The following is a 113,904-nucleotide window of genomic DNA, read 5'->3' on the forward strand; positions in this document are numbered from 1 at the left end:
AGATCGACGACGACGAGGCCGCCGCGGTCGTGCGCACGTCCCGGGGGATGAGTGCCGAGGTGGCCAACCGGATCTGGCACGAGCACCGGAGGGCTCCCCGGACGGTCGCCCTGCGGGACTACCTGGCGATGACGCTGAAGTTCGTCGAAGGCGGTCGCTGACACCCCCGCGGAGAGGAGGACATCGTGGGCGGGCCCGGATACCGTCGCCGTCATGAGGGGGATGCCGAGGGCCGAGGTCCGGGTCCACGAGATCGGGAAGATCATCGCCGGCCGGTACGAGGGCATGTTCGTGGTGGTCACTCCGGAGGAGGCCGTCGGCGGCTTCCGCATCCGGATCTCGGTCGCGGACGAGCACCCGTGCGACGCCTGGGACGCCTGGGTGGACGACGTCGAGTCCCTGGAGCGACGGTTCCGGGACGAGATCTTCGTCGAATGGACCGGGCGGCAGGCCGACGCGGCGGGCCGGCCGTCCTGAGCCGGACGCCTCCGGCCCGTCACATCGACGACACGGGATACGTCTTCGGAATCGGTATGGTTCCGGGGGTTTCCCGTGCCCAGCATCCGCAGGAGGATCGAGCGTGGCCGAGAACCGTCCCCAGACCATCTCCTACCCGGACCCGAGCGGGCGGCCCCACATGCGTGAACAGGAAAAGCTGGCCCCGCACGTCATCGTGCTCTTCGGCGCCACCGGAGACCTCGCCAAGCGCAAGCTGATCCCGGGCATGGCGTACCTGATGCAGTCCTCGCTCGCCCCGGACATCCGCGTGGTCGGCACCGCGATGGACGACATCGGCACCGAGGAGTTCCGGACGCTGGCCCGGGCCGCGATCGCGAGCTTCGGCACCCATGCGATGGACGACGAGACGTGGGCGGAGTTCTCGGACCGGCTCACCTACGTGCCCCAGGGCGCCGGGCCGGAGGCCCTGACGGGTGCGGTCAAGGAGGCCGAGTCCCTCCTGGGGGAGGACGCGTTGCGGCTGCACTACCTCTCCGTCCCGCCGAAGGCGGCCCAGGCCGTGGTCACGATGCTCCGCGACGCGGACCTGGTGACCCGTTCCCGGGTGGTGATGGAGAAGCCGTTCGGGAACGACCTCGCCAGCGCGATCAGGCTCAACGCCTTCGTGCACGAGGCGTTCGACGAGTCGCAGATCTTCCGGATTGACCACTTCCTGGGCAAGGAGGCGGCGCAGAACATCCTGGCGTTCCGCTTCGCCAACGGGCTGTTCGAGCCGATCTGGAACCGCAACTTCATCGACCACGTGCAGATCGACATCCCGGAGACCCTCGGCCTCGACCGGCGGGCGAACTTCTACGAGGCCACCGGCGCCTACAAGGACATGGTCGTCACGCACCTGCTGCAGGTGATGGCGTTCGTCGCGATGGAGCCGCCCACCGCCCTGGAGCCGCGGGCGATCAGCGAGGAGAAGAACAAGGTCTTCCGCTCGATGCTGCCGATCCACCCGGGGGACGTGGTGCGCGGGCAGTACGGCGGCTATCGCGAGGAGGAGGGCGTCAGCCGGGACTCCGAGACCGAGACGTTCATCGCGCTCAAGGTCGGCATCGACAACTGGCGGTGGGCCGGGACCCCGTTCTACCTGCGCACGGGCAAGAAGATGGCCGAGGGGATGCGGATCATCTCGATCGCCTTCAAGGAGGCGCCGCGGACGATGTTCCCCATGGGGTCCGGGGTGGGCTCGCAGGGACCGGACCACCTGACGTTCGACCTCGCGGAGTCCTCCCGGGTCTCGCTCTCCTTCTACGGCAAGCGCCCCGGGCCGGGGATGCGGCTGGAGAAGCTGTCCATGCAGTTCTCCACGCAGGAGACCGAGCGGGCCGGGGACGTCCTCGAGGCCTACGAGCGGCTGATCCTGGACGCGATGCGCGGGGACCACACCCTCTTCACGACGGCCGACGGCATCGAGTCCCTCTGGGAGCGCTCGGCGCTGCTGCTCGAGGACCCGCCGCCGGTGAAGATGTACCCCCCGGGCACCTGGGGCCCGAACGCGATCCACCAGCTCATCGCGCCGAACGCATGGCGGCTGCCGTTCGAGCGGGGCTGGCGGGAGAAGAAGGTCTGAGTCGGCCCCGTACCGGCGGCGAGAAACGTCTCCAAGGCGCGTCAACTGCGTCTTTCGACTTCATCGCCCTGAAACAAGAACCGATTACGGTCGTGTTCCCCGGTATTCTTCCGAAGGGAGGGCAACGTGGCTGACTATGATCCGGCTGCCCCGAACGACCTGCCCTACCACTGGGACCAGCAGGACTTCGACGAGACGCACTTCGTCCTCAAGGGGAAGATCCACCTGGTCGTCGAGGACGCGGCCGGCCGCTCGATCGTGCTCGAGGCGGTCGAGGGCGAGCACATCTACCTGCCCGCCGGCTACGCGTACACGCTCGAGGCGACCGGCGTCGCCTATACGTTCTTCTGGACCTCGGTCCGTCGCCCAAGGTCGGTGTCGCCGACGCGGCGGACTACAGCCGCGAGCTCCGGGCACTGCGGATCTCGGAAACCGGGAGGCTCTGATGGCCGTCGCACCCGTCACCGCCAGCACCTGGCAGCCCCTGCGCGGGGACAAGCGCTGGGCCTACCTGGGCAGGGCGAAGACCATCCGGGTCGCCACCCTCGACGAGGACGGCTCGATCTACCTCTCCCCGTTGTGGATGGTGGTGCACGAGAAGAAGCTCTACGTCCCGATCGACGCGGCGAGCAGGCACGGCGCCAACTTCGCCGCCGGGCGCGCGCTGGCCGCGTTGGTCGACGGCGGGGACGAGTACGCGACCGTCAGCGGGGTCCGCATCACGGGGACGATGCACGAGGTCACGGACCCGGAGCTCGAGGAGACGCTGGCGCAGCTGTTGTACGACAAGTACTTCCACGTCGGTCACCCCTACGCCGAGCAGTACCTGATCAGGCACACGATCCACTTGGAGGGCTTCGACCAGCGGTCGGAGGGGTTCGAGGCGGAGTTCGACGCGCCGGACCATCCGGTGCTCGGCGGCACGCCCGCCCGATGGCCGTCGCTGCACCGGGCCCCGCCGGAGTTCGTGCAGTGGCCGCACCATGCGCGCCTCCGGACGTCGATACTGTCCTGGGCGGCCCGGGTCGGGAGCGATTCGCGGACGGTCACGCCGGTGTCCGCCGGCACCCACGGGTGAGGAGGCCCTTGAGTTGACGCTCCGTCGTCGGCCCACCATGAAGGACGTCGCGGAACACGCGCGCGTGTCCGTCAGCACCGTGAGCTATGTGCTCAACGACAGCGGTCCGGTCGCCCCGGAGCGCCGCAACCGCGTCCTGGACGCGGTCCGCGTGCTCGAGTACTCGCCGAACGAGTCCGCGCGCAACCTCAAGCGCCGCTCGGCGTCGACGATCGGGATGGTCGTGCCCGAGCTGACCAACCAGTTCTTCGCGATGGTGGCGGAGGGCGTGCAGCGGGCGGCGTCGGCGCGGGACGTCCTCGTGGTCCTCGTGATGCCGGAGGCTGCCGAGCAGCCGGAGGAGAAGCAGGCGAAGCTGCTCCGCAGCCAGCGGGTGGACGGCGTGATCTACCTGTCCGGCACCGGCTCGATGCCGGCGTCGATCTACAAGCTGGCGCGGTCGGGGCCGGTGGTCCTGGTCGACGAGCAGATTCCCGGCCTCGAGCTCCCGGCCGTGGTCTGCGACTCCCGCAAGGGGGCCCGCGAGGTCGCCGCGCACGTCCTCGCGCAGGGGCACCGGCGGATCGCCGTGATCGGCGGGCCGCCGGCGCTCTGGACCGCGCAGCAGCGGCTCGCGGGCTACCGGGAGGCCTGCGCCGGGGCCGGGATCGACCCGGACTCCGTGCCCGTCTACGCGGGGGACTACCGGCAGGCCTCGGGTGCGGCGCTCGCGGCCGAGGCCCTGGCCGGACCGGCGGACGAGCGGCCCACGGCGTTGCTCTGCGCGAACGACATGATGGCGATCGGTGTGATCGAGCACTGCAAGGCGACCGGGCTGCGGGTGCCGGAGGACGTCAGTGTCGTCGGGTTCGACGATCTGCCGCTCTCGGCACTGCTCACCCCGCGGCTGACGAGCGTGCGGCAGCCCGCGCACGACATGGGCTTCCGCGCCGCGACGGCCCTGTTCGACCTGCTGGAGAACTCCGACACCGGGTCGATCGGGCTGCTCCCGGCGACGGTGCAGCTGCGGGACTCGGTGGCCCCGCCGGCCGGAGTATCGACATAGTCGATTCCACAGTCCATTCCCACTTTGGCTCAGGGTGCTCGTGCAACCGTGTTTGCGCTGTTCAGCAGAGTTGCGTCCATAGTAGAAACGTTACGATCATGTTAGTGTCCCCTGCGATGTCTGGTCCGCGCCGACGCGGTGCGCCATGGTGGTTCCGGTGCACACCGGCACGGGTCAGGGTCGATGTACGAACAGGCCCCGACGAGCGTGTCTCCGGGAACAGAAACGACTCTCTCCAGAACAAGGGCGGGTTCTCTCCGATGGGGTATCTCGACAACCTGATCATCGACACGGACAACTACAAGCACTGTCACTACCCGCTGTACCCGAAGGGCACCGAGTACGTCTCGAGCTACATCGAGTCGCGCGGGGGCAGGTTCCCGGTCACGATGTTCGTCGGGCTGCAGGCCTACCTGCGCGAGAAGCTGATGAAGCCGATCACCCTCGAGGACATCGACGAGGCCGAGTTCGTCGTCCGCGAGCAGGGGATGCACTTCAACCGGGAGAACTGGCTGGGCATCCTCAACGACCACGGCGGCTTCCTGCCGGTGGAGATCGAGGCCGTCCCCGAGGGGATCGTCGTACCCTCGCGCAACGTGCTGGTCCAGGTGGTCAACACGGACCCGAAGTACTTCTGGGCCACGAGCTTCTTCGAGACCGCCCTGCTGCGCGCCGTCTGGTACCCGACGACGATCGGCACGGTGAGCTGGCTGTCCAAGCAGGTCATCCGGGAGGCGCTGGCCCGCACGTCGGACCACCCGGAGCTGCTGCGCTTCATGCTCCACGACTACGGCGCCCGCGGCGTCAGCTCCCAGCAGTCCGCGGCGCTCGGCGGGCTCGCCCACCTCGTCAACTTCGACCAGTCGGACACGGTCCCCGGCATCCTCGCCGCGAAGCGCTACTACAACGCCGGCAAGGTCTCGAACTCCGGCCCGAACTCCGAGCACGCGGGCTTCTGCGCCTGGGGTGCGGACGACGAGGTCGGCGCGATCCGGAACATGCTGGAGACGTTCGCGCCCGAGGGCTGCGCGCTGGTCCTCACGGACACCTACGACCACGAGAACTGCGTGAAGAACATCCTGGGCGGGGCTGCAAGGACATGGTCCGGAACTTCCCGGGCCTGGTCGGCGTCCGCCCGGACTCGGGGGACCCGGTGCAGGTCACCGCGGACACCACCCAGTGGCTGATGGACGCGTTCGGCTTCGAGGTCAACTCCAAGGGCTACAAGGTGCTGCCGCCGTTCGTCCGGACGGTGCAGGGCGACGGCGTCACGTTCGACAGCCTGCGCGAGATCTACATGGAGCTCGAGCGGCGCGGCATGTCCGCGGAGAACGCGGTGTTCGGCATGGGCGGCGGGCTCCTGCAGCACTGGAACCGGGACACGAACAACTTCGGCCAGAAGGCCAGCGCGGTCTGCGTGAACGGGGAGTGGCGGGACATCGCCAAGAACCCGACGGGCGCGGCGTTCAAGGCGTCCAAGAAGGGCCGGCTCGCGCTCAAGCACTCCGACGGCGTCTACACGACGGTCCCGAAGGGCTCGATCCCGGAATCCGAGAACGTGCTGCAGCCGGTGTTCCGCAACGGCAAGCTGCTCAAGAAGTGGGACTTCACCGAGGTGATCGCGAACAGCGAGGCCGAGGTTCCGGAGTCGTACTACATCGACGTCGTCGGTCCGATGCGGACCGTGTCGTCGGAGATGGCCGTCTCCGCGTGAGCCGGCCCTGATTCACCGGCGCCCGCCGCGGCACCCCCGGCCGCGGCGGGCGTCGGCCCGGTGCACGACGAGGCGAGGAGAGCCGTGACGCAGCTGCACGTGTTCGACATGGACGGGACCCTGCTCCGCGGAGCCGCGACGGTCGAGCTGTCCCGTTATCTGGGTTCCTTCGACGCCGCGAACGCCGTCGAGCAGGCGTGGCTGCGCAAGGAGATCAGCGACGTCGACTTCTGGGACAGCGTGCGGCCGCTGTGGGCCGACGCCACCGAGACCGAGCTGGACGAGGCCTTCGCGGCCGCGGCGTGGATCGACGGCGTCCGCGAGGTCTTCGCGGACATCGCCGCCCGTGGCGAGCACAGCGCGGTGATCTCCCAGTCCCCGCACTTCTTCGTGCGGCGGCTCGAGGGCTGGGGAGCGCACCACACCTTCGGCGCCGGCGTCGTGCCCGGCGGGCGGTCGGGCGAAGACCTGCTGCTGACGGTGCAGCACAAGGTCGACATCACCCTCCGACTGCTCGACGAGCTGGGCGTCGCCGAGTCCGACTGCGTCGCCTACGGGGACTCGACGTCCGACGTGCTGCTCTTCGACCGCTTGCGGCACACCGTCGGCGTCAACCCGGCGCCCGTCCTGCGGGACCGGTGCGCCGTCGTCTACGAGGGGCCGGATCTGCGGGAGGCCTACGCCCTGGGCCGCGGCCTGCTCGAGCAGTCGGCAGCGAACCGGTCCTGAGTCGCCGGCCGCGCCGGGCCCCTTCGCGCGGACGGCGCGGCCGCGGGCGCGGGGTTCTCAGTTCTCCCGGGTCCAGGACCCCAGCACCATCAGCGTCTTCGTCCCCGTGACGGTCCCGGCGCGGCGCAGGGTGTCGATCACCGTCTGCAGGTGCGGGATGTCCCGGACCCGGACGTGCACGAGCGCGTCCGGGTCCCCGGCGATCGTGTAGATCGCCTGCACCTCGGGCACCGTCGACGCCGTCGCGACGATCTCGCCGACGCCGGTCCGCCCGGCGTAGCGCAGCTCGGTGAACGCCTCGACGCCCCAGCCGAGCTTGGCGTGGTCCACCTGCACGGTGAACCCCGTGATCACGCCGATCTCGCGGAGCCGGTCCACCCGCCGCTTCACGGCCGCGACCGACAGCCCGACGACGCCGGCCATCTCCGAGTAGGTCCGGCGTCCGTCCTCGTGCAGCAGCGCCAGCAACCGATGGTCCGTCTCGTCGACCTCGCCCACGCAAACTCCTCTCCTCGAGACCAGACTACGGAGCAGGACTTTGCGTGCGAAGGCCGAGGACCGGCGACTTGCTTGTGCCGGGCCTGCCGGTTCCGTTCTGATTCCCCACGTGACCGCCACCACGACTTCCGTGTCCCTCGACGACAAGTACGCCGCCGAGTCCGGCCGGGTCCTGATCTCGGGGATCCAGGCCCTCGTGCGGCTGACGCTCGAGCAGCGCCGCCTCGACGCGTCCCGCGGCCTGGACACGGGCGTCTTCGTCTCCGGGTACCAGGGCTCGCCGCTGGGTGGCGTGGACATGGAGATGGCGCGCGCCGCGGCGTTCCTGGACCCGGCCGGCGTCGTCTTCCAGCCCGGCGTCAACGAGGAGCTCGCCGCCACCGCCGTCGCCGGGACCCAGCTGCTCGGCCGCGTCCCCGGCCGGCGGCACGACGGCGTCACCGGCTTCTGGTACGGCAAGAACCCCGGCCTGGACCGGGCCGCGGACGCCATCCGGCACGGCAATCTCGCGGGGACGGCGACGCTCGGCGGCGCGGTCGCCTGGATCGGCGACGACCCGGCGAGCAAGTCCTCCACCGTCCCCAGCTCGTGCGAGCCGATGGCGCAGAGCCTCGCCATGCCGTTGCTCGCCCCCGGCACGGTCCCGGAGATCCTCTCGCTCGGCCTGCACGCGGTCGCGCTGTCCCGGGCGACCGGGCTCTGGACCGGCCTCAAGATCATCGCGGACATCGCCGACGCGTCCGCCACGATCGACGTCACCGCGCTGGGCCGGGGTGTTCCGCAGCCGCCGTCGACACCCCGCCCGACGGTGTCCGCGCTGCTCGGACCGGCCGCGCTCGACGCGGAGCACGACATGCTGACGCGCCGCCTCGACCTCGCCCGGCGGTACGCGCGGGAGACCGGGCTCAACCGGATCGCCTTCTCCGCGCGCCGCGCCCGCATCGGCGTCCTCGCGTCGGGCACCGGTTACGCGGTCGTCCAGCGGGCCTGTGAGGACCTCGGCCTGGACGAGGGCGCGATGGAGGCCCTCGGCCTGCGGCTGATCAAGCTGGACATGCCCTTCCCGCTCGACGGCGGGCAGCTCGCGGAGATGACCGGTGACCTCGACGAGTGCCTCGTCGTCGAGGACAAGGTGCCGTTCCTGGAGGGTCACCTCAAGGAGGCGCTCTACCGGCGCCCGGGCGCCCCGAACGTCGTCGGCCGCCGGGACGAGACGGGACGTCCGCTGCTCACGGCCCGCGGCCAGCTCGGCGCGGAGGACGTGGCCCGTGCCCTCGCCGCGCGGATCGGACCGGACAGGCTCCCGCGCACCGCCGCGGTCCACCTGTCCGCGATCGAGCCCGCCAAGCCCTCCCGAATCGCGCTTCCGGTGGCCACGAGCGGCGCGCGGACCCCCTACTTCTGCTCCGGCTGCCCGCACAACACCTCCACCCGGGCCTCGGACGACACGCTCGTCGGCGTCGGGATCGGCTGTCACGCCATGGTCGCGCTCGACGGCGAGGGCCGCGGCAGCCAGGTCGGCCTGACGCAGATGGGCGGCGAGGGCGCCCAGTGGATCGGCCTGGCCCCCTTCACCGATGACCGTCACCTGGTCCAGAACCTCGGCGACGGCACGTTCCACCACTCCGGCTCCCTCGCGATCCGCGCGGCCGTCGCCGCCGGGGTCACGATGACCTACAAGCTGCTCTACAACGACGCCGTGGCGATGACGGGCGGGCAGCAGGCCGTCGGCAGGCTGTCGGTCCCGGAGATCACCCGGCTGCTCGCCACCGAGGGCGTGCGGCGGATCGCGATCACCACGGACGACCCGGCGAAGTACCGCGGCGTCACGCTGGACCCGATCGCGTCGGTCCGGCACCGCGACGAGTTCGCGGAGGCCGAGGCCGAGCTGACGGCCGTTGACGGCGTCACCGTCCTGATCCACGACGACCGGTGCGCCGCGGAGCAGCGCCGGCTGCGTAAGCGCGGCCAGCTGCCCACCCCGGCGGAGAAGGTCGTGATCAACGAGCGGGTGTGCGAGGGGTGCGGGGACTGCGGCGACAAGTCGACGTGCCTGTCCGTGCAGCCTCATCAGACGGAGTTCGGCCGCAAGACCAGGATCCACCAGGCGTCCTGCAACTCGGACCTCTCCTGCCTCAAGGGCGACTGTCCGTCGTTCCTGCTGGTCGAACCGGGAACGCGGGCCCGCCGTGAGGTCCCGGCGCTCCCGGTGGAGCTCGTCGAGCCCGCGCCACGGCTGGTGGGGGACACGACACTGCTGCGGATGCCCGGCATCGGCGGCACCGGCGTCGTCACGATCTCGCAGGTCCTGCAGATGGCCGCGCACCTCGACGGCCTGTTCGCCGCCGGGCTGGAGCAGACCGGTCTCGCGCAGAAGGGCGGCCCCGTCGTCTCCGACATCCGGATCGCGAAGGTGCCGGTCACCGGCTCGCTGCGCGCCTCCCGGGCCACCGCCGACGTGCTCGTCGGCTTCGACCTGCTCGGCGCTGCGGACCCGTCGAACCTCGCCGTCGCCCGGCCCGGACACACCGTCGCCGTCGTCAACACCGCGATCGTGCCCACCGCCGCCATGGTGACCAACCGGGTCGTCCTGCCGGGTTCACCGGTCGACTCGCTGGAGCGGATCGAGACCGTGACCCGCCGCGAGGACAACCTCTACCTCGACGCGCAGCGCCTGGCCGAGGCCCTCTTCGGCGACCACATGCCCACGAACATGCTGCTGGTCGGGGCCGCCTACCAGCACGGCGTCGTCCCGATCGCCGCCGAGGCCATCGAGGAGGCGATCCGGCTCAACGGCGCCGCGGTCGAGAAGACCCTCGCCGCGTTCCGCTGGGGCCGCGCCGCAGCGATCGACGCCGAGGCCGTCCTCGCTGCTGTCACGCCCCCGGCCCGCGCGACCGTCGAGGTCGGCGCCGCCGCCGCGCAGATCGCGCGCGCCACGGGCGCCGCCGGGGAGCTGGAGGCGGTCCTGGCCACCCGCGTCGCGGACCTCGCGGGCTTCCAGGACGAGGCGCTCGCCCGCCGCTACGCCGCGGAGGTCGGGCGGGTCACCGCGATCGCCACCGACCGCACGGACGCCGCGACGGGGGAGCGGATCGGCCTCGCGTACGCCGCCGGCCTGCACAAACTGCTCGCCTACAAGGACGAGTACGAGGTCGCCCGGCTGCACCTGGACCCGGTCGAGAAGGCCCGCCGGGACGCCGAGTTCGGCCCGGACGCGGCGGTCTCGGTGATGCTGCACCCGCCAGTGCTGCGCGCGATGGGCATGAACCGCAAGATCCGGCTGAAGGGGCGGACCGCGGAGATCACCTTCCGCGCGCTGCGCGCGGCCCGCGGCCTGCGCGGCACCCCGCTCGATGTCTTCGGCTACGCGAATGTGCGCCGGGTCGAGCGCGAGCTCGTCGCCGAGTACCAGGGGCTGGTGCGCGCCGCGCTGGAGCACCTCGACGCCGGGAGCGCGGAGCAGGTCGTCGAGCTCGCCGGGCTGCCGGACCTCGTGCGCGGCTACGAGGACATCAAGCTGGCCGCGGTCGAGCGCTTCCGGGAGAGGGCGGGCGCCCTCCTCGCCGTGATCACCGGGACCGGCTGATCACGCACGCGAGCCCGGGACGCCTCATGCTGTCGCCATGGCGACGCAGAACCCCGGCCCGGTCATCGTCGAGGTGGCGGTCAACGGCACAACGCCACGCCGCCGCAACCCGCACGTCCCGCGGACGCCCGCGGAGATCACCGAGGACGTGCTCGCGTGCATCGACCTCGGGGCCACGATCGCGCACAACCACAACGACGAGCCGATGTTCACCGACGACGGGGTGCACGCCGTCGAGCCCTACCTGCAGGCCTGGCAGCCGGTGCTGGACCGGCATCCGGACATGCTGCTCTACCCGACGATGGCGGCGGGCGCGCGCGGGATCCCGGTCGAGCGGCGGTGGGCGCACGTCGAGGAGCTGGCGCGGCGGCGGATGGGCGGGCTGACGCTCGTCGACCCCGGGTCGGTGAACGTCGGACTGCTGTCCGACGGGACGTGCCCGACGGCGGCCGCTCCGGAGCCGTACCAGAACAGCATCGCGGACACCGAGTACATGTGCACCCGCACGGCCGCGCTCGGCGCCGCGCCCAGTATCTCGATCTTCGAACCGGGGTTCCTGCGGACCGCCCTGACCCTGCACCGGCACGGCCGCCTCCCGGCGGGCGCGATCGTCAAGCTGTACTTCGGCGGCGCCCTCGAGTTCGGGCTCCCGCCGACGGAGAAGGCGCTCGACGCCTACCTCGAGCTGCTCGAGCCGTCGGGCCTGCCCTGGTCGGTCGCGGTGCTGGGTGGCGATGTGCTCACGTCCGGGCTGGCCGAGCAGGCCGTCCGGCGCGGGGGCCACCTTCGGGTCGGGCTGGAGGACTACGCCGGTCCGGGCGTGCCGTCGAACAGCGACCTGCTGCGGGGCGTGCTGGAGCTGCTCGACCGGCTCGGGACACGGCCGGCGACGATCGGCGAGACCCGCGGGCTCCTCGGGCTCAGGCCGGCCGTTGCGTCGAATAGATCAGGTTGAGCGCCTGGCCGGGCGCCGGCTGCACGGTGACCTCGCCGAACCCGGCGTCGCCGAGCATCCGGGTCGCGAGCTCCGCCCCCAGGCCGCGCCGAGCCCGGCGCCGTCGTGGGCGAGGGAGACGGTCATGCAGTGCAGAGTGCTGATCGAGTAGATCCAGGCGGCGAAGGGGTTGCCGACGTTCGCCTCCAGATCGCTGGACGCGGCCATGTCCACCATGACGAACGTGCCGCCGGGCACCAGAGCGTCGTGGACGCCGTGCAGGACGGCGGCGGGATCGGCCTGGTCGTGGACCGCGTCGATGGCGAACACGACGTCGAACGGTTCGGCCGGGCGGAACGCGGCGACGTCGGTGACCTCGAAGGTGAGGTTCTCCAGGCCGGCCGCGGCTGCCTCGGCGCGAGCGCGGTCGAGGGCGTCCTCCGCGATGTCGTAGCCGGTGAAGGTCGACGCCGGGAAGGCGGCGGCGAGCAGGACCAGGGCGTGCCCGGTGCCGCAGCCGACGTCCGCGACGCGGGCCCCGGCCGCCAGCCGCTCGGCGAGACCGGGGACGAGCGGGAGCCACGCGTCGATCAGCAGCTCGTCGAGGGGCCGGCGGTTCAGCTGGTCCATGACGCCGGTGAAGTGCGGGCTGAACGCGGAGTAGGGAACGCCGCCGCCGGTGCGGAAGGCGGCCTCGATCCCGTCGAGGTTGCGGCCCAGCAGCGGGACCATGGCCGCCATCGGGGCCATGTTCTTGGACCCGTCGCCGGTCAGGGCCGCGGCGTGCTCGGGCGGCAGTGTGTACTGCCCCGACCCGGCGTCGAAGGTCATGATCCCGCCGGTGACCATCGCCCCGAGCCACTCGCGGACGTAGCGCTCCTGCAGCCCGGCCCGCTCCGCGAGCCCTGCGGAGTCGGTGGGCCCGGCCGCCGCGGCGTCGAACAGGCCGGTCCGGTGCCCGAGATCGATCATGAAGGTGAGGACGCCGCTGGTGTAGACGCCGAAGAGGTGGCGGGCGAACTCGCGGACCCTGCGACGGTCCGGGACGACGGTGTCCGAGGTGGTCATGGGCTCAGCATGCCCTGCCGGGGGCGGGCCCGTCCCGCGTCGAACCGGCCGGCCTGCTTCCGAAGCGCGGGAAAGTCGACCATGCTCGGTGACGTGGACGTCAGCGAGATCTACGCCAGGTGCAGCGCCGAGTTCAGCGCCCGCGTGCACGCCGTCGACGGGCGGTGGGCCGATCCGACCCCGCTACCGGGTTGGGACGTCCGGACGCTCGTCAACCACCTCGCCTACGAGGAGCGCTGGACCCCGCTGCTGTTCGGCGGCGCGACGATCGAGGAGGTCGGCACCCGGTTCGACGGCGACCTGCTCGGCGACGACCCGGTCCGCACGATCGACGAGGCCGCGGCCGCCGCGCTGGACGCGATCACCTCCGACGGCGCCCTGGACCGCACCGTGCACCTGTCCTTCGGTGATCATCCGGGCCGGGAGTACGCGATGCAGCTCTCCGCGGACCACCTCGTGCACGCCGTGGACCTGGCGCGTGCCCTCGGTGAGGACGAGACGGTCGACGCCGACGTGGCTGCCGCGGTCCGGGAGTGGTTCGGCTCGATGGAGGAGACATACCGCGCGATGGGCGTCACCGGGCCGAAGGTGGTGGTCCCGCCCGGTTCCGGCCCGCAGGCCGAGCTGCTCGGGATGATGGGCCGCCGCCCGTGACCCGTACCTGGCGGATCGGCGACGTGACCATCACCAAGATCGTCGAGCTCGAGGACGAGGTCCCGCCGGGCCGGGCCGGGATCGCCGGCATCGAGCCCGACGAGCTCGCGGACCTCCCGTGGCTGGTCCCGGACTTCGTGACGCCCGAGGGCCGGATGCGGATGAGCATCCACTCGTTCCTGGTCGAGACGCCGCGGACCCGGATCGTCGTCGACACCGGGCTGGGCAACGACAAACCGCGCGCGGTGCCGCACTGGAGCCGTCTGCGGGGCGGCTTCCTCGACGAGATGGGGGCGACCGGGTGGCCGCCGTCGAGCGTGCAGCGGGTGATCCACACGCACCTGCACATCGACCACGTCGGCTGGAACACGGTGCTCGTCGACGGCGCGTGGGTGCCGACGTTCCCGCAGGCCAGGCACCTGATGGTGCGCGCGGACTTCGAGCACTGGCAGGCCGAGGCCGCCCGCACGGACGACGACCGTCCCGGCTGGCTCCGCGCGATGACCGACGTCGCGGCGGTCTGGGCGGACTCGATCGCGCCGGTCGCCGAGGCGGGCCTGGTGGACCTCGTCGAGCCGGATGCCCAGGTCGACCCGTACGTCCGGCTGGTGCCGACGCCCGGGCACACGCCCGGCCACGTGAGCGTGCTCGTCGAGTCCCGCGGGGAGTCCGCGGTGATCACCGGCGACCTCGTGCACTTCCCGTGCCAGATCGCGCGGCCGCACTGGACGTCGATGCTGGACTGCGACCACGCGGCCGGGACGTCCGCCCGCGAGGAGTTCCTGGCGAGGTTCGCGGACTCGGGCACGCTCGTGCTCGGGACGCACTTCCCGGACCCGACGGCCGGGCACGTCGTGCGTGACGGCGCCGGCTACCGGTTCGAGACCTGAGGGGGCCCGATGGAGCTCGACGGCTCGGGGGACCTGACGAACAAGGTCGCCCTGGTGACCGGCGCGGGATCGGGGATCGGCGCCGCGGTCGCGCGGCTGCTCGCCGCCCGCGGGGCCCGGGTCGTGGTCGCGGACCGGGACGAGGGCGGCGCGCGGAAGGTCTCGGACGAGATCGGCGGGTTCGCCGTCGTCGCGGACGTCACCGATCCGGCGCAGGTCACGGCCATGGTGGCGGCGGCCGTCGCGGAGTTCGGCGGCCTGCACATCGCGGTGAACAACGCCGGGATCAGTACCGGCTCCGGCGTCCCGACAGGGGAGACGGAGTTCGACGCCTGGCGGCAGGTGCTCGCCGTCAACCTCGACGGCGTCTTCCTCTGCCTGCGCGCCGAGCTGGCCGTCATGGGCCCGGCCGGCGAGGGCGCGATCGTGAACATGGCGTCGATCCTCGGCAGCGTCGCCGTGCCCGGGGCGGCGGCCTACGTGGCGTCGAAGCACGCCGTCGTCGGCCTGACCAGGACCACCGCGCTGGAGTACGCGCAGACCGGGATCCGGGTCAACGCCGTCGGCCCGGGGTTCATCGACACGCCGCTGCTCGGCGAGCGCACCCCGGAGGCGCACGAGGAGCTCCTCGCGCGGCATCCGGTGGGGCGGCTCGGGCGGGCGGACGAGGTCGCCGCCGTCGTCGGGTTCCTCGTCTCGCCCGCCGCGTCGTTCGTGACCGGTGCCCACTACACGGTGGACGGCGGCTACACGGCCCGGTGAACCATCACTGCTGCGGCGCCGCGCCCGCCTGCCGGATCGCCAGCGGGGCGCCGGCCAGGTCCTCGTCGTTGCAGAGCAGCTTGACCTCGTAGTACGGCGAGCCCTTCCGGTCGTCGTAGTCGAGGTGGATCGCGATCACGTCGACGGGCTCGCCGAGCCATTCCTGGGCGCGGCGCAACCACTTCGCCGAGCGTTCGAGTGCCGTGGGGAGGTCGTCGTCGCGGAACTGGACCGGGCGGAACGGGACGTCCTGGATCTGGTCCTGCGGGGTCTCCGGCCGCGGGAGGTCCGCCGCCAGGCCCGCGTCATCGAGGTGGAGTTCAACCATCTTCTCGCTCACACCGACGAGGGTGACGTGCCGCGGCGGCGCGGACAAGTTCTACTCGCCGGTGGACGACGATTTGCCTGGTCGCGCGGCGAGACGCCGATCACAGCATGCGGTTCTGGGTTCGTCCGCCGCGTGGCTACTTGACGCCGAACTCCTTCTTCACCTCGGCGCGCCACCGGGCGTAGTCCTCGGGGTGCCGCAGGCCCATGTCCGCGGCGCAGGTCCCGCAGTGCCCGACGATCCGCAGCAGCGCGAGGGTGCCGCAGCGGACGCAGGTCTGGGGGAGCGCGGTGGTCGTGTCCTCGGGCTCGGTCACGGTCCCAGTCTCGCAGGCCGACGGTCGCCCTCCCGAAGGGGTTGACACCTGCCTGTGCCCGCGGTCACCATTGCCCGGGTTGGAGCGCTCCAATCGCGTCCGACGCCACGTCGCACCGCGGAGAGGGAACCGGACATGGGCAGGGAACGCCTCGAGAGGTACAGCCTCGTCGGGCCGGACTCGCGAGCCGCGGTCGACGCGGGCCTCGCGAGCGCCGACTGGTACCGCAGCGCCGTCCCGCGCAAGCGGATGAAGGAGCTCATGCGCCGCTGCGACGGTCCGGCCGTCCGGGACACCGCGCTCTGGCTCGGCCTCATGATCGTCCTCGCCGGCGTCGGGATCCTGCTCCGGGACAGCTGGTGGTGCGTGCCGTTCTTCGCCGCGTACGGGGTGCTCTACGGCTCGGCGTCGGACTCCCGCTGGCACGAGTGCGGGCACGGCACCGCGTTCCGGACCCGCTGGATGGACGAGGCGGTCTACCGGATCGCGTCGTTCATGGTCATGCGTGATCCGACCGCCTCGCGCTGGAGCCACACCCGCCACCACACCGACACCCTCGTCGTCGGGCGGGACCCGGAGATCCAGGCGATGCGTCCCGCGCGGCTGGCCAAGCTCCTCGCGAACTTCGTCGGGCTGGTCGACGTTCCGGTGGCGATGCGGCTGATGGTGCTGCACGTCGGGGGCCGGCTCAGCGCCGAGGAGGCGGACTACGTCCCGGAGAGCGAGCGGCCGAAAGTGTTCCGCACCGCCCGGATCTGGTTCGCGATCTACGCCGTGGTGATCGCCTCGGCGGTCGTGTCCGGTTCCTGGCTCCCGGTCGTCCTGGTCGGCGGGCCCGCGCTGTACGGCCGGTACATGCTCTACGTCTACGGCCTGACCCAGCACTCGGGCCTGGGCGAGAACGTCGTCGACCACCGGCTCAACACCCGCACGGTGCGGATGAACGCGGTCAACCGGTTCCTCTACTCGAACATGAACTACCACGTCGAGCACCACATGTTCCCGATGGTCCCGTACCACCGCCTGCCGGAGCTGCACGAGGAGATCAAGGGCGATCTCGCGCCCGCGTACCCGTCGATCTGGGCGGCGTACAGGGAGCTCGTGCCCGCGGTCCTGCGCCAGCTGAAGGACCAGTCGTACTACGTCCGCCGCGAGCTGCCGCCCGGCGCGAGGCCGTTCCACGAGCCGTCGACCGTCAACGACGGCCGGGCGCTCCCGCTCATCCCCGCCTGACCTCCCGGAGACCGTGATGCCCCAGTGGATCCCCGCCTGTGCCACCGACGACGTCGACCCCGAGGACGTGATCCCCTTCGAGCACGCCGGGGAGAGCTACGCCGTGTACCGCTCCCCGGACGACGTGTACTACGCGACGGCCGGGCACTGCTCCCACGAACGTGAGCTGCTCTGCGACGGCCTGGTGATGGGCGGCGTCATCGAGTGCCCGAAGCACAACGGCCGCTTCGACTACACCAGCGGCAAGGCGATGGGCGCCCCGGTGCTCGTCGACCTGCGGACCTATCCGACGAAGGTCGAGGGCGGCACCGTCTACATCGAGCTCGCGTGACCGCGCCCGGGATGGTCGTCGTCGGGGCGGGGGAGTGCGGCGTCCGTGCCGCGTTCGCGCTCCGCGAGAACGGCTGGACCGGCCCGGTCACCCTCGTCGGCGCGGAGCCGCTGCTGCCCTACGAGCGGCCGCCGCTCTCCAAGGCGGGCCTGGTGTCGGACTCGGCCGGACCGGTCACCATCCGCGACGCCGGCGCCTACCGGGACGCGGACATCGAGCTGGTCTCCGGCGTCGAGGCGGCCGGATTGGACACCGGCGCGCACCACGTCGAGCTCGCCGACGGCCGCCGGCTGGGCTACGAACGGCTGCTCCTGGCGACGGGCGCGCGGGCGCGTCCGCTGCCGTTCGACGGGACGCCGGTGCACCTCCTGCGGACGCACGCCGACGCCGTCGCGCTGCGGCGGCGGCTGGTGCCCGGGACCCGGGTCGGCGTGATCGGCGGTGGGTTCATCGGGCTGGAGCTCGCGGCGTCGGCGGCGGCGCGGGGGTGCCCGGTGACGGTCGTCGAGCTCGGGCCACGGCCGCTGGGCCGTGCGGTACCGGCCCGGATCGCCGCCGTCCTGGCGGCGCGGCACGTCGCGGCCGGGATCGACCTGCGCTGCGGGACCGCGGTCGGCCGGCTCGCGCCGACGGGCACCGGGATCACGGTCGGGCTCGCGGACGGGGACGCCGTCGAGGTCGACGTGGTGGTGGCCGGGGTCGGCTCCGTCCCGGAGACCGCGCTCGCCGAACGCGCCGGCCTCGCCGTCGAGAACGGGATCCGGGCCGACGCCCGGCTCGCGACCTCGGCACCGGACGTCTTCGCCGCGGGGGACTGCTGCTCGTTCCCGCACCCGCTCTACGACGACCGCCGCGTCCGCCTCGAGTCCTGGCGCGCGGCTCAGGAGCAGGGCGCCGCAGCCGCCCGCAGCATGCTCGGCGGCCCGGAGCCCTACGCCGCGGTGCCCTGGTTCTGGTCGGACCAGCACGACCTGTCGTTGCAGGTCACCGGGCTGACCGACGCCGCGGTCGGCGAGGCCGTCCGGCTCCGGCCGGACGGCGTCGAGCTCTGGTTCGGCCTCGGCGCGCAAGGCCGCCTCCTCGCGGCCGCAGGGGTCGGCCCGGGCAACGCGGTGGCCAAGGACGTCCGCCTCGCGGAGATGCTGATCGCCCGCCGCGCGGTTCCGGACCCGGCCGCCCTCGCCGACCCGGCCGTCCCCCTGAAGTCCCTGCTCAGGTCGCCCGTCAGCGCGTGACGGGCGGGGCGGTGGTGCCGCGGACGACGAGCTCGGGATCGAGCGTGATGTCCCTGGCGCCGGTACGGCCTTCGTCGAGGCGCTCGGCGGCGGCGCCGACGGCGAGGCTCGCCATCCGGGCCGCGTCCTGGCGCACGGTCGTGAGGTCGATGTGGTGCAGGCGCGCGAGTGCGCTGTCGTCGAACCCGACGACCGAGACGTCCTGCGGCACCCGGACGCCGGCGCGCAGGAAGGCGTCCAGGATGCCGACCGCGCACCGGTCGTTGGCGGCCACGATCGCGGTCGGCAGTTCCGGCTCTGCGAGCAGGGCCCGGGCCGCGTCGCCGCCGGCCTGTTCGGTGTAGCGGCCGGGCACGATCCGGGCGAGGTCGTCGAGGCCGTGACGGCGCATGGCGTCCCGGTACCCGCGGCGCCGCTCCGCCGCTCCGGCGTCCCGACCGGCGTCGACGTGCACGATCCGCCGGTGTCCGAGCCCGGCGAGATGGTCGACGGCCTGGCCGAGCCCCGCCGCGTCGACGGTCCGGACGGTGTCCACGGCCGCCTTCCCGCCGCCCGCGCCGCGGCCGAGGACGACGACCGGGAGGGCCGCGCCGAGCTCGCTCAGCCGCGCGGGCGTGGCGACGGAACCCAGCAGGATCAGCCCCTCGCACCGGGACGCCGTGAGCGCGTCGATCGCCTCGTCCTCCGCGCGGGTGGGGGCGACGGCGGTGAGGAGGACCTCGTAGCCGAGCGCTGCGGCGGCCGGGTAGATCGCCTCGACCAGGTCCGCGTGGAAGGTGTCGTGGACGGTGAGCGTCACGCCGAGCAGCCGGCTGCGGTGGCTGCGCAGGACCTGCGCGCTGGGGTCCGGGCGGTAGCCCAGCTCGTCCGCGGCCTGCAGGACCCGCGCCCGGGAGCCCTCGCTCGGCCCCGGCGCACGCCGGATGACCAGGGACGCGAGCGCGCGGGAGACCCCCGCGCGTGCCGCGACGTCGTTGAGCGTGGGGCGCCTGGGCCGCGCGCCGGCGCTGTTCGACACCCTGTCTCCCTCCGCCGGCGCCACCGTATCCGAGAGCGGTTGGATCGATCTCAGCGACGGTCTTGACGGCATTCGGGCCTAGGTCCCACACTCCCGTTTAGAACGTTCTAAGAGGCCTCGCGGGGCCCGGTGCGAAGGAGCTTCCCATGCTGCGAGTGGCCCTGTTCGGCTGCGGCCGGATCGGCCGGGTCCATGCCGAGGCGGTCGCGGGGCATCCGCGGGCCGAGCTCGCCTGGGTCTTCGACCCGGTGGAGACGGCGGCCAAGGAGGTCGCGTCGCAGTACGGCGCAGCGGCGAGCACGGACGCCGACGCGGTCCTGGCCGACGGATCCGTCGACGCCGTGATCGTCGCCTCGCCGACGCCCACCCACGTCGACCTGCTGACCCGCGCGGTCCACGCCGGCAAGGCGGTGCTCTGCGAGAAGCCGATCGACCTGGACATCGCGCGCGTCGACGCCTGCTGGGCCGAGATCGGCGCGGCGGACCCGCTGGTCATGCTCGGCTTCAACCGCCGCTTCGACCCGTCGTTCCGCGAGATCCGGGACCGCGTCACGGCCGGGGAGATCGGCCGGCTCGAGCAGGTCGTGATCATCAGCCGGGACCCGGCGCCGCCGCCCGCGGGCTACGTCGCGACCTCCGGCGGGCTCTTCCGGGACATGACGATCCACGACTTCGACATGGCGCTCTTCCTGCTCGGGGACGTCGTCGAGGTCCACGCGATGGGCTCGAACCTGGTATCGCCGGAGATCGAGGAGGTCGGGGACATCGACGGCGCGGTCGTCACCCTGCGCTCCGCGGACGGCGCGCTCGCCCAGATCACCAACAGCCGTCGGTGCGCGTACGGCTACGACCAGCGCCTCGAGGCCTTCGGCAGCACCGGCATGCTGATCGCACAGAACCAGCTGCCGACGAGCGTGCGGTACGCCGGGGCGGAGCGCAGCGAGTCCGCCGCGCCGGTCCTGAACTTCTTCCTGCAGCGCTACGGCCCGGCCTACCGCGCCGAGCTCGACCACTTCGTGAGCGCGGTCGAGAAGGGGGCCCGGCCGTCCCCGGACTTCGCCGACGGCCGCGCCGCGCTGGTCCTCGCGGACGCGGCGGCCGAGAGCCTGCGCACCGGCCGCACGGTCCGGGTCGGCGGCTGAGGTGACCGTCCGGTGGGGGATCCTGTCCGCGTCCGCGATCGGCCGGGTCGTGGTCCCGGCCGCCGCGGGCGCGCCGGACGCCGAGATCGTCGCCGTCGCTGCGCGGGACGGCGTGCGCGCCAAGGCCTACGCCGCCGAGCTGGGCATCCCGCTGTCCTTCGGCTCCTACGACGAGCTGCTGGACAGCGACGAGATCGACGCCGTCTACGTCCCGCTGCCCATCTCGATGCACACCGACTGGACGGTCCGGGCGCTCGAGGCGGGCAAGCACGTCCTGTGCGAGAAGCCGTTCGCCATGACGGCGGCGGACGCGGCCCGCTGTTTCGAGGCCGCCGAGCGCGCCGGCAAGGTGTGCATCGAGGGCCTGATGTACCGCCACCACCCGCAGACGTCGCTGGCCCGCCGGCTCGTCGCGGAGGGTGCGATCGGCAGGCTCGCGGAGATCCGCGCGGTGCTGAGCGTGAGCGTCGAGCCGGACGACATCAGGCGCACGCCGGCCCTCGGCGGCGGCGCGGTGTACGACCTCGGGTGCTACTGCGTGAGCGCGATCCGGCTGTTCGGCGGGGAGCCGTCCCAGGTCTACGCGGTGCAGGCCCAGGACGGTCCCGACGGCGAGGACCTGCGGACGGCTGCGGTCCTGACGCTGCCGGACGGCGTGCTCGGGCACTTCGACGTCGGGCTGGACCTGCCCCGCCGGGACGAGCTGGAGATCATCGGGACCGGCGGGAAGATCACGATCCCGGACCCGTGGCTCTGCCGGCCCGGCCACATCGAGCTGGAACGCGACGGCGTGACGGAGCGGCTGCCCGTCGACCCGACGGGGGAGTGGGGCCTCGTCGGCACGGCCGCCGACTCCTACCGGATCGAGCTCGGCGTCGCCGCGGCCGTGATCGCCGGTGCGGAGCGGGAGTTCGGCCGGGAGGACGCGATCGCCCAGGCCCGGGTCCTGGAGTCGCTTCGCCGCTCCGCGAAGACGGGCCGACCCGTCCCCACCGCTCGCGTCATGGAGCCATGACGCGAACGTGGAGCGCTTCGGTCCGCGTCGGAGCCACGGCGCGGGGATCCGACGGGGACCGACCTGCGGCGTTGACACCCGATCTCCTGCCGCCCTAGCGTTGCATCGCTCCAACACTCGACCAGCGAGACGGGAATCCGGTGGCGTCACCGAATGCGGGGCCCGCCCAGGGCCGGCCGACCCTCGAGACCGTCGCGGCCCGGGCCGGGGTGTCGAAGTCGCTCGTCTCCCTCGTCCTGCGCAACTCGCCGAAGGTGAGTCCCGCCCGTCGCGAGGCCGTCATGCGGGCCGTCGACGAGCTCGGCTACCGGCCGAACGCCGCCGCCCGCCGGCTCGCCGAGAACCGGTCACGCACGATCGGGGTGCTGCTCAACGACATCCGCCAGCCCTATTTCGCGGACCTGCTCGACGGCGTCACCCCGGTCCTGCATGCGGCGGGGCAGCACATCCTGCTCGGCGACGGCCGGGTGGACCGGATGATGGACGAGACCCTGACCTGGTCGTTCCTCGAGCACGGGGTGGACGGGCTGATCCTGGCCGGGTCCGTGCCGATGTCCCGGGCGATCGCCGAGGTCACCTCGAGGATCCCCAGCGTCGCGGCCGGCGGGCTGGACATCGACCTGCCGAAGGTCGACGTCGTCGCCAACGACAACGAGTCCGGCGGCGAGCTGGCGGTCCGGCACCTCGTCGAGCTCGGGCACCGGCGGATCGCCCATATCTCCGGCCTGCCGGGGATCGCGGGCCGGCAGCGCCGGGACGCCTACGTGACGGCGATGCGGGACTTCGGCCTGGGCGACCACGTCCATGTCGAGGCCGGGGACATGAGCGAGGAGGGCGGCTATCGCGCCGCCGTCCGGCTGCTGACCCGGCCGGAGCCGCCGACGGCGATCTTCGCGGCCAACGACATGTCCTGCGTGGGAGCGCTGTCCGCGGCGGCGGAGCTGGGCGTCCGGGTGCCGGAGGAGGTGTCGCTCGTCGGCTTCGACAACTCCGGCCTCGCCAGGCTGCGGGCCCTCTGGCTGACCAGCGTCGACGGCGCGGCCCCGACGGTCGGGCTGCTGGCCGCCCGCACCCTGCTGGCCCGGATCGAACGGCCGGACGAACCGCGGCGGGTACACCTCGTTCCGCCGCGCCTCGAGGTGCGGGGCTCCAGCGGCCCACCACCGTCCTGAGCCCCGCGGACTACTTGCCCCTGAGCCCCGCGGACTACTTGCCGCGGCGGCGGGCCGGGATGATGACGGGGTTCTCGGACGCCGCCGCAGCGGACTTCTTCTCCGCCCGCTTCTGTTTCAAGGTCTTCCCGGACTTCTTGCTGCTGGACTGGCGCGGTGACTTGTCCGACATACTCAGCTCCTCGGTGCACGTGGCGGAGTGCCACGCCCGGTGGCGCGCCGGACGGCGCGGGCCGAGCCGGGTCCGCGAGGGACCTGGTCGTCACTGTTCTCCCACCGGTGCTCCGGCGCATCGGCCATGCGGGTCCGGTCGGGCCGCCCCGCCCCCGGATCGACCCACCTGCCCCTGATCGCACGGATCCGGCGCGGCTCGGTGACGGAGATGCCCCGACTTGCGCGGACGCAGGGCCCGACTCGCGCGGACGCAGGGCCCGACTCGCGGGTCTCGGCGGTGTCACCTCGTCGGGCCTGGTGACCGTGGAGGTCGATCGGAGAGTGTGGGGGCATGCAGCGTGTGGTGTGCCGGGCGTTCGGCGACGTGGAGGACCTCGAGGTGGTCGAGGAGGCGGCGCCCTCCCCGGGGCCCGGCGAGGTCCTGGTCGAGGTCGATGCGGCGGGGGTCGGCTTCGTCGACGGGCTGATCGTCCGCGGGCTCTACCAGGTGCGCCCGCCGCTGCCCTTCACCCCGGGCTCCACGGTCGGGGGCCGGGTCGTCGCGCTCGGCGAGGGCGTGTCGGCGCCCGCCGTCGGCACCGCCGTCGCCGGGCTGGCCACCGGGTTCGGCGGGTTCACCTCGCACGCCGTACTGCCCGCGAGCACCGCCGTACCGCTACCCGACGGCGTGAGCGCCGAGACCGCGGTGACGGCGATCGAGAGCTATTCGACGCTGGTGTTCGCGGTGACCCACCGGGTCGCGATCGGCGAGGGCGAGTGGGTGGTCGTCCTCGGGGCGGGCGGCGGGATCGGGCTGGCCGCCGTCGACGTCGCGCGGAGCCTCGGCGGCCGGGTCGTCGCGGTGGCGTCGTCGCAGGACAAGCGGCAGGCGGCGCTGGCCGCGGGCGCCGAGACGGCGATCGACTACACGGACCTCAAGGACGGCATCCGCGCCGCGACGGGCGGTGGCGCCGACGTCGTGGTCGACCCGGTCGGCGGGCCCGCGGCCGAGTCCGCCCTGCGCGCCCTGGGCACCGGTGGCCGGTTCTGCGTGCTGGGTTTCGCGTCGGGGGAGATCCCGCGGCTGCCCGCCAACATCGTGCTGCTGCGGAACCGCTCGGTCGTCGGCGTGGACTGGGGGGACTGGGCCCGCACGGACGGGGACGCGGCCACCGAGCTCGTCGCGGACGTCCTCGGCCGGATCGCCCGGGGGGAGCTGCACCCGCCGCGGCCGCAGGTCTTCCCACTCGTCGAGGCGGGGAAGGTGTTGCGGCTGTACGCGGACCGGGCCGTCACCGGGAAGATCGCCCTCGCCCCCTGATTCGGCGCCGGGGCGGGTCGCGCCGAAGTCGCTCGACCGGCAGGCCCGACGATCCGGCGGGGGAGCGGTACGGTGAGCGCGTTCTCCCGGCGCTCGATCCGGACCCTGTCGCGCTCCGTGCCACCGCACCTGCGCCGACGGGATGGTCCTCGCGATCGACCCCACCACGGTTCCACCCGCACCACGGATCCCGGCCCGCCGTGGCTGAGGCGGGTGCGGTGACGAGGGCGGTCCTGCTCGGGTCCCGGGATGCGGACCAGCGCGCGCTCGCCGAACGGCTGCGCCGGGCCTGCGTCGACGGGCTGGACGTCGACGGCGCCGCGGTCTCGGTCCTCACGGCGAAGACCGCCCGCGCGACCCTCTTCTCGACGGACCCGACGGCGGACCTGCTCGAGGAGCTGCAGTTCTCCCTGAACGACGGGGTCTGCATCGAAGCCGCGACGTCCGGGGCGCCGGTCATGGTGTCGGACATGCACCACGGCACGGAGACCGAGCGCTGGCCGGTGTTCGCCGCGGCGGTGGCGGAACGTGCGACGGTCGGGGCGCTGTTCGCACTGCCGTTGCAGTGGGGGGCGGTGAACGTCGGGGTGCTGGATCTCTACCGGGTCCGACCGGGCGGGTTGACCGTGGCGGGCTGTGCGGACCTGCTCCGGGCGGTGGACATCGTGGCGTTGCTGGTCATCGACAGGCTCACGGTCCCCGCCGAGGCGGCCGGTCGGGAGGACGCGGACGGATGGCCGGAAGGCGGGTCGGGTACCCATGACGAGGTGCACCAGGCGACCGGGATGGTGCTGGCGCAGCTCGGGGTGGACTGTGTGGTGGCGCTGTCGCGAATGAGGGCGTACGCCTTCGCCGAGCAGCGGTTGCTCGTCGAGATCGCCCGGGACGTCGTGGCGCGCAGGCTGCGGTTCACCGAGGACATGAGCTGATGCGGCACCGGCTGAAACCACAGGGGGACGGGGAGTGGGCGTGAACGCGGAACTGAGCGACCGGGAACGGCGGATCGGCCGGGCCTTCGTCGCGCTCGCCGACACGATGGTCGACGACTACGACGTCATCGACCTGCTGAACCGGCTCGTGGGCTACAGCGCGGACCTGCTCTCCGCCGAAGCGGCCGGGCTGGTCCTCGCGGACAACCGCGGCGCGCTGCGGGCGGTCGCGGCGTCGAGCGAGGACGCCGAGCTGATGGAGCTGCTCCAGCTGCAGAGCGACGAGGGGCCGTGCCTGGACTGCTACCGGAGGTCGGCCGTGGTCCGCGTCGACGACATCGCCGAGGCCGCGGACCGATGGCCCGCGTTCGTCGCCGCGCTGGAGAACAGGGGTGCGTTCCGGTCCGTGCACGCGCTCCCGCTCCGGTTGCGCGGGCAGGCGATCGGCGCGTTGAACCTGTTCCACCACGCGCCCGGTCCGCTGCCCGAGGACGATCTCGTGCTGGGCCAGGCGCTCGCGGACGTCGCGACGATCGGGATCCTCTCCGAGCGGTTGATCCGCCGCGGCGAGGTCGTCAACGAGCAGCTGCAGACCGCCCTGAACAGCCGGGTCGTCATCGAGCAGGCGAAGGGCGTGCTGGCCCAGCACGCCGGGGTGGACATGAACGAGGCGTTCCACCTGCTGCGCCGCTACGCCCGGGGCAACAACCTGCGGCTCGCGGACGTCGCGCGCCGGCTCACCGTCGGTGGTCTCGATCCCGCGGTTCTGCTGGTCTCTCGTCAGGCATAGCCTCCCGCTCCACGTCCGGCGCGCGAGATCCGGGGAGTGCGTCGACCTCGGCCGGGGTCGGCGAGCCGGCCGAGCGGCCTCGTCGCGATGGGCCTTTCGGTCGAACAGTGGCCGCTCGCGTGCCCGTGGACTCCACCGCACGGGCGTCGACGCGGAACGTGCGGCAGAATCGGTTGCCCACAACCTTTCGTCGCGCCCGGCGCGGCGGCCCCCCGACAGGCTGTGGCCCGAATCGAGGTGTGCCGGTGTCCGACGGTCCCGACCGCCGCGACTCGTTCCCGGCCGACCTGCGGGTGACCCTGCCCGGCAGCGAGCTGGCCGAGCTCATGGCGGCGCGGGACTGGTCGTCGAGCCTGCTGGGGGAACCGCGGACCTGGTCGCCGGCGCTGCGTTCGGTCGTCGCCCTCTGCATGAACTCACGCTTCGCCATGATGATCATGTGGGGCCCCGAGCTCACGATGATCTACAACGACGCCTACGCGCCCATGCTGGGACACCGGCACCCGTCGGCGCTCGGCCGGCCGATCGCCGAGGTCTGGTCCGAGGAGTGGCCCGTCCTGCGCGGCATCGTCGATGAGGTGCTCGACACCGGGCAGGCCACCTACAGCGAGGACTTCCTGCTGGTCACCACCCGGAACGGGTTCCTCGAGGAGGCCTACTTCACGTTCTCCTACAGCCCGCTGCCCGAGCCGGACGGTCGGATCGGCGGCCTGCTGGACACCGTGGCCGAGACGACGTCGCAGGTGCTGGCGACCCGCCGGCTCGCCGCCCTGCAGCAGCTCGGCCAGGTGCACGCCGCGCGGATCGGCGGTGCGGACGACGTCGCCGCCGCCGTGGCGGAGGTGCTGTCCGGGTTTCGTGCGGACCTCCCGTTCGCGGCGATCTACCTGACGGACGAGGAGAAGCCGGACGGTCAGCGGCAGGTCGGGGGGTACGGGCTCGACGGCGGTGCCCTGCCGCCGATCGGCCCGCTCGCGGACGCGACGCGCCGGACGCTCGCGGGCGAGGAGGGCGTCACGGCCGTCGACGTGGCGGCGGACGTCGCGGACCTCGTCGAGCCGGGTGCGTGGCGGATCGGGGACAGCCCGGTCCGCACCGCGCTCGTCGTGCCGCTCGGGCTCGCGACCGCGGACCGACCGATCGGTGTCGCGGTCCTCGGCACCAGCCCCTACCTGCGGCTGGACGGGGACTACCGCTCCTTCCTCGACCTCGTGGCCCGCCAGGTCGGGTCCGCCGTCACCGACGCCCAGGCCTACGACGCCGCGCAGCGCCGGGCCGAGGCCCTGGCCGAGCTCGACCGGGCCCGCACCGAGTTCTTCACCGGGGTCAGCCACGAGCTGCGGACGCCGCTCGCGCTGATCAGCGGCCCGGCCGAGGACGCCCTCGCCGACACCGCGGAGCCACTCACAGAGGCGCAGCGCGAGCGCCTCGAGCTCGTCCGCCGCAACGCCGGGCGGATGCGCCGCATGGTGGACACGCTGCTGGACTTCGCCGCGCTGGAGGCCGGCCGGCTGGTCCCCGAGCTGGTCGCCGTCGACGCCGGGGTGCTCACCCGGGACATCGCCGCCTCGTTCGCCCCGGCCGCCCGGCGGGCGGGCCTGGCCGCCGAGGTGGACAGCCCGGACGTCGGCCCGGTCCGCCTGGACCCGGACATGTGGGAGAAGGTGCTGCTCAACCTGCTCTCCAACGCCGTGAAGTTCACCCCGCAGGGCGGTATCGGGGTGCGCCTGCGCCGGGAGGGCGACGTGCTCGACCTGCGTGTCACCGACAGCGGTGTCGGCATCCCCGCGGACGAGGTGCCGGCGCTGTTCCGCCGGTTCCACCGCGTCCGCGGGACGGCCGGGCGCTCGCACGAGGGCACCGGGATCGGCCTGGCGCTCGTGGCCGAGCTGACCGCGCTGCACGGCGGAACCGTCGAGGTCGCGAGCGAGCCCGGGGAGGGAACGACCTTCACGGTGCGGATCCCGGTCGAGGACGCGGGCGTCGCCGCCGAGCCGGTCCACCCGCGTGCCGTCGGCCGTTACCGGGACGAGGCCCTGCAGTGGAGCGTGACGCCCGACGCCGGGCCCGCGCCGGGTCCCTCCGCGCCGTTCGTGCTGGTCGCGGACGACAACCAGGACCTGCGCCGCTACCTCGCCCGGCTGCTCGAACCGCACTACCGGGTGCTCGCGGTCGCGGACGGGCAGGAGGCGCTCGACGCCATCCGCCGCGAGATCCCGGACCTGGTGCTCGCGGACGTGATGATGCCCCGCCTCGACGGGCTGGGCCTGCTCGCGGCGCTGCGCGCGGACCCGGACACGGCGACGACGCCGGTCGTGCTGCTCTCCGCACGGGCGGGCGAGGAGGCGGCCGTCGACGGCCTGGCCGCCGGCGCGGACGACTACCTCGCCAAGCCGTTCTCCCCGCCCGAGCTGCTCGCACGCGTCCGCACCACCATCGGCCTCGCGCAGGTCCGGGCACGTCTGCTCCAGGAGCAGACGGCCGTGGCGCTGACCCTGCAGCGCTCCATCCTCGGCCCCACCCGGCTCCCGGACGGGTTCGCGGTCCGGTACGAACCGGCGTCGACGACGCTGGAGGTCGGCGGGGACTGGTACGACGTCGTCGGGCTGGACGACGGGACGATCGGCGTGGTCGTCGGGGACGTCGTCGGGCGGGGGTTGGACGCGGCCGGGGTGATGGGGCAGCTGCGCAGTGCGGGGCGGGCGCTCCTGCTGCAGCAGCACACGCCGGCGCGGGTGCTCGAGACGCTGGACCGGTTTGCCGCGCTCACCCCCGGTGCGCGCTGCAGCACCGTGTTCTGCGCGGTGATCGACCCGGCCACGGGCACGATCAGTTACTCCAGCGCGGGGCACCTGCCCGCGATCCTGGTCGAGGAGTCCGGCGGGCACCGGCTGCTCGGCGACGCGCTCGCCGTCCCGCTCGCCGTCCTCGACGACCTGACCAGGCCCGAGGCCGTAGCGTCGCTCCCGGCGGGCTCGACCCTGATGCTCTACACGGACGGCCTGGTCGAGCGCCGGGACGACGACGTCGACAACGGCGTGGACCGGGCGGTCGCCGCCCTGACCGCCGCCCGCGAGCTCCCCTCCGACGCCGTGATCGAGCTGGTGGCGAACCGGCTACTCATGGACGACCACGACGACGACGTCGCCTTCCTCGTCTACCGGCACCCCGGTTAGCGCAGGCCCGCTCAGCGCAGGTCGGCGGCGGGAAAGGGCGGTCGCTCGTCGAACCGCAGGGAAAGCCTCCCGGCGGCGCGCCAGGCCCGCGCGGTCAGGTCCCGGTCCTCGTCGGTGACGAAGTTCCCCATCACCCGCAGCGCCACCGTCATCAGGGAGCGTGAGCGCATCCCGACCGGCCCCGCCAGCGGGAGCAGCCGGGGGAGCGTGAGCAGCCCGGCGAGCCGGCGCGCGATCGAGAACGCCTGCCCGTAGTGGGTGCGCAGGGTGGCGGGCCAGGCCACGGCGAGATCCTTCTCGCCGGTCAGCAGCTCGGCCACCACCCGTCCGGTCTCCATGCCGTAGTCGATGCCCTCGCCGTTGAGCGGGTTCACGCAGCCCGCGGCGTCGCCGATCAGCGCCCAGTTCGGGCCGGCGACGCCGGAGACCGCGCCGCCCATCGGGAGCAGCGCCGACGCCGGGAGCCGCACGGGGCCGTCGAGCTGCCAGTCGTCCCGGCGCATGTCCGCGTAGTGCTCGATGAGCCCGCGCAGGCGCACCTTGGCCGGGCGGGCGTCGGTGGCGAGGGTGCCGACGCCGATGTTGACCTCGCCGTTGTTCAGCGGGAACACCCAGCCGTAGCCGGCCAGCACCTCGTCGGAGGCGCCGCGCAGCTCCAGATGGGAGGAGATCCACGGGTCGTCGCTGCGGCCGGAGCGGATGTAGCCGCGCGCCGCGACGCCGTAGGCGGTGTCCTTGTGCCACTCCCGGCCGAGCACCCGGCCGAGCGTGGAGCGCGCGCCGTCCGCGACGACGACGCGCTCGCACCGGACGGTCGTGGTGGTGCCGTCCTGCAGGGCGAGCACGACTCCGGAGATCCGCTCGCCGTCCCGCTCCACGTCGACGGCCTTGGCGCCCTCCATCGGGACCGCGCCGGACTCGAGCGCCACGTCCCGGATCTTCGCGTCCAGTTCGGTGCGGGCGACCGCGCTGCCGGTAGCGGGGAGCGAGCCCCCCGGCCAGGGGAGCTCCAGCTCCTGGCCGAACCCGGCGGCGCGCAGGCCCCGGTTGGAGCCGTGCGACCGCACCCACTCGCCGAGGCCCAGGTGGTCCAGCTCGGCGATCGCGCGCGGGGTGAGCCCGTCCCCACAGGTCTTGTCCCGGGGGAACACCGCGGCGTCCGCCAGCACGACGTCGAGGCCGTGCCGGGCGGCCCACGCGGCGGCGGCCGATCCCGCGGGCCCCGCGCCGACGACGAGGAGGTCGGTCGAACCGGGGAGCGGGCGGGAGACGTTCATGCGTTCAGTGTCGCAAGCCCGCGCGAGCGGCGTCGGACGCCGGGTGAGAGATGCGTCGCTCAGCCCGCCTGGTCGCCGGCGGCGTAGCGGCGCTCCTGCTCGCGGATCTCCGGCAAGCCGACGAGGTCCGTGAACTCCTCGAAGGTGGGCAGCTCGGTCTTCGTCACGGTGCCCCGGGCACTCAGTTCGGCGAGGTAGTTGCGCATCCCGGCGGTCGCGGCGAGCAGCGCGCCGATCGGGAACAGGACCATCGCGAAGCCGAGCTTGCCGATCGTCCCGACGTCGATCGGCGGCGTCCGCCCGCCCTCGACCCAGTTGAAGACCAGCGGGGCCTCCCCGGCGAGCTCCCCGGCGATCCGCTCGACGTCGGCCTCGGTGGTCGGGGCCTCGACGAACAGCGCGTCCGCGCCCGCGGCGAGATAGGCGCGGGCGCGCTCGATCGCCGCGTCCACGCCGTCGACGGCGATCGCGTCCGTCCGCGCGATCAGGACGAGGTCCGGGTCCCGCCTCGCGTCGACGGCCGCATGCAGCTTCCCGACCATCTCCGCGGCCGGGACGATCGCCTTACCGGCCATGTGGCCGCACTTCTTGGGGCTGACCTGGTCCTCGAGCTGGATCCCGGCGACGCCTGCGCGCTCGTACTCGGCGACGGTGCGGGCCACGTTGACGGCGTTGCCGTACCCGGTGTCCGCGTCCGCCACCAGCGGGATCCCGACGGCGGACGCGAGCCGCCGCGCGTTGTCCGCCATCTCGCTGCCGCTCAGCAGGCCCACGTCCGGCTTGCCGAGCAGCGTCGCCGTGCTGCCGAACCCGGTCATGTAGACGCCGTCGAACCCGGCGGCCTCGACGAGCCGGGCGGACAGCCCGTCGTAGGCGCCGGGGAGGATCACCGGTCCGGTCTCCGGGACGCGGGCGAGCAGCTCGCGCAGCCGGGCCGGGGTCGTCGGGGGAGTCGCGCTGGGAGACATCGCTCCAGCTTCTCACCTCTCGGCCGGGGAGCCGACGCACGCGGTCCGGTGCCACGCACACGGTCGGCCGGGCGCGTGGGGCCGACCGCGCGCACGGAGGCCGTGCCTCACCCCTGCGCATGCACCTGCCACAGATGCCCGTCCGGGTCCGCGAAGCTGCCCTCGTAGCCCCACGGCTGCTGCCCCGGCGGGGTCACCACGATCGCGCCTGCCGCCGCAGCGCGTTCGACGAGCTCGTCGACGTCGGTGGGGCTCCCGACCCCGAGCGTCAGGACGCACTCGGTCTGGCCGGGCTTCGCGACCTCCCGGTCCCCAATGACCCAGCCGAAGCCGCCGGTCGGGATCAGCATCAGGTTCAGGCCGGCGTTGACGGCGAACTGCAGGGGCTCGGGCACCCCGTCGTCGGCCGGCTCGCCGAAGGCGTCGAGGCCGAGACCGTCCCGGTAGAACGCGAACGAGCGCGGCCGGTCCGCGATCGGCAGGCAGACGAGGGCGGGAGAGTACTCCACGGATCTCCTCCAGAATCGGGTCTCTCCAGTCTCGACCGTGCCGGGCGGCCGGACTCATCGCCCCGTCAGGGCGCGTTGACAGCGGTTCGAAACCGGACGTACGTTGGTTGAGAGTTGAACAACCAAGGAGAGCGCGATGTCCGTCCACCCGTTCGACCTGCACCTCGCGAACGTCGCGAAGGCGGGCGAGCACGCCGTCTGGACCCCCGAGGACGGGGCGCTGCCGGCGCTCTACCTGAGCCACGGCGCGCCGCCGCTGTTCGAGGACCCGGTCTGGATGGCGCAGCTGTTCGCGTGGGCGCGATCGATGCCGAGGCCCGAGGCGGTCCTGATCGTCTCCGCGCACTGGGAGGCGGCGCCGCTCACCCTGTCCAGCAGCGACGCGCACGTCACGCCGGTCTACGACTTCGGCGGCTTCGACCCGATGTACTACCGGATGCGCTATGACACCCCGGACGCGAGCGCGCTGGCGAAGCGGGTGCTCGGCGCCCTCGGTGACCGCGAGGAGGTCCACGAGAGCCGGACCCGCGGGCTGGACCACGGGGCCTGGGTCCCGCTGAAGATCATGTACCCGGACGCGGACATCCCGGTGCTGCAGCTCAGTCTCCCGACTGCCGACCCGGGGCGGCTGCTGGTGCTCGGCGCCCGGCTCCGCGAGCTGCGCGAGGAGGGCGTGCTGGTCGTCGGCTCCGGCTTCACCACGCACGGCCTGCCGTTCCTGACGCGCGACGACTTCCTCGGCAGGACGACGCCCGGCTGGTCGGCGGACTTCGACGCGTGGGCCGCCGAGGCGCTGGCCCGGGGCGACGTCGACGAGCTGGCGAACTACCGCAGCCGGGCGCCGGGCATGCCGTACGCGCACCCGACCGTCGAGCACTTCATCCCGCTGTTCGTGACGCTGGGCGCCTCGGCGGACCCGGAGGCGGCGCGGGAGTCCACGATCGAGGGGTTCTGGATGGGCCTGTCGAAGAGGTCGCTCCAGGTGGCCTGAGCGGCGCGCCGGGATCGTCGGCGAACCCGACGAAAGGCGCAGAATGCCGGGTTTCGGCAAACCGGGTGCGGAGATCGAGATCGTGACCGATCGACCTGTCCGAGCGCTGGGGCCCGACGAGCGGGGGCAGCCGGGTCGCCTCCTCCTGGCAGGCGGGGTTGGCGTCGCCGGGCAACGATCTCCGCTCACGAGCGGCGGAGCCGTGTCAATATCCGGGTGAGTTCCGCGCGGTCCTGGTCGTCGAGGCCGGCGAAGAAACCCTCCGAGCCCGCGTGCCGGGCGGTGCGGATCGCGTCGACGAGCTCGGTGCCCTTCTGCGTGAGCCCGACGAGCGTGGCGCGGCGGTCCTTCGGGTCCGGCGCCCGCTCGACGAGCCCGCGTTCCTGCAGGTCGTCGACAACCTCGGTGGTCGAGCGCGGCGCGATCCGCAGGTGCTCGGCCAGCTCGCCCTGGCGCATCGTCCCGTGCCGGGAGAGCACCCCGATCGCCCGGAACTGCGACGGAGTGACGTCCCAGGGGGCCAGCGCCTCCCGGTTGAGATCGCGCAACCGGCGGGCGACGGCCCAGAAGGCCTCCGAGAGCGTCTCGTCCCGGTCCGGGTCCGCGTCGTGCAGCACGGGGAATACCGTAGCAAGGAATCGTGTTGCCCCCTCATGATGAGGTAACCTCAGCATTGTCGCCGAATCGAGGAGTCACATTTGGCCACCACACCCGAGGACGGGCCCCGCCGAGGCGGCCGCCGCACCGTCACCGCCGCCGAGCGGAAGCAGGCCCACGAGGTCTCGCTCCGCCGCATCGGCCGGCTCTTCGCCCCCTACCGCTGGCCGCTCGCCGCGGTCGTCGCGATCATCGTCGCGTCGTCGCTGGTCGCGACCGCCTCGCCGTTCCTGCTGCGCTCGGTCATCGACACCGCGCTGCCGGACCGGAACCTCACCCTGCTGAGCTGGCTGGTCGCCGGCATGATGGGCGTCGCCGCCGTGACCGCCGCGTTCGGCGTGATCCAGACCTGGATCAGCACGAAGATCGGCCAGCAGGTCATGCACCGGCTGCGCACGGACGTCTTCGCGCACCTGCAGCGCCAGTCGATCGGCTTCTTCACCCGGACCCGCACCGGCGAGGTCCAGTCCCGCATCACCAACGACATCGGCGGTATGCAGTCCGTCGTCACCTCGACGGCCACGTCCGTCGCCTCCAACCTCACGACCGCGGTCGCGACGGCCGCGGCGATGGCCGCGCTGTCCTGGCGGCTCACCCTGATCTCGCTCGTGGTCATGCCGCCCGCGATCTACCTGACCCGTCGCGTCGCGCAGATGCGCCGCACGATCACGGCTGCGCAGCAGCGCGAGCTCGCGGACCTGAACGTGACCGTCGAGGAGGGGCTGTCGATCAGCGGGATCCAGCTCAGCAAGACCATGGGCGCCGGGCCCGCGCTCGTGCGGCGGTTCACCGCGTCGTCGAGCCGGCTGATCGACCTGGAGCTGCGCTCGCAGCTGGCCGGGCGCTGGCGGATGGCCTCGACCGGGGTCATCTTCGCCGCGATCCCCGCGGTCATCTATCTCTCGGCGGGCCTCCCGCTCACGGCCGGCACGATGACGATCGGCACCCTGGTGGCGTTCACCTCGCTGCAGGCAGGGCTGTTCCGGCCGATCATGGGCCTGCTCGGCGTCAGCGTCTCGCTGGTCAGCTCGCTCGCCCTGTTCGCGCGGATCTTCCAGTACCTGGATCTGCCCGTCGAGGTCGACGACCCGGAGTCCCCGGTCGACGTCGATCCGGCGACCGTGCAGGGGCACGTGCGGTTCGAGGACGTCACCTTCGCCTATCCCGGCAGCGACTCCGCCGCCGTCGCGGGCGTGAGCCTGGACGTCCCGGCCGGCTCGACGCTGGCGCTGGTCGGCGAGACCGGTTCGGGCAAGAGCACGCTCGCGGCGCTGGCCGCCCGCCTTCACGACCCGGACGCCGGCCGCGTGACGATCGACGGCGTGGACCTGCGGGACATGACCCTGGCCGATCTGGCGTCGATCGTCGGCGTGGTGAGCCAGGAGACGTACCTGCTGCACACGTCCGTGCGGGAGAACCTGCGTTACGCCAAGCCGGACGCGACCGACGACGAGATCGAGGCCGCCGCGCGCGCCGCCCAGGTCCACGACCTGATCTCCACGCTGCCGGACGGCTACGACACGACCGTCGGCTCTCGCGGGCACCGTTTCTCCGGCGGCGAGAAGCAGCGCATCGCGATCGCCCGCACCCTCCTGCGGGACCCGCGCGTCCTGATCCTCGACGAGGCGACGAGCGCGCTGGACACCGAGACCGAGCGCGCCGTGCAGCGGGCCTTCGACGCCCTCGCCCACGGCCGCACCACGATCACCATCGCCCACCGGCTCTCGACGGTGCGCGACGCGGACGAGATCGCGGTGGTCGACCACGGCCGCGTCGTCGAGTCCGGGACCCACGGGGACCTGGTCGCGAACAACGGCCGCTACGCCGCACTGGCCGCCTGAGCTCGGGATCCGACCGCGGCTCGTAACCGGCGGCCCGGCGCGGGGCTGGTCGGCCCGGCGTCACCCGTCGGCAAGGCTCGCTGCTCGGCCGGGCGGTCGCGCCAGGACGGGCCGGGTCGGAGCGGCGCGCTGCGCCGGGACCCCTGTTGTGACCCGCTCGGGACGACCGGGAGTGGTACTGGGCGCGTCCGGACGGACCGCCGACCGCTCGCCCGTACGACATCAGGCGGGTCCGGCCGCTCGATCGGGATCGTCGCTCCGGTGGTGAAGGTGCTCGGAGGACTGCCGCGCCTCAGGGCCGAGGGAAGCGTGTGCGGTGCGGAACCTTGCCGTGGCGGACCGGTCGACGGCGTCGTGGCCCACATCCCGGCGTCCTCGCCGGTCCGGACCGCCACGTGCAATGCGTGGTCGAGGTCGCCGTGCCGGGCCTGCAGGGCGGGACGGCCGTCCTCCGCGCCGACCCTGGCGAGCCGGCCCTCGGCGGCCTGCAGCTCGATGCGTGCTTCCCGATCGTCCCCGGCCGCCATCGCCGCGGCGGCGGCGTCGAGCCGGCGGGAGGCCTGTTCGGCCGCGTTGACCGATGTTGCTCGGTGCGGGTACAGGACGACCGTGACCGGCCAGAGTGCGTCGTCCGGGTCGGCGGCTCGGGCCCCGATGCCGGCCGCGAGGATGGCCGCGACGAGCGCCGCGGCACCGAGGATCAGTGAGATCCGGCGGGTACGGCGATGCTTCGGGGCGCCCCCGCAGACCGGCCGCGACGACCGGCTCGCCGGACCGCCGCAACCGGACGAGGCGGAACGCCCGCCGTCCGGCTCGGGGGAGTCGGCGTCGCCGGCGCTCTCGCGGACGGTCAGCAGCAGTTCGATCAGGGCGTCCGGCTGGCGATCGGCGAAGCGCTCGCGGACCTCGGCGTCGTCGAGGCCGTCCGGGCCCAGGGCGTCCAGCAGGGCGTCGTCGGACAGGACGGCACGGAGGTCGAAGGGCTCGTCGTGGGACTCGCCGCAGTCGACCGGGGTGCCCACGCGCGGTTCGTCGCCCGTCATCGGCACTCCGCTCGCGATCAGCCGAACCCAGGCGGGTACCGCCGCGGGCGGTCGGGAGGCCGCTTCACGGCCGCCCGTTCGGATCCCTCGACCGACAGCATCTTCCTCAGCAGAGCGAGGGCGCGAAACTGCAGGAGCCGCACGGCCTCGGGACGGGCGCCGATGACGCTACCGGTCTCGGCGGCGGAGAGTCCCCAGACGACCCGCAGCACGAGCACGTCCCGCTGCCGCGGCGGCAGCCGGTCGAGCAGCGCCGCCATCGCGTCCGCGTCCGCGGCCTCCAGCAGGTGCCGCTCCGGGTCGTCGGCCGTGGTCATGGCGTCCGGTACCTCCGACACCGCCACCTCCCGGCTCCGCGCCACCGCGGCGTAGGCGCTCGCGATCCGGTGGCTCGCGACCGTCTGGACGAAGGCGAGGAACGGACGCCCCCGATCGCGGTAGCCCGGCAGGGCGCGGACGATCGCCATGCACGTGTCCTGCGTGACGTCCTCGGCCGACACAGGTGAGCCGTGGAGCCGGTGGGAGCAGTAGCGCACGATCAGCGGCCGGACGAGCCGGATCAGGGCGGTGACGGCCTGTCCGTCGCCGTCGTGAGCAGGCCCGACCAAGGCGTCGATCTCGTCACCGACACCGGATCGGCGGGGCCGCGCGGCGCTGGGCCGTGGTTCCTCGACAAGGACGTCGTGCTGTCTGCAGAACATCGCACACCTCTGTGCGCGCGATCCTGGGTGGTGGTGCGCCACTCGGCGTGATGCACGAACGGGCGACTGTGTCGGCACGACCGTGCATCGCCCTGGACCGCGCAGGGCTAGAGCATCTGACCTGGATCACCGCACGAGCACCGGCAGGTGCTGCTGGCCAAGCGGTTGCGATAGCTGCGAGGTTGTCACAGGTTCTGGAACGGGACAAGGCTGCCCCAGCGCGCGCCTCCGACCGAGCGGTCATCACTGGGCATCGATCATGTCCGTTCCGTGCCGAAACGCCGGTCAGGCCGACAGTCGACCTGGCGATTCGCCGGGCTCGGCTCGCCGGAGATCGGGTGTACGTAGTTCTGACACCTGCTGCGGCACTCGTCCGGGCGGACGATCGCGACTACACCGACCCGACGCTCGCGGATGGTCGGTCGGCTCCGGACGCAGCCGCGTGCCTCGGTTCGGGGGGCGAGGAGGGCGGGCGGCGAGCATCGGTCACCAGCGCCGGCCGTGGGGCAGGTCCGTCGCCTCCGACGACCGGTGCCCCGGGGAAGGGGAGCCGGCCGCCGGCCCGGGGTGAGCCGGGCCGCCGCCGGTCATCGCGCCGCGCCGAGTCCCTCGGGAAGGCGTTCGGCGAGCGCGGTTCCGGCCGCGGCGAGCCACCGTGCCGGGTCGGCCATCGACGCCCGAGCGGAGCCCGCGAGCTCCGTCAGGGACACCGCGGCGACGGCCGGCGGCTGCGGGTCCGCCGCGACCTGGCCCGCCACGATCGCCACCGGCGTCGGCGCGGCCACGGTGAGGACGTTCCCGACGACCTTGCCCCGAACGGACTGCGAGTCGAACCGGCCCTCGCCGGTGATCACCAGGTCCGCGCCGGGCACCGCGGCCTCCAGTCCGGCCACCGCGGCGACGGTCGCCGAGCCGCTCACCATCCGCCCGCCCCAGCAGGCGAGCAGCCCGAACGACGTGCCGCCCGCGGCGCCCGAGCCGGGCTCCTCGCCGCTCACGCCGAGTATCCCCGCCAGCCTGCCGAGCGCGGCGTCGAGCTCCTCGACCTGCTGCGGGGTCGCGCCCTTCTGCGGCCCGAACACGGCCGCTGCCCCGTGCGGCCCGAGCAGCGGGCTCGTCACGTCCACCAGGTACTCGACGCCCTCGGGCGGGCCCGGAACCAGCTCGGACAGATCGACGCGGGCGAGCCGGACGAGCGCCCCGCCGCCGGGCGGGAGATCGTTCCCGTCCGCGTCGAGGAACCGGGCGCCGAGGGCGACGAGCGCGCCGGCGCCGCCGTCGTTGGTCGCCGATCCGCCGAGGCCGAGCATGATCCGCCGGGTGCCCGGGTGCTCGACCGCGAGCCGGAGCAGCTCGCCGACGCCGCGGGTGGTCGCCCCCATCGGGTCGAGCTCGTCGAGCAGGGGCAGCCCGGCGGCCGACGCCAGCTCGACGACGGCGGTCCCGTCCGGGCGCAGCAGCCACCGCGCCTGGACGGGCTTGCCGTCCGGCCCGCTGACGGTGGCCGTGCGCAGACACTCCTCGGGCAGGCCGTGACCGAGCGCGTCGAGGGTGCCCTCGCCGCCGTCGGCCAGCGGCATCAGCTCCAGCACGTCGTCCGGGCGCTTGCTGCGCCAGCCCGCGGCGATCGCCTCGGCGACGTCGGCCGCGTCGAGCGAGCCCTTGAAGGAGTCCGGGGCGATCACGACGCGGAGAGGGGCGGCCACGGGCAGACCCTATGCAGCGGCGGACCGGTCGGCCAGCGGCTTCGACGCGCATTCCAGCCCCGGACGCGACGGAGGGGGACCGTGAGGCGTACGGGGCCGGAGCCTGGCGGTCGTGCCCCGGGGGCACTGTGGCACGACCACCGGACCGGGTGTCCGTCAGCCGCTCAGCGCTCCCTTCCCCAGGTGGAAGGGCACGCCCGGCTTGATCTGGTCCAGGCCCGGCACCACCTGTCCTGACCCCGACCGGAGTCGCCGCCCCGAGGTCTCGCGGCGCACGGTCTCAGGCCGCGCCCCCACCTCGGTACCGGCAGCGCAGCACCAGCATCGAGCGCGCCGGGACCCGCAGACGTGTCTCCGGCCGTGGGTGCCGGCGGCGGGTGTTCGCGAGCAGCGGGTCCGCAGTGTCGACGACCGTCTGCCAGACCTTCCCGTAGGACTCGTCGGGCAGGGTGAAGGTGGTCTGCTGGTGGTGGGCGTTGATCAGCAGCAGGAACGAGTCGTCGACGATCCGCTCGCCGAGCTGGTTGCGGTCCGGGATGCCCTCGCCGTTCAGGTAGATCATCACCGAGCTGGTCTGGGCGCGGGTCCAGTCCCCGTCCTCCATGTGCCGGCCGTCCGGGCGCAGCCAGGCGATGTCGTCGATGCTCGAGCCGTGGATCGGGCGGCCCTGGAAGAACCGCTGCCGGCGGAAGATCGGGTGCTCGGCGCGCAGGGCGACGAGGCGGGCCGTGAACTCGGTGAGGACGTCCTGCTCGCGGGCGGCGTCCCAGTCGACCCAGCTGATCTCGTTGTCCTGGCAGTAGACGTTGTTGTTGCCGCCCTGGGTGCGGCCGAGTCGTCGCCGTGGGAGATCATCGGCACGCCCTGGGAGAGCAGCAGCGTGGCGAGGATGTTGCGCTTCTGCCGCTCGCGTAGCGCGTAGACCTCCGAGTCGTCGGTCGGTCCCTCCGCGCCGCAGTTCCAGGAGCGGTTGTGGCTCTCGCCGTCGTTGTTGTCCTCGCCGTTGGCCTCGTTGTGCTTCTCGTTGTAGGACACGAGGTCCTGCAGGGTGAAGCCGTCGTGGGCGGTGACGAAGTTGATCGAGGCGATGGGGCGGCGGTTGTCGGCCTCGTAGAGGTCCGAGGAGCCGGTGAAGCGGGCGGCGAACTCGCCGAGGCTGGCCGGTTCGCCGCGCCAGAAGTCCCGGACGGTGTCGCGGTACTTGCCGTTCCACTCGGTCCACAGGGGCGGGAAGCCGCCGACCTGGTAGCCGCCGTCGCCGACGTCCCAGGGTTCGGCGATGAGCTTGACCTGGCTGACGATGGGGTCCTGGTTGACCAGGTCGAAGAAGGCCGAGAGCCGGTCGACGTCGTGGAACTCGCGGGCGAGGGAGGAGGCGAGGTCGAAGCGGAAGCCGTCGACGTGCATCTCGGTGACCCAGTAGCGCAGCGAGTCCATGATCAGGCGCAGGGACTCGTGGTGGCGGACGTTGAGGCTGTTCCCGGTGCCGGTGGTGTCGTAGTAGAACTTCTCGTCGCCGCCGACGAGGCGGTAGTAGGCCTGGTTGTCGATCCCGCGGAAGGACAGCGTCGGCCCCATGTGGTTGCCCTCGGCGGTGTGGTTGTAGACGACGTCGAGGATGACCTCGATCCCGGCCCGGTGCAGGGTGCGGACCATCGTCTTGAACTCGAAGACTTGCTCGCCGCCGGTGCCGAAGCAGGCGTAGCCGTTGTGCGGGGCGAAGAAGCCGATGGTGTTGTAGCCCCAGTAGTTCGACAGGCCCTTGTCGTGCAGGGTGGAGTCGTGCACGAACTGGTGCACCGGCATCAGTTCGACGGCCGTGACGCCCAGGGCCCGGAAGTGCTTGACCATCACTGGATGGGCGAGGCCGGCGTAGGTGCCGCGCACGTCCTTGGGGATGTCCGGGTGCTGCATCGTCATGCCCTTGACGTGCGCCTCGTAGATGACGGTCTCGTTGTAGGGGATCCGTAGCGGCCGGTCGTCCGCCCAGTCGTAGTACGGGTCGATCACCACGGACTTCATGGTGTGCGGCGCGGAGTCCTCGTCGTTGAAGGAGTCCGGGTCCCCGAAGTTGTAGGAGAACAGGGCCTGGCCCCATTCGATCCGGCCGTCGATGGCCTTCGCGTAGGGGTCGAGCAGCAGCTTGGAGGGGTTGCAGCGCAGCCCGGCGGCCGGCTCGTAGGGCCCGTGCACGCGGTAGCCGTAGCGCTGCCCGGGACGGACCCGGGGCATGTAGCCGTGCCAGACCAGGCCGTTGCGCTCCGGGAGGTCGAGGCGGGTCTCGGTGCCGTCGGAGTCGAAGAGGCAGAGCTCGATGCGCTCGGCGACCTCGGAGAAGATCGCGAAGTTGGTGCCACCCCCGTCGAACCTGGATCCCAGCGGGTAGGGCGAGCCGGGCCAGATGTGCACACGACCTCCTGATCACACGAACGGGGGCCTGTAGTTCTATCCCGTCCGCGTGCCCGGCGCGACCGCTGCGGGTGGAAAGGGTGATCGGCACGTGGGAGAGGATCCCGCGGCGCCGGCCCCGCGTGCCGATCACGGCAGGTCAGACGACCTCGTTGAGCTTCCCGGTGGCGACGTCGAAGACGAACCCGCGGATGCTGTCGGTCTTCGGGACGAACGGGTTCGCCCTGATCCGGGCGATCGACTGCCGGACGTCCGCGTCGAGGTCCGGGAAGGACTCTGCGGCCCACCCCGGCTTGATGCCGGTCTCGTCCTGGATCGACTTCTTGAACTCGTCGTCGGTGAAGGTCAGCATCCCGCAGTCCGTGTGGTGGATCAGGATGATCTCCTCGGTGCCGAGGAGGCGCTGGCTGATGGCGAGGGAGCGGATCTCGTCGTCCGTGACGACGCCACCGGCGTTGCGGATGACATGCGCCTCGCCCTCGGCGAGGCCGAGGATGCCGTAGACGTTGAGGCGCGCGTCCATGCAGGCGACGACGGCGACGTGCTTCGAGGGCGGCAGCGGGAGCGGACCGGCGAAGGTCTCGGTGTAGCGGGCGTTGTTGGCGAGCAGTTCGTCCGTGACGGACATGGGTGTCTCCAGGATCGCGCGAAAGGGATCGCGGGCTCGTGCCCGCGAGGGGACACGACTGCGGCCGCGCGGCGACCCGGTGGAGGGGTCGCGCTACGCGGCCCGGAGACAGAACTCGTCGAACTCGAACACGCGGCGGCTCGGCCAGAAGAACTCGAGCCGCATGCGGATCACGCCATGAGTCAAGCGCACGGGCCGAACGACGGGCAAGTCGGACCGATCAGCGGTCTCGGCCACATCCCGCGAAACCGGCATCGACGGATCCGGTCGGCCCGGCATCAGGGTGCCGTGGCCGCCCGCACCAGCGTGGCGGCCACGGCTTTCGCCGCGTCCTCCGCGCTCGGGTCCCGGTCCAGCCACGCCCCGATACCGGCGCCGTCGTAGAGCAGGACGAGTTGCCGGGCGAGCGCCTTCGGGTCCTTCGCGCCCGCCTCCACGGCGAGGTCGTGGAACAGCTCGTGCACCCAGGTCCGGTACGTGCCGGACTCCTCCTCGACGGCCCCGCCGGGCCGCGCCTCCGCGCTGGCGCTCACGAAGGCGCAGCCCCGGAAGGCAGGGTCGGTGAAGCTCAGGCCCTGGACCTCGAAGACGCCGACCAGCCGCTCCGCCGGGGTGGCGTAGCGTGCCGCGAGCTCGCGGGTCATGCGCTCACGGGTCGCCGCGTGCCGGGCCTGGAGATAGGCCCTGACCAGCTCGTCCTTGCTGCCGAAGGCGTTGTAGAGGGTCGCCTTGGCCACGCCCGCCTTCTCGATGACCCGGTCGATCCCGACGGAGGTGACGCCCTCGGCGTAGAACAGCTCGCTCGCGGCGGCGAGCAGCCGCTCCCGGGCCGAAGCCCTGCTCGGCCTCGCGGCGCTCGCCTTCTCGGGCATGTCCCGATTCTGCCAGACCGGTCTGTCCGACGGATCAGATCGCCGTCCGGCCGCCGTCGACCGCGATCGTGGCGGCGGTGACGTAGGCGGCGCCCGGCGAGGCCAGGAACGCGATCACCTCGGCGATCTCCTCCGGCTCGGCGCCGCGGTCGAGCAGCGTGGTCGCGCCGAGGGCGGTGATCAGCTCCGGGTTCGCGCCGTCCGTGTGGACGGGACCCGGCGCCACCGCGTTGACCCGGACCCCGTTCGGGCTGAACTCGGCGGCCCAGGACCGGGTCAGCGAGGAGAGCGCCGCCTTCGTCGCCCCGTACGCGGTTGGGCCCCTCTCCGCGAGGGCGATCGCCGTGGCCCGGCCGATTCCGGCGGTCGCGCCCGTGACGAGGGCGGTGGGAAGGGTGTCGCGGTGCGGTGCGGTCATGACCCACCCAACTGAGTAGACCGGTCTGTTCAAGACTAGAACTATCGACAGATCCGTCTGCTGGCGTCAACCGCTCGGCCGGGCGACCCGCGTCGTCCGGAGGAAGAACCGGCGGCCACGGCGGATTGCACCGGGTGTGGACATCGATCTGAGTGGACGTAGGGCGTTGGTGACGGGCTCGACGCAGGGCATCGGGCGCGCGATCGCGACTCGGCTCGCGCAGGCGGGCGCCGAGGTGGTCGTCAACGGCAGAACCGCGGAACGGGTCGACGAGGCGGTCGCGCGGATCGCCGAGGAGGTGCCGGACGCGCGGCTACGGGGAATCGCGGCCGACGTCGCGGACGACCGGGGAGCGGCGGGGCTGACCGCCGAACTCCCGGACGTCGACGTGTTGGTGAACAACCTCGGGATCTTCGGCGCCGCCCCCGTCCTGGAGATCGACGACGCCGAGTGGCGCCGCTACTTCGACGTCAACGTGCTCGCCGGGATCCGGCTGACCAGGGCGTACCTGCCCGGCATGATGGAACGCGGGTTCGGCCGGGTGCTGTCGATCTCCAGCGACTCGGCGGTGGCGACGCCGGTGGAGATGGTGCACTACGGGGTCACGAAGACCGCGCAGCTCGCGGTGACGCGCGGGTTCGCCAAGGCCGCGGCGGGCACCGGGGTGACGGTGAACTCCGTGCTGGCGGGGCCGACCCATACCGAGGGCGTCGAGGGTTTTGTTGCGGAGCTCGTCGGGGACGAGCTGCCCTGGGACGAGGCGCAGCGGCGGTTCATGCGCGAGCACCGGCCGCAGTCGCTGCTGCAGCGGCTGATCGAGCCGGTGGAGATCGCGAACATGGTCGTGTACCTCAGCTCGGACCTCGCCTCGGCGACGACCGGCGGTGCGGTGCGCGTCGACGGCGGGTACGTGGACTCGATCCTGCCGTGAGGGTTCAGCCGCCGCCCATGCGGCTCCGGACGGCGCGGGCGGTGCGCTGCACCTCGGCGACGATCGCCCCCCGGTCCTCCTCCGCCTCGCAGGGGTAGGTCACCGCGACGCTCGCCACTGGCAGCCCCAGGTGGTCCGGCACCGCGACCGCGACGGACGCGAAACCTGGTGTGACCTCGCCGTTCTCGGTCGCGAACCCGTCGCGGCGGACCTCGACGAGCAGCCGGCGAAGCGCCGTCGGGGAGCGGGGCCCGGCGTCGTGCCGCACCACGAACGCGTCCGGTGTCGGGTAGAGCGCGCGGACCTGGGCCGCGGGCAGCCCGGCGAGCATGGCCCGGCCGCTCGCGGTGAGGCTGGCCGGCAACCGGACGTCGACGTCCGTCACCAGCGGCGGCCGGCCCGGCGCGCGTTCCTCGATGAGGTACACGACGTCCCGTCCGTGCAGCACCCCGAGGTGCGCGGTGTGCCCCACCCGGTCCACGAGCCGGGCCAGCGGGATCCGGGCGAGGCGCTGCAGCGGGGCCTGCCGCAGGTACCCGGTGCCGAGCTCGTGGGCCGAGAGGCCCAGCGCGTAGCGCCGCTCGTCCTCCAGATGCACGACGAACGCCTCCTCGGCCAGCGTCGTGAGCAGCTGGTAGGTCGTGGAGCGGGGGATCCCGAGGTCCCGGGCGATCGCCGCGGCGGGCACGGGCCCGGCCTGGCGCGCGAGATGGCGCAGGATCGCCAGGGTCTGAGCGGCGGCCGGAACGCGGGACACCCCGTGATCTAAGCGAACTGTCCGGGATGTCGGACGGCGATCGCCGGATCGCCTGGTGTGACGGTTCCGACGGGTGTTGGGTTCTCGACGTGCTGTCGACCCTCACCGCAACCGTCACCGTCGGATCCGGCCCGCTGACCCGGGAGGAGGTCGTCGCCGTCGCCCGGGGCGGGGCGGCGCTCGCCGTCGACCCGGAGTGCGAGGCCGCGGTCCGGCAGACGCGACGGGTGATCGAGGCGCTCGCGGCCGACGTCGTGCCGCACTACGGCGTCTCGACCGGCTTCGGCGCGCTGGCGACCCGACACATCCCCGTCGACCGGCGCGGCGACCTGCAACGCAACCTCGTCCGCTCGCACGCCGCCGGCTCCGGGCCGGAGGTGGAGGGCGAGGTCGTCCGGGCGCTCATGCTGCTGCGGCTGTCCACGATGTTGACCGCGCGCACCGGTGTCCGGCTGGAGACCGCGCAGGCCTACGCGGCGCTGATCGACGCCGGGATCACCCCGCTCGTCCGCGAGTACGGCTCGCTCGGCTGCTCCGGGGACCTGGCCCCGCTCGCGCACTGCGCGCTCGCGGTGATGGGGGAGGGCGAGGTCCGCGACGCCGACGGCCGTCTGCTCCCCGCCGCCGAGGCCCTCGCGGCCGCCGGGCTCGCGCCGATCACGCTGCGGGAGAAGGAGGGCCTCGCGCTGATCAACGGCACGGACGGCATGCTCGGCATGCTGGTGCTCGCCTGCCACGACCTCCGACTCCTGGTGGCCACGGCCGACGTCGCCGCGGCGATGAGCGTCGAGGCCCTGCTCGGGACGGACGCCGCGTTCGCCGAGGACCTGGTCGCGCTGCGCCCGCATCCCGGGCAGCAGGCGAGCGCGGCCAACCTGCGCGCCCTGCTCGTCGGGTCGTCGATCATGGCGAGCCACCGCGGGCCGGAGTGCACCCGCGTGCAGGACGCGTACTCGTTGCGCTGCGCACCCCAGGTGCACGGGGCCGTGCGGGACACCCTGGCGCACGCCGAGGCCGTCGCGGACCGCGAGCTCGCCGCAGCGATCGACAACCCGGTCGTCACGGTCGACGGGCGGGTGGAGAGCAACGGGAACTTCCACGGCGCGCCCCTCGGGTACGTGCTGGACTTCCTGGCGATCGCGGTCGCGGACCTGGCGTCGGTGAGCGAGCGGCGGACCGACCGGTTCCTCGACGTCGCCCGCAACCACGGCCTGCCCGCCTTCCTGGCCCACGACGCCGGCGTCGACTCCGGCCACATGATCGCCCAGTACACGCAGGCCGGGATCGTGTCCGAGCTCAAGCGGCTCGCGGTTCCCGCCTCCGTGGACTCGATCCCGTCGAGCGCGATGCAGGAGGACCACGTCTCGATGGGCTGGGCGGCCGCGCGCAAGCTGCGGACCGCCGTCGACGGGCTGCGCCGCGTCGTCGCGATCGAGCTGCTCACCGCCGCGCGAGCGCTGGACCTGCGCGCCCCGCTCGCTCCCGCCCCGGCCACCGCCGCGGTGCGGGACCTGCTGCGCGAGACCGTCCCGGGTCCCGGTCCGGACCGCTACCTCGCGCCCGAGATCTCCTCCGCCGTCGCCGCCGTGGCGAACGGCTCCGTCCTGTCCGCCGCCGAGACGATCACCGGAGTTCTGCGCTGACGCGCTCGTGCGCGGATCTCGTTGCCAGGGCGACGATTTCCGCGCACGGGCCTCCCAAGGAGGCAATCACCATGAACGGCGCCCGTCCGGTCCGCGCCCCGCGCGGCACCACCCTCACGGCCCGCAGCTGGCAGACCGAGGCCCCGCTGCGGATGCTGATGAACAACCTCGACCCCGAGGTCGCCGAGCGGCCGGACGACCTCGTCGTCTACGGCGGGACGGGGCGCGCGGCCCGGGACTGGCGGTCCTACGACGCGCTGGTCCGGACCCTGACCACGCTGGCGGGCGACGAGACGATGCTCGTCCAGTCCGGTCGTCCGGTCGGGGTGATGCGGACCCACGAGTGGGCGCCGCGGGTGCTGATCGCGAACTCGAACCTGGTGGGGGACTGGGCGAGCTGGCCCGAGTTCCGAAGGCTCGAGCAGCTCGGTCTGACCATGTACGGCCAGATGACGGCCGGCTCGTGGATCTACATCGGCACCCAGGGGATCCTGCAGGGCACCTACGAGACCTTCGCCTCGGTGGCGGAGAAGAGGTTCGGCGGCACCCTCGCCGGCACGCTGACCGTCACCGGCGGCTGCGGCGGGATGGGCGGCGCGCAGCCCCTGGCGGTGACGCTCAACGGCGGGGTCTGCCTGGTCGTCGACGTCGACGAGGCGCGGTTGCGTCGCCGGATCGAGCACCGCTACCTGGACCGGCTCGCGGGCTCGCTCGACGACGCGGTGCGTCTGTGTGCGCAGAGCAGATCCGCGGGGGAGGCGCTCTCCGTCGGGCTCGTCGGGAACTGCGCGTCCGTGCTGCCCGAACTGCTGCGGCGCGGGGTGGAGGCCGACGTCGTCACGGACCAGACCTCGGCGCACGATCCGCTCTCCTACCTGCCGGACGGCGTGGCCGTGGACGAGTGGGCGGACTACGCCCGGACCAAGCCCGAGGAGTTCACGGACCGTGCGCGGGAGTCGATGGCCCGGCACGTCGAGGCGATGGTCGGGTTCGCGGACGCGGGCGCCGAGGTCTTCGACTACGGCAACTCGATCCGGGACGAGGCCCGGCGCGGCGGGTTCGAGAACGCGTTCTCGTTCCCCGGGTTCGTGCCCGCCTACATCCGGCCGCTGTTCTGCGAGGGCAAGGGCCCGTTCCGCTGGGCCGCCCTCTCCGGGGACCCGAAGGACATCCGGGCGACGGACGACGCCGTCCTGGCGCTGTTCCCGGACCACGACCGGCTGCACCGCTGGATCCGGGCCGCCCAGGAGCGCGTCGCGTTCCAGGGGCTGCCCGCCCGGATCTGCTGGCTCGGCCAGGGCGAGCGGGACGTCGCGGGCGTGCGGTTCAACGAGATGGTCGCCTCGGGCGGGATCAGCGCGCCGATCGTGATCGGCCGGGACCACCTGGACACCGGCTCCGTCGCCTCGCCGTACCGGGAGACCGAGTCGATGCTCGACGGCTCGGACGCGATCGCGGACTGGCCGTTGCTGAACGCGCTGGTCAACACCGCGTCCGGGGCGACCTGGGTGTCGATCCACCACGGCGGCGGGGTCGGCATCGGCCGGTCGATCCACGCCGGGCAGGTGACCGTCGCGGACGGGACGGAGCTCGCCGCGGCCAAGATCGAGCGAGTGCTCTCCAACGACCCGGCCATGGGCGTGATCCGGCACGTCGACGCCGGCTACGACACCGCCGGAGCAACAGCGAGGACCGCCGGCATCCGCATCCCCCTGGACGAGGCATGACGCGGGGGTTCGACTCGCTCTGGGAGGCGTTGGCGCCCGTCGGGAGGGACGGGCGGTCCGGCGGGTACCGGCGGTTCGCCTGGACGGCGGAGGACTCCCTGCTGCGGGAGTGGTTCGCGGGCGAGGCGGCGGCGCGGGGGCTCGACCTCGTCACCGACCGATGCGGCAACCAGTGGGCCTGGTGGGGGGACCCGGACGTCGACGGGCCGGGCGTCGTCCTCGGCTCGCACCTGGACTCGGTGCCGCACGGGGGCGCGTTCGACGGCCCGCTCGGCGTCGTGTCCGCGTTCGCGGCCCTCGACGGGCTGCGGGCCCGCGGGGTCGTGCCGGGCCGGCCGATCGCCGTCGCGCACTTCGCGGACGAGGAGGGCGCCCGGTTCGGCGTTGCCTGCGCGGGATCGCGGCTCCTCACCGGCCTGCTCGACCCGGAGCGTGCCCGCGCACTGACCGGCGCCGACGGCGTCTCGATGGCCGAGGCGATGACCCGGGCCGGACACGATCCGGCCTGGATCGGCCGGGACACCGAGACCCTGCGCCGGATCGGGACCTACGTCGAGCTGCACGTGGAGCAGGGCCGCGGGCTCGTCGACCTGGACCGGCCGGTCGCCGTCGGCTGCGCGATCTGGCCGCACGGCCGCTGGCGGGTCACCCTGCCCGGGCGCGCGGACCACGCGGGGACGACGCGGCTCGCCGACCGGGACGATCCGATGCTCGCGCTCGCCGACGTCATCCAGCGGATCCGGGCGGCGGCCGAGCGGCACGATGCCGTGGCGACCTGCGGGAAGGTCACGGTGGAACCGAACGCGGTCAACGCGATCCCGTCGCAGGTCACGGCGTGGCTCGACGCCCGGGGCGCGGACGAGTCCCGGGTGATGGCAGTGGTGTCGGACGTGATCGCCGCCGCCCGGGAGCACGGCGGGACGGTGGCGAAGGAGTCCTGGACGCGGGCGACGACGTTCGATGCGGCCCTCGCGGCCCGCCTCGCGTCCCTGGTGGGAGACGCCCCGGTCCTCCCGACCGGCGCGGGCCACGATGCCGGGATCCTCGCGTCCGTCGGCATCCCGGCGGCGATGCTCTACGTCCGGAACCCGACCGGGATCTCCCACGCCCCGGAGGAGCACGCGGACCCGGAGGACTGCCACCAGGGCGTCGAGGCCCTGACCACGGTGGCGGAGCACCTCATCCGATGACCGCACCCCGGCGCGACAACCCCGATCCCGGGCTCCCGACATCGCGTCGTGGCTCCCTGACGCGGTTCTGGGGCCGGCACGCGCAGCTGCCCGGCGGGACGACGCGAGACGTGCTGGTGTCGGTGGCGGACGGCGTGATCGTCTCGGTCGAGGCCGGGGTTCCGGCCGGGAGCGCCTTCGTGCTGCCCGGGGTGCTGCTGCCCGGCTTCGTCAACGCCCACAGCCACGCCTTCCACCGGGCGCTGCGCGGGCGGACGCACGACCGCGGCGGGACGTTCTGGACCTGGCGGGAACGGATGTACGCGGTCGCGCAGCGCCTCGACCCGGACTCCTACCTGGCGCTGGCCCGCGCCGTCTACGCCGAGATGGCGCTCGCGGGCGTCACGTCGGTGGGGGAGTTCCACTACCTGCATCACGGCCCCGGCGGGGTGCCGTACGCGGACCCGAACGCGATGGCCGAGGCGCTGCGGCAGGCCGCCGCCGACGCCGGGATCCGGCTGGTGCTGCTCGACGCCTGCTACCTCGCGGGCGGGTTCGGCGCCGGCCTCGACCCGGTCCAGCGCCGCTTCTCCGACGGCAGTGCGGAGGCGTGGGCAGCCCGGGTCGCGGCGCTGCGGAGGAGCGACGGCATGCGGGTCGGTGCCGCCGTGCACTCCGTCCGGGCCGTCCCGCGGGACCAGCTGCCGGTCGTCGCGAAGGCCGCCGCGGGCCTTCCGCTGCACGTCCACCTCTCCGAACAGGCGGGCGAGAACGAGGCCTGCCTGGCCGCGCACGGCCTGACCCCGACGGTGCTGCTCGCGGAGTCCGGCGTCCTCGGCGAGCGGACCACCGCCGTCCACGCCACCCACCTGACCGGCGACGACGTCGCGCTGCTCGGCCGCACCCGCACCGCCGCCTGCTTCTGCCCCACGACCGAACGCGACCTCGCCGACGGCCTCGGCCCGGCCCGTGAGCTCGCCGACGCCGGGGTCCGGCTGTCCCTGGGCAGCGACCAGCACGCCGTGATCGACCTCCTCGAGGAGGCGCGGGCCCTGGAGATGCACGAGCGGCTCCGGAGCGGGGAACGCGGCCGGTTCACCTCCGCCGAGCTGCTCGACGCCTTGACCGGGCACGACGTGCTCGGCGAGCGGAGCACGCGGATCGAGGCGGGGGCGCCCGCCGATCTCGTCGCCGTCCGCACGGACACGGTCCGGACGGCGGGCGCGGACCCGGCCCAGATCGTCCTCGCCGCCACCGCCGCGGACGTCGACACCGTGATCGTGGGCGGGGTCCTGGTCGTCCGGGGCGGCCGGCACCGGCTCGGCGACGTCGCCGCGCTGCTCCGGACCGCGATCGAGCCGCTGTGGAGGGACGAATGACCACCCTCGTCACCGGCATCGGCGAGCTCACCACGCAGGACCCGGAGCGCGGGCCCCTGCAGGACGCCGCCCTGGTGGTCGACGGGGACCTGATCGCCTGGGTCGGCCCCGCCGCCTCCGCCCCGGCCGCCGACGAGCGGATCGACGTCGAGGGGCGCGCGGTCGTGCCCGGCTTCGTCGACTCCCACTCCCACCTGGCCTTCGCCGGGGACCGCGCGGACGAGTTCGCGGCCCGGATGGCGGGGGAGCGCTACGACGGCGGCGGGATCGCCCGGACCGTCGACGCCACCCGCGCCGCCTCCGACGACGCGCTGCGCGCCCTGCTCGCCCGCCGAATGGCGGAGCTGCGCGCGCAGGGCACCACCACCGTCGAGATCAAGAGCGGCTACGGCCTGACGGTCGACGACGAGCTCCGCACGCTCCGGCTCGCCGCCGAGGTCACCCCCGAGACGACCTTCCTCGGCGCCCACGTCGTCCCGCCCGGGACCGATGTGGACTCCTACGTCGCGCTGGTGACGGGCGAGATGCTCGACGCCTGCGCCCCGCACGCCCGCTGGATCGACGTGTTCTGCGAACCGGCCAGCCCGCACGCCTTCGACGGTGAGGCGGCCCGGACCGTCCTGGAGGCCGGCCGGGCCGCCGGGCTCGGGCTGCGGGTGCACGGCAACCAGCTCGGGCCCGGGCCCGGCGTGCGGCTCGCGGTCGAGCTGGGGGCGGCCAGCGTCGACCACTGCACCCACCTGACCGGCGACGACGTCGACGCGCTGGCCGGCGGCGACACCGTCGCGACGCTGCTGCCGGGCGTCGAGTTCTCCACGCGGTCGCCCTACCCGGACGCGCGCAGGCTGCTCGACGCCGGCGTCACCGTCGTCCTCGCCACGGACTGCAACCCCGGGACGTGTTCCTCGTCGTCGATGCCGTTCATGATCGCCCTCGCCGTCCGGGAGATGGGCATGACGCCCGCCGAGGCGCTGTGGGCCGCGACGGCGGGCGGGGCGCGGGCGCTGCGGCGCACGGACATCGGGGTCGTCGCGCCGGGGAACCGCGCGGATCTCGCGGTCCTCGACGCGCCGACGCACCTGCACCTGGCCTACCGGCCGGGGGTCCCGATCGCCCGGTCGCTGTTCTGACTCACTCGCCGCACCCGGCGCCCCGCCCGACGGGACCGTCGCCGAGGCCGAGCGGGTCGTGGTCCCGCGGGTCCGACGTGGGCTGCCACCGGCCGTCGACGATCGAGTAGCCGACGCCGGGGCCGTCCGTGACGAGCGCCCGCAGGGCCGTGAGCAGGCGCTCGACGTGCTCGGCGGTGGTGCCGAGGCCGAGGCTGGCCCGCACCGCGTCGCTCCCGCCGGCGATCCGGGCGAGCAGCGGGTGGGCGCAGAACTTGCCGTCGCGCACCCCGATCCCGTGCTCGGCGGACAGGTACGCGGCGACGAGGCCGGCCGGGACGCCGTCGACGGTGAAGCTCGCGACCGCGACCCGGTCCGGGGCGTCGGACCAGATCGTCAGCGGGGTGACGCCGGGGATCGCGGCGAGGCCGTCGGTCAGCGTGGCGAGCAGCGCGCGCTCGTGGGCGACCGCGTCGTCCAGGATCGGGTCGAGCGCGCGGCAGGCGGCGGCGAGCGCGGCAGCACCCAGGACGTTCGGGGTTCCCGCCTCGTGCCGGTGCGGGGCAGGGGACCAGGCGACCTCGGCCGTGTCGCCCCCGGCGGTGACCTCGCGGACCGCGCCGCCGCCCGCGAGGTACGGGGCGGCGACGTCCAGCCAGTCCCGGCGGCCGACCAGCGCGCCGGCGCCGTAGGGGGCGTAGAGCTTGTGCCCGGACAGGACCAGGTAGTCCACGCCGGTGGCGGCGATGTCGACACGCCGGTGCGGGGCGAGCTGCGCGGCGTCCAGGACCACGCGGGTGCCGCCGGAGTGGGCGATCTCGACGATGCGCTCGACCGGCAGGATCTCCCCGGTCACGTTGGACGCGCCGGTGATCGCGAGGAGGGCGGTGGGCCGGGCGGCCAGCGCCTCGCGCAGCGCCTCGAGGGTGGCCTCGACGGTCGGCCCGGCGGTCAGCACGCGGTGTCCGCCGCTGCCGCGCCAGGCCAGCAGGGTCGCGTGATGCTCGACGTCCAGGGTGAGCACGGGGCCGGGGACGGCGCCGGCCAGCAGGTTCAGCGCGTCCGTGGTGTTGCGGGTGAAGACGACGACGTCGTCCTCGCGGGCGCCGACGAACTCGCCGATCGTGGTGCGGGCCCGCTCCAGGACCGCGGTGCAGACCTGCGAGGCGTACCCGGCACCGCGGTGCACGCTGGCGTAGTAGGGGAGCAGCTCGGCGACGTGGTCCGCGACGGCCGCCAATGCGGGGGCGCTGGCGGCGACGTCGAGGTTGGCGTAGGCGACGCTGCGCCCGTCGACGAGCGGGACCCGCAGGTCGCACCCCACGACCGGCGGGAGCGTCGCGCAGGTGCCGGCGGCGGGCTGCACGGGGCGGGTGGGCGTGACGACGGACATGGTGATCCTCCCGGGACCTTCACAGGACCCGGATCGCGAGGGATCGGGTCCGCGCTTGCCGGGCGCGGGTGTTCGCGCCGGCCTGGTCGTCACCCGGAGCACCCCACCGCGGAGGAGGGTTGCCGGCCAGCAAGCCGGGGCTTGACGCTGGCACTCGTGACCTGTGTCAGACCGTAGGGCGGTCCCGGCGCGGCGGTCAAGTCCGATGTGACCCGCTCGAAACTGTCGGCGCCCGGTCCTACGGTCCTCACATGACCGCGATCGGAAAGTTCACCCTGGCTGCGCTCGACTGTCCGGACGCCCTGGCGCTCGCGCGCTTCTACTCGGCGATCACCGGTTGGCCGGTCGCTTCGGAGGACACCGCCGCCGACGACGCCTGGGTCGAGCTCGATGCCGGCGACGGCGCGGTGACCATCGCGTTCCAGCAGGTCACGGACTATCGGCCGCCCGTGTGGCCCGGATCCGAGCATCCGCAGCAGGCGCACCTGGACTTCGAGGTGCCGGACCTGGACCGGGGGAGAAGCAGGTGCTCACAATCGGCGCGCGCAAGGCCGAGGTGCAGCCCGGGGAGACGTTCCAGGTGTTCCTGGACCCGGTGGGCCACCCGTTCTGCCTCGTGTCGATCCGCTGACGGAGGGCTCGCGCGCTTGATCCGTTCCGTTCCGCCGCCGTTCACCCTCGTGCCTCCTCCGTCCGTCACTGTGGCGGCCGGCCACCCCCCGGTCGGGTGATGCGCCCGCCCGGGACGTGCACGGAACGGAGACACACGAGATGACCCAGGAACTGTCGCGCCGGGGATTCCTGCAGCGCACCGCTGTCGCAGGGGCCGGCGTGATGCTGATCGGCGGGACCGAGATGCTGATGACGGCGCCGTCCGCGTCGGCCGCGCCGCGCGAGCCCGGCTACGGACCGCTCGTCGCGGACCCCGCCGGGCGCCTCGCGCTCCCCGCGGGCTTCGCCTACTCGATCGTCACCCATGCGGGTGTCACCAGGCTGGAGTCCGGCGAGCCGACGCCGCGCAACCACGACGGCACGGGCGCCTTCCGCCGTCGCGGCGGCGGCACGGTGCTGGTGAACAACCACGAGATCCGGGACCCGTTCGGCACCCACCTTCCCGTCCCGCACCTCGACGGCCTGACCTACGACCCGGGCGCGGCCGGCGGCTGCACCGTCGTCGAGACGAACCCGGACGGCACCCGCCGGACCGAGTACGTCGGCATCGCCGGCACCGCCACCAACTGCGCCGGCGGGCAGACCCCGTGGGACACGTGGCTGACCTGCGAGGAGATCGACGCGCTCGCCGGGACGGGCGGCTTCCAGAAGGACCACGGCTACGTCTTCGAGGTGGACCCGTACGACCGCGGGGCCAACCGGGACCCGCAGCCGATCAAGGCGCTCGGCCGGTTCGAGCACGAGGCCGCCGCCCTCGACCCCCGCCGCGGGGACATCTACCTCACCGAGGACGCCGCCAAGCCGAACGGCCTGCTCTACCGGTGGGCCCCGCCGCGCGGCTACCGCGGCCGGCACGGCGCGCTGCGCGGCCTCGGCCCGACGGACGGCGTGCTCGGCGCGATGAAGGCGGTCGACGGGGCCGGTAAGCATGTCCCGGACCTGTCGCTCGCGACGAAGGTCGGCACGACCTACGCGATCGAGTGGGTGCCGGTCCCGGACCGCGACGGCCGCGGCACCGCCACCCGCAAGCAGTTCGGTGACGGCGACATCACCCGCGCCCGGAAGCTGGAGGGCGCCTGGTGGGACGCGGACGGCGCCTGGATCGTCTCGAGCTTCGCCCGCGAGGAGAGCCCGGTTCAGCACGACGGCCAGGTCTGGTTCTACGACCCGGAGTGCGCCACGCTGACCCTGCGGCTGCTGTTCGGCCGCAACGCGAGCCCGGACGTCGACGGTGCGTTCGACGGCCCGGACAACGTCAGCATCTCGCCCTACGGCGGGGTCATCCTGGCCGAGGACGGCGAGGGCGTGCAGCACCTGGTCGGCGCGACGGAGAGCGGCGTGACCTTCCCGGTGGCCCGCAACGACTTCACCGACGACACCAAGAACGTCGAGTTCACCGGGCCGGTCTACTCGCCGGACCGGAAGGTGCTCTTCGCCAACATCCAGGAGCCCGGCTACATGTTCGCCGTCACCGGCCCGTGGCGGCACCAGAGGTGAGGAACTGATCCCGTTCCCCGGGCCGGCGTCGCCCCGGGGACGGGAGCTGCCGTCCTGCGGCGCATCCACCCCGGATCACCGGTCGCGCGGGCATGGATGCGCGGACGCCCGACCCGAGGCCGGGGGCGGCCGTGAGAGGTGTTCCGATCCCGGCGGACCGGGTACCCGCGGGGCACCAGGCCGAAGATGCTGTTCGAGGGGCCGTCGATGGCGCTGCTCCATCCGTCCGCGCTGGTCCGCCGAGCAGCGGACGGCGCGATCCACGTCGCCGCGGCCGGTGTCGGGCTCGCCGCGGGATCGGCGGTGTTCACGGCCGGGCTCGTGGCGGAGTCGACGCGGGTGGGCGCCCGCGCGGCGCGTGCCGCCGCCGGCACCACGGTCGCGGCGGCCGCGAAGTCCGCGGAGCTCGCCAAGGACGTCGGCCTCGGGAGCGTCCGGATCGCCGGGACCGTGGTCACGGGATCGGACCGGGTCACCGACCGCAGCGGGAGGCGGCTCGCCGACGTCGCCCGCGGAATGTTCGAGCCCCCGCAGGCGCGGCACAGCCGCCGCGTGTGGGCCGCCCCCGGCCGGACGCACGTCGAGCTCGCCGCCCCGACGCTGGAGGGCGGCCCGGAGGTCGAGCGGGCCCTGCGGCGGCACCTCGAGCGGCTCGAGGGCGTCGAGTGGGCGGCGGTCAACGACGTCGTCGGGCGTGTCCTCGTGGCCTTCGACGACAAGCGGATCACCGTCGAGGACCTGGTCGGCGTGGTGTCTGCGATCGAGCGGGCACGCGGCGGGCGCCAGGTCTTCCCGCACCACGACGAGCACCCCGCCGACCTGGAACCGCTGCTGGCCGCGATCGTGACGGCAGCCGTCGACACCGCGGCCATCGGGATGGCCTACGCCGGGAAGGCGCTGGCGGTGCCGGCCCTGACCCGGCACGCCACGCTCGTGCTCGCGCTGCTCGACTCGCAGCAGTGGGTCAAGCGGGGGCTGACCGACCGGATCGGGCCGATCGGCACGGACCTCGTGTTCACCGGGATGAGCGCGCTGCTGCACGCGCTGACGCAGAGTCCGACGATTCCCGCGCTCAACGCCGCGGCGGCCGTGCAGCGAGCGGTGGAGATGTACGCCCGGCGGGAGGTGTGGCGGCGGCGGGAGCAGGTGCTGTGCAGGCCGACGCCGCCGGACGCCTCCCCGGAGCCGATGCCGGCCCCGGGCGAGCGGCCGGTCCCCCTGCGACCCGGACCGATCGAGCACTACCGGTCCCGGCTGGGCCCGACGTCGCTCGCGGGTGCGGGGGCGCTGCTCGCACTGACCCGACAGCCGGCCCGGTCGGCGGACCTGCTCAAGGGCCTCACCCCCAAGGCCGCGGTCCAGGGCCGGGAGGCGTTCGCGGCCGTGCTGGACCTGCTGATGTGCCGGCGCGGGGTGCTGCCGATGGACGGCTCGGCCTACCGCCGGCTGGACCGCGTCGACGTCGTCGTGCTGGACAGCGACGCGCTGTGCACCGGCCCCCCGGTCGTGCTCCGGGCGGCCGCCGAGACCGGGGGACGGGACGAGGCCGCGCTCTGGACGGCGGCGACGAGGCTGGTCGGCGGGACCGGCGCGGAGGACGAGGGCCGCTGCGGTGAGACCGAGGGCCCGCGCCTCGGGCCCGCGGAGGAGTCGCCGGACGCGCCGGGCGGGTGGCTGCACGGGCTGTTCGAGGGCGCCGAACGGGTCGGTTCGGTCGTGGTCGCCGCCGAGCTCGATCCGCACGCCGAGGCCCTGCTCGTCGCCGCCGGTGAGGCCGGGCACCGCCTGGTCCTCACCGACCACGTCGGGACGCGGGAGATCGCCGGTGTCGCCGACGAGGTCGCGCCGGCCGGTGAGCCGCTGCTGGACACGGTGCGCCGGCTGCAGGGCCGCGGCGCGGGCGTCCTGGCGGTGTCCACCGTGGACGCTCCCGCGCTCGTGGCCGCCGACGTCGGCGTGGCCCCGGTGCGGGCCGGATCCGCTCCGGCGTGGGGCGCGGACCTCGTGACCGGCCGCGGCCTCGTCGACGCCTGCCGCATCGTCGCGGCGACGGCCCCGGCGCGCGCGGCGAGCCGGCAGTCGGTGAGCACGTCGCTGACCTGCAACGTGCTGGGGAGCCTGCTCGCCGCCGTCGGCGACCCGCGGCGCGGGCAGCGGAAGGCGACCACCCCGGGCAAGACGGCGACGGCACTGACGATGGCGGTCGGGACCTGGACCGCGCTGCGGACCGACGCCCGACCGGCGCCCGCACCGGCCGTGCACACGCCGTGGCACGCGCTGGAACCGGAGCAGGTCTGCCGGCGGCTGGCCGACCTCCCGCGGGAACCGGTCGCGCCGCGCGAGCCGTGGCCGGCGCCCGTGCGGCGGGCGAGCGCCTCGCCGGTCGTCCGCACCGCCGCCCGGTTCGCCCGCACCGTCGCCGCGGAGCTGTCCGATCCGCTCACCCCGGTGCTGGCCACCGGCGCGGCCGCCACGGCGATCCTCGGCGAGGCCACCGACGCGGTCCTGGTGGGCGGCGTGGTGGTCGGCAACGCGCTGCTCAGCGGCCTGCAGCGGCTGCGGGCGGAGACGGCGCTGGAGCACCTGCTGCTGGAGCAGGAGGTCGTCGCGCACCGCGAGACCGACGGCGGGCGCGAGGACGTGCCGGCCGGCGCCCTGCGCGTGGGCGACGTGCTGCTCGTGGAGCCCGCGGACGTCGTCCCCGTCGACGCCCGCCTGCTCGAGGCGCAGGACCTGGAGGTCGACGAGTCGAACCTGACGGGTGAGTCGCTGTCGGTGGCCAAGTCGGTCACGGCCACACCCGGTGCGGACCTCGCCGACCGCACCTGCATGCTCTTCGCCGGCACGACGGTGGTCGCCGGCAGGGGCCGGGCCGTGGTGGCGGCGGTCGGCGACGCGACCCAGGCGGGCCGGGCGGCGCGCGCGGCGGGCTCGGTGGCGCTGCCCGCGGGCGTGCAGGCCCGGCTCGGTGAGCTCACCCGGGCCGTGCTGCCGCTGACCCTCGCCGGCGGCGCCGCGGTGACCGCACTCGGCGTGCTGTGGAGGCGGCCGCTGCGGGAGGCTGTCGCGGCCGGCGTCGCGATCGCGGTCGCCGCCGTCCCGGAGGGACTGCCGCTGGTCGCGACGGTCGCGCAGCAGGCCGCGGCGCGCCGGTTGTCCCGGCGCGGTGCCGTCGTGCGCAGCGCCCGGGTGCTCGAGGCACTGGGCAGGGTCGACACCGTCTGCTTCGACAAGACCGGGACGCTGACCGAGAACCGGCTGCGGGTGACCCGGCTGGTACCCCTGGGCCCCGACGGGGGACCGGCGGAGGAGGAGCTGCTCCGCCTCGCCGCGGCCGGTGCCGGCAACAGGGACGACCGGGCGCACGAGACCGACCGGGCGGTCGCGGAGGCCGCCGCGGAGCGGGGCGTGCTCGCCGGGGACGAGCCGGACGCGGCCCTGTCCTTCACCGCCGGGCGCGGGTTCTCCGCGGCCCTGCGGGACGGCAGGCTGGTGGTCAAGGGCGCCCCGGAGGTGGTGCTGGGCCGCTGCACGGAGGTCGGGACGGCGCCGGAGCGGGTGGGGAAGCTCGCCGCCGAGGGACTGCGGGTACTGGCCGTCGCCGACCGCGAGGTCGGCGACGACCCCGGCGACCTCGACCCCGGCGACCTCGACCCCGGCGACCTCGACCCCGCCGCGCAGCGCCTCACCCTGCGCGGTCTGGTCGCCCTCACCGACACCGTGCGGCCGTCGAGCGTCGCCGCGGTGGAGCAGTTGCGGGCCGCGGGCGTGCGGGTGCTGGTCGCCACCGGGGACCATCCGGAGACGGCGGGTGCGATCGCGGCGCGGGCCGGCGTCCCCGACGCCGACCGCGTGGTGACCGGCGCGCAGTTCGCGCGGGCGTCGGATGCGGAGCGGACCCGGATGGTGCGCGAGGCGGCGGTGTTCGCCCGGCTCTCCCCGGAGCAGAAGGTGTCGCTGGTCGCGGCGCTGCGCAGGGGCGGGGCCACGCTCGCGATGACCGGCGACGGGGTGAACGACGCCGCGGCGATCCGGCTGGCCGACGTGGGGGTCGGCGTCGCCGGCGCGGAGTCGCCCGCGGCGCGCAGTTCCGCGGACCTGGTGCTCACCGACGTCGACCTGACCCGGCTGGTCGACGCGGTCGCCGAGGGACGGGCCATGTGGTCGCGGGTGCGCGACGCGGTGTCGGTGCTCGTCGGCGGCAACGCGGGCGAGGTGGCGTTCACCGTGCTGGGTGCCGCGCTCGGCGGGCGGGCTCCGCTCGGGACCCGGCAACTGCTGCTGGTCAACCTGCTCACCGACATGTTCCCGGCGCTCGCCGTCGCGGTGGCGGCACCCCGGCGCAACGGCGCCGGGGCCGGGATCTCGGGCGGCCCGCTGGCGGCTCACCCGCTGCGGGAGGTGCTGCTGGCCGGCCCGCACCGCGGCTTCACCCGCTCGGTCCGGCGGATGGTCCTCGTCCGCGGCGCCGCTACCGCGGTCGGCGCGACCGGCGCGTGGACGACGGGGCGCGCCACCGGTCCTTACGGCCGGGCCAGCACGATGGGCCTGGCCGCACTGATCGGCACCCAGCTCGGCCAGACCGCCTGGACCGGCCGGCGCAGCCCCCTGGTGCTGGTCACCGTCGCCGCCTCGGTGGCCGCGCTGGTGGCCGTGGTGCAGATTCCGGGGGTCAGCAGGTTCTTCGGCTGCACCCCGCTGGACCCGCTGTCCTGGCTCGTGGTGCTCGGCTGGGCGACGGCCGGCACGGTCGGGGCCGAGGTCGTTCCCAGGGTGGTGCAGCGCCGGCGGTCCGGCGCCGTGCCGCCTGGGCGGTAGCCCACGGCGGCCGGGATCGGAGGACCCGTAGGCAGCGTGGCGGGACGCCGAACGGGCCCTTCGAGACCACGATGCAGCCCTCGAGTCACCAGTGCTTCGTGGTCACCGCACTAGACGCGCTCGACCGCGACGGGATCCTGGGGAAGTCGCTCGGCGCCGTGCCGGGGGAGGTGTGGCCGATCCGCCCGGACGCCCATCTCGCCTCGGTGCCGTCGGCAGCATCGACCGGCCCCGCCGGGCAGAGGACGCGGGGCGCGGTCGGCGCGCTTGCGGCGGCCGAGCCGGCCGCGGCCGTCCGCACGGGCTGATTCGCAGGGCGGGTCCGGCTCCAGCGGCGGCCCTCGCGGACCGGGGCACAGCGCGACGGCACCGGCGTGCGCTCTGCGGCGGGGGCCTGCCGCTGCTGCGGCACCTCGACCTCCCGCACCGCGGCCCTGCGCAGCCGCAGCACGTCGCGGCCGAACGACCAGCACAGCAGGGCCAGCGCGGTCGCGACGAGCCCGACGCCGGCCGGCCGGCCGATCACCCCGGCGCCGACGACGACGAGCACGACGCCCTGCAACGCGGCGACGCACTTCCCGGCGTAGCTCGGGGGCAGCGGCCCGCGCAGCCACGGCAGCGCCCAGCCGGCGGCGACGAAGGCGTAGCGCATCGCGCCGATGGCGAGCGCCCACGGCCCGACGGCACCGGCGACGTGCGCGCTCAGCACGACGATGAGGAACGCGTCGACCTCCATGTCGAACCGGGCCCCCATCGCCGACGCGGTGCGGGTCCGCCGGGCGACCTGCCCGTCGACGGCGTCGAGGACCAGCGCCACCGTGGCGAGCACGACCAGGTTCGGGGTCGCGGTCGTCCCGGTGACCAGCCCGTCGGCGACCAGCGCCGTCACCCCGCCGGCGAGCAGCGCCCGGGCCAGCGTGACCACGTCCGCCGGGCCGAGCGACGGTCTGTCCGCGTGCCGCATGGCGGCGGCCAGCAGCCCGAGCAGGGCGGCGGTGTAGACCACCCCGGCCAGCAGGCCGACCGGCCCGAGGCCGGACACGGCCGCGAGCCCGGCCAGGAGGAGGAGCTGCAGGCCTGCGGCGGCGCCCTGCGCGAGACCGGCCGGAAGGGTCGTGCGCATCGTGTCTGGATGTCCCACATCCCTGTGCACGGAGGAACGGTCCCGGCGGTTCACCGGAATTCGACACTGAACCGTCCGGGCTCCCGGTACGTGTGGGTCTGTCGAGGAACACGTCGCCCACCGGGAGGTGTCTTGCCCCGCACCACAGCGCACGATCGAGTGCCGCCGAGCTGGAACGCCCGGCTGAGCACGGCCGGCTCGCCGGTGTGCGCGCCGGACTGGCTCGCGCTGCGCGAGCCCGCCGACGCCGCGGCGAGGGCGTCCGTGCTCGTCGAGCAGCTGAACGGCCATCTCCGGGCCGTCCACCCCGCGGGTACGGCCCTGGTCGTGCGCGACCTCGGCTGCGGCACGGGCTCGATGGCGCGCTGGCTCGCCGGCAGGCTGCCGGGCAGCACCTCCCAACACTGGGTCCTGCACGACCGCGACCCGGTGCTGCTCGACCGCGCCGCCGCGAGCCTGCCTGCCGGTGTCACCGGGGAGACCTGCCCGGGCGACCTCACCGACCTCGACGCCGGGCGCCTCGCCGGGACCTCGCTGGTGACCTGCTCGGCGCTGCTCGACCTGCTGACCGGCGACGAGGTGGAGGACATCGCCGAGGCCGTCACCACGGCCGGGTGCCCCGCACTGCTGACGCTCTCCGTCACCGGGAGCGTGTCGGTCACCCCTGCCGACCCCCTCGACGACGCGTTCGCCGCCGCCTTCGACGCCCACCAGCGACGCACCGCGGACGGCCGCCGGCTGCTCGGGCCCGACGCCGCCGTCGCGGCCGCCGCGGCGTTCGAGCGCCGCGGAGCGCGGGTGACGACGGCGCCGAGCGACTGGCGGCTCGGCCCCGCCGAGGCCGAGCTGGCGCAGGAGTGGCTGCGCGGGTGGATCGAGGCGGCCTGCGTGCAGCGTCCCGAGCTACGGGCGGCGGCGGGTGAGTGTCTCCGGCGCAGGCTCACGGCAGCCGAGGCGGGTGAGCTGCGGGTCGTCGTCCGGCACCGGGACCTGCTCGCCCTGCCTGCCGGGGACCCGCGCGGCGGCCGGTCGTGAGCCGCCGTCGGGTCCGATCAGAGGTAGTCGGCGAACGACGAGACCAGGCTCGCGAGGACGTCACGGCCCTTCCGGGCCGAGGCCAGCGACGGCCGGCCCACCACGCCCGTGTCCGTGTACGCCTGCAGGCCGCGGCTCAGCATGTGGCGACGGTCGCAGGCGAGCACGTCGAGGCCCTCCAGCGGAGCCGTGACGAGGTGCGGGTGCGCGTGCAGCAGGATCGAGGTCTCCAGTTCGCCCGCGTGCATGTCACTGAGACCGGACGTGACCAGGCCGGCCGCGGCGCGGGCCGCGTCCCAGTCGGGCTCGCCGGGGAACAGCGCCATCCGCAGTGGTCCGAGGCTCGCCTCCTGCACCACGTTGCCGAGCACGTAGTTGCCGCCGTGGCCGTTGACGAGGACCAGCGACGTCACGCCCGCGCGGTGCAGCGAGGCGCCGACGTCGCGCACGATCGCGGCGAGTGTGGTGGCCGAGATGCTCACCGTGCCGGGCCAGGCCGCGTGTTCGTGGGAGCACGAGATCGTGACCGGCGGGAGCCGGCGGACCGGGTGGACGGCGGCGATCTCGGCCGCCAGGGTGGCAGCGACGACCGTGTCCGTCGTGAGCGGTAGATGCGGTCCGTGTTGTTCGAGGCTGCCGATCGGGAGCAGCGCCACGGATGCGGAACGCATCCGCTCGTCGAGCGTGGTGTCGGCCGGCAGCAGATCCATCACGGCGGACCTTCGCACGGATCCCGGACGAGGACCAGAGGGGGAAGCACATGCCGAACGAGGCACTGACCGACGTCGCCGAGTCGACACTGGCGACCCGGCGCGGGACGTTCCGTGCCGTCGCGTTCCGGGAGCGGAGCGGCGGACCCGAGCATCTCGCGCTCGTCCACGGCGATCCACGGCCCGGCCAGGACGTACTCGTGCGGGTGCACTCCGAGTGCCTGACCGGCGACGTCTTCGACGCGCTGCGGTGCGACTGCGGGGCGCAGCTGTCCTCGGCGCTCGACGCCATCGTCGCGGAGGGCACCGGGGTGCTCGTGTACCTGCGCGGGCACGAGGGCCGGGGGATCGGCCTGGTCGCGAAGGTTCGCACGCACGTGCTGCAGGACGAGCAGGGGCTCGACACGGTCGACTCCGCGACGGCGCTCGGCCTCCCGGTGGACGTCCGCGACTTCGGGGCGGCCGCGCGGGTGCTCCAGCATCTCGGCGTCACCTCGGTCCGGCTGCTGTCCAACAACGCGGACAAGGTGGACGCCCTCACGGGGCACGGCGTCGCGGTCGCCGCACGCGTGCCGTTGCTGGAACCGGTCACCGAGCAGAACGTCCGGTACCTCACCGCGAAGCGCGACCGCCTCGGCCACGACCTGCCGCACCTCGATCCGGCCCGCCGGCCGTGACCGGCCCGCACGAAAGGAAACCCTCGGTGTCGATCTCCGACCGCTCCGTGGCGGCGCACGCCCGGGAACCGGAGGACCTCCCCGGGTCCGCCGCCGGCCCGGCCGCGGGCGAGGAGCCGGGCCCGGGCCGCCGGAGACGGGCACACCAGGTCCTCTCGTGGGTGGTCACGGTCCTGGGCGCGCTGCTGGTGTTCGCCGCCCTCGTCGCCCCGCAGCTCCTCTCGCAGCTCACGCCCGCCGCCTTCGTGCGCATCCCGATCGAGGGGCTCCTCGGCGCCGCACTCCTGCTCGTCCTGCCACCCCGGCCGCGACGGGTGGCGGCGGCGGTCGGCGGCGCGGCGCTGGGCCTGCTGACCATCCTGAAGATCCTCGACATGGGCTTCCTCGAGGTGCTGTCCCGCCCGTTCGACCCGGTGCTGGACTGGGTCCTCCTCGACGACGCCGTGTCGTTCCTGACGGACTCGGTCGGCCGGGCCGGGGCGATCGGCGCCGTCGTCGGCGTCGTGCTGCTCGTCCTCGCCGTGGTCGTCCTGATGACCCTGGCGGTCGTACGCCTCGGCACGCTCCTGGGGCGGCGCAGGGCACTCTCGGCCCGGGCCGTCGCGGTGCTGGCGGTCGCCTGGCTCGGCTGCGCGCTGTCCGGCGCGCAGCTCGTCCCGCCCGTGCCGCTCGCCGCGCGGAGCACGGCGTCGCTCGCCTACCAGCAGGCCAGCGGGATCCCTGCCGGCGTGCAGGACAAGGCGATGTTCGCGAAGGAGTCCTCTGTCGACGCCTTCCGCGACACCCCCGACGGCGCGCGGCTGTCCGCGCTGAGCGGCAAGGACGTGATCTTCACCTTCGTCGAGAGCTACGGACGCAGCGCCGTCGAGGACCCGCGCTACGCACCTCAGGTCGGCGCGGTGCTCGATGCGGGGACACGCGACCTGGAGGCGGCCGGGTTCGCCTCCCGGAGCGCCTACCTCACCTCGCCGATCGCCGGTGGCGGCAGCTGGCTGGCCCACGCCACGTTCTCGTCGGGTCTGTGGATCGACAACCAGCAGCGCGACCGCAGCCTCGTCTCGAGCGACCGGCTGACCCTCACCAGCGCCTTCGAGCGGGCGAACTGGCACACCGTCGCGGTCATGCCCGGCACCAAGGGGGCCTGGCCGGAGGCCGGATTCTACGGCCTCGACAAGCTCTACGAGGCCGACGACATGGGGTACCGCGGCCTGAACTTCTCGTGGTCCCCGATGCCCGACCAGTTCGCCCTGTCGACCTTTCAGCGCACCGAGTACGGCAGGCCCGACCGCGGCCCGCTGATGGCGGAGGTGGTCCTCACGTCGAGCCATACGCCGTGGACGCCCGTGCCCCGGTTCCGGGACTGGGACGACCTCGGCGACGGCACCGGCTACGACGCGGCGGTCAGGGCGACCGATGCGCCGCCCGTCGTGTGGCAGGACCCGGACCGGGTCCGGGCCGGCTACCGGGACTCCGTCGAGTACTCCCTGAAGAGCCTGATCTCGTGGGTCCAGAAGTACGGCAAGGACAACCTGGTGCTCGTCTTCCTCGGCGACCACCAGCCCGCCCCGATCATCACCGGCGACGGGGCGAGCCGGGACGTGCCGGTCACGATCGTCGCGAAGGATCCGGCCGTCCTGGACCGGATCGCCGGGTGGGGCTGGCAGGACGGGCTGAAACCCGGTCCGCAGGCGCCGGTGTGGCGGATGGACGCGTTCCGGGACCGGTTCCTGAGCGCCTTCGGGCAGTAGGCCTCCCGGCCCGGGCGCTCATCGCGGCCGCCGCGCCGAGCGGATGGCGCTGCGGAAGACCTGCGGGCGCGCGGCCTGCGGGGCCGGTCCCGTGCGCCCCCGCCCGCGGGGCCCGAGGCGGCGGATCGGGCCGGGGTCGTCAGCCGGTCCGGCGGCGCCGGCAGGGGAGCCGCGGGACGTCGTCGACGGCGCGCGGGTCCCAGGCGAGCCTGCGCCAGAAGGCGAGGAACGCGGCCACCGGGTCCGGGTCCGACGGCGAGACCAGTCCCGCCCGCACGTCCTCGATCAACCGGTCGTCGGCCAGGACCGCCTGCTCCTCGCCCGTCCGCCCCTGCGCCCGCGCGCCCTGCCGGATCGGCACCACGTCCGCCGATCCGCTCGGGTCCGGCTCCGGCCGGGGCTCCACCATGCGCACACCTGATCATCGTGGCGGCGACGCATTCCGTTCCGAAGTGGCCAGGTGACGTGCCGCACGACCGGTTGACCCGAGCTCACCGACGGTGGCCGGGACCGGGCTCGGAAGAACGTCGCGAGCAAGCCGTGTTCACCACGTCGTTCCGGGGTATGCAGCGGCAGGACTGTGGCGCGCGGTGAGGACCGCCTACGCTCGGTACCGACCGGTTCCCGCACGCCGCCGGACCGCAGACACGATCATCGAGGTGACCATTGTCCGTCGAGGCCGCCGGCCCCGCCCCCGCCAGTCCCGCCGACGACCGCCCGGTCGACCGACCCACCGGCCCGAAACCGATGCTCGGCACGACCCGTAGCCGCTGGCAGCAGGGGCTGGTGTGGTTGTTCGTGGTCGGACCCGGGATCGCCCTGCTCGCCACCGTCCCCTTCGTGTGGGGCTGGGGGATCGGCTGGTGGGACATCGCCGTCGCGGCGGTGTTCTACGTGGTCGGCATCCTCGGCGTGACCGTCGGGTACCACCGGCACTTCACCCACGGGTCGTTCAAGGCCAAGCCCTGGCTGCGGGTCGCGCTGGCGATCAGCGGGTCGCTGGCGATCCAGGGGTCGGTGATGGCCTGGGTCGCCGACCACCGCCGGCACCACGCCTTCTCGGACAAGGAGGGAGACCCGCACTCGCCGTGGCGCTACGGCACGTCGGCGTGGGCGGTCGGCAAGGGCTTCGTCTGGGCGCACATCGGCTGGCTGTTCGAGCGGCGGAAGACGAACTGGGAGCGCTTCATCCCGGATCTGATCGCGGACCGCGCCGTCAGCCGGGTGAGCAGGCTCTTCGGCGTGTGGGTCCTGGTCAGCCTCGCGCTCCCCGCGATCCTCGGTGGACTGCTCAGCTGGTCCTGGGGGGTGTGCTGACCGGGTTCTTCTGGGGCGGGCTGGTCCGGATGGGGCTGTGCCACCACGTGACGTGGTCCATCAACTCGATCTGCCACATGGTCGGCCGCCGGCAGTTCCGCTCCCGGGACCGCTCCCGCAACTTCTGGCCGCTCGCGGTGCTGTCCATGGGGGAGTCCTGGCACAACCTGCACCACGCGGACCCCACCTGCGCCCGGCACGGCGTCCTGCCCGGCCAGATCGACATCTCGGCCCGGGTGATCTGGTTCTTCGAGCGGTTCGGCTGGGCGAGCGAGGTGCGCTGGCCGACCACCCGCCGCCTGGCCCGCATGCGCACGGAATCCTGATCGCCACCTCGCCCGACGGTGAGGTAGGGGAGGCGACGTTCGAGGACCTGGAGTCCGCGCTCGCGCACCGCCGGGCACCCATGATCCGCCTCGCTACATTCGCGGGTGAGCTATGACACAATGTCCCACGGACGGGTTGACTCTCGCCGTGGCGGGTAGACCAGACACCTGGGCGAGGACCAACCTGAACTTGCCGCCGGTCGCTGGGGAGCGGACGGGCGGTTGCGGGCCGGGGCCGTGGTCTCGGGGGCCATGGCCCCGGCCACCTCTCGTCGGGGAGGGGGCGTCAGGTGAGACCCCTGCCCTGGTCGATGTACGTCTGCCGTTCCGGTGTGATCCAGAGGATGATCCGCTCGGACTTGATGTTCTCCGGCGGGTACGGCCGGCCCGTGTACTTCTGCGACAGCTCGTCGACGTGCGCGCGGGCCTCGGGCCCCGTGGTCGTGTCCGTCACCCGGCCCCGGACCTCGGCGTAGCGGTAGGGGTCGTTCTCGTCTCGGATCAGCACGGTGATGCGCGGGTCCCGCTGCACGTTGCGGGCCTTCGCCCGGTGGGTCTCGGTGTTCAGCACGATCTTCCCGTTCGCGACGTGCACCCAGATCGTCTGTGTCTGGATCCGGCCGCTCGGGAACACCGTCGAGACGGCGGCGAAGTTCGTTCCGGTCGCGAGTTCCTCGGTCTCGGGGAGCAGCTCGGGTCCGTCGGCGGTCCTGGGCATCAGCGGTCACCTTCCGGTCGGGGCGCGGACACCTCGGACGATTCCCCTCACCGGCCCGGGCGAAAACTCCCCGCAGGTGGGACCGGGCTCAGCCGGGATAGATCCGGGCGGCCACCGCGGCCTTGCGCCGTGTGTGACCGGCCAGCGCCTCCGGGTCGAACCCGCCGCCGTCCGGCGGTTTCGGCACGTCCGTGAGGTCCTCGACGAGCTGCCAGTGCGACCCGAGCTCGACCAGTGACCCGTGCTTGGTCGTGTAGTAGTCCGGCTTGAGGCTCACCGCAACGCCGCTCGCCCCGGCCGCCGCCGCGACCAGGTGCACGTGGAAGCGGGTGGAGAGCCAGGTCTGGTGCGGCGCCACCGGCATGCCGGAGCGCCACACCTCGCTGAACGGGAAGAACCGGGCCCCCGGCAGCGCGTGCTCGATCAGCCCGAACACCGCGCGGTCCTGCCCGGGGATGCCCTCGACGATGCCGACGTCCGCGGGCTCGGCGTTCCATGCCCGCAGCGTCGCGAGGGTGAACGCGGCGAGGTCACCGCCGTCGTGCTCGGTCATGTCGGACTGCAGGCAGAGCATGTACCGGGGCAGGTCCGCGGTGTGCTCGACGTGCGGGAACGCGCCCGCGCCGAGGAACGCGTCGTCGACGCCCTGCGCCTGCGGCATCCGCAGCGCCTCGGCGGACGCCGCGTCCCGGACGTCCACGACGTCGAACCGGTCGACGAGCGCGCGCAGCAGGGAGGCCTCCGCCTCGTCGACGGGGGTGAAGCCCTGGCCGGTGAGCACCGCCCGTCCGCCCGAGCGTCGTGTCGCGGCCGCGGCGGCGCCGAGCAGTCCGATGTGGTGCGGCCAGATGCCGTTGACGTAACCGCCGCCGATCACGTGCACGACGTCCGCCGAGGCCATCAGCTCGATCCCGTTCACCCAGCGGTAGGCGAGGCCGGGGTTCTCCAGCGCGCTCTGCACCCAGGCGGCCTTCCCCCACGGACCGCCGGGCGGCGCCTCCGCACACAGCCGCCACGCGGTGTCCGTGAAGCGGGCCCTCGGGTGCAGCCCGTCCAGCAGCACGGCGGCCGAGCCCGGGACCGGGCAGTCCAGCCAGACGTCCGCCTCCGGGGCGATCCGCGCGAGGTGCCGGAGCCAGATCGACGCGATCAGCTCGTCGCCGTAGTTGGGGTGACCGGCCGTGCCCAGGAGGTAGTACAGCGGGCGGCGGGCCGGGCGCCGCCGGGTCCGGGGGTATCCGGCCGGGGTGATGCGTCGCGCCGGGGGAGCGGAGGTCATCCGGCCGAGTATGCCCGCCGCCGTTCGCCCGTCAACCGCGGAACCGAACGGACGAGTCCCCGGGCATGCGGCCGGGTCAGTAGTGGATGACGTCCGGCGTCCCACCGCCGGCCCCGATCGACTCGCCGTTGATCCCGACGCTGCGCGGCGACGCCAGGAACACCACGACATCCGCGACCTCCTTGGCGGTGATCAACCGGCCCACGGTGGTGGTCGCCGCGAACTGCGCCTCGGCCTCGGCAGCGGAGACGCCCTCGGCCTCCGCCCGGCTCGCGATCATCCCGGGCGTGCGCTCGGTGACGGTGAAGCCCGGATGCACGACGGTGACGTTGACGCCCTGCGGCCCGAGCTCCTGCGCGAGCGCGGCGCCCATGGCGGCCACCGCGACGTTGCGCATCGCCCCGACGAGCTGCGAGGACTTCCGCGCGTTGAGCCCGCTGACGTGCACGATCCGGCCCCAGCCCTGCCCCGTCATGTGCGGGGCGACGGCGCGGGCGCAGCGGAGGTAGCCGAGCACCTTGGTCTCGATCTGCTCGCGGACCGCGTCGTCCGTGGTCCCGGCGAGGTCGGCACTCGCGGCCGCGCTCGCCGGTGCGGCGGCGGCGTTGACCAGGATGTCCACGCCACCGAGCTCGGCGACCGCGGCGTCGACCATCGCGCGGACGGACGCGTCGTCCGTGGTGTCCGCGACCAGCGGGAGCACCCGGCCGCCGCGGGCACGGAGCTTCTCCGCCGCCGCCTCCAGGGAGTCCTTGTTGCGGGACACGACCACGACGTCGGCGCCCTCGGCGGCGAGGGTGTCCGCGACGGCGAAGCCGATGCCCCGGCTCCCGCCGGTGACGATCGCCCGCTTGCCGCTCAGCTGTAGATCCATGCGTGCACTCTCGCACCCTCCTAGCCGGGGAGGAGGCCGCGGACGAGCTCGGCCTGGCCGAGGTGCTTGGTGTCGTCGTCGATCACGCTGACCAGGCGGACGCCCAGGGTGACCGGCGGGTCCCAGCGCTCGTCGACGACGCGGTCCAGGTCGTCGTCGACGAGGCCGCCGACCAGGGAGAGGGTCCGCTCGGCGACGACGGCGTGGTAGCCGGCGAGGAGCTGCCCGCTCGCGCGGACCGCGGCGACCTCGGCCGGGCCGTGCCCGTAGCCGGTGTCCTCGACGGGCAGGTCGAGGCCGAAGCGCTCGGCCCAGCCCTCCGACGTCCAGATCTGGTTCCCGCCGAACGCGTCCGCGACGTGGTGGTCCTGCACCCGGGTGAGGTGCCAGACGAGCCACGCGATGGAGTTCGCCTCGCCGTCGACGCGCAGGCCGAGCTGAGTCTCGTCGAGACCCTCGAGCACAGCGGGTATCCCCGCGGCGACACGGCCGAAGGAATCGGTCAGCAGGTCGGCCACGTTCACGTCGGACCCTCCGGGAGGTCGCGTCCACCGGCCGTCGTCGACCGGCTCGGGACCGCCACGCTACGGAAGCCTCCCGCCCTCCGCATCGCCCGTGGCCGCTGTGCCGCGCCGCTCTGCCACCGGGGTGAGCGGCAGCTGGACCCGGCCGCCGGCGTCCGCGAACTCCCGGGACTTCGCGTCCATGCCGGCCTCGATGGCCTCGACGCTGGTGAGGCCGTGCTCCTCGGCGTAGTCGCGGACGTCCTGGGTGATCCGCATCGAGCAGAACTTGGGCCCGCACATGGAACAGAAGTGCGCGGTCTTCGCCGGCTCGGCGGGCAGCGTCTCGTCGTGGAACGCCAGCGCGGTGTCCGGGTCGAGGGACAGGTGGAACTGGTCGAGCCAGCGGAACTCGAAGCGCGCCTGGCTCAGCGCGTCGTCTCTGGCCTGGGCGCGGGGGTGCTCCTTGGCCAGGTCCGCGGCGTGTGCGGCGATCTTGTAGGTGATGACGCCGGTCTTGACGTCGTCCCGGTCGGGCAGGCCCAGGTGCTCCTTCGGGGTGACGTAGCAGAGCATGGCGGTGCCGGCCTGCGCGATCGTCGCCGCGCCGATGGCGCTGGTGATGTGGTCGTAGCCGGGCGCGATGTCGGTGGTCAGCGGGCCGAGGGTGTAGAACGGCGCGCCGTCGCACCACTCCTGTTCGAGCCGCACGTTCTCGGGGATCTTGTGCAGCGGGATGTGCCCGGGGCCCTCGACCATGACCTGGACGTCGTGCGCGCGGGCGATCCGGGTGAGCTCGCCCAGCGTCCGGAAGCTCGGAGAGCTGGGCGTCGTCGTTGGCGTCGGCGATCGATCCCGGACGCAGCCCGTCGCCGAGGGAGAACGTCACGTCGTAGCTGCGCAGGATGTCGCAGAGGTCCTCGAAGTGCGTGTAGAGGAACGACTCGCGGTGATGGGCGAGGCACCACGCGGCCATGATCGAGCCGCCGCGCGACACGATGCCGGTGAGGCGCTTGGCGGTGAGCGGGACATAGCGCAGCAGCACGCCCGCGTGCACGGTCATGTAGTCGACGCCCTGTTCGCACTGCTCCACGACGGTGTCGCGGTAGGCCTCCCAGGACAGCTTCGCCGGATCGCCCCCGACCTTCTCCAGGGCCTGGTAGATCGGCACCGTCCCGATCGGGACGGGCGAGTTGCGCAGGAGCCACTCGCGGGTGGCGTGGATGTCCTTGCCGGTCGAGAGGTCCATGACGGTGTCCGCGCCCCACCGGGTGGCCCACACCATCTTGTCCACCTCCTCCTCGATGGAGGAGGTCACGGCCGAGTTCCCGATGTTGGCGTTGATCTTCACCAGGAACCGCCGACCGATGATCATCGGCTCGAGCTCGGGGTGGCACCGGTTGGCCGGGATCACCGCCCGCCCGGCGGCCACCTCGGAACGCACCAGCTCCGCGTCGAGGCCTTCCCGGACGGCGATGTACCGCATCTCCCGGGTGACGCGGCCGGCGCGGGCGTGGGCGAGCTGCGTGCGCGCCCCCGTGGCGGGGTCGGGCTCCGTGGGCCATGTCGCGCGCAGCCGCGGCAGTCCGGAGTGGACGTCGATGGCCACCGCGTCGTCCGTGTAGGGGCCGGAGGTGTCGTAGGCGTCGTGGTGCTCGCCGTTGCCGAGTTCGATCCGGCGCACCGGGACGAGCAGCCCGTCAGGGCCCTCGATGTACTCCTTGTGCGAGCCCCGGATGGGACCCGTGGTGACCTGCGGACGTGCACCGGTCAGTGCAGTCATGGCTGTCCTTCCTACGCCGGAATTACCCGGACAGGTTCTTCGGTCGGCGACGCCCGACCCCCGTCGACCGGGGGTGAAGCCGCCCTCTCAGCCCGCTTGCCGCGAGCTCCCGAGTGATCAAGTTGTGGGGGAACCGTAGCCGTGCCGCACCGGGTCCGCCAGGGTGAACCGTCTCGAGGCCGGAAGCGGCGGGTTCGTGGACGCGGACCCCACGCCGGACGCCCGATTGCTCGTAGGCTCCCGGTATGGCGCGGTACTACGACGTCCACCCCGACGATCCCCAGCGACGCACGATCCGCCAGGTCGTCGACCTCGTGCGGGACGGCGGGCTGATCGCCTACCCGACGGACTCCTGTTTCGCCCTGGGCTGCGCGCTGGGCAACAAGGAGGGCCTCGACCGGATCCGCGCGATCCGCCGGCTCGACGACAAGCACCACTTCACCCTCGTCTGCCGGGACTTCGCGCAGCTCGGCCAGTTCGTCCACGTGGGCAACGCGGTGTTCCGGGCGGTCAAGGCCTCGACGCCCGGCAGCTACACGTTCATCCTGCCCGCGACCAAGGAGGTCCCGCGGCGGCTGCTGCACCCGAAGAAGAAGACGGTCGGCGTGCGGATCCCGGACCACCGGGCCACCCAGGCCCTGCTCGACGAGCTGGGCGAGCCGCTGCTGTCCTCCACCCTGCTGCTCCCGGACGAGGAGGAGCCGTTGACGCAGGGCTGGGACATCAAGGAGCGCCTGGACCACGCCGTCGACGCCGTCCTGGACTCGGGGGACTGCGGGGTCGAGCCCACCACCGTCGTCGACCTGTCGGGGCCGGAGCCGGAGGTCGTCCGCAAGGGCGCCGGGGATCCGTCACGCTTCGAGTAGGAGGAGTCCGGCGTCACCTGATCGGGTGGGAAAGTCGGGTGTGGACCCTGGACGTCCGGGCGGGGGTCGCCTAGATTCCCTCCGGGCGAACCCGCCGCAGCGTCGCGGTCGGGTCGCCTGTCCCCTCCTCTCCCCGCCCTGTTCCGGGGTTCCCGCACGTCCCACCGGTGCTCCGGCTGCGATGGGCGGACGAGTCGATGATCTCCCGGCGTGTCGGCTTGCCAGGCCACCGCCCGACCCCACCGGGGCGACCGGCCACCGCAGACAGGGGCGCGCCGCGCACCGTCCGCCGGTAATCTCGGGCCCCGACAGACTCCGGGCCGCACGCTCCCCACGACGGACCCCGGGCTCGCCGCCGATCGCGCCGGGTCCGATGTGGTGGGCGCCGACGTTCACGCGTCAGCCGCGGCCACGGACGAGCACCGGTCGTTGCGGAGGAAGAGTGGAGCGAGACACCCCGTCCGGCTCCTGGCTGGGCGAGCCGGCCGGCGCGTGGACCGGACGTTCCGCCGACGGCGCCGCTGCCGGGGTGTCCGCCGGGCCGGCCGGCACCACGGACGGCGTGCTGCAGGCTCTGGCCCGGCGGATGTGCGCCCAGGGCGAGCGGGTCCTGATGCTCGCGGAGCGGCTGCGGGCCGGCGAGAACCGCGGCGGGGCGCTCGCGGACCTGGCGGAGGTCGCCTTCGCGGCGCGCCGCACCCTGCGGGACGGGGAGAACCTGCTGGCGCTCAGCGGCGGCCGCCCGGAGCGCCCCGGCCCGGTCGCCGGGGACGTCGGACGTGTGCTGGGCGAGGCCGCGGCGGGCGCCGCGGACCCGTCGCAGGTCTCCGTGGCGCCCGCCCCGGCCGCAGCGTTCGTGCCGGGGGTCGCCGTCACGGCCACGCAGATCGTCACCGAGCTCCTCACCTACGCGGGCAAGACCGTCCCGCCCGGCACTCGCGTCGAGGTCGTCGGCCGTTGGGCCGGGGACGGCGGCGTCACGGTCGAGCTGCAGGCGGAGGGCGCCGGCCTGTCCTGGTACGAGGCCGAGCAGCTGGAACGCGAGCTCGGTGGCACGCCGGCGGAGGCCGTCCCGGCGGAGCGGGTCGGGCTGTTCCTCGCCGCCCGGCTCGCGCAGCACTGCGGCGGGCGGGTCGAGCTGCAGGCCCCTCCGGGCTCGGCGCTGCCGTCCGGGGTCGGGCTCGTCGCGCTGGTGCGCTTCCCGCGCGAGGCGGTCGAGGCGGCGGCCGCGGGCCCCGCCCCCGTCTTCCCGTCGGCGTGGGAGTCCGCGCCGCTGCCCGCGCACGGCCCGTCCGCCCGGCCCGAGCCGGTCCCGGCCGGGGCCGGTGGCCGGCGGCGGGGCTCGTCGGCCGTCGTCCTGGGCACCGCCAGCTCGGCCGAGGAGCTCTTCGGTTCCTTCGATGTCGGCGGCGGTCACGGCGGGGGGACATCGGCGGTACGCCGATCTTCGCCGAGGTCGCCTCGGCCTGGTTCCGCACCGGCGACGAGCCGGAGCCCGCGCCGAACGGCCACACCAACGGGCACGCGAACGGCACGGGCCTCGCGGACTCCTGGCTGACCGGCGAGAACACCGGCGGTACGGGCACCGAGAGCAGCCGGGCGCCGCGGAACTGGGTCAGTGCCGGCGACGAGGGCTGGCGGATGGCCACCGAGCGGGCCGCCCGCGCGGAGGAGGAGCTGCCGCTCACCGCCAGTGGGCTGCCCCAGCGCCGTCCCGGGCGGCAGATGGTGCCGCCGCCGCTGCGAGACCTGCCGAACGCGACCGCCGTCTCCACGGAACGCGAGCCCGAGCAGATCCGGCGCCGGCTGGCGACCTACCAGCGTGGGCTCGAGGCCGGCCGGCACCGCGCGGAGGAGGGCCACGAGGAGCCCGCCTTCGGCGGCGCGACGAACGGCGCGCTGCCTGCGCGCGGTGCGTCCGCCGGCTCCGCCGTTCGCGGGTCCGGTGCGGCGGTCACCGAGACGATGGACGAGGAACGGGAGACAGCCGGGGGCTGGGGATCCGTCCGCGGCGTCGACCAGGACCCGTGGCGCCCCGAACCGTGGCTCGAGCGCGACGACGACCCGTGGAGCCGTCGGGACTGAGGTCCCGTCGGACACCCCCGTCGTCGGCGCGCGGTGCATGCTCGCGTCCTGCATCCCTGCTCTTCTCCGCCCAACCGTGCCTTCAGCGGCGTGACGCCGTGGCGGATCGGGCACTCCCCGCAGAGATGACGGCGGAAGTCTTGCTGGATTGTTGAACAATCCCTAGTCTCGGGCGGGTGGGCACCCTGGACCTCAACAGCGATCTCGGCGAGTCGTTCGGCCGCTGGGACCTCGGCGACGACCAGGCGATGCTCGGGCTGGTGAGCAGCGCGAACGTGGCCTGCGGGTTCCACGCGGGCGACCCCTCGACGCTGCGCCGCACCTGCGCGGGTGCCGCCGCGAACGGCGTGGTCGTGGGTGCGCAGGTGGCCTACGCGGACCTCGCCGGCTTCGGCCGCCGCTTCATCGACGTCCCGCCGTCCGACCTCGCGAACGACGTCGTCTACCAGCTCGGCGCGCTCGAGGCGATGTGCCGGGTGACCGGGACGGCCGTGCGGTACGTCAAGCCGCACGGTGCGCTCTACAACGCGACCGTCCACCACGAGGAGCAGGCGGCGGCGGTCGTCGCGGCGGTGCGGGACTACGACCCGTCGCTGCCGGTGCTGGGCCTGCCGGGCTCGGCGCTGCTCCGCGCCGCGGAGGCGGCCGGGCTGCGGGCGGTGCCGGAGTTCTTCGTCGACCGCGGCTACACGCCGGAGGGCACCCTGGTGTCCCGCCGCGAACCCGGCGCCCTGCTCCACGACGCGGAGGAGGTCACCGCCCGGCTGCTGCGCCTGCTCGACGAGGGCGTGGTCCGGGCCGTCGACGGCTCCGACGTGCCGGTCCGTGCCGAGTCCGCCTGCGTGCACGGGGACTCGCCGGGCGCGGTCGCGATGGCGACCGCGGTGCGGGCCGGGCTCGAGGGCGCGGGCGTCACGCTGCGGTCCTTCGCGTGATCACTCCGGCGCTCCTGCCGTACGGCGACGCAGGCCTGCTGCTGGAGGTCGCGGACACCGCCGAGGTCGTGGTGCTCGCCGACGCCTGCCGCGCCGCGGACCTGCCCGGCGTGCTCGACGTCGTCCCGGCCGCGCGGACCGTCCTGCTCGTCCTGGAGCCGGGCACAGAGCTCGCGTCGGTGCGCCAGGCCGTCGAGAAGCTGGAGGTGCGGGCCGGGGAGGACGCACCGGCGCCGGCGGGCAGCATCGAGATCCCGGTCGTCTACGACGGCCCGGACCTGGCCGAGGTCGCCCGGCTCACCGGGCTGAGCGAGGCCGACGTCGTGGCCGCGCACACCGGTCGGGCGTGGCGCGTGGCGTTCGGCGGGTTCGCCCCCGGGTTCGCCTACCTCACCGGCGGCGACCCGCGGCTCGCCGTCGCCCGGCGGGACGAGGCCCGGACCGTCGTCCCGGCCGGCTCGGTCGGGCTCGCGGGGGAGTTCAGCGGGATCTACCCGCGCTCGTCGCCCGGCGGCTGGCAGCTGATCGGCCGGACGGACGCCGTGCTCTGGGATCTGGATCGGGACCCGCCCGCGCTGCTGGCGCCGGGGGCGGAGGTGCGGTTCACGGTGGCCGGCACGTGAAGGCCCTCGAGATCGTCGAGACCGGTCCCCAGGCCCTGGTCCAGGACCTGGGCCGGCCCGGGCTGGCGGCGTCGGGGGTCGGGCGCTCCGGCGCCGCGGACCGGGCGGCGCTGCGGCTGGGGAACCGGCTCGTCGCGAACCCGGAGGACGCCGCAGGGATCGAGATCCTGCTCGGCGGGTTCGCCGCCCGCGCCACGGCCCTGCTGACCGTCGCCCTCACCGGCGCCGCCGCGCCCGCGATGGTCGACGGCACCCCGGTCGGCCACCACGCGCTGATCCTCCTGCGCCCGGGTCAGGAGCTGCGGCTCGGCCCGCCCCCGGCCGGGCTGCGCACCTACCTCGCCGTGCGCGGCGGCGTCGACGTCGCGCCCGTGCTGGGCTCGCGGAGCACGGACGTCCTGTCCGGACTCGGACCGCCCAAGCCGGAGAAGGGCCACGAGCTGCCGATCGGGCCCGAGCCGCCGACGTTCCCGCTGATCGACGTCGCCCCGGTCGCGCCGCCGCCCGCCGGCCTCGTCACCCTGCGGGTGGTGGCCGGCCCGCGGGACGACCACGCGTCGGACCCCCGCGGTCTCGCCGGGACGATCTGGGCCGCGTCGGCGCGCACGGACCGGGTCGGCATGCGGCTCGAGGGCGCGACGCTCGCCGTCCCGGAAGGCGCGGGGTCCCTGCCGAGCGAGGGCATCACCCGGGGGGCGGTCCAGCTGCCGCCGGGCGGCGAACCCGTCGTCTTCCTCGCGGACCATCCCGTGACCGGCGGCTACCCCGTGATCGCCGTCGTCGCCGACGCGGATGTCGACCGCGCGTCCCAGATCCGCCCCGGCCAGCCCGTCCGATTCCGCTACTCGTGAGGAGCACGATGCATCCGAGCACGCTCACCCCCGCCGAGGCCCGCGCGCGGTTCCGCGACGGTCTCGTGACGCCCACCGCGGGCTGGTGCGACGGCTGGACCCAGGCCAACCTGATCGCCGTCCCCGCCGCCGCGGCCTGGGACTTCCTGCTCTTCGCCCAGCGCAACCCGCAGCCCTGCCCGGTCCTCGACGTGCTGGACGCCGGCGCCGTCTCCGGCCCGCTGCTCGACGGTGACGTCCGCACGGACATCCCGCTCTACCGCGTCTACGTCGACGGCGAGCTCGTCGAGGAGACCCCGGACGTGACGGGGTGGTGGCGTGAGGACATGGTCGCGTTCCTGCTCGGCTGCAGCTTCACCTTCGAGCGGGCCCTGCTGGCCGACGGTGTGCCCGTGCGGCACATCGCCGAGGGCGTCAACGTGCCGATGTACCGGACGAACCGGCGCTGCCGCGCCGCCGGATCGGTCGGCGGCCCGCTCGTCGTGTCCATGCGGCCGATCCCGGCCCGGCTCGTCGACACCGCCGTCGCCGTGACGGCCCGGTACCCGGCGGTGCACGGCGCGCCCGTCCACGTCGGGGACCCGGCGGAGCTGGGGATCGCCGACGTCGAGAAGCCGGACTACGGCGACCCGGTGACGATCGGGGAGGACGAGGTCCCGGTGTTCTGGGCGTGCGGGGTGACCCCGCAGGCCGCGGTCGTCGAGTCCCGGCCGGCGCTGGCCATCGCGCACGCGCCCGGGTACATGCTGATCACGGACGCCGAGGATGCCCGGTACCGCCTCGATCTCCCCGTTCCTCCGGGCTGAGAGGGACTCAGCGCCGACCGGCCTACGGTGAGCAGCGAGCCCGTCGCGGGGAGCGGGCCGGATGCCACGAGGAGCCCGGATGACGAGCACGGTGCCGACCACCAGCGAACCGATCGAACTCGGCGAGGACTTCCTGGCCGATCCGCACGCCCTCTACCGGGTGCTGCGCGACGAGCGTCCGGTCGCCCGCGCGGTGACGCCGCTCGGGCTCCGCGTCTGGCTGGTCACCCGGCACGCGGACGCGCGGGAGGCGCTGAACGACCCGCGGCTCTCCAAGGACGGCGGCCGGTTCATGGAGCTCCTCGACCGGCACTCCGTCGCTCCGGACAGGCGCATGGCGTTCGCGGACTCGCTGGCCGGGCACATGCTCAACAGCGACCCGCCGGACCACACCCGGCTGCGCAAGCTCGTCAACCGGGCCTTCACCGTGCGGGCGATCAGCAGGATGCGGCCGCGGATCGAGGCGATCGCCCACGCCCTCGCGGACGACATGGAGGCGCGCGCCACCGCCGGGGACGGGACCGTCGACCTGCTCGACACCTTCGCGTTCCCGCTGCCGATGACGGTGATCTGCGAGCTGCTCGGGGTGCCGGAGGGCGAGCGGGACGCGTTCCGGCGGTGGTCCAACACCCTGCTCTCCGCCGGGGCCGCGCAGGAGCGCGGCGCCGCCGGCGCGGCGATGGCGGAGTTCCTGGCGCGACTGGTCGCGGACAAGGCGGCGAACCCGGGCGACGACATGCTGTCGGCGATCGTGCAGGCGACCGAGGACGCCGACCGCCTCTCTCCGCGGGAGGCGACGTCGATGGCGTTCCTGCTGCTCGTCGCGGGGCACGAGACGACGGTGAACCTGATCGGCAACGGCGTCCTGGCCCTGCTCACGCACCCGGAGCAGCTCGCCGAGCTGCGCGCGGACCCCGGGCTCACGCCCGCCGCCGTCGAGGAGTTCCTGCGGTTCGACGGCCCGGTGAACCTCGCGACCCTGCGGTACACCACGGAGCCGGTGACGATCGGCGGCACCGGGATCCCGGCGGGCGAGGTCGTCATGGTGGCCCTGACCGCCGCGAACCGGGACGCGGAGCGCTACCCGGAGCCGGACGCGCTGGACCTGCACCGCGACACGGGCCAGCACGTCGCCTTCGGCTACGGGATCCACCACTGCCTCGGAGCCCCGCTGGCGAGGCTGGAGGGGGAGATCGCCTTCCGCACGCTCCTGGACCGCTTCCCCGACCTCGCCCTGGCCGCGGAGCCGGAGACCCTGGCCTGGCGGAGCAGCACGCTCATCCGGGGCCTGACGAGCCTTCCCGTGCGGATCCGGGAGTAGCGGGCAGCCGGGGGTCGCCGCGGCTACAGCCAGGCGGGGCGGCTCGCGCCCCGGGGGACCAGGATGTGCCGGTACCGGCCGGGGGTCTCGCTCATCCGGACCTGGTCCGTCACGCCCTGGTACGCCCCGAGCGGGGTGTCGGCGGTGAACGTCTCCGGGTCCAGGTAGGCGTGCTCCTCGCCCGTCCCGGCCACCGACCTCGCGTAGTCCAGGTCGAAGACGCCCAGCTCCAGGATCCACAGCGCGACCCGGGTCAGCGAGACGTGGACCTTCCAGCTCCCGCCCTCGACGGCTCGGCGCCGCAGCGCGGCGACCACCCCGGCGGTGGTCAGCCAGGACACGATGTAGTCGTTGACGACGAGGATCGGGGAGAGCCGCGGCTCGCCACCGCCGCCTTCGAGGTGCGCCATGCCGGTCAAGGAGCCGGCGGTCTGGTCGAACCCGACCCGGTCCTTCCACGGCCCGCGCTCGCCGTTGAGCGTGTTGGTCGCGTGCACGATCCCGGGCCGCACTGCGGCCGCCTCCTCCGCGGAGAACCCGATCGAGGACAGGTACCCGGGCCGGCGGTTGGCGTAGAAGACGTCCGCCCCGGCCAGCAGCTCGCGCAGCAGCCGTGCGCCCTCGGGCCTGCGCGGGTGCACCGTGGACGAGCGGACGCCGACATTCGCGGTGATGTAGGTGGTGTCGTGCTCGAGCTCGTCGGGCCGCCAGATGTTGAGCGCGTCCGCCCCGTGCAGGGCGAGCGTCCGGCCGACCCCGGCACCCGCGATGACGTGCCCCATTCCGAGCGCACGGATCCCGTCGAGCGGCTGCGCGGCGCCCGGGGGGAGCGGCTCGGGCGCGCTCTCGCCGATCCTCGTGATCTCGATCAGCGGGGTGTGCGCCAGTACGTCGCGGTGCTGCTCGGTGGCCAGGAACTCCTGGGGCGTGCGGATCAGCGGCATGACGATGCCCGCCTCCGCGCCCGCCTGCTCCAGCTCCGCCCCGTCCCACCGCGCGATCGCCGCGGCCACCGCCGCCGGGTCGTCGGGCACGTTCAGCAGCTTCTGGGCCGCGACCTTGAGCTTGGGATAGCCGTTCAGCGGCATCACCCAACGACCGTCCGCCGTCGGATGGAAGACGAAGCCGAACGCCGGCGTCGGGTTCGACGGCGAGCTCGCCGGATAGCCGTTGAGCAGCTCCCAGCGCCGGTCGTAGAACGGGCAGAGCCGGTGCGGCGCGACGCGCACGTCCGTCGTGACGTCCTGCCCGGGCCCGCCGCGCATCCGGTGCAGCGCCGCGACGGCGACGGACTTCGCCACCAGCGCCAGCGCCGCCGCGCCGCCGAGACGCAGCGGGCTCGGGACGACGGGGTCCGCGCCGGCGAAGGTGATCCGTCCGCCGGCGTCGGACGAGGTCAGCCCGATCCCGGCCAGCAGCTCGTCGAGAGCGGCGTGGATGTCGAAGGCGTCGTCCGTCGCGGGCGTCTCGACCGTCGCCGCGATCCGCTCCGTCAGGCTCACGCGAGCAGCTCCGCGGGTACGGTCACGTACTTCGCCCGCACGTACTCGCACACGGACTTGCCGATCTGGTCTACCCGCAGGTTCGACGAGCCGCCCGTCCCGAGCAGGCCCTTGAGCACCACGTGGACGGCCCGCAGGTGCGGGAACTCGTGCCGGACGATCTCGCAGCCCTTCGCCTCCGGGATCAGCGCGCGGATCCCCTCGGTGGACAGCGTCGTGCGCAGCCACTCCCAGGCCGCCGGGTCCGGCACCCAGATCCCGACGTTCGAGTTCCCGCCCTTGTCCCCGCTGCGGGCGTAGGCGAGCGTGCCCAGCGGGACCCGCTTCCCCGGGCTCGACGCGGGGGCGGGCGGCTCGGGCTGCACGGGTTGCGGCTCGATCGCGGACGACGACGGGACCGGCGCCTCCAGGACCGTCCCGTCCTCCAGTACGGCCCGGTGCGGCACGAGCTCCGAGGGCAGCAGGGCCGGCCAGTAGTCGATCCGAGGCCAGGGCTCGCTCACCCGCTGCGCGTGGCCGTCGTGGAAGAAGCCGGGGAATCCCTGCAGGTAGAGGCTGCCCACCGCAGCGGGGAACCGGCGCAACGGCTCCGGGTCCCGGGCGGTGGCCATGACCCGGATCGGGACGGTCGCCTCCGCCTGCGACGCGGGGTCCTCCGCCGCGACGCCGAGCGCCGTCACGTCCAGCTCGTCGACGTGGCCGTCGAGCTGCGCCCGGAGCTGGTCCCGCAGCAGCGCCACCTTCTGGGTGACGTTCGGGGCGGTGCAGAACAGCATCTGCGAGATCTCGTAGCCGATGGGCGCGAACACCGCGACCTTGGCCGTCGGCGGGGGAGCCGAGCCCCTCACCGGAGCGATCGCGACCCGGTCCTTCCCGACCTGGCTGAGCTGCACCGTGTCCAGGTGCACCGTCGCGTCCGGGTTCAGGTAGCGCGGGCCCTGGATCTCGTAGACGAGCTGGGCGGTCACGGTGTCGACGGTGACCATGCCGCCGTCGCGGGCGTGCTTGGTGATCACGCTGCTGCCGTCCTCGGCGATCTCCGCGATCGGGAAACCGCACTTCAGCATGCCCGGCACGGTGAGGAAACCGGAGAAGTTGCCGCCGGTGGCGTGGGCACCGCACTCGATGATGTGGCCCGCGGTGACGGCGCCGGCGAGCGCGTCGAAGTCGTCCGGGGTCCAGCCGTGCCACCACGCGGCGGGACCGGCGGTGAGCGAGGCGTCGGTGACCCGCCCGGTGACGACGATGTCCACGCCGGCCTTGAGGGCCTCGGCGATCCCGTACCCGCCGAGGTAGGCGTTGGCGGCGATCGGGTCGACGCCCCAGTCCTTGAGCGGGGCGCCGGTGTCGAGGTGCTCCATGCCGTGGCCCTCCGCGTGGAAGGTCGCGAGCTCGTCGAGGACGTTGTCGCCCTCGACGTGCGCGACCGTCAGCGGCACGCCGGCGTCGGCGATCACGGCGCGCAGCGCCTCGGCCAGCCCGGCCGGGTTGAAGCCACCGGCGTTGCTGACGACCTTGATCCCGCGCTCCGAGATCGTGGCCAGGTGCGGTGTCAGCTGGTCCAGGAAGTACGCGACGTAGCCGCCGCCCGAGTTCCGGCGGTGGCCCACGGCGAGGGCGGCGAGGGTGACCTCGGCCAGGTAGTCGCCCATCAGGACGTCCACGGGGTCGCCCGCCAGCGCCTCGTCGATGGCGGTGTACCTGTCGCCGAGGTACCCGGAAAAGTTGCCGATCCGCACCGCACGCATGCCTCGACCGTAGGCCCTTAACGGACGATCGAAAAGCGCGCCGGTGTCGGGCCCGTCTGGCCTGGCGCGGCATCAAGGTCCGAATCGCGCCGCGAGGGATCGCCTCCGGCGCTCGTGCGCGGTTGTCGTCGCCCGGGCGACGACAACCGCGCACAGGCCGCTAGCCGGCAGCCGGCTTGCCGTTCACGCCGATCGCCTGCCAGGTACCGCCGACGCCCTCGCCCTTGACATCGCCCGGTGCGTCCTTCGCGAACCGGTAGAGCGGCCACCCCCCAGGGTGAGCTGCTGGGTGCCGTCCGGCCGCCCGACGGTGCCGACCAGGTTCGACGGGATGCCCTGCACCGCCGGGAACCCGTCGACGAGGACGGGTGGCCAGTTCGTCGCGCAGGCGCCGGTGCACGTCGACGCCGACGGGTTCGTGGTGTCCTTCGCGAAGCGGTAGAGGGTGAAGCCGTCGCTGGTCGCGACCGTGCCGACGGACGTGATCGCGGCGCCGAGCCCGCCCGTGGGGATGACGGTGGTGCCGCCGGTGCCCGTCGCGGCGCTGCCGCCCGCCGGGAGCGCGTCCTTCGCGTCGACGTAGCCGCTGGTGCCGCACGCACTCGCCAGGAACAGCGCCCCGGCGGCGAAGCCGGTGCAGAGCAGCCGGGCGGAACGGGGGCCGCGACGGATGCTCGGGCGCTTGTCGCCGGGGGCGGGCCGGAGCGCGCGGGCCCGGTCCGAATGATCGTCCGGACGGTCGTTCGTGCTGGTCATCGAGTCGTCCTTCTCGCGGGGAGCGATCCTCGACCGCGCTGGGGAACACGGTGAGAGGGGTGGAGAAATCGGGGCCCGCGCCGTGCGGCGGGGGGCGTTCGCTCGCCGCGGGCCCCGCACCGCAGAACATTAGGAAGGCCGGGTCCGGGGCGTTGCGAAGCTGAGGGCCCTGCACGGTGCGTGACCGTCTGGACGCGACGAGCGGCGGCCCCTGCGTCCTGATGCCGCAGGTCCTGCTCCGAATGCCGCGCGGCTCTTTCAGGATCGCGCGGACGTGCCCTCCGGGGCGTCCGTTCGACCGTCCGGCTCCCACGCCTGCAGCCGTAACCGGCTCTCGAACCGCCGGGGCTCACCGCTCACCGGGTCCGTGAACTCCAGTGTGCGGGCGAGCAACTGCAGCGGACCGGAGTAGTCGTCGAGCGGGGTGTCCAGCAGCTCCGGGTAGAGGTCGTCGCCGACGATCGGGATGCCCAGCGAGCACAGGTGCAGCCGCAGCTGGTGGGTGCGGCCGGTGAGCGGGCGCAGCCGGTAGCGGCCGAGGCCACCGGCGTGGTCGACGAGCTCGACGTGGGTCTCCGCGTTGACCTCACCCGGCACCTCCTGCGCCCGGATGACGCCGCGCTCCTTGACGATCCGGCTGCGCACGGTGCGGGGCAGCGTGAGATCCGGCCGGTACGGCGCGACGGCCTCGTAGGTCTTACGCACGAGCCGGTCCCGGAAGAGCGTCTGGTAGCGGCCGCGCAGCTCCGGGGTGATGACGAACAGCACCAGCCCGGCCGTCACCCGGTCCAGCCGGTGCGCGGGGCTCAGCGTGGGCAGCCCGAGGTCGCGCCGCAGCCGCACCAGCGCCGTCTCCACGACGTGCTTTCCGCGGGGGATCGTGGCGAGGAAGTGCGGCTTGTCCACGACGAGCAGGTGTTCGTCGCGGTGCACGATCCCGATCTCGAACGGCACCGGCGCCTCGACGGGCAGGTCCCGGTGGAACCAGACGAAGGACCGCGGGACGAACGGCGCGTCGACGGCGAGCGGCCCGGTGAGGTCGACGATGCGTTCCTCGCGCAGCATCTCGTCGATCCGGGCGGGATCCACCCGGGGCAGCCGCTCGACGAGGTGCTCGCGCATGGTGCGCCACGGGCCGTCGTCGGGGGTCCGCAGCCGGACCGGGTCCAGCCCGTGCCGCTGCGGCAGGGGGAGCGGAGCTTGCGCCTCATCGGCGTCCAGCCTACGGGCTCCCGGCGAACGGCCGGCACGGTGCTCGAGGCGGTGTCACCGCTGGTCGGGCGGGTCCGGGGCCCGCGGCCCCAGGGTCCACGACCGTGCAGCAGGAGCCGCGTCACGGAGCCACAACGGGGTTCCTGGGCCCTTGCGAGCGCGTTGTGGAGCCACAGTGCGGTCAGAACGGGATCAGCGGCACCACGACGGTGCGGAGCAGGATCACCGCGACGAACACGGCGACGAACGCCAGGTCGATCGCGACGGACCCGAACCGCACCGGCTTGAGCACCCGCCGGACCGGCTCGATGACCGGCTCGGTGATGCCGTGGGTGATCCGCCGCGCCTGGTAGAGGGCGCTGCCGCCACCGCCGGGGGACAGCACGCCGATCCAGTCGACGACCACCCGGGCCAGGAGCACGAGTTGGAACAGGACCAGGACCAGCCCGACCACACTTGCCACGATCACGGCGCTCACCTCTTCCGCTCGCTCCCGATTCGTCTCTCGCACCCGAGTGTCCCCGTCGCAGGTGAGAGTGGGCTGAGAGTTCCCCGCAGCCGGAAGTGTCGGACCCCCTCCCTAGGCTGCTGCGGCGAAAGGGGGAACGCGTGATGCCATCGGCCGCACCAGCTGTCGTCTCACCCGCGGCGGACGCCACCGCGCGGGCCCGCTGGCGTGCGCTCGCCCTCACGGACCCGATCGCCCGGCTCGTGCGCAACGCCGCCCACTCCGGGATCGACGACGAGCTCTTCGACCTCCGCCAGCTCGCCCTCGCGGCGGTGGACCTGGTCGTCGGGTCGATGGGGTTCGCGCGCGAGGCCACGCTCGAGGAGGTCGCGGACACGTTGACGGGCCTCGCCGCCCGGATGGCGCCCGAGCACGCGGGCCGGGCCCGGGACGTCGCCGCCGTGGTGCTGAAGGGCCTGCTCAACGAGGCGCACGAGCACCGTCGCTTCACCTACTGGTTCGCCGACCTCTCCGGCGAACGGGCCCGGTCCGAGCCCTACAGCTTCCGGCTGCTCGCGCTGCGGGACGCCGAGTACGGCCCGGTCCTCGTGGCCAGTGACCAGGCGATCACGCTCTTCCTGCACGGCCTGGACGTCGACCTGGAGGACGCGGACCGCGCGCTCGCGCACGTCCTGCAGCGCCAGCTGGACGACCGCCGGTTCGACGCCGCCGTCCGCACCGCCGCCCGGGCCGAGCGCACCAGCGTCGGCATCTCCGCGGCCCTGTCCGAGCTGCTCGACGCCACCCGCCGGGACGTCGGCACGCACGACTGGCTGGTCGATGTGCCCGATCGGCTCGCCGCGGCGCGCCGGCACGTCGAGGAGCGGATCGGCGAGGACGACCGGTTCCTCGAGCACGTGCAGAGCGGTCTGGATGCCGAGACGTCGCCGGACGTGCGGGCCGCGTCGGGCCGGATCGTGGACCTGCTCGGCCGGGTGCGCAGCGTGCACCTGGATCTGGAACGCCGCCTCGTCGGGGCCCGGGAGGTCTTCCTGTCCGCCCAGGTCCGGCAGCGCCTCGCCCGTCGCCGCCGGCTGCGCATGCTGGCGCTCGGGGACGACCTGCTGCTCCCGGCCCTGGCGGCTCCCCGGGCGGACGCGATGGCGGTGACGAGTGCCTTCGCGGACCGGGCGCTCGGCGTCAGCGTGCCCCGCCTCGTCCGCTTCGACGACCTGGTGGACCAGCTCTGGGCGCCACCGCGGCAGCGCGAGGCGGCCGAACCGGAGGTCGAGGACGTCGGCGTCGGGGACCCGGACGCCGAGGAGGACGTGCAGCGCTACCCCGCCCCGGTCGTCGCGGCCGCGCGCGAGGTGCTGGACACCGCCCGCGACGAGCCCGCACGCCTCTCGGCCCTGCTGGACGCGTGCGAGGGCTCGGACGAGGGCCAGGTGGCCGAGCTGGTGCTGCTCACGGCGTTGTGGGCGTTCGCCCCGGACGCCGCGGACGGGGAGTCGACGGACGAGCGCGCGGACGCCGGCGCGCTGGCGTCCGGCCTGGTCGCGGAGGACGACGGGCGGGTGCTGGAGCACCGGCTCGCCCGGGGCCGGGACCTGGTGCTGCGGGCGTCGGTGCGCGCCGCGGCGGAGGAGGACGAGGCGGAGGACATGGACGCGGAGGAGTTGACGGCATGACGGCCGTGGCAGCGGACCTGACCGAGGTGCGGGCGGCGGCGGAGCTCGTGGCGTTCGGCCTGCGGCGCCGTTCCCGGCCGGTGGAGGGCAGCGAGTACCGGGCCCTGTTGGACCGCTACCGCAGCGAGCTGCGCTTCCGGGACGTCGTGGACACGATGGCCGAGGGGCTCGGGCTGGAGGTCCTCGGAACGCCGCGCTCCGGGATCGTCCTGGCGCCGGAGCCGAGCGGCCCGTTCGCGACCCGGCTCGGGGACCTGCGCGCCATGGACGCGGAGGAGAAGCTGGTGTTCGGCCTGGTCCTGCTCGGCATCGCGGCGTACGCGTACCCGCAGGACGTGGACTTCGACGACCCGGAGACCAAGCTCGTGGACGTCGTCAAGATCGACGAGTTCCTCCGCTCGGCGATCGACACTCTGCGCGTCCAGGAGGGCGAGGGCACGGTCGGGCACGACGGCGAGCGCGCCCGCGCCGCCGCCGAGGCCTACGCGGACCTGCCGCAGCTGATCACCACCCAGACCGGGCGGCGGGCCCGCGGCTGCACGCTCCGGGCGATCGAGGACGTGCTGGGCTGGCTCTCGGACCAGGGCGCGGCCAAGGAGGCGCCGACCCTGGGACCGGACGTCCACCACCTCACGGACCGGTTCCGGCTGCTCGTCGGGGACTCGGCGGGCGGCGCGGCGCTCGATGCGCTCCGCGAGCTGCGGGCCGCCCAGGACGGGGCAGCGCGGTGAGCCCGCCGTTGATGTGGCAGATGCGGCGGGTGCGGCTGGACCGGATCGGACCGACGGCCGCGCGGTTCCTGAACGTCACGCTGGACTTCACGGGCGCGGACGGGCATCCGGTGGACTCCATCCTCTGGCTGCGCAACGGCGGCGGGAAGTCCACGGTCCTGTCGCTGATCTGCGCGCTGATCCGCCCGCACCGGCGGGACTTCCTGGCCACCCAGGCCACCGGCAAGCACCTCGAGGACTACGTCCTCGGGGCGGACACCGCCCACGTCGTGGTCGAGTGGTCGGGACCCGGCGGCAGGAAACTGGTCACCGGCGCCGTCTACGAGTGGGCGGACCGGGCCCAGCCCGCGGACCCGAACCGGGACCACGACCGGCTCTCCGCGCGCTGGTACCTGTTCCGACCGGACGCGGACGGGCGGGTTTCCCTGGACCGCCTGCCGTTCGAGACCGACGGGAGGCCGACGCCGCAGAAGGAGTTCGTGGCGGCCGTCCGCGCCTGGGACGTGATCCCGCACGCCGGGATCGCCGTCACGGACGGGCAGGACCGCTGGAGCCGGATGCTCGACGACCACGGCCTGGACCCGGGGATCTTCACCGCGCTGTTGCAGATGAACGCCACCGAGGGCGGCATCGAGGGGCAGTTCCAGTTCCGCAACGCGGACCAGTTCGTCCGCTACCTGCTGGAGCTGATCGTCGATCCCGAGGTACCCGGGCAGGTCTCGGACATCCTCGAGCGGGTCCGGGCGGGGCTGGCCGAGCGGCCCGAGCTGCTGGCGGACCTGACGTTCGCGGACGAGGCCTCGCCGCTGCTGCGCCGGCTCGTGGAGAACCGGGCGGCGCAGGAGCGGGCGGAGGAGGCGGAGCGGGAGCTGGAGGGTTCGGCGGTCGCGCTGGCCACCGCGATCGCCGCCGCCACGGCCCGCGCCGAGCGGGCCGCCGCCGCGCACGAGGACCGGGTCACCGAGCTGCGCGGGGTGGTCGCGGAGCACCAGGACCGCGCCGCCCTCGCCGAGTCCCGGGTACGCGGGCTGCGCCGGATCGCCGCCGAGCACCGCCTCGCGTCGGCGCAGCGGGACGTCGAGCTGTCCCGGGCCGCGCAGCAGCGGGCCGCGGCGCGGAAGGCGGCGTGGCGGGCGGTCCCCGAGGTCCGACGGCTGCGGGACGCCCGGGCGCGGGTCACCTCGCTGACGGAACAGCTCGCCGCGGCCAAGGCCGACGCCGAGCCTCTTCGCCGGCGCCGGGACGAGGCTGCGCTGGACTACGCGCGCAGCCTGGACGTCGCGCTGTCCGAGCACGACGAGCAGGCCGCCGGCCTGGACGAGGCGGTCTCGACGGCCCGCCGGGGTGAGGCTGCCGCCCGCGCCCGGGCCCACGAGGCGACGGCCGAGCAGGGCCGCCTGTCCGGGGAGCTCGCTGCCGTCGTCGCGTCCCTCGCGGAGCTCGACGCGGCCCTGGAGTCGGCCCGTGGGCAGGGCCTGCTGGACGCGGAGGAGGACGTCGCCACGGCCATCGCCCGGCACGCGGCGGCCGACCGCGAGGCGGCCGCGGACCTCGAACGGCTCCGCGAGGAGCGGCCCCGCCTGCGGGAACGCCGCCAGGAGACCGTCCAGGCCGCGGACGAGCTGGCGGGCGAGCGGCGCACGCTGACCGAGCGGCGCCGCACGGACGCCGAGCGCGCCGCCGGGCTCCGCGCCGTGGTCGACGAGCTCGCGGGGGACGAGCGCCTCCGCACGCTCTCCGGCGGCGACGAGATCGATCCGGTCGCCGAGGCCGGTGACCTGGAGGACCTCCTCACCACGGCGATCTCCCGTTCGGAGCGGCAGCGGGTGGAGCTGGCCGTCGAGGGCGCCGAGGACGAGCGTTCGCTCGCTGCCCTCACCACCACCGGGTTGCTCCCCGCGACGCTCGATCTCGTGCGGGCGCACGAGACCGTCGAGGCGGCGGGGATCGCCGCGACGACCGGCTGGCGCTACCTCGCGGAGTCCGTGTCCGCCGCGGCACACGCCGCGGTGCTCCGGGCCGCGCCCGCGCTGGCCGCCGGGCTGCTCCTGCACGACCCCGCGGACCTCCCCGCGGCCGAGCGGGTGCTGACGGACGCTGGCCTGCGGCCGACGTCGCCGGTGGTCGTGGCGACCACGGCGGACCTGCAGGCGGTCGCGGACTCCGCGCACCGCGAGGAGACCCCGTTCCTGGTCCCGCCCGCCGCGGCGCTCCTGGATCCCGCCGCCGCGGGCACGGAGATCACCGCCCGCGAGTCCGCCCGCGCGGGCCGGGCGACCGCCGACGCCCAGCTCGCCGCGCTCCGGGACCGCGACGACGACCTGCGACGGCGCCTGCGCGGCCTGCGCGCGGACTGCCCGCCCGGCACCCTCGAGACCCAGGAGGCCCGCATCGCGGACGCCGATGCGCGGCTCGCCGCGATCAGCGCGGACCTCCGGCGGGTCGAGGCGGACCGCGCCGCCGTCGAGGAGCAGGAACAATCCCTCGACGAGCGGCTGGCCACCCAGGAGGAGGTCCGCAGGGTCGCGGCGTTCGCCGGTGCGGTGCTCACCGGTCTCGCCGCCCGGCTGGCACAGTCCGAGCCGAGCCGTGCCCGCGCCCGCGCGCTGCCCGCCGAGATCGAGGTGCACCGCGCGGCGACCGAGCGGGCCACCACCGAGGAGGAGGGCCACCGCCGCACGGCGGCCGAGGCCGCGGACCGGCTCGCCGCCGTCCGCCGGGCGGCGAGCGGCCACCGGGAGGCCCGGGAGGCCCTGTCCCTCGCGGGCGAGGAGAAGCCGGACGGCCTGTTCGCCTCCGCGTCCGGGGTCCCGGTCCCGCTGGCCGAGGCTTGCCGCGCGTACGAGAGCGCGGAGCAGGCCTACCGCCGGGAGGTCTCGGACTCGGCGCTCGCCGCGTCGCTCGAGGAGGCGCGCCGGGCCGTCGAGGGGCCGTCGGGGCAGGTTGCGGGCCTGACGGCGAGCGTGCGGGAGTCCGCCGCGGATCTCGCGGACAGCGCCGAGGCCGCCGATCCGGACTCGCTCGCCTCGGCCCTGGCCCGGGCCGAGGAGGCCGCGGACCGAGCCGGCGAATCCGTCGGCGCGGCCAAGGCGGAGCTGCGCGCCGCGGAGGCCGAGCTCGCCACCTTCCCCACGGCCGAGGTCGAGCTCGCGGACGAGGAGATCCCGGCGGATCGGGCGGCCGCGCTCGCCGCCGCCGAGGCCGCCGAGGAGGAGCTGGTGGGGCTGCGCACCGCCGTCGAGGCGGCGAGGACCGAGGTCGAGGCCGTGAAGGCGTCGGTCGCGGAGGCCCACGAGCGGCACACCGGGCTGGCCCACCAGGCCGAGCTGCTGGGCGTCGCCCCGGGAGATTTGTCGGACGCCGCGGACCCGGGCGGTGTCGAGGACGTCCGGAGCGCCGTCACGGCGATCCGGCAGCGGATCGACGGGGTCGCCATGGACGCCCGGCGCGCCCGCGGCGCGGTCGAGAAGGTGGCCCGGGACATCGTCCTGTGGGCCTCCGCGGACCGGTTCGCCGAGGTCAACCCCACCGTCCGGGACCGCTTCCGGGTCGCCGACGTGGCCGGGGAGATCGGTCCGGAGGCCGAGTCGCTGGCGCAGGAGCTGGACCTGTTCGCGGCGAACCTGCGCGGCCGGCTCGGGGAGCTGGAGGAGCACAAGTCCGTCGTCGTCACCGCGATGACCGGCATGGTGCGGCAGGCGCTGAAGTCGTTGGCGCGGGCACAGGCGCTGTCCGAGCTGCCGGAGAACCTCGGCGCATGGGCCGGGCACCGGTTCCTGGACGTCGGGCCGCGGTCGGCCGTCGAGACGGCCGACGCCGTGGTCCGGGACCGGTGCGCCCGGCTCGTGGACGCATTGACCGCCCGCGGCGCCGAGGTCCCGCGCGGCCAGGAGCTGCTGTGGCAGGCGACCAACGCCGTCGTCGGGGACGGGAACTGGCGGGCCCGGGTGCTGAAGCCGTCGACGGCGCTCGTCCTGGAACGGGTGTCCGTCGAGCGGATGCGGAAGTGGTCCGGCGGGGAGAAGGTGACGATCTCGCTGCTGCTGTTCTGCATGGTCGCGAAGCTCCGTGCCACGAGCCGGGGGCGGGACCTGCCCGGGCTCGGCGCGCTGCCGCTGGACAACCCGCTGGGCAAGGCGAACTACGTGGTGTTCCTGGACCTGCAGCGCAAGGTCGCCGCGGCCAACGGCGTCCAGCTGATCTTCCTGACCGGCGTGGGGGACATGAAGGCCGTCGGCCGGTTCCCGAACATCATCCGGATGCGGAACACGGCGAACCGAGGCCGGGAGTACGTGCGGGTCGCGGACCGGACGCTGGCGGGGGAGGACCCGTCGGGCGCGATCGACACCACGCGGATCCACCGGGACGACCCGTTGCTCACGCTGCTGTGAGCCTTTCCCCGCTCGCCGCGCGACTGGCCGCGTTCGTGGCAAAGGCACCGTCGAGTCGGATCACTCTGGAACAGATGTGGTCGGCGGCGCTGGCCGCGGACACGAGTCTGCTGGGTGCCGACAACAGCCGCGCACGGCTCCGAGAGGCGTTCGACGAGCTGGCACGGACGGCGGTCGTGACCCTGCCGAGTCCTCGAGGTTCGGGCTGGGAGTGCACCCCGTTGCCCCCGCTGCCCTCTTGGGTCACGCGCGTGGCGACGGCGCGACCTCCCGTTTCCGCGTCGAAGGTCGTCTGGCACGCAAAGCTCTCGTGGGTCTACCGGCTCGAGCGGGAGCGCCGTCTCACCGCGAATCAGCTGATTCTGCTTCGGGGCGTACAGGAGTTCCTCCGGAACGATGCTGCCCGGCTGGATGTTCCTGCGCAGGAGCGTTCACTGGAACTGACCGGCGACGAGAAGCTCCTGTTCACGATGCTGAACGGGCGCCTGTTCGACTGCTCCACAGAGGAACGGCTGAGCCTGGGCCTGCTCCGCAGCCGGATCGTGCCCACCCCACAGCTGCCGCACGAGGTCGGTGCCGGCCCGGTCACCCTGATCGTCGAGAACATCGCCACCTACGATTCGCTCGCCTGCGAGCTTCCTCCGGACGGCGAGGTCGGACGAGTCGTTCTCGGCCGCGGGAACGATCTGGGGAGCGTCCTCACCGGGCTCGCTGAGGTACCGCCCTGCGAGCTGCGGTACTTCGGGGATCTCGACGTCGAGGGACTCCGGATAGCACGAAGGGGAGCAGCCTCCGCGGCGGTGCTCGGGCTTCCGGAAGCTCGCCCGGCGGCGCGGTTGTACGCCCTGCTCGTCGAGCACGGTCGTCCGCAGCCCGCGAAGACCCGGACGGTTGCGGATCTGCCGGCGCTCGTCGCCTGGCTCCCGGAGTCCGTCCGAGGCCCGGCCGGCGACACGTTCGCTGCCGGACGACGCCTTGCCCAGGAGTGGGTGGGCCGGGAGCTGCTCCGCACGGTCGATCTCGCGAAGGTCTGAGTTCGAGCGCGACAGCGGAGTCGCCGCGATCATGAGCGAACCACACTGACGTCGAGCTCGACTCGACTGCGACACCACGCTGGTTGGCCGGCGTGATCGAACCAGCGTGGTGTCGCGCTCGATGCTCAGCCGGTGCCGACGAGCCGGTCCGGGTCGCGCCGGACCTCGTCCAGCACCGCGTCCGCGGCCCCCCGCACCGCCGCGTCCTCCCCGAGCGACGACGCGAGCACCGTCGGCGGCGCGGGCTGCAGCGAGCGCGCCCGCAGCTCGGCCTCGAGGGCTGGCCGGATCGCCTCGGCCAGCTCCGCGTAGACCCCGCCGAGGACGACCACCGGCACGTCGAGCACGTTGAGGACGGACGCGAGCGCGACGCCCAGCGCCGTTCCGACCCGTCCGACCGCGGCGACGGCGCGACCGTTCCCGCTGCTCAGAGCCTCCTGCAGGGCGGCGACATCGGGCACGCCCGCATCGGCGAGCAGGGCGGACTTCCCCGCGTACTGCTCGACGCAGCCCCGCCCGCCGCAGCCGCATTCCGGGCCGTCGCGGTCGACGACGACGTGTCCCAGCTCCCCGGCGAGCCCGTGCACGCCGCGGAACACCCGCCCGCCGAGCACGATCCCGCCGCCGACCCCGATCTCCGCCGAGATCACGACGAAGTCCGGTGCCACGCCGAGATGGGCCAGCGCGCCGAGGGTGGCCTCGTTCTCCACGATCACGGGCACGCCCAGACTCTCGGCGAGAGCGAGACCCGGCCGGGCGCCCGTGAGCCGCGGCAGGTTGGGCGCGCGGAGGATCTCCCGGGCGTCGGGCCCGCCTTCCCCGAGCAGCGCGGGCACCGCGAGAGCCGCGCCGAGGACCCTACGGCCGAGCTGGTCGCGAAGGTCGACGGCGAGGTCCGCAGCGGCCGAGCAGAGGGCGCCCGCGCTCCTGCCGCGGTTGTCCCGGCCGATCTTCCGCCACGCGCACACCCGCCCGGTCAGGTCCGTCGCGCAGACGGCGAGCGAGTCGACGTCGAGCGCGATCCCGAGCGCGACCGGCCCGTCCGGATGGAACCGGACAGGACGTGACGGCCGTCCGACGCCCCGCGGCGGCGCGACCTCCTCGGCCAGCACTCCGGCCGCGAGCAGAGGGTCGAGCAGGGTCGCGACGGTCGCCCGGGTCAGTCCGGTCCGGGCCGCGAGCTCGGCCCGGGAGGCTCCCTCGGACTCGCGCAACGCGCTGAGGACGAGCCCCGAGTTGTGCCGGCGGAGCGCCGGCGGCCCGGCGGGTGCGGGCCGGGTCACCGGCGGTCCACGTACTTCCCGGCCGCGTCGCGGTAGCGCTCGGCGAGGCCGTCCGTCTCGGGCGCCTCGAACACCTCGGTCCCGCCCGCGGCCGCCCACGCCGGCGGCTCGTCGCCCCCGGCCAGCACCCAGGCCGCCTGCCGGGCCGCGCCGTCGGCCACGTACTCGCCCGGGGCGGGGACCGTCACGGGCACCCCGAACACCGTCGGCGCGATCTCCCGCACTGCCTGCGATCGGGCGGACCCGCCGATCAGCCGGACCCCGTTCAGCGAGACCCCGGCGTCGGCGAGCGCGTCGATCCCGACCCGCTGGCCGCTGAGCATCCCCTCGACCGCGGCCCGCGCGATGTTCGCCGGCGTCGCGTTCTTCAGGGTGAGCCCGTGCAGCGCGCCGGTGGAGTTCGGCAGGTTCGGCGTGCGCTCACCTTCCAGGTACGGCACCAGGACGACGCCCTCCGCACCCGCGGGCGCGGACAGCGCGAGCCGGCTCAGCTCGTCGAGATCGACGCCGAGCATCCGCGCGGCCGCGTCCAGCACCCGCGCGGCGTTGAGCGTGACGACCAGCGGGAGGAACGCGCCGGTCGCGTCCGCGAAGCCGGCGATGGTCCCCGTCGGGTCCGCGGCCTGCTGCGTCCTGCGGGCGGACACCACGCCGGACGTCCCGAGCGAGACGATCACGTCGTCGCCCGAGCCGATGCCGAGGGCCGCGCCCGCGTTGTCCCCGGCGCCCGGGCCGATCCGATACCCCGGCCCGTCGACGCTCTCGCTCGGACCGAGCACCCGCGGGAGGAGCACGTCGTCCCGGCCGAGGCTCTGGCGCAGCAGGTCCCGGCGGTACTCGCCGCCGCGGGCGTCGAAGTAGCCGGTGCCGGATGCATCCGAGCGATCGGTGACCAGGGTGTCCAGCCCGGGGGCGCCCGCGAGCTGCCAGGAGAGCCAGTCGTGGGGCAGGCAGACCGCGGCGGTCCGCTGCGCGTTGGCAGGCTCGTTCTCGGCCAGCCAGCGGAGCTTCGTGACGGTGATCGATGCGACCGGCACGGTGCCGGTCGCGTCCGCCCACGCCTGCGCCCCCAGCTCCTCGACGAGCGCGGCGGCGGCGGCCGCGGAGCGGGTGTCGTTCCAGAGCAGCGCCGGCCGCACGACCTCCCCCCGCTCGTCGAGGCAGACCATGCCGTGCTGCTGCCCGGCGACGCTCACCGCGTCCACGTCGTCGAGGCCGCCGGCCTGGTCCAGAGCCTGCTGCAGGGCGTCCCACCAGTGCTTCGGCTCGATCTCGGTGCCGTCCGGATGCCTCGCGCGGCCATCGCGGACGAGCTCGCCGCTCTCGGCGTCGCGGACGACGACCTTGCACGACTGCGTGGAGGAGTCGATCCCGGCGACCAGTCCCATACCGGTCACCATGCCCGCATGAGGTGGTCGAGCGCCAGTTGGTGCAGCCGCACGAAGCCGTAGCCGCGCCGTCCGGCCGCGTCGGGGTCGAAGTCCTCGAACGCAGAGCGGTCCGCGAGCAGCTCCGCGTAGCCCTCGCCGGGTGCCAGCGTGGGCGTCGACAGGTCGGGAACACCGGCCGTCGCGAGTGCCTCGGCGACCTCGGGGTCCGCCCGGAAGGCGGCCGCGCGCTCCTTGAGCTGCAGGTACATCTGCATGTTCGCCGCGGCGGAGTCCCACACGCCGGTGATGTCCTCGGTGCGCGACGGCTTGTAGTCGAAGTGCCTCGGGCCGTCGTAGCCGCAGTTCTCGAGCAGGTCGACCAGCGAGAACGCGTTGACCAGGTCGCCGTGGCCGAAGACCAGGTCCTGGTCGAACTTGATGCCGCGCTGGCCGTTGAGGTCGATGTGGAAGAGCTTGCCGTGCCAGAGCGCCTGGGCGATGCCGTGCACGAAGTTGAGCCCGGCCATCTGCTCGTGGCCGACCTCGGGGTTCACCCCGACCATCTCCGGATGCGCGAGCCCGGAGATGAACGCGAGTGCGTGCCCGACCGTCGGCAGCAGGATGTCCCCGCGCGGCTCGTTGGGCTTGGGCTCGATCGCGAACCGCAGGTCGATCCCGCGGTCGAGCACGAACTGGCAGAGCAGGTCCATGGCCTCGCGGTAGCGGTCGAGCGCCGCCCGGACGTCCTTCGCCGAGTCGTACTCCGAGCCCTCGCGGCCGCCCCAGAGGACGAACGTGCGTGCGCCCAGCTCGGCGGCGAGCTCGACGTTGCGCAGCACCTTGCGCAGCGCGAACCGGCGGACGGACCGGTCGTTGCTGGTGAAGCCGCCGTCCTTGAAGACGGGGTGCGTGAAGAGGTTCGTCGTGATCATCGGGACGGTCATCCCGGTGGCGGTGAGCGCGTCACGCAGACGGGCGATCTGTTTGTCCCGGGTGCCGGCGTCCGCGCCGAAGGGGATCAGGTCGTCGTCGTGGAAGGTCAGACCCCAGGCACCGCGCTCGGCGAGCCGCTCGACGGCCTCGACCACGTCGAGCTCCGGACGGGTCGCGTCGCCGAAGGGGTCGCGGGCCTGCCAGCCGACGGTCCAGAGGCCGAAGGAGAACCGGTCGGCGGGGGTGGGGGTAGGCATGGTGTCTCCTCATTAAGACAGGACCTGAACTAATCGCCGGGAGCGTACTCCTGTTCGCGGAAGATCTCGCCGGTCGACGACCAGCCCCGCGAGTCGCGATCTGAAGCCCCGCGAGTCGGGGCCTGGGACCGGGCGAGTCGGGATCAGTCCCCGGGCGAGTCGGGATTAGAGACCGGGCGATTCGTGGTCGGAGCACCACGAATCCGCGTTCCGAACGCCACGCCGAGGCCATGCATCCCGCGAGTCGGAGGTCGAAGCCGACCCGACAGCGGAGTCCGCCCGGGTTCGCACCCGTCGCGCCGCGACTCGCGTGGTGCCAGATCCCGAATCGCGGGGATCGGGCCGGGGCGTCAGAGGGTGAAGGCGCCGCCGACGTAACGGCGGCCGGCCTCGTCGTGCGCGTCGTCCTTCGGGCCGATCTCGCCGGCGAATACCTCCGCGTCGTCCTTCGGCTCGTAGCCGATCTCCCGGCCGCCGTCGAGAGACCAGATCCGACGGGTGTTCGCCGAGACGCCCCAGACCGTGCGGATCCCGGGCTCCGGGCAGGCGAGCGAGGCCTCGACGAGCCGTGCGCAGTCGTCCGGGGAAAGCCACGTCGCGAGTCCGCGCAGGTCGCGGGGTCGGTCCGCGCACGTCCCGATCCGCAGGCAGACGACGTCGAGACCGTGCCGGTCGTGGTAGAGCGCGCCGAGCGCCTCGCCCAGCACCTTGCTCACGCCGTAGAACGTGTCCGGACGTGGGCTCAGGTCGTCCGGCAGCTCGATGTCCGCGTCGCTCGGCTGCACCTGGAACCCGACCGCGTGGTTGCTGCTCGCGAACACCACCCGCGGAACCCCGGCCCGGCGCGCGGCCTCGAACGCCGCGTACGTCCCCTCGATGTTGACGTCCCGAATCTGGGCCCAGTCCGACTCACCGGAGATCCCGCCGAGGTGCACGATCGCGTCGACGCCCTCGCAGGCCGCGACCATCGCGTCGAGATCCGCGACGCTCGCCGTGATCACCTCGGTCCCGGGCGCCGGCTTGATCGGCTGGACGTCCAGCAACCGCAGCGTGCGGCCCTCGCGTGGCATCCGGGTCCGCAACATCCGCCCGATCCTGCCCGCCGCGCCCGTGATCAGCACCGTCTCCATCCGTCCGATCCTGCCCGGCGCCTCGGCGCCCGTGCGCGGGAGCCCCGATCCGGCCAGCCTCCGATCGCGACTCGCCCGGCCCGAGATCGCGACTCGCCCGGCTTCAGATCGCGACTCGCCCGGCCTGAGATCGCGACTCGCGGCGGTGATCGCGACTCGCGTCGGGAGGGCGAGCGCGGTGGTCAGAGGGCCATCGCGTCGGTCCAGAGGCGGGCGGAACGGCCCGTGAGGACGTCGAGGAGGGCGCCGGCCTGGGCATCCGTCAGCGACGCCACATAGTCGACCACCGCCCGGCCCCGCGCGAGATCCCCCACCTGCCGCTGCTCGACGACACCCTCGTCCGCCAGCGCCGTGTACTCCCCGCGCGCCAGCTCGACCAGGTCGTGCAGCCGCGGCGGCAGGGACGGCGCACTCTCGGTCCCGGCGTCGGCGAGCCACTCGTGCAGGCCGCCGACCAGGCCGGTCATGATCGTCGCCTGCCCGCGTTGGACCGACGCGAGGTCCGCCCGGCGCAGGACGAACTGCTGGTGCACGAACTTCAGCACCGCCACCTCGTGCCACTGCTCTGTCCGTAGGGCGACGTGGGCGGCGCGGACGGGCGGGTCGGTGAGCACGTGCACCCCCGCCACCAGCCTCGACGTCCAGCGCGCCGAGAACTCCGCGACCGCCCGCTCCGCCGCCATCGAGCCGTCGAACGGGATCGACAGCAGCCCGTCGACGAGCTCCGCGCGCACCCGCGCGACCGCACCGCGGAACGCCTCGTCGTCGAAGATCCAGCTGTCCCGTTCCCGCATCCGGATCCGCAGCCGCTCCAGCGAGCTGCCCGGTCCGGCGGCCGGTGAGCGCTCCCAGCCGCTGAGCTCCGCGGACACCCCGGCCTGCTGCAGGATCCCGACGCGGTGGAAGTCCTCGACGTCGTGGATGGCGTAGGCGATGTCGTCCGCGGTGTCCATGACGGCCGCCTCGACCGTCTGCTGCCAGGGTGCGACCACCCCGTCGAAGGATGCGCGGCTGGCGATCAGCTCGCCGAGCTCCGTGCGATAGGCGGAGAACTTCGCCGACCCGGCGTGCGGCGCGTCCGGCAGCGGCCCGCCGCCGCGGGGCGGCAGGGGAGCGGTGCTCGGGTGCGGGTCCGGATACCCGCGCCGCGCCCACGGGTACTTCAGCACCGCCGCGCGGACGGCGGCGGTGAGCCCGAGACCCTCCCGGCCGGGCCCGTGCAGGTCGATCGTGGTGATGATGCGGAAGCTCTGCGCGTTGCCCTCGAAACCGTCGGTCAGCCCGAGCCGCTCCCGGGCCAGCCGGTCCAGGACCTGCTCGCCGAGGTGCCCGAACGGCGGGTGTCCGAGATCGTGGGCGAGCGCGGCGGCCTCGACGACGTCCGGGTCGCACCCGCCCAGCCGCGCGATCTGCTGTGCCGCAACCGGATCGTCGTCGAGCCGTTCCGCGATCGCCCGGGCGACCTGCGCCACCTGCAGGCTGTGCGTCAGGCGGTTGTGCAGCAGGAGCCCGGAACCGTTGGGGCTCACCACCTGCGTCACGCCGGCGAGCCGGGCGAAGAACGGGGACGCGGCGATGCGGTCCCGGTCCACCCGGAAGGGGCTCCGGGCGAGCCCGGCCCCGGACTCGTCGGCGCCCGGCGCCCGGGCGGCCCGGGCGGCGGGCACGGTCGGCGACGGAAGTGCGGTCACGGCGGGCAGGCTAGCCCGGTCCCGCACGCCACCGCGTCCGCGTCAGGCCTTCAGGGGTCGCAGCCGCACCGGGATCCCGCCGACCGGGACCGGGAGGGAGGTGTTGTCCCAGCGCAGCCGGTACCCGGGTGCGACGTCCCACCGGTAGGTCCGCAGCAGCTCGTGCAGGATCGCCGTCACCTCCAGCGTGCCGAAGTGCAGTCCGATGCACTTGTGCACGCCGCCGCCGAACGGCACCCACGCGTCGCGGTCCGAGCGGTCCTCCCGCCGGTCCGGGCCGAACCGGTCCGGATCGAACGTGTCCGGGTCCGTCCAGCACGCCGGGTCGAAGTGGTTCACCGCCTGCGCGACGATGATCCGGCTCCCCGCCGGGATATGATGCCCCGCGACCGAGGTGTCCCGTACCGCGGTCCGCATCACGACCGGCACCGGCGCGTTCATCCGCAGCGCCTCCTTCACCACAAGCTCGAGCGTGCCGAGCGAGCGCAGCGCCGCGACGTCCGGTGGCCCGTCGCCGAGCGCGAGCGACTCCGCACGGGCCCGCTCCTGCCACTCCGGATTGCGGCCGAGGTGGTAGGCCGCGGCGGCGGTGGCGGTCGTCGACGTGTCGTGCGCGGCCATCATCAGGAAGATCATGTGGCTGACGACGTCGTCGTCGGAGAACCGTTCGCCCTCGGGCGTCACCGCGTGGCAGAGGGCGGTGAAGAGGTCGTCCCCGTCGCCGTTGCGCTTGGCCGGCAGGTTGTCCCGGAACCACTGCTCCAGCACCGCCCGCCCGCGCAGGCCCTTGTTCCAGCGGGTCCCGGGGATCGGCCGGCGCACGAAGGCGTTGGCCGCGCGGACGCAGTCGACGAACGCGCGGTTGACCTGCTCGGCCTCGGGCCCGCTGCGGCCGTCCATGAAGACCCGCGTCGCGACGTCCAGGGTCAGCCGCTTGAGCGCCGGGTAGAGCCGCAGCTCGGAGTCCCAGGTCGGCACGATCTCCCGCACCACCGGCACGGTCTGGTCGACGTAGGTGGCGACCCGGTCGGCCGTGAACGCCTCCTGCATGATCCGCCGGTGGGCCTTGTGCTCGTCGAAGTCCAGCAGCATGAGGCCGCGGTGGAAGAACCGGTCGACCATGTCGCGCCAGCCCTCCTGGGAGAACGCCTTGTCACGGTTGGTGAGCACCTCGCGGGTGGCCGCGGGCCCGGCCACGACGATCGTGCGCCCGAGCGGCGTGCGCATCCACCACACCGGTCCGAGCCGCCCGGAGCGGCGGCGCGTGAAGTCGCTGCCGTAGCGGATGTACTGCAGCAGGTGGCCCAGCAGGGGCAGCCCGTCGTCACCGGGGACCGGCACGAGGTCACCGGGGTCCCCCAGGGGGCGCGTCGCTCCGCCGACCCCCCGGCCGAGCAGGGCGGCGTCGACCCGGTCGGGCACGGGCAGGGTCAGGACGGACGAGAAGCGCTCCCGTGCACGCGTGACGGCGCGTTCGACGACGGCCATGGGCGTCTCCTTCGACACTCGGTATCCGGTTGCCCCGACGCTAGACACATGACGTCAATGTGTCCAGATGGTTGACGTTTTTCCGCTCTGAGTCCAGGCTGGGTCCGTGGAACCGCAGTCGATGGCCCGGCGGGCCCGCGCCCGCCTCCGGGACGACGCCCTGGACGTCGCCGAGGAGATGGTCGTCGGCCGGGGGTTCGCGGCGTTCTCGATGCGGGACCTGGCCACCCGGGTCGGGGTCAGTCGACAGACGCTCTACAGCGAGTTCGGGGACCGGCGTGGCGTCGCGTCCGCGCTGGTCCTGCGCTCGACGCGGCGCTTCCTCGACGAGATCGAGGCCGCCCTCGCCGGCGAGGAGGACCTGCACGCCGCCTGGGTCGCCGCAGTGCGCGGTGCGTTGTCGACGGTCGCGGAGAACCCGCTGGTCAAGGCCCTGCTGACGGGTGACGGCGCACCGGAGCTTTTCAGCACGGACAGCGAACCGATCGTCGCGGCCGCCCGGGACCGCGCCGCCGCCTACCTGCTGCGGCGCTGGCCGGACCTCGACCCGGACGACGTCACCCTCGCGGCCGAGACCGCCACGCGGCTGACGATCAGCCACATCGTCCTGCCGCTGCACCCCGCGGACCGGGTGGCCGAGCAGATCGCAACGGTGTGCAGCTTCGCTGCCCGTGCGCGGTAATCGTCGCCGGAACAACGTCATCCGCGCACGGGTGGCGTCAGCCGCGGGACAGGCGGGGGAGCAGGGCCGAGGCAACGGTGATCATGAACGCCGCCGACACGACCAGCACCCCGAAGTCCAGCGCGAGGTTCGCGCCGGTGCCGACCAGCAGGCCGCGCAGCGCGTCGACCTCGTAGCTCAGCGGGTTCACGTGGTTGATCACCTGCAGCCAGCCGGGCATGAGCTCCACCGGGTACAGCGCGTTGGAGGCGAAGAACAGCGGCATCGTGATCGCCTGGCCGATCCCCATCAGCCGGTCCCGGGACAGCACGAGCCCTGCGATGGTGATCGACAGACAGCAGAAGAACGCCGACCCCAGCAGCAGTGCGACGATCACGCCCAGCAGCTTCAGCGGGTTCCCGGTGAGCGACACGCCCAGGAACAGCGCGAGGACCAGCACCACGACGGCCTGCGCCACGGCCCGCACCCCGGCCGCGAACGCCTTCGCGGCGACGAGCGCGACCCGCGGCGTCGGCGTCACCATCAGCTTCGAGAGCACCCCGGCGTCGCGTTCCCAGATGATCTGGATCCCGTAGAAGATCGCGATGAACAGCGCGGACTGGGCGAGGATGCCGGGCGCGAGGAAGTCCAGGTAGGGCGTCGAGCCGGTCGGGATCGCGTGGATCCGGGTGAAGACCTGGCCGAACACGATGAGCCACAGTGCGGGCTGCACGGCACGCGTGACGAGCTCGGTGCGGTCGTGACGGAGCTTCTGCAGCTCGACCAGGCACATCGTGCCGATCCGGGACAGCGTGGTCCGAACGAGCCGGAGCGGTCCCGGCTCGGCGTCAGCCGACGCGGCCGGCGGTGCGACGGGCAGCACGGACATCCCGCATCCCTCCGTTCTCGGTGGTGAGGGCGTCGCCCGTGTGGTGGCGGAAGACGTCGTCGAGGGTCGCGGCCGGGCCGATCTCGGCCTTGAGCTCCGCCGGCGTGCCGAGCGCCCGGATCCGGCCGCGGTGCATGAGCGCGATCCGCTCGCAGTGCTCGTCGGCCTCCTGCATGGCGTGCGTCGTGACCAGCACGGTCATCCCCGTCGCCGCGCGGATCGCCGCGATCCGGTCCCAGACGCCGTCCCGCGCGACCGGGTCCAGGCCGACCGTCGGCTCGTCGAGGACCAGCAGCTGCGGCGCGCTGACCAGGGCCTGCGCCAGCTCGAGGCGCCGGACCATGCCCCCGGAGTAGGTCTTGGCGGGGCGGTCCGCGGCTTCGGTGAGGTCCATGGCGTCGAGCACGGCGTCGACCTGGGGGCGGCGCTCCCGGCGTGGGACGTCGAAGAGCCGCGCGAACAGCATGACGTTCTCGCGCCCGGTGAGCGTGGCGTCCGCCGAGAGCTGCTGCGGGACATAGCCGATGAGTCGGCGCACGGCCGTCCGCTGCCGGGAGACGTCCCGGCCGAGGACCGTGATCGCCTCCGGCGGCGCGGGCAGCAACGTCGTGATCATGCGGATCGTGGTCGTCTTGCCGGCGCCGTTGGGGCCGAGCAGGCCGAAGACCTCGCCGCGGCGGACCTCGAGATCGAGCCCGTCGACGGCGACGGTGTCCCCGAAGGCATGGCGCAGCCCGGTACAGCGGACGGCAGGGACGGTCATGGCGCCTCCTCTGCGTAAGCCAGTTCGTCGAGCAGGTGGTGGAGCGCGGGCAGGGCCGCGGAGAGTGCGTCGACCTCGGCCGCGGGCAGCCGGTCCAGGGCGTTGCCGACGAGCTCGCGCCGGATGGAGCGCCAGCGCACGAGCCGTTCGGCGGCGACATCGGTGAGGAACAGCCGGACCGCGCGCCGGTCCGCCGGATCGGTCTCGCGGAGCAGGTACCCGGCCGTGACGAGCTGGTTGACCAGGGTCGACACCGAATTGCCGGCCAGGTGCAGGGACTGCGCGGCCCCCGCGACGCCGATCCCGGGCTCGGCCTCGACGCGCTGCAGCAGCTCCACCTGGGCGCCGCGCAGCGGCGGCCCGGGGAGCTGCCCGCGCAGCCGGCGACGGAGGACCCGACGGAGGCCCGTGACGGCGCCCAGCAGGGCGTCGGCGGTCAGTGTCGCGCTCGACGTGGTCACCTGTCGACGGTAGCTCGCAGTCAGAGCTATTAGCAACGGCAAGGGCGCGGCTGCGCCGCTCGTGCGCGTTTCTCGTCGCCCTGGCAACGAGAAACGCGCACAGGCGGCGCAGCCGCAGTCACGCGGCGATCGGGAGTCCGACGGCGGAGGCGAGCTCGTCCAGGACGGCGATGTTCAGCCCGAAGGCGTGGACCGCCTCGTCCGCTACCTGCTCGCGGCCGAGCTCGTCGAGCGGGGCGGCGTCGAGCAGGGCGCGGTAACGGGTGCGGAAGGCCGACGGGCTGCCGAGGGCGGCGAAGTCGTAGAAGAGCGCGCCGGGACCGGTGATCCCGTAGGTGCGTTCGAGCAGCTTGCCGACCGTCTGACCGCCCGCGAGATCGCCGAGGTAGCGCGTGTAGTGGTGGGCGACGTGGACGGCCGGGGACGTCGTGCCCGCGGTCCGGAGCCGTTCGGCGTAGGCCTCGGTGGCGGGCAGCACGGTCAGCCGCTCCGCCCAGCCCGGGCCGCGGAGGAACTCCAGGTCCGCCCTCAGCGCGGGCAGTCGGCGCAGCTCGTCGATCACGAAGGGCCGGCCGACCGGGTCCGTCAGCATTGCGTCGCTCGCGGCCTCGAGCGCGCCGTAGATCACCCAGTACTGCTCCGCGAGCAGGCCGTAGGCGTCGAGCGGGAGACGGCCGCCGAGCAGTTCCTCCATGTAGGGGGAGTGGTGCGCGCGTTCGTGCACCGCGCGCGTCGAGGACCTCAGGACCTGGGACAGCGGAACCAGTTCGTTCACCGGGGCGCCTCCACGCTCTTTCATGACACCGTGTCAGCAAAAGGCTACGGGAGGGATGCGGGCGAAGACCAGCCTCAGCCGGCGCCCACGGACCGCAGCACCACCCGGACGGCCGCCTCGATCGCCGCGGGTACGTCCGGCGGCGGGACGTCCACGATCTGCCGTGCCGACAGCGCCGCCCCGATCATCGCGACGAGCACCGCCGGATCCTCGTCGGCCATCTGACCTGCGGCGACGCCTGCCTCGAGGATCTCGGTGAGGCGGCGGGTGAGCGGGTCCGCGTGCGCGGCGATCCGCCGGTACGCCGACGGGTCCAGGGTGGACGACAGGGTCGGGCCGGGTGGCAGGTGGAAGTCCGCGAGACGTCGCAGCTGCAGCTGGACGTAGACGGCGAGCTGCTCGACGGGCGTCCCCGCGGCGTCCAGCGCCTCGGCCAGGTCCTCGACGTAGCGGGCGGCCTCGTGTTCCACGAACGCGACGAGCAGGCTGGACTTGTCCGGGAAGTGGTTGTAGATCGACGTCCGGCCCACGCCCGCCGCGGCCGCGACCCCGGAGAGCGTCACGGCGTCGAAGCCGCGCTCGTAGAGCTCCTCCCGCAGGGCGTCGAAGACCCGGGTGCGAACCTCGCTGCGGTGCTCGGTGAGCGACCGCCCGATGATCTTCGGCATTCCTGCCCCCCGACGTCGTGGTCAGCGTACGGGGGTCCCCGGGCCCGCGGGAGCCGCGAGCGCGTGGGCGAGGCGGGTGACGTCCGCGCGCGCCTCGCGGGCGATCCGTTCGGCCGAGCCGCCGCGGGGCACCGTGCGGGTCGGCGGTGTGGTCGGGGCGGTGGCCAGGACCTGGCTCAGGTCGAACACGACGGGGGATGGGCCTCGATCGTGCCGGTCTCCGGCTGTGCGCGGACCCCCGGACCTGGGAGGCTGGACGCATGAGTGACGAGCAGTGGTACTACTGCCTCAAGCACAACACGGTGGAACCCCGCGACGGCTGCCGCGCGGCGGACCGGCTGGGTCCGTACCCGGACAAGGAGACGGCCGCGCGGGCGCTGGAGATCGCCCGGGAGCGGACCGAGGCCGCGGACCGGGCCGACGAGGAATGGCGCGAGCGGGGAAGTACCCGCTGATCAGGCGCCCCTCCGGCCGCGGTGGGACGACCCGTCCCGGAGGGTGCGGAACTGAACGCTCGCCCGGTCCGCCCCCGATGCGTACGCTTCTCGCGATGATGCAGGTGCATCGACGCCGACGCCGGCGGCGGTCCGGGCGGCGTGTCGGAGCATCGTGGTACGACGCGAGGGAGCGTGGCGATGACCGCTGACCAGCCGGGTCGGGTCGTGGTGGTGACGGGCGGCAGTCGCGGCCTCGGGCGGGAGATGTGCCGCTCGTTCGCCGCGGACGGGCACCGGGTCGTGGTGGCCAGCCGCAAGGCCGAGGCCTGCGAGAAGCTCGCCGCGGAACTGCGCTCGGAGTTCGGCCCGACGACCGGGGCGGAGGCCGTCGGCGTCGCATGCCACGTGGGGAAGTGGCAGGACTGCGACGCCCTGATCGACCGGGTGCTCGCCGAGTACGGGCGGATCGACGTCTTGATCAACAACGCTGGGATGTCGCCGCTGTACCCGTCGCTGGGGGAGATCTCCGAGGAGCTCTTCGACAAGGTCCTCGGGGTGAACCTCAAGGGCCCCTTCCGGTTGGCGGTGCGGGCGGGCGAGGCGATGCAGGCCGGCGACGGCGGGCAGATCGTCAACGTCAGCAGCATCGCCGCCGTCGTGCCGGCGGTCGGGGAGCTGCCCTACGCGGCGGCCAAGTCCGCCCTGAACACGATCACGCTCGGGCTCGCCCGCGCCTTCGGGCCGACGGTGCGGGTCAACGCGGTCATGCCCGGCATGTTCCGCACGGACATCAGCCTGGCCTGGGACGAGGAGATGCTCGAGCACGGCAGCGCGGACGCCGCACTGAAGCGGATCGGCGAGCCGCACGAGATCGTCGGGGCGATCCGGTACCTGACGGGCGAGGGGTCGAGCTTCACCACGGGCTCGGTCCTCAAGGTCGACGGAGGCATGGCGTGGTCACCGGCGTGAACGAGAACGGGTCTCCCCAGACCGCCCCGCCGGGGCGGTCCGCGCAGGCCGCGGAGGGCCAGGACACCCGCACCCGGTTGCTCAACGCGGCCGAGACGCTCTTCGCGGAGCGCGGTACCGAGGCCGTGTCCCTGCGCGAGATCGGCCGGGCGGCCGGCGCCCGCAACGTCATCGCCGCGCAGTACTGGTTCAACGACCGGGACGGGCTCATCCGCGCCCTGCTGGACCGGCACCGCGTCGAGATCGAGGCCCGTCGGCACACGCTGCTCGACGCCTACGAGAGCGGCGGCATCGCGGATGCCGCCGCGGACCCCGCCATGCGCTTCCACGCCCTCGCCGGGGCGCTGGCCAGGCCGTTCGCCGTCAAGCTGGACCAGGGGGAGAGCGGCTCGGGCTACCTGCGCACCCTCGCGGACCTGATCACCCGTCCCGATCCGGCGATCAAGACGCTCGGGATCGACGGCAGTGACAGCAGCATCCTGCGCTGGCGCATGCTCGTCGAACCGCTGCTGGAGCCGGAGGCCGTCGCGCTGCACCGGCGCTTCCACGTGATCCGCTTCGTGGCCGTCGAGCTCGCGCAGCGCTCGCGGGTACCGGGCCGCACGGACCATCGGCTGTTCGTCAGCCAGCTCGTCGACGCCGCGGCGGGACTGTTGTCCGCGCGGGTCTCGGAGGAGACCCGCAGGCTCAGCGCCGGTCGTCGGCCCAAGGGCGAGGCGTGAGCGGCTCGGGCGTGGACCGCGAGTCGCTCGGCGAGCTGATCGACCTCGAGGCCCTCTCGTCCTGGCTGCGCTCCCAGGGGCACGGCGGGAAGATCGGCGAGGTCGAGCCGCTGGCCGGGGGCACGCAGAACGTCGTCGTGCGGATGGAGCTCGACGGACGACAGGTCGTGCTGCGCCGCCCTCCGCCGCACCCGCGGCCGTCGAGCAACCGGACGATGGCCCGGGAGATCGCGGTGCTGCGCGGCCTGGCCGGGACCGACGTCCCGCATCCCGGGCTGATCGTGGGCTGCGAGGACCCGGACGTGCTGGGCGTCGTCTTCTACCTGATGGAGGCGGTCGACGGGTTCAACCCCGGCGAGACCCTCGCGCCCGCCCACGCCGCGGACGGGTCGGTGCGGCACGGCGCCGCGCTGGCCGTGGCGCGGGCCGCCGCCCGGCTCGGGGCCGTCGACCCGGTCGCGGCGGGGCTGGAGTCGCTGCACAAGCCGGGGAGCTTCCTGGGCAGGCAGGTTCCACAGTGGACGGCACACCTCGAGTCCTACCGCGAGTTCCCGGACTACGAGCCGGGCGGGCTGCCGGACGTCGCGCCGGTCGCGCGGTGGCTGGAGGAGAACCGGCCCCCGGATGCCGCGCCGGGGATCATGCACGGGGACTTCCACCTGAACAACGTCCTGCTGGACACCGTCGAGCCGCGGGTCGCCGCGATCATCGACTGGGAGATGTGCACGGTCGGGGACCCGCTGCTGGACCTCGGCTGGCTGCTCGTCACCTGGAGCCAGGAGCCGGCCGTCATGGACGTCGGGGGGCCGTTCGCCCGGGCGGGCGGGCTGCCGACGCGCGCCGAGCTCGTCGAGGCCTACGGGTCCGCCGGCGGGCGGGAGCCGGTGAACGTCGATTGGTACACCGCGCTGGCCGGGTTCAAGCTCGGCATCGTCCTGGAGGGGACGAAGGCGCGGGCCTCGGCCGGGCAGGCCCCGGCGGAGACGGGGGAGAAGCTGCACGCCCACGCGAAGGGCCTGCTCTCCGTGGCCGCCCGGATCGCCCGCGGGGAGTGGTCCGTGCTGGACACCTGAGCCGGGCACGCGCCCGCTCAGCCGACGAGCAGGACGCGCAGGGTGCGCGGGCCGTGGACGCCCTCGACCCGGTCGAGCTCGATGTCGCTGGTCGCGCTGGGTCCGCTGATCCAGGTCTGCGGGCGGTGCGGGTCCAGGGCCGCCACGGCGTCCGGAACCCCGGTGACCACCTGGTCGGTCCGCACGACGCAGACGTGCAGGTCCGGGACGAGGGTCGCGGCGCGGCGGCCCTGGCCGGGGCCGTGGTCCAGGACGATCGTCCCGGTCTCGGCGATGCCGAGCCGGGCCGTGGTCAGGACCCCGTCGACGGCGTCGAGCGCGGTGACCGGGAGAGGGGTGTCCTCGACGAGCTCGGGCCCGGCCGGGTGCAGTTCCGCCGGGAGGTCGGTGGGGACGAGCAGCCGGGCGACGCCGTGGAGGGCCTCGGCAAGGCGCTCGGGCAGCTCGGCGGGGGTGCAGCGGACGACCGTGGCCTTGTAGTCCGCGACCCGTTCGGCGAAGAGCTCCACCCGGTCCGGGAGGACCGGCGCCGGGGGTCGGGGGACCTCGACGTCGGCCGGCGTCTCGTCCCGCGGGACGTCCCGGAGCGCGGTGCGGACCCGGGCGAGGATCGCGTCGCGGGCGTTCACCGCCGGCCCCCGTCCGTGCGGGACCACCAGGCGCGGAAGGACTCCGGTGGCGGAACCGGAGTGTCCCGGGCATCCGACCAGGCCGAGACCGGCCAGGGCAGCGAGCCCAGCGCCCGACGCCCACCCGGCGCGCGTCGTCGGACCGTGCGGTCGAGGACGCGGGAGCCGAGGCCGGAGAGTTTCTCGGCCGCGGCGGTGCGCGCGCTGGTGCCGAACATCCAGGAGGCCGCCTTCATCGCCGCGCCCTGCAGCGACGGGCGTCCGCGGTGGGCGTCGACGACCTGTGAGCGTAGGTGCACCAGCACCTCGGGGATGTCGATCCGGACCGGGCAGACCTCGAAGCACGCTCCGCACAGGCTCGACGCGTAGGGCAGCGAGTCCACCTGCTCGTCGTGACCGACGCCGCGGAGCATCGGGGTGAGGATCGCGCCGATCGGGCCGGGGTAGACCGAGCCGTAGCTGTGCCCGCCGGTGCGCTCGTAGACCGGGCACACGTTCAGACACGCCGAGCAGCGGATGCAGCGCAACGCCTGCCGGCCGACCTCGTCGGCGAGGACGTCGGTTCGGCCGTTGTCCAGCAGGACGACGTGCACCTCCTGCGGCCCGTCGCCGGGAGTGACGCCGGACCACATCGAGGTGTAGGGGTTCATCCGCTCCCCGGTCGAGCTGCGCGGCAGCAGCTGCAGGAACACGTCCAGGTCGGCCCAGGTGGGGACGAGCTTCTCGATCCCCACCACGCTGATCAACACCTCCGGGAGGGTCAGGCACATCCGCCCGTTGCCCTCGCTCTCCACCACGGCGAGGGTGCCGGTCTCGGCGACCGCGAAGTTCGCCCCGGACACCGCGACCTTGGCGCGCAGGAACTTCTCCCGCAGATGCTCCCGGGCCGCGGCGGCGAGGTCGGCCGGGTTGTCGGTGAGATCCGGCGGCGCGGGCCTGCCGGCGCGGCCCATCTCGCGCAGGAAGATCTCGCGGACCTCCGAGCGGTTGCGGTGGATCGCGGGGACGAGGATGTGGCTGGGCAGGTCGTGGCCGAGCTGGACGATCAGCTCCGCGAGGTCGGTCTCCCACGCGGTGATCCCGGCGTCGGCGAGTGCCTCGTTGAGGCCGATCTCGACCGTCGCCATGGACTTGACCTTCACGACCTCGTCGGTGCCGTGCCCGCGGGCGATGTCGACGACGATCCGGTTGGCCTCGGCGGCGTCGCGGGCCCAGTGCACGGTCGCGCCGGCCTTCGTCAACGCCGTCTCGAGCTGGGTGAGGTAGGTGTCGAGGTGGCGCAGGGTGCGGTCCTTGAGCGCCGCCCCGGCGAGGCGCAGCTCCTCCCAGTTGGCCACCTCGGCGACCACGGCCGCGCGCTTGCCGCGGATGGTGCCGGTGGCGTGGGCGAGGTTGCGGCGCAGCTGGGCGTCGGCGAGGGCGGCCTTGGCGGCGATCGGGAAGGCGGGCGTGCCCAGGAACGTCGCGCCCCCCGCAGCTGCTCGCGGCGCGACCTCGGCGCTCCGCGCAGAGCGCCGTGTCGAGGATTCGCTCGCAAGCTCGCTCATCGAATCGCTCCGGCCGGGCGGGGGGCCCGCGGCGGCCCGTCCGTGCGAGAGGCCTCCGCGCTCGCCGCCGCGCTGCCCGCGGTCGGCTGCGCCGGTTCGTCGATCACGGCCTCGGTGCTGGCGAGGACCTCCGCCAGGTGCATCACCCGCACGCCGGAGCGCTCCCGGCTCAGTATGCCGCCGATGTGCATCAGGCAGGAGTTGTCCCCCGCGACCAGCACCTCCGCCTGTGTCTCCCGCACGTGCCGGGCCTTGTCCGAGCCCATCGCGACCGACGTGTCCGCGTTCTTCACCGCGAACGTCCCGCCGAACCCGCAGCACTCGTCGGCGGCGGGCAGCTCGACCAGCCGGAGCCCGCGGACCGCCTCCAGCAGCCGCCGCGGCCGGTCCCCGACGCGGAGCATCCGCAGCGAATGGCACGTCGGGTGGTAGGTGACCCGGTGCGGGAAGTACGCCCCGACGTCGACGACGCCGAGCACGTCGACAAGGTATTCGGTCAGCTCGTAGGCGGGCGGGGCCTGCTCGACCGCCCGCACCAGACCCGGATCCCCGCAACGCTGCGCGACGAGCCGGTGCTGATGGCGCACCGACCCCGCGCAGGACCCGGACGGCACGACGACGGCCTCGTACCCGGCGAAGGCCTCGAGATGGTTGCGCAGCAGGGGCACGGCCTCGTCGAGGTACCCGGTGTTGACCATCGGCTGCCCGCAGCAGGTCTGCGCGGCGGGGAAGTCCACATCGACGCCGAGGCGACGCAGCAGCGTGACGACCGCCCTGCCGGTGTCCGGGAACAGTGCGTCGTTGATGCAGGTGACCAGCAGGCCGACCGTCATGGTGTTCCTCCGGTGGTGGTCGGAGTTCGTGCTCGGACGACCCTAGGCCAGGCCTCCGGGCCCGGTGCGCGCCGGCGGTGACGAACGATCGAGATCCCCACCCGGGGCTTCCACCGCGGCCTCCCCCGAAACCTCACCCCATGCACAGCTGCGGTGCCGGACCTAGCTCGTCGCGGCCCGGTGGACCCCCGCGAGGTGCACGTACGCCGTGGCGTTGAGCAGGATCGACTTGCGCTCCTCCTCGCCCAGCTCCTTGCGGACCTTCCCCGGCACCCCCGCGACCAGCGAGTTCGGCGGGATCTCCATCCCCTGCGTGATCACCGCGCCCGCCGCGATCAGCGATCCGGAGCCGACCCGCGCGCCGTTGAGGACGACCGCGCCCATGCCGACCAGGACGTCGTCGCCGATCGTGCAGCCGTGCAGCACCGCCCGGTGCCCGACGCTGACGCCCGCGCCGACCGTGCACGGGAAGCCGGGGTCCGCGTGGACGACGCTGCCGTCCTGGATGTTGGAGCGCTCGCCGATCGAGATCGCGTCCATGTCGCCGCGCAGCACGCACGTGTACCAGACACTGGCCTCGGCGCCGACGCTCACGCGGCCGGCCAGGACCGCGCCGGGCGCGACCCAGGCGTCCGGGTGGATGTCGGGGGAGACTCCGTCGATGGTGATCATGGGTTCATGCTCCCAGCTCGCGGACGGCCTCCTCGAACGCGGCCAGGATCTCGTCGTTGAACAGGACGAACCGCACGAGCTCGACCGACGTCGGCGTCTCCCGCACCGTTCGCACGGCGATCCGCGCGGCGTCATCGAGCGGCCAGCCGTAGACCCCCGCGGACACCGCCGGGAACGCGATGCTCCGCGCGCCCAGCTCGTCCGCCACGCGCAGCGACTCCCTGAACGCCGAGGCGAGCAGCGCCGAGCGGTCCTCGCGCTTCGCGTAGACGGGCCCGACGGTGTGGATCACCCAGCGGGCCGGCATGCGGCCCGCCGTCGTGGCGACGGCCTGCCCGGTCGGCAGCCCGTCCTGCAACGGCCCGGCCCGCAGCTCCTTGCACTCCTTGAGGATCTCGGGCCCGCCCGCGCGGTGGATGGCGCCGTCGACGCCGCCGCCCCCGAGCAGGCCGGAGTTCGCGGCGTTCACCACGATGTCGACCTGCTGTTCGGTGATGTCGCCCTGCGCCAGCTCGATCCGCGTCATCGTGTTCCCTTCAGCTTCTGAAGCAGCGGGATCGCCGCGATCTTCTCGTCCGTCAGGGACTCCCAGCGGACTTCCCCGGTCGGCCGCGGGCCACGCCTCCCGCGGCAGTCGATGATCCGTTCGGGGGTCACCACCACGTCCACCGGGATGTCGTGCGCCGCGGTCGGGATGACGCCGGCCGGGCGGACCTGCAGCTCGTGCACCGTGGTGACGACGAGCGTCCGCTCCGAGATCAGGCCGGCCGCCCCGGCGAGGGCGAACTCGAGGTCCGCGAACCCGCCGCCCTTGCCCAGCCGGGCACCGTCCTCGCCCACGGCCACGCAGCCCGTCACCACGAGGTCCACCGGTTCCAGCTCGTCGACGGCCACCCGCCGGGCCGAGCGCGTGGCGTTGCTGATCGAGACGGCGCGACGCGGCGTATCCGCGAGGTGTTCGGGGTCGAGGAGGAAGAACGGGTCCTCCTCCGCGAGCTTCGGGACGGCCATGTAGAGCGTCTTGCCGTCCTCCAGGGCGCGCTGACGGACCGGGAGCTGCGCGGAGTCCGGGTTCGACTTGATCGCCGCCGCGTCCTTCCAGTCCGGAAGGGACCGCACGAGCTCGGCCGCGGCCTCGGCGCCGCGGAAGTTCGAGATCCGGTGCCGCGCACCGGGGAAGCGGGCGACCTTCGCCTCCGTGAGCGCGGTCCAGACCTCGTCGCGCAGCGCCGCCTTCGCGGCGAG

At 73.8% G+C, this 113,904-nt stretch carries 101 protein-coding genes, 6 pseudogenes and 1 riboswitch (2 of these 108 only partly in view); of the genes and pseudogenes, 56 read left to right on the forward strand and 51 right to left on the reverse strand.

Going from position 1 to position 113,904, the window contains the following annotated elements; all coding sequences use genetic code 11:
• The 8 genes from WBK50_RS11660 to WBK50_RS11695 all read left to right on the forward strand — a co-directional run.
• Positions 1–161, forward strand: partial view of a hypothetical protein gene (locus WBK50_RS11660; RefSeq protein ID WP_341335613.1) — the 3' portion only. 58 nt of this gene lie to the left of the window's left edge; only the last 161 of its 219 coding nucleotides appear in the window; its start codon lies beyond the left edge, outside the window; its stop codon occupies positions 159–161.
• 52 nt (positions 162–213) lie between these two features.
• Positions 214–477, forward strand: coding sequence for a hypothetical protein (locus tag WBK50_RS11665; RefSeq protein ID WP_341335614.1), 264 nt, complete (start codon positions 214–216; stop codon positions 475–477).
• A gap of 103 nt (positions 478–580) precedes the next feature.
• On the forward strand, positions 581–2,080 hold the full coding sequence (gene zwf / locus WBK50_RS11670; RefSeq protein ID WP_341335615.1) for a glucose-6-phosphate dehydrogenase: 1,500 nt from the start codon (positions 581–583) through the stop codon (positions 2,078–2,080).
• A 445-nt stretch (positions 2,081–2,525) separates the two neighbouring features.
• The gene (locus tag WBK50_RS11675; RefSeq protein ID WP_341335616.1) at positions 2,526–3,158 is read left to right on the forward strand and encodes a pyridoxamine 5'-phosphate oxidase family protein; all 633 of its coding nucleotides are present in this window, start codon (positions 2,526–2,528) and stop codon (positions 3,156–3,158) included.
• A gap of 13 nt (positions 3,159–3,171) precedes the next feature.
• Positions 3,172–4,203: a LacI family DNA-binding transcriptional regulator gene (locus tag WBK50_RS11680; RefSeq protein WP_341335617.1), complete on the forward strand. Its 1,032-nt coding sequence runs from the start codon at positions 3,172–3,174 to the stop codon at positions 4,201–4,203.
• Positions 4,204–4,463: 260 nt separating this feature from the next.
• Positions 4,464–5,390 carry a nicotinamide phosphoribosyltransferase domain-containing protein gene (locus tag WBK50_RS11685; RefSeq protein WP_341335618.1) on the forward strand — a complete coding sequence of 309 codons (927 nt, stop codon included), beginning with the start codon at positions 4,464–4,466 and terminating at the stop codon, positions 5,388–5,390.
• Positions 5,303–5,917, forward strand: a complete 615-nt coding sequence (locus WBK50_RS11690) for a hypothetical protein (RefSeq protein WP_341335619.1) — start codon at positions 5,303–5,305, stop codon at positions 5,915–5,917. Before WBK50_RS11685 ends, WBK50_RS11690 begins: the two co-directional genes overlap by 88 nt.
• Positions 5,918–6,001: 84 nt before the next feature.
• Complete coding sequence (locus tag WBK50_RS11695; protein ID WP_341335620.1) at positions 6,002–6,646, forward strand: HAD family hydrolase; 645 nt, start codon at positions 6,002–6,004, stop codon at positions 6,644–6,646.
• Positions 6,647–6,703: 57 nt separating this feature from the next.
• Here WBK50_RS11695 and WBK50_RS11700 read toward each other — a convergent pair whose 3' ends face one another.
• Positions 6,704–7,144 (reverse strand): Lrp/AsnC family transcriptional regulator, encoded by a 441-nt coding sequence (locus WBK50_RS11700; RefSeq protein ID WP_341335621.1) that lies wholly within the window; start codon positions 7,142–7,144, stop codon positions 6,704–6,706.
• 109 nt (positions 7,145–7,253) lie between these two features.
• Here WBK50_RS11700 and WBK50_RS11705 point away from each other — a divergent pair, with 109 nt between their 5' ends.
• Both WBK50_RS11705 and WBK50_RS11710 read left to right on the forward strand, forming a co-directional pair.
• Entirely contained in the window at positions 7,254–10,733 is a 3,480-nt protein-coding gene (locus WBK50_RS11705; RefSeq protein ID WP_341335622.1) for an indolepyruvate ferredoxin oxidoreductase family protein, read from the forward strand.
• 37 nt (positions 10,734–10,770) lie between these two features.
• Entirely contained in the window at positions 10,771–11,688 is a 918-nt protein-coding gene (locus WBK50_RS11710; protein WP_341335623.1) for a 3-keto-5-aminohexanoate cleavage protein, read from the forward strand.
• Here WBK50_RS11710 and WBK50_RS11715 read toward each other — a convergent pair.
• A complete protein-coding gene (locus WBK50_RS11715) occupies positions 11,680–12,735 on the reverse strand; it encodes a class I SAM-dependent methyltransferase (protein ID WP_341335624.1) in 1,056 nt (351 codons plus the stop codon). The genes WBK50_RS11710 and WBK50_RS11715 overlap by 9 nt on opposite strands.
• A 93-nt stretch (positions 12,736–12,828) precedes the next feature.
• On the opposite strand from WBK50_RS11715, the gene WBK50_RS11720 reads away from it, so the two are divergent.
• The 3 genes from WBK50_RS11720 to WBK50_RS11730 are packed head-to-tail and all read left to right on the forward strand — an operon-like array spanning position 12,829 to position 15,041.
• Positions 12,829–13,389 (forward strand): TIGR03086 family metal-binding protein, encoded by a 561-nt coding sequence (locus WBK50_RS11720; RefSeq protein ID WP_341335625.1) that lies wholly within the window; start codon positions 12,829–12,831, stop codon positions 13,387–13,389.
• 23 nt (positions 13,390–13,412) lie between these two features.
• Complete coding sequence (locus WBK50_RS11725) at positions 13,413–14,279, forward strand: MBL fold metallo-hydrolase (protein ID WP_341335626.1); 867 nt, start codon at positions 13,413–13,415, stop codon at positions 14,277–14,279.
• Between the two features lie 9 nt (positions 14,280–14,288).
• Complete coding sequence (locus tag WBK50_RS11730) at positions 14,289–15,041, forward strand: SDR family NAD(P)-dependent oxidoreductase (protein WP_341335627.1); 753 nt, start codon at positions 14,289–14,291, stop codon at positions 15,039–15,041.
• 4 nt (positions 15,042–15,045) lie between these two features.
• Here WBK50_RS11730 and WBK50_RS11735 read toward each other — a convergent pair whose 3' ends face one another.
• Both WBK50_RS11735 and WBK50_RS11740 read right to left on the reverse strand, forming a co-directional pair.
• Complete coding sequence (locus WBK50_RS11735; RefSeq protein ID WP_445942349.1) at positions 15,046–15,369, reverse strand: hypothetical protein; 324 nt, start codon at positions 15,367–15,369, stop codon at positions 15,046–15,048.
• Between the two features lie 136 nt (positions 15,370–15,505).
• A complete protein-coding gene (locus tag WBK50_RS11740) occupies positions 15,506–15,685 on the reverse strand; it encodes a hypothetical protein (RefSeq protein WP_341335629.1) in 180 nt (59 codons plus the stop codon).
• 135 nt (positions 15,686–15,820) lie between these two features.
• Between WBK50_RS11740 and WBK50_RS11745 the strand changes: the two genes are divergently transcribed.
• The 3 genes from WBK50_RS11745 to WBK50_RS11755 are packed head-to-tail and all read left to right on the forward strand — an operon-like array spanning position 15,821 to position 18,484.
• The gene (locus tag WBK50_RS11745; RefSeq protein ID WP_341335630.1) at positions 15,821–16,918 is read left to right on the forward strand and encodes a fatty acid desaturase family protein; all 1,098 of its coding nucleotides are present in this window, start codon (positions 15,821–15,823) and stop codon (positions 16,916–16,918) included.
• Between the two features lie 16 nt (positions 16,919–16,934).
• The gene (locus WBK50_RS11750; protein WP_341335631.1) at positions 16,935–17,249 is read left to right on the forward strand and encodes a MocE family 2Fe-2S type ferredoxin; all 315 of its coding nucleotides are present in this window, start codon (positions 16,935–16,937) and stop codon (positions 17,247–17,249) included.
• Positions 17,246–18,484, forward strand: coding sequence for an NAD(P)/FAD-dependent oxidoreductase (locus WBK50_RS11755; RefSeq protein WP_341335632.1), 1,239 nt, complete (start codon positions 17,246–17,248; stop codon positions 18,482–18,484). The genes WBK50_RS11750 and WBK50_RS11755 overlap by 4 nt, the downstream gene beginning before the upstream one ends.
• On the opposite strand, the gene WBK50_RS11760 is transcribed toward WBK50_RS11755, so the two are convergent.
• Positions 18,474–19,502: a LacI family DNA-binding transcriptional regulator gene (locus tag WBK50_RS11760; RefSeq protein WP_341335633.1), complete on the reverse strand. Its 1,029-nt coding sequence runs from the start codon at positions 19,500–19,502 to the stop codon at positions 18,474–18,476. The two genes, WBK50_RS11755 and WBK50_RS11760, sit on opposite strands and share 11 nt — an antisense overlap.
• Before the next feature lie 146 nt (positions 19,503–19,648).
• On the opposite strand from WBK50_RS11760, the gene iolG reads away from it, so the two are divergent.
• The 3 genes from iolG (at position 19,649) to WBK50_RS11775 (ending at position 22,831) form a co-directional block, all read left to right on the forward strand.
• Positions 19,649–20,644: an inositol 2-dehydrogenase gene (gene iolG, locus WBK50_RS11765; RefSeq protein ID WP_341335634.1), complete on the forward strand. Its 996-nt coding sequence runs from the start codon at positions 19,649–19,651 to the stop codon at positions 20,642–20,644.
• A 1-nt stretch (position 20,645) separates the two neighbouring features.
• Positions 20,646–21,659, forward strand: a complete 1,014-nt coding sequence (locus tag WBK50_RS11770; protein WP_341335635.1) for a Gfo/Idh/MocA family protein — start codon at positions 20,646–20,648, stop codon at positions 21,657–21,659.
• A gap of 140 nt (positions 21,660–21,799) precedes the next feature.
• Positions 21,800–22,831: a LacI family DNA-binding transcriptional regulator gene (locus WBK50_RS11775; protein ID WP_341335636.1), complete on the forward strand. Its 1,032-nt coding sequence runs from the start codon at positions 21,800–21,802 to the stop codon at positions 22,829–22,831.
• A gap of 34 nt (positions 22,832–22,865) precedes the next feature.
• Here WBK50_RS11775 and WBK50_RS11780 read toward each other — a convergent pair whose 3' ends face one another.
• Positions 22,866–23,003: a hypothetical protein gene (locus WBK50_RS11780; RefSeq protein WP_341335637.1), complete on the reverse strand. Its 138-nt coding sequence runs from the start codon at positions 23,001–23,003 to the stop codon at positions 22,866–22,868.
• A 333-nt stretch (positions 23,004–23,336) separates the two neighbouring features.
• Here WBK50_RS11780 and WBK50_RS11785 point away from each other — a divergent pair, with 333 nt between their 5' ends.
• From WBK50_RS11785 to WBK50_RS11800, 4 genes are all read left to right on the forward strand, one after another.
• The gene (locus WBK50_RS11785; RefSeq protein ID WP_341335638.1) at positions 23,337–24,305 is read left to right on the forward strand and encodes an NADPH:quinone oxidoreductase family protein; all 969 of its coding nucleotides are present in this window, start codon (positions 23,337–23,339) and stop codon (positions 24,303–24,305) included.
• A gap of 218 nt (positions 24,306–24,523) precedes the next feature.
• Positions 24,524–25,234 carry a GAF domain-containing protein gene (locus tag WBK50_RS11790; protein ID WP_341335639.1) on the forward strand — a complete coding sequence of 237 codons (711 nt, stop codon included), beginning with the start codon at positions 24,524–24,526 and terminating at the stop codon, positions 25,232–25,234.
• A gap of 40 nt (positions 25,235–25,274) precedes the next feature.
• Positions 25,275–26,024: a GAF and ANTAR domain-containing protein gene (locus WBK50_RS11795; RefSeq protein ID WP_341335640.1), complete on the forward strand. Its 750-nt coding sequence runs from the start codon at positions 25,275–25,277 to the stop codon at positions 26,022–26,024.
• Positions 26,025–26,269: 245 nt separating this feature from the next.
• On the forward strand, positions 26,270–29,200 hold the full coding sequence (locus WBK50_RS11800) for a SpoIIE family protein phosphatase (RefSeq protein ID WP_341335641.1): 2,931 nt from the start codon (positions 26,270–26,272) through the stop codon (positions 29,198–29,200).
• A gap of 11 nt (positions 29,201–29,211) precedes the next feature.
• Here the strand turns inward: WBK50_RS11800 and WBK50_RS11805 are convergent, their stop codons facing one another.
• The 3 genes from WBK50_RS11805 to WBK50_RS11815 all read right to left on the reverse strand — a co-directional run bounded on the left by WBK50_RS11805 (position 29,212) and on the right by WBK50_RS11815 (position 31,954).
• Complete coding sequence (locus tag WBK50_RS11805) at positions 29,212–30,477, reverse strand: geranylgeranyl reductase family protein (protein WP_341335642.1); 1,266 nt, start codon at positions 30,475–30,477, stop codon at positions 29,212–29,214.
• Between the two features lie 59 nt (positions 30,478–30,536).
• Positions 30,537–31,445, reverse strand: a complete 909-nt coding sequence (locus WBK50_RS11810; RefSeq protein WP_341335643.1) for an isocitrate lyase/PEP mutase family protein — start codon at positions 31,443–31,445, stop codon at positions 30,537–30,539.
• Positions 31,446–31,552: 107 nt separating this feature from the next.
• Positions 31,553–31,954, reverse strand: coding sequence for a VOC family protein (locus WBK50_RS11815; RefSeq protein WP_341335644.1), 402 nt, complete (start codon positions 31,952–31,954; stop codon positions 31,553–31,555).
• 136 nt (positions 31,955–32,090) lie between these two features.
• Between WBK50_RS11815 and WBK50_RS11820 the strand changes: the two genes are divergently transcribed.
• Positions 32,091–32,945 (forward strand): dioxygenase family protein, encoded by an 855-nt coding sequence (locus WBK50_RS11820; RefSeq protein WP_341335645.1) that lies wholly within the window; start codon positions 32,091–32,093, stop codon positions 32,943–32,945.
• Between the two features lie 185 nt (positions 32,946–33,130).
• Here the strand turns inward: WBK50_RS11820 and WBK50_RS11825 are convergent, their stop codons facing one another.
• Positions 33,131–33,562: a MarR family winged helix-turn-helix transcriptional regulator gene (locus WBK50_RS11825; RefSeq protein ID WP_341335646.1), complete on the reverse strand. Its 432-nt coding sequence runs from the start codon at positions 33,560–33,562 to the stop codon at positions 33,131–33,133.
• 81 nt (positions 33,563–33,643) lie between these two features.
• On the opposite strand from WBK50_RS11825, the gene WBK50_RS11830 reads away from it, so the two are divergent.
• Entirely contained in the window at positions 33,644–35,443 is a 1,800-nt protein-coding gene (locus WBK50_RS11830; protein ID WP_341335647.1) for an ABC transporter ATP-binding protein, read from the forward strand.
• Here the strand turns inward: WBK50_RS11830 and WBK50_RS11835 are convergent.
• The 7 genes and pseudogenes from WBK50_RS11835 to WBK50_RS11865 all read right to left on the reverse strand — a co-directional run bounded on the left by WBK50_RS11835 (position 35,422) and on the right by WBK50_RS11865 (position 43,220).
• Positions 35,422–36,486: a hypothetical protein gene (locus WBK50_RS11835; RefSeq protein WP_341335648.1), complete on the reverse strand. Its 1,065-nt coding sequence runs from the start codon at positions 36,484–36,486 to the stop codon at positions 35,422–35,424. The genes WBK50_RS11830 and WBK50_RS11835 overlap by 22 nt on opposite strands.
• Before the next feature lie 17 nt (positions 36,487–36,503).
• On the reverse strand, positions 36,504–37,187 hold the full coding sequence (locus WBK50_RS11840) for a sigma-70 family RNA polymerase sigma factor (RefSeq protein ID WP_341335649.1): 684 nt from the start codon (positions 37,185–37,187) through the stop codon (positions 36,504–36,506).
• 587 nt (positions 37,188–37,774) lie between these two features.
• Positions 37,775–38,893 (reverse strand): glycerate kinase, encoded by a 1,119-nt coding sequence (locus WBK50_RS11845; RefSeq protein WP_341335650.1) that lies wholly within the window; start codon positions 38,891–38,893, stop codon positions 37,775–37,777.
• A gap of 280 nt (positions 38,894–39,173) precedes the next feature.
• Positions 39,174–41,302: pseudogene (gene glgX / locus WBK50_RS11850) on the reverse strand (glycogen debranching protein GlgX).
• 139 nt (positions 41,303–41,441) lie between these two features.
• Positions 41,442–41,930 carry a beta-class carbonic anhydrase gene (locus WBK50_RS11855; RefSeq protein ID WP_341335651.1) on the reverse strand — a complete coding sequence of 163 codons (489 nt, stop codon included), beginning with the start codon at positions 41,928–41,930 and terminating at the stop codon, positions 41,442–41,444.
• Positions 41,931–42,208: 278 nt separating this feature from the next.
• Entirely contained in the window at positions 42,209–42,802 is a 594-nt protein-coding gene (locus WBK50_RS11860; RefSeq protein ID WP_341335652.1) for a TetR/AcrR family transcriptional regulator, read from the reverse strand.
• A 34-nt stretch (positions 42,803–42,836) separates the two neighbouring features.
• A complete protein-coding gene (locus WBK50_RS11865) occupies positions 42,837–43,220 on the reverse strand; it encodes an SDR family NAD(P)-dependent oxidoreductase (protein WP_341335653.1) in 384 nt (127 codons plus the stop codon).
• 136 nt (positions 43,221–43,356) lie between these two features.
• On the opposite strand from WBK50_RS11865, the gene WBK50_RS11870 reads away from it, so the two are divergent.
• Positions 43,357–44,151, forward strand: coding sequence for an SDR family NAD(P)-dependent oxidoreductase (locus tag WBK50_RS11870; protein ID WP_341335654.1), 795 nt, complete (start codon positions 43,357–43,359; stop codon positions 44,149–44,151).
• Positions 44,152–44,155: 4 nt separating this feature from the next.
• On the opposite strand, the gene WBK50_RS11875 is transcribed toward WBK50_RS11870, so the two are convergent.
• A complete protein-coding gene (locus tag WBK50_RS11875; RefSeq protein WP_341335655.1) occupies positions 44,156–44,908 on the reverse strand; it encodes an IclR family transcriptional regulator in 753 nt (250 codons plus the stop codon).
• 89 nt (positions 44,909–44,997) lie between these two features.
• Here WBK50_RS11875 and hutH point away from each other — a divergent pair, with 89 nt between their 5' ends.
• From hutH to hutI, 5 genes are all read left to right on the forward strand, one after another.
• The gene (gene hutH / locus WBK50_RS11880) at positions 44,998–46,551 is read left to right on the forward strand and encodes a histidine ammonia-lyase (protein WP_341335656.1); all 1,554 of its coding nucleotides are present in this window, start codon (positions 44,998–45,000) and stop codon (positions 46,549–46,551) included.
• 71 nt (positions 46,552–46,622) lie between these two features.
• Positions 46,623–48,278 (forward strand): urocanate hydratase, encoded by a 1,656-nt coding sequence (hutU, locus tag WBK50_RS11885; protein ID WP_341335657.1) that lies wholly within the window; start codon positions 46,623–46,625, stop codon positions 48,276–48,278.
• The gene (locus tag WBK50_RS11890; RefSeq protein WP_341335658.1) at positions 48,275–49,468 is read left to right on the forward strand and encodes an allantoate amidohydrolase; all 1,194 of its coding nucleotides are present in this window, start codon (positions 48,275–48,277) and stop codon (positions 49,466–49,468) included. Before hutU ends, WBK50_RS11890 begins: the two co-directional genes overlap by 4 nt.
• Positions 49,469–49,524: 56 nt before the next feature.
• Positions 49,525–50,826 (forward strand): formimidoylglutamate deiminase, encoded by a 1,302-nt coding sequence (locus WBK50_RS11895; protein WP_445942350.1) that lies wholly within the window; start codon positions 49,525–49,527, stop codon positions 50,824–50,826.
• Complete coding sequence (hutI, locus tag WBK50_RS11900; protein WP_341335660.1) at positions 50,823–51,956, forward strand: imidazolonepropionase; 1,134 nt, start codon at positions 50,823–50,825, stop codon at positions 51,954–51,956. The genes WBK50_RS11895 and hutI overlap by 4 nt, the downstream gene beginning before the upstream one ends.
• A gap of 1 nt (position 51,957) precedes the next feature.
• Here the strand turns inward: hutI and WBK50_RS11905 are convergent, their stop codons facing one another.
• Positions 51,958–53,328 (reverse strand): aminotransferase class V-fold PLP-dependent enzyme, encoded by a 1,371-nt coding sequence (locus tag WBK50_RS11905; RefSeq protein ID WP_341335661.1) that lies wholly within the window; start codon positions 53,326–53,328, stop codon positions 51,958–51,960.
• Between the two features lie 46 nt (positions 53,329–53,374).
• Positions 53,375–53,490, reverse strand: a riboswitch (SAM riboswitch).
• Between the two features lie 89 nt (positions 53,491–53,579).
• On the opposite strand from WBK50_RS11905, the pseudogene WBK50_RS11910 reads away from it, so the two are divergent.
• The 4 genes and pseudogenes from WBK50_RS11910 to WBK50_RS11925 all read left to right on the forward strand — a co-directional run.
• Positions 53,580–53,798, forward strand: a pseudogene (locus WBK50_RS11910) (VOC family protein); the annotation flags it as partial.
• 56 nt (positions 53,799–53,854) lie between these two features.
• Complete coding sequence (locus WBK50_RS11915; protein ID WP_341339592.1) at positions 53,855–53,959, forward strand: VOC family protein; 105 nt, start codon at positions 53,855–53,857, stop codon at positions 53,957–53,959.
• Between the two features lie 140 nt (positions 53,960–54,099).
• Complete coding sequence (locus WBK50_RS11920; protein ID WP_341335662.1) at positions 54,100–55,497, forward strand: alkaline phosphatase PhoX; 1,398 nt, start codon at positions 54,100–54,102, stop codon at positions 55,495–55,497.
• A gap of 186 nt (positions 55,498–55,683) precedes the next feature.
• Positions 55,684–60,315 (forward strand): HAD-IC family P-type ATPase, encoded by a 4,632-nt coding sequence (locus tag WBK50_RS11925; RefSeq protein WP_341335663.1) that lies wholly within the window; start codon positions 55,684–55,686, stop codon positions 60,313–60,315.
• Between the two features lie 85 nt (positions 60,316–60,400).
• Here the strand turns inward: WBK50_RS11925 and WBK50_RS11930 are convergent, their stop codons facing one another.
• Complete coding sequence (locus WBK50_RS11930; protein ID WP_341335664.1) at positions 60,401–61,438, reverse strand: CDP-alcohol phosphatidyltransferase family protein; 1,038 nt, start codon at positions 61,436–61,438, stop codon at positions 60,401–60,403.
• 183 nt (positions 61,439–61,621) lie between these two features.
• Between WBK50_RS11930 and WBK50_RS11935 the strand changes: the two genes are divergently transcribed.
• A complete protein-coding gene (locus WBK50_RS11935; RefSeq protein ID WP_445942351.1) occupies positions 61,622–62,473 on the forward strand; it encodes a methyltransferase domain-containing protein in 852 nt (283 codons plus the stop codon).
• 17 nt (positions 62,474–62,490) lie between these two features.
• Here the strand turns inward: WBK50_RS11935 and WBK50_RS11940 are convergent, their stop codons facing one another.
• Positions 62,491–63,183 (reverse strand): creatininase family protein, encoded by a 693-nt coding sequence (locus WBK50_RS11940; protein ID WP_341335665.1) that lies wholly within the window; start codon positions 63,181–63,183, stop codon positions 62,491–62,493.
• A gap of 50 nt (positions 63,184–63,233) precedes the next feature.
• On the opposite strand from WBK50_RS11940, the gene WBK50_RS11945 reads away from it, so the two are divergent.
• Both WBK50_RS11945 and WBK50_RS11950 read left to right on the forward strand, forming a co-directional pair.
• Positions 63,234–63,860 carry a GTP cyclohydrolase II gene (locus tag WBK50_RS11945; RefSeq protein ID WP_341335666.1) on the forward strand — a complete coding sequence of 209 codons (627 nt, stop codon included), beginning with the start codon at positions 63,234–63,236 and terminating at the stop codon, positions 63,858–63,860.
• Positions 63,861–63,886: 26 nt separating this feature from the next.
• A complete protein-coding gene (locus WBK50_RS11950; protein WP_341335667.1) occupies positions 63,887–65,608 on the forward strand; it encodes a sulfatase in 1,722 nt (573 codons plus the stop codon).
• Positions 65,609–65,747: 139 nt separating this feature from the next.
• On the opposite strand, the gene WBK50_RS11955 is transcribed toward WBK50_RS11950, so the two are convergent.
• Positions 65,748–66,017 (reverse strand): hypothetical protein, encoded by a 270-nt coding sequence (locus tag WBK50_RS11955; RefSeq protein ID WP_341335668.1) that lies wholly within the window; start codon positions 66,015–66,017, stop codon positions 65,748–65,750.
• 338 nt (positions 66,018–66,355) lie between these two features.
• Here WBK50_RS11955 and WBK50_RS11960 point away from each other — a divergent pair.
• Positions 66,356–67,251 (forward strand): annotated as a pseudogene (locus tag WBK50_RS11960) (acyl-CoA desaturase).
• A gap of 286 nt (positions 67,252–67,537) precedes the next feature.
• Here WBK50_RS11960 and WBK50_RS11965 read toward each other — a convergent pair.
• The 5 genes and pseudogenes from WBK50_RS11965 to thiC form a co-directional block, all read right to left on the reverse strand.
• Positions 67,538–67,969 carry a PPOX class F420-dependent oxidoreductase gene (locus WBK50_RS11965; protein ID WP_341335669.1) on the reverse strand — a complete coding sequence of 144 codons (432 nt, stop codon included), beginning with the start codon at positions 67,967–67,969 and terminating at the stop codon, positions 67,538–67,540.
• Positions 67,970–68,057: 88 nt separating this feature from the next.
• Positions 68,058–69,248 (reverse strand): polysaccharide pyruvyl transferase family protein, encoded by a 1,191-nt coding sequence (locus tag WBK50_RS11970; RefSeq protein ID WP_341335670.1) that lies wholly within the window; start codon positions 69,246–69,248, stop codon positions 68,058–68,060.
• A gap of 76 nt (positions 69,249–69,324) precedes the next feature.
• Complete coding sequence (locus tag WBK50_RS11975) at positions 69,325–70,122, reverse strand: SDR family NAD(P)-dependent oxidoreductase (RefSeq protein WP_341335671.1); 798 nt, start codon at positions 70,120–70,122, stop codon at positions 69,325–69,327.
• Positions 70,123–70,142: 20 nt separating this feature from the next.
• Positions 70,143–70,646, reverse strand: coding sequence for a mycothiol transferase (locus WBK50_RS11980; protein ID WP_341335672.1), 504 nt, complete (start codon positions 70,644–70,646; stop codon positions 70,143–70,145).
• 60 nt (positions 70,647–70,706) lie between these two features.
• A pseudogene (gene thiC, locus WBK50_RS11985) lies at positions 70,707–72,408 on the reverse strand (phosphomethylpyrimidine synthase ThiC).
• A 245-nt stretch (positions 72,409–72,653) separates the two neighbouring features.
• Here thiC and WBK50_RS11990 point away from each other — a divergent pair.
• The 8 genes from WBK50_RS11990 (at position 72,654) to WBK50_RS12025 (ending at position 79,895) form a co-directional block, all read left to right on the forward strand.
• A complete protein-coding gene (locus tag WBK50_RS11990; protein WP_341335673.1) occupies positions 72,654–73,274 on the forward strand; it encodes an L-threonylcarbamoyladenylate synthase in 621 nt (206 codons plus the stop codon).
• Positions 73,275–73,716: 442 nt separating this feature from the next.
• Positions 73,717–74,832, forward strand: a complete 1,116-nt coding sequence (locus tag WBK50_RS11995; protein ID WP_341335674.1) for a histidine phosphotransferase family protein — start codon at positions 73,717–73,719, stop codon at positions 74,830–74,832.
• Between the two features lie 83 nt (positions 74,833–74,915).
• Positions 74,916–75,359 (forward strand): hypothetical protein, encoded by a 444-nt coding sequence (locus WBK50_RS12000; protein ID WP_341335675.1) that lies wholly within the window; start codon positions 74,916–74,918, stop codon positions 75,357–75,359.
• Between the two features lie 176 nt (positions 75,360–75,535).
• Positions 75,536–76,294 carry a LamB/YcsF family protein gene (locus WBK50_RS12005; protein WP_341335676.1) on the forward strand — a complete coding sequence of 253 codons (759 nt, stop codon included), beginning with the start codon at positions 75,536–75,538 and terminating at the stop codon, positions 76,292–76,294.
• Positions 76,291–76,917 (forward strand): 5-oxoprolinase subunit B family protein, encoded by a 627-nt coding sequence (locus tag WBK50_RS12010; protein ID WP_341335677.1) that lies wholly within the window; start codon positions 76,291–76,293, stop codon positions 76,915–76,917. The genes WBK50_RS12005 and WBK50_RS12010 overlap by 4 nt, the downstream gene beginning before the upstream one ends.
• Positions 76,914–77,768: a 5-oxoprolinase subunit C family protein gene (locus WBK50_RS12015; protein WP_341335678.1), complete on the forward strand. Its 855-nt coding sequence runs from the start codon at positions 76,914–76,916 to the stop codon at positions 77,766–77,768. The genes WBK50_RS12010 and WBK50_RS12015 overlap by 4 nt, the downstream gene beginning before the upstream one ends.
• 8 nt (positions 77,769–77,776) lie before the next feature.
• Complete coding sequence (locus tag WBK50_RS12020; RefSeq protein WP_341335679.1) at positions 77,777–78,574, forward strand: putative hydro-lyase; 798 nt, start codon at positions 77,777–77,779, stop codon at positions 78,572–78,574.
• A gap of 79 nt (positions 78,575–78,653) precedes the next feature.
• On the forward strand, positions 78,654–79,895 hold the full coding sequence (locus WBK50_RS12025) for a cytochrome P450 family protein (protein ID WP_341335680.1): 1,242 nt from the start codon (positions 78,654–78,656) through the stop codon (positions 79,893–79,895).
• Between the two features lie 23 nt (positions 79,896–79,918).
• On the opposite strand, the gene WBK50_RS12030 is transcribed toward WBK50_RS12025, so the two are convergent.
• From WBK50_RS12030 to WBK50_RS12055, 6 genes and pseudogenes are all read right to left on the reverse strand, one after another.
• On the reverse strand, positions 79,919–81,397 hold the full coding sequence (locus tag WBK50_RS12030) for a CoA transferase (RefSeq protein ID WP_341335681.1): 1,479 nt from the start codon (positions 81,395–81,397) through the stop codon (positions 79,919–79,921).
• Positions 81,394–83,145, reverse strand: coding sequence for an acyclic terpene utilization AtuA family protein (locus tag WBK50_RS12035; RefSeq protein ID WP_341335682.1), 1,752 nt, complete (start codon positions 83,143–83,145; stop codon positions 81,394–81,396). Before WBK50_RS12035 ends, WBK50_RS12030 begins: the two co-directional genes overlap by 4 nt.
• A gap of 160 nt (positions 83,146–83,305) precedes the next feature.
• Positions 83,306–83,545, reverse strand: coding sequence for a hypothetical protein (locus tag WBK50_RS12040; RefSeq protein ID WP_341339365.1), 240 nt, complete (start codon positions 83,543–83,545; stop codon positions 83,306–83,308).
• Positions 83,521–83,901: pseudogene (locus tag WBK50_RS12045) on the reverse strand (hypothetical protein); the annotation flags it as partial. The pseudogene WBK50_RS12045 and the gene WBK50_RS12040, both read right to left, overlap by 25 nt.
• 258 nt (positions 83,902–84,159) lie before the next feature.
• A pseudogene (locus WBK50_RS12050) lies at positions 84,160–85,112 on the reverse strand (RluA family pseudouridine synthase).
• A 182-nt stretch (positions 85,113–85,294) separates the two neighbouring features.
• The gene (locus tag WBK50_RS12055; protein ID WP_341335683.1) at positions 85,295–85,582 is read right to left on the reverse strand and encodes a YggT family protein; all 288 of its coding nucleotides are present in this window, start codon (positions 85,580–85,582) and stop codon (positions 85,295–85,297) included.
• Between the two features lie 140 nt (positions 85,583–85,722).
• Between WBK50_RS12055 and WBK50_RS12060 the strand changes: the two genes are divergently transcribed.
• The 4 genes from WBK50_RS12060 to WBK50_RS12075 all read left to right on the forward strand — a co-directional run bounded on the left by WBK50_RS12060 (position 85,723) and on the right by WBK50_RS12075 (position 93,408).
• Positions 85,723–87,252, forward strand: a complete 1,530-nt coding sequence (locus WBK50_RS12060) for a hypothetical protein (protein WP_341335684.1) — start codon at positions 85,723–85,725, stop codon at positions 87,250–87,252.
• Positions 87,249–87,983 (forward strand): hypothetical protein, encoded by a 735-nt coding sequence (locus tag WBK50_RS12065; protein WP_341335685.1) that lies wholly within the window; start codon positions 87,249–87,251, stop codon positions 87,981–87,983. Before WBK50_RS12060 ends, WBK50_RS12065 begins: the two co-directional genes overlap by 4 nt.
• Entirely contained in the window at positions 87,980–92,374 is a 4,395-nt protein-coding gene (locus tag WBK50_RS12070) for a hypothetical protein (protein WP_341335686.1), read from the forward strand. The genes WBK50_RS12065 and WBK50_RS12070 overlap by 4 nt, the downstream gene beginning before the upstream one ends.
• A gap of 74 nt (positions 92,375–92,448) precedes the next feature.
• Entirely contained in the window at positions 92,449–93,408 is a 960-nt protein-coding gene (locus WBK50_RS12075; protein ID WP_341335687.1) for a Wadjet anti-phage system protein JetD domain-containing protein, read from the forward strand.
• A 125-nt stretch (positions 93,409–93,533) separates the two neighbouring features.
• Here the strand turns inward: WBK50_RS12075 and WBK50_RS12080 are convergent, their stop codons facing one another.
• From WBK50_RS12080 to WBK50_RS12105, 6 genes are all read right to left on the reverse strand, one after another.
• Complete coding sequence (locus WBK50_RS12080) at positions 93,534–94,691, reverse strand: ROK family transcriptional regulator (protein ID WP_341335688.1); 1,158 nt, start codon at positions 94,689–94,691, stop codon at positions 93,534–93,536.
• Positions 94,688–96,079, reverse strand: a complete 1,392-nt coding sequence (gene xylB, locus WBK50_RS12085; protein WP_341335689.1) for a xylulokinase — start codon at positions 96,077–96,079, stop codon at positions 94,688–94,690. Before xylB ends, WBK50_RS12080 begins: the two co-directional genes overlap by 4 nt.
• A 5-nt stretch (positions 96,080–96,084) precedes the next feature.
• Positions 96,085–97,251, reverse strand: coding sequence for a xylose isomerase (gene xylA / locus WBK50_RS12090; protein WP_341335690.1), 1,167 nt, complete (start codon positions 97,249–97,251; stop codon positions 96,085–96,087).
• Positions 97,252–97,601: 350 nt separating this feature from the next.
• A complete protein-coding gene (locus tag WBK50_RS12095; protein WP_341335691.1) occupies positions 97,602–98,381 on the reverse strand; it encodes an NAD-dependent epimerase/dehydratase family protein in 780 nt (259 codons plus the stop codon).
• Positions 98,382–98,563: 182 nt separating this feature from the next.
• Positions 98,564–100,072, reverse strand: a complete 1,509-nt coding sequence (locus tag WBK50_RS12100; RefSeq protein WP_445942246.1) for a deoxyguanosinetriphosphate triphosphohydrolase family protein — start codon at positions 100,070–100,072, stop codon at positions 98,564–98,566.
• A gap of 42 nt (positions 100,073–100,114) precedes the next feature.
• Complete coding sequence (locus WBK50_RS12105; RefSeq protein ID WP_341335692.1) at positions 100,115–101,560, reverse strand: cytochrome P450; 1,446 nt, start codon at positions 101,558–101,560, stop codon at positions 100,115–100,117.
• A 106-nt stretch (positions 101,561–101,666) separates the two neighbouring features.
• Between WBK50_RS12105 and WBK50_RS12110 the strand changes: the two genes are divergently transcribed.
• A complete protein-coding gene (locus tag WBK50_RS12110) occupies positions 101,667–102,242 on the forward strand; it encodes a TetR/AcrR family transcriptional regulator (protein WP_341335693.1) in 576 nt (191 codons plus the stop codon).
• 37 nt (positions 102,243–102,279) lie between these two features.
• Here WBK50_RS12110 and WBK50_RS12115 read toward each other — a convergent pair whose 3' ends face one another.
• The 6 genes from WBK50_RS12115 to WBK50_RS12140 form a co-directional block, all read right to left on the reverse strand.
• The gene (locus WBK50_RS12115; protein WP_341335694.1) at positions 102,280–103,110 is read right to left on the reverse strand and encodes an ABC transporter permease; all 831 of its coding nucleotides are present in this window, start codon (positions 103,108–103,110) and stop codon (positions 102,280–102,282) included.
• Positions 103,070–103,873, reverse strand: a complete 804-nt coding sequence (locus WBK50_RS12120; protein WP_341335695.1) for an ABC transporter ATP-binding protein — start codon at positions 103,871–103,873, stop codon at positions 103,070–103,072. The genes WBK50_RS12115 and WBK50_RS12120 overlap by 41 nt, the downstream gene beginning before the upstream one ends.
• The gene (locus tag WBK50_RS12125; RefSeq protein WP_341335696.1) at positions 103,870–104,334 is read right to left on the reverse strand and encodes a MarR family winged helix-turn-helix transcriptional regulator; all 465 of its coding nucleotides are present in this window, start codon (positions 104,332–104,334) and stop codon (positions 103,870–103,872) included. The genes WBK50_RS12120 and WBK50_RS12125 overlap by 4 nt, the downstream gene beginning before the upstream one ends.
• Before the next feature lie 118 nt (positions 104,335–104,452).
• Entirely contained in the window at positions 104,453–105,109 is a 657-nt protein-coding gene (locus tag WBK50_RS12130; protein WP_341335697.1) for a biliverdin-producing heme oxygenase, read from the reverse strand.
• A gap of 74 nt (positions 105,110–105,183) precedes the next feature.
• Positions 105,184–105,777 (reverse strand): TetR/AcrR family transcriptional regulator, encoded by a 594-nt coding sequence (locus tag WBK50_RS12135; RefSeq protein WP_341335698.1) that lies wholly within the window; start codon positions 105,775–105,777, stop codon positions 105,184–105,186.
• Positions 105,778–105,798: 21 nt separating this feature from the next.
• Positions 105,799–105,966, reverse strand: a complete 168-nt coding sequence (locus WBK50_RS12140) for a hypothetical protein (protein WP_341335699.1) — start codon at positions 105,964–105,966, stop codon at positions 105,799–105,801.
• Positions 105,967–106,037: 71 nt separating this feature from the next.
• Here WBK50_RS12140 and WBK50_RS12145 point away from each other — a divergent pair, with 71 nt between their 5' ends.
• The 4 genes from WBK50_RS12145 to WBK50_RS12160 all read left to right on the forward strand — a co-directional run bounded on the left by WBK50_RS12145 (position 106,038) and on the right by WBK50_RS12160 (position 108,978).
• On the forward strand, positions 106,038–106,232 hold the full coding sequence (locus WBK50_RS12145) for a hypothetical protein (protein WP_297501609.1): 195 nt from the start codon (positions 106,038–106,040) through the stop codon (positions 106,230–106,232).
• Positions 106,233–106,412: 180 nt separating this feature from the next.
• Complete coding sequence (locus WBK50_RS12150) at positions 106,413–107,183, forward strand: SDR family NAD(P)-dependent oxidoreductase (protein ID WP_341335700.1); 771 nt, start codon at positions 106,413–106,415, stop codon at positions 107,181–107,183.
• Positions 107,168–107,905, forward strand: coding sequence for a TetR/AcrR family transcriptional regulator (locus tag WBK50_RS12155; RefSeq protein WP_341335701.1), 738 nt, complete (start codon positions 107,168–107,170; stop codon positions 107,903–107,905). The genes WBK50_RS12150 and WBK50_RS12155 overlap by 16 nt, the downstream gene beginning before the upstream one ends.
• Positions 107,902–108,978 (forward strand): phosphotransferase family protein, encoded by a 1,077-nt coding sequence (locus WBK50_RS12160; protein WP_341335702.1) that lies wholly within the window; start codon positions 107,902–107,904, stop codon positions 108,976–108,978. The genes WBK50_RS12155 and WBK50_RS12160 overlap by 4 nt, the downstream gene beginning before the upstream one ends.
• Positions 108,979–108,995: 17 nt before the next feature.
• Here the strand turns inward: WBK50_RS12160 and WBK50_RS12165 are convergent, their stop codons facing one another.
• The 6 genes from WBK50_RS12165 to WBK50_RS12190 all read right to left on the reverse strand — a co-directional run.
• On the reverse strand, positions 108,996–109,607 hold the full coding sequence (locus WBK50_RS12165) for a LutC/YkgG family protein (RefSeq protein ID WP_341335703.1): 612 nt from the start codon (positions 109,605–109,607) through the stop codon (positions 108,996–108,998).
• Positions 109,604–111,154 carry a lactate utilization protein B gene (locus WBK50_RS12170; protein WP_341335704.1) on the reverse strand — a complete coding sequence of 517 codons (1,551 nt, stop codon included), beginning with the start codon at positions 111,152–111,154 and terminating at the stop codon, positions 109,604–109,606. The genes WBK50_RS12165 and WBK50_RS12170 overlap by 4 nt, the downstream gene beginning before the upstream one ends.
• Positions 111,151–111,987 (reverse strand): (Fe-S)-binding protein, encoded by an 837-nt coding sequence (locus WBK50_RS12175; RefSeq protein WP_341335705.1) that lies wholly within the window; start codon positions 111,985–111,987, stop codon positions 111,151–111,153. Before WBK50_RS12175 ends, WBK50_RS12170 begins: the two co-directional genes overlap by 4 nt.
• 162 nt (positions 111,988–112,149) lie before the next feature.
• The gene (locus WBK50_RS12180; RefSeq protein WP_341335706.1) at positions 112,150–112,659 is read right to left on the reverse strand and encodes a gamma carbonic anhydrase family protein; all 510 of its coding nucleotides are present in this window, start codon (positions 112,657–112,659) and stop codon (positions 112,150–112,152) included.
• Positions 112,660–112,663: 4 nt separating this feature from the next.
• A complete protein-coding gene (locus WBK50_RS12185) occupies positions 112,664–113,185 on the reverse strand; it encodes an O-acetyl-ADP-ribose deacetylase (RefSeq protein WP_341335707.1) in 522 nt (173 codons plus the stop codon).
• On the reverse strand, positions 113,182–113,904 hold the 3' portion of the coding sequence (locus WBK50_RS12190; protein WP_341335708.1) for a 5-formyltetrahydrofolate cyclo-ligase. Its footprint extends 54 nt past the window's final position; 723 of the gene's 777 nt are visible here — the last part of the coding sequence; its start codon lies off the right edge, out of view; it ends in the stop codon at positions 113,182–113,184. The genes WBK50_RS12185 and WBK50_RS12190 overlap by 4 nt, the downstream gene beginning before the upstream one ends.

The organism is Pseudonocardia sp. T1-2H (assembly GCF_038039215.1).
Classification (GTDB): domain Bacteria; phylum Actinomycetota; class Actinomycetes; order Mycobacteriales; family Pseudonocardiaceae; genus Pseudonocardia.

Bases quoted from the DNA above. Each gene is read 5' to 3' on its own strand.
- WBK50_RS11665 (WP_341335614.1), top strand. From the start codon at position 214: ATGAGGGGGATGCCGAGGGCCGAGGTCCGGGTCCACGAGATCGGGAAG.
- WBK50_RS11675 (WP_341335616.1), top strand. From the start codon at position 2,526: ATGGCCGTCGCACCCGTCACCGCCAGCACCTGGCAGCCCCTGCGCGGG.
- WBK50_RS11685 (WP_341335618.1), top strand. From the start codon at position 4,464: ATGGGGTATCTCGACAACCTGATCATCGACACGGACAACTACAAGCAC.
- WBK50_RS11690 (WP_341335619.1), top strand. From the start codon at position 5,303: ATGGTCCGGAACTTCCCGGGCCTGGTCGGCGTCCGCCCGGACTCGGGG.
- WBK50_RS11710 (WP_341335623.1), top strand. From the start codon at position 10,771: ATGGCGACGCAGAACCCCGGCCCGGTCATCGTCGAGGTGGCGGTCAAC.
- WBK50_RS11715 (WP_341335624.1), bottom strand. From the start codon at position 12,735: ATGACCACCTCGGACACCGTCGTCCCGGACCGTCGCAGGGTCCGCGAG.
- WBK50_RS11730 (WP_341335627.1), top strand. From the start codon at position 14,289: ATGGAGCTCGACGGCTCGGGGGACCTGACGAACAAGGTCGCCCTGGTG.
- WBK50_RS11735 (WP_445942349.1), bottom strand. From the start codon at position 15,369: ATGGTTGAACTCCACCTCGATGACGCGGGCCTGGCGGCGGACCTCCCG.
- WBK50_RS11745 (WP_341335630.1), top strand. From the start codon at position 15,821: ATGGGCAGGGAACGCCTCGAGAGGTACAGCCTCGTCGGGCCGGACTCG.
- WBK50_RS11750 (WP_341335631.1), top strand. From the start codon at position 16,935: ATGCCCCAGTGGATCCCCGCCTGTGCCACCGACGACGTCGACCCCGAG.
- iolG (WP_341335634.1), top strand. From the start codon at position 19,649: ATGCTGCGAGTGGCCCTGTTCGGCTGCGGCCGGATCGGCCGGGTCCAT.
- WBK50_RS11780 (WP_341335637.1), bottom strand. From the start codon at position 23,003: ATGTCGGACAAGTCACCGCGCCAGTCCAGCAGCAAGAAGTCCGGGAAG.
- WBK50_RS11785 (WP_341335638.1), top strand. From the start codon at position 23,337: ATGCAGCGTGTGGTGTGCCGGGCGTTCGGCGACGTGGAGGACCTCGAG.
- WBK50_RS11805 (WP_341335642.1), bottom strand. From the start codon at position 30,477: ATGAACGTCTCCCGCCCGCTCCCCGGTTCGACCGACCTCCTCGTCGTC.
- WBK50_RS11810 (WP_341335643.1), bottom strand. From the start codon at position 31,445: ATGTCTCCCAGCGCGACTCCCCCGACGACCCCGGCCCGGCTGCGCGAG.
- WBK50_RS11820 (WP_341335645.1), top strand. From the start codon at position 32,091: ATGTCCGTCCACCCGTTCGACCTGCACCTCGCGAACGTCGCGAAGGCG.
- WBK50_RS11835 (WP_341335648.1), bottom strand. From the start codon at position 36,486: ATGACGGGCGACGAACCGCGCGTGGGCACCCCGGTCGACTGCGGCGAG.
- WBK50_RS11840 (WP_341335649.1), bottom strand. From the start codon at position 37,187: ATGTTCTGCAGACAGCACGACGTCCTTGTCGAGGAACCACGGCCCAGC.
- WBK50_RS11855 (WP_341335651.1), bottom strand. From the start codon at position 41,930: ATGTCCGTCACGGACGAACTGCTCGCCAACAACGCCCGCTACACCGAG.
- WBK50_RS11860 (WP_341335652.1), bottom strand. From the start codon at position 42,802: ATGCCCGAGAAGGCGAGCGCCGCGAGGCCGAGCAGGGCTTCGGCCCGG.
- WBK50_RS11865 (WP_341335653.1), bottom strand. From the start codon at position 43,220: ATGACCGCACCGCACCGCGACACCCTTCCCACCGCCCTCGTCACGGGC.
- hutU (WP_341335657.1), top strand. From the start codon at position 46,623: ATGAACGGCGCCCGTCCGGTCCGCGCCCCGCGCGGCACCACCCTCACG.
- WBK50_RS11890 (WP_341335658.1), top strand. From the start codon at position 48,275: ATGACGCGGGGGTTCGACTCGCTCTGGGAGGCGTTGGCGCCCGTCGGG.
- hutI (WP_341335660.1), top strand. From the start codon at position 50,823: ATGACCACCCTCGTCACCGGCATCGGCGAGCTCACCACGCAGGACCCG.
- WBK50_RS11905 (WP_341335661.1), bottom strand. From the start codon at position 53,328: ATGTCCGTCGTCACGCCCACCCGCCCCGTGCAGCCCGCCGCCGGCACC.
- WBK50_RS11920 (WP_341335662.1), top strand. From the start codon at position 54,100: ATGACCCAGGAACTGTCGCGCCGGGGATTCCTGCAGCGCACCGCTGTC.
- WBK50_RS11925 (WP_341335663.1), top strand. From the start codon at position 55,684: ATGCTGTTCGAGGGGCCGTCGATGGCGCTGCTCCATCCGTCCGCGCTG.
- WBK50_RS11930 (WP_341335664.1), bottom strand. From the start codon at position 61,438: ATGCGCACGACCCTTCCGGCCGGTCTCGCGCAGGGCGCCGCCGCAGGC.
- WBK50_RS11940 (WP_341335665.1), bottom strand. From the start codon at position 63,183: ATGGATCTGCTGCCGGCCGACACCACGCTCGACGAGCGGATGCGTTCC.
- WBK50_RS11945 (WP_341335666.1), top strand. From the start codon at position 63,234: ATGCCGAACGAGGCACTGACCGACGTCGCCGAGTCGACACTGGCGACC.
- WBK50_RS11955 (WP_341335668.1), bottom strand. From the start codon at position 66,017: ATGGTGGAGCCCCGGCCGGAGCCGGACCCGAGCGGATCGGCGGACGTG.
- WBK50_RS11965 (WP_341335669.1), bottom strand. From the start codon at position 67,969: ATGCCCAGGACCGCCGACGGACCCGAGCTGCTCCCCGAGACCGAGGAA.
- WBK50_RS11970 (WP_341335670.1), bottom strand. From the start codon at position 69,248: ATGACCTCCGCTCCCCCGGCGCGACGCATCACCCCGGCCGGATACCCC.
- WBK50_RS11975 (WP_341335671.1), bottom strand. From the start codon at position 70,122: ATGGATCTACAGCTGAGCGGCAAGCGGGCGATCGTCACCGGCGGGAGC.
- WBK50_RS11990 (WP_341335673.1), top strand. From the start codon at position 72,654: ATGGCGCGGTACTACGACGTCCACCCCGACGATCCCCAGCGACGCACG.
- WBK50_RS12000 (WP_341335675.1), top strand. From the start codon at position 74,916: ATGGCCACCGAGCGGGCCGCCCGCGCGGAGGAGGAGCTGCCGCTCACC.
- WBK50_RS12020 (WP_341335679.1), top strand. From the start codon at position 77,777: ATGCATCCGAGCACGCTCACCCCCGCCGAGGCCCGCGCGCGGTTCCGC.
- WBK50_RS12025 (WP_341335680.1), top strand. From the start codon at position 78,654: ATGACGAGCACGGTGCCGACCACCAGCGAACCGATCGAACTCGGCGAG.
- WBK50_RS12035 (WP_341335682.1), bottom strand. From the start codon at position 83,145: ATGCGTGCGGTGCGGATCGGCAACTTTTCCGGGTACCTCGGCGACAGG.
- WBK50_RS12065 (WP_341335685.1), top strand. From the start codon at position 87,249: ATGACGGCCGTGGCAGCGGACCTGACCGAGGTGCGGGCGGCGGCGGAG.
- WBK50_RS12075 (WP_341335687.1), top strand. From the start codon at position 92,449: ATGTGGTCGGCGGCGCTGGCCGCGGACACGAGTCTGCTGGGTGCCGAC.
- xylB (WP_341335689.1), bottom strand. From the start codon at position 96,079: ATGGGACTGGTCGCCGGGATCGACTCCTCCACGCAGTCGTGCAAGGTC.
- xylA (WP_341335690.1), bottom strand. From the start codon at position 97,251: ATGCCTACCCCCACCCCCGCCGACCGGTTCTCCTTCGGCCTCTGGACC.
- WBK50_RS12095 (WP_341335691.1), bottom strand. From the start codon at position 98,381: ATGGAGACGGTGCTGATCACGGGCGCGGCGGGCAGGATCGGGCGGATG.
- WBK50_RS12105 (WP_341335692.1), bottom strand. From the start codon at position 101,560: ATGGCCGTCGTCGAACGCGCCGTCACGCGTGCACGGGAGCGCTTCTCG.
- WBK50_RS12115 (WP_341335694.1), bottom strand. From the start codon at position 103,110: ATGTCCGTGCTGCCCGTCGCACCGCCGGCCGCGTCGGCTGACGCCGAG.
- WBK50_RS12120 (WP_341335695.1), bottom strand. From the start codon at position 103,873: ATGACCGTCCCTGCCGTCCGCTGTACCGGGCTGCGCCATGCCTTCGGG.
- WBK50_RS12135 (WP_341335698.1), bottom strand. From the start codon at position 105,777: ATGCCGAAGATCATCGGGCGGTCGCTCACCGAGCACCGCAGCGAGGTT.
- WBK50_RS12145 (WP_297501609.1), top strand. From the start codon at position 106,038: ATGAGTGACGAGCAGTGGTACTACTGCCTCAAGCACAACACGGTGGAA.
- WBK50_RS12150 (WP_341335700.1), top strand. From the start codon at position 106,413: ATGACCGCTGACCAGCCGGGTCGGGTCGTGGTGGTGACGGGCGGCAGT.
- WBK50_RS12170 (WP_341335704.1), bottom strand. From the start codon at position 111,154: ATGAGCGAGCTTGCGAGCGAATCCTCGACACGGCGCTCTGCGCGGAGC.
- WBK50_RS12175 (WP_341335705.1), bottom strand. From the start codon at position 111,987: ATGACGGTCGGCCTGCTGGTCACCTGCATCAACGACGCACTGTTCCCG.
- WBK50_RS12180 (WP_341335706.1), bottom strand. From the start codon at position 112,659: ATGATCACCATCGACGGAGTCTCCCCCGACATCCACCCGGACGCCTGG.
- WBK50_RS12185 (WP_341335707.1), bottom strand. From the start codon at position 113,185: ATGACGCGGATCGAGCTGGCGCAGGGCGACATCACCGAACAGCAGGTC.